The sequence below is a fragment of the Coleofasciculus sp. H7-1 genome, assembly GCF_057473865.1.
The window spans coordinates 111,999-227,341 of record NZ_JBYCCT010000072.1 but is presented as its reverse complement, the minus strand read 5'-3'; the positions used below and the strand labels follow the sequence as shown (position 1 = coordinate 227,341).

Annotated in this window: 106 protein-coding genes, 2 tRNA genes and 1 pseudogene (1 of these 109 only partly in view); 49 read left to right on the top strand and 60 right to left on the bottom strand. The window is 47.0% G+C overall.

Annotation, left to right across the window (positions count from 1 at the left end):
• Positions 1 to 166 precede the first annotated feature (166 nt).
• From AC2VDX_RS21240 to AC2VDX_RS21230, 3 genes are all read right to left on the bottom strand, one after another.
• Complete coding sequence (locus tag AC2VDX_RS21240) at positions 167 to 4,474, bottom strand: response regulator (protein ID WP_378184582.1); 4,308 nt, start codon at positions 4,472 to 4,474, stop codon at positions 167 to 169.
• A gap of 282 nt (positions 4,475 to 4,756) precedes the next feature.
• The gene (locus AC2VDX_RS21235) at positions 4,757 to 5,740 is read right to left on the bottom strand and encodes a YegS/Rv2252/BmrU family lipid kinase (protein WP_378184677.1); all 984 of its coding nucleotides are present in this window, start codon (positions 5,738 to 5,740) and stop codon (positions 4,757 to 4,759) included.
• Between the two features lie 108 nt (positions 5,741 to 5,848).
• On the bottom strand, positions 5,849 to 8,158 hold the full coding sequence (locus AC2VDX_RS21230; protein ID WP_378184581.1) for a RelA/SpoT family protein: 2,310 nt from the start codon (positions 8,156 to 8,158) through the stop codon (positions 5,849 to 5,851).
• A 374-nt stretch (positions 8,159 to 8,532) separates the two neighbouring features.
• Here AC2VDX_RS21230 and patD point away from each other — a divergent pair, with 374 nt between their 5' ends.
• The 8 genes from patD to AC2VDX_RS21190 all read left to right on the top strand — a co-directional run bounded on the left by patD (position 8,533) and on the right by AC2VDX_RS21190 (position 15,521).
• A complete protein-coding gene (gene patD / locus AC2VDX_RS21225) occupies positions 8,533 to 8,922 on the top strand; it encodes a heterocyst frequency control protein PatD (protein ID WP_378184580.1) in 390 nt (129 codons plus the stop codon).
• A gap of 175 nt (positions 8,923 to 9,097) precedes the next feature.
• A complete protein-coding gene (locus tag AC2VDX_RS21220) occupies positions 9,098 to 9,667 on the top strand; it encodes a TFIIB-type zinc ribbon-containing protein (protein WP_378184579.1) in 570 nt (189 codons plus the stop codon).
• 69 nt (positions 9,668 to 9,736) lie between these two features.
• The gene (locus AC2VDX_RS21215; RefSeq protein WP_378184578.1) at positions 9,737 to 11,404 is read left to right on the top strand and encodes a dipeptide ABC transporter ATP-binding protein; all 1,668 of its coding nucleotides are present in this window, start codon (positions 9,737 to 9,739) and stop codon (positions 11,402 to 11,404) included.
• A gap of 176 nt (positions 11,405 to 11,580) precedes the next feature.
• Positions 11,581 to 11,937 carry an RNA-binding regulator gene (locus AC2VDX_RS21210; protein ID WP_378184577.1) on the top strand — a complete coding sequence of 119 codons (357 nt, stop codon included), beginning with the start codon at positions 11,581 to 11,583 and terminating at the stop codon, positions 11,935 to 11,937.
• 33 nt (positions 11,938 to 11,970) lie between these two features.
• Positions 11,971 to 12,153, top strand: coding sequence for a 30S ribosomal protein S21 (gene rpsU, locus AC2VDX_RS21205; RefSeq protein WP_190412664.1), 183 nt, complete (start codon positions 11,971 to 11,973; stop codon positions 12,151 to 12,153).
• 373 nt (positions 12,154 to 12,526) lie between these two features.
• Positions 12,527 to 12,958: a hypothetical protein gene (locus AC2VDX_RS21200; protein WP_378184576.1), complete on the top strand. Its 432-nt coding sequence runs from the start codon at positions 12,527 to 12,529 to the stop codon at positions 12,956 to 12,958.
• Between the two features lie 315 nt (positions 12,959 to 13,273).
• The gene (locus AC2VDX_RS21195) at positions 13,274 to 13,729 is read left to right on the top strand and encodes a hypothetical protein (protein ID WP_378184575.1); all 456 of its coding nucleotides are present in this window, start codon (positions 13,274 to 13,276) and stop codon (positions 13,727 to 13,729) included.
• Between the two features lie 253 nt (positions 13,730 to 13,982).
• Positions 13,983 to 15,521, top strand: coding sequence for a serine/threonine protein kinase (locus tag AC2VDX_RS21190; RefSeq protein ID WP_378184573.1), 1,539 nt, complete (start codon positions 13,983 to 13,985; stop codon positions 15,519 to 15,521).
• On the opposite strand, the gene AC2VDX_RS21185 is transcribed toward AC2VDX_RS21190, so the two are convergent.
• The 10 genes from AC2VDX_RS21185 to AC2VDX_RS21140 all read right to left on the bottom strand — a co-directional run bounded on the left by AC2VDX_RS21185 (position 15,518) and on the right by AC2VDX_RS21140 (position 25,621).
• Entirely contained in the window at positions 15,518 to 15,844 is a 327-nt protein-coding gene (locus AC2VDX_RS21185; RefSeq protein WP_378184572.1) for a hypothetical protein, read from the bottom strand. The genes AC2VDX_RS21190 and AC2VDX_RS21185 overlap by 4 nt on opposite strands.
• 296 nt (positions 15,845 to 16,140) lie before the next feature.
• On the bottom strand, positions 16,141 to 16,335 hold the full coding sequence (locus AC2VDX_RS21180) for an NblA/ycf18 family protein (RefSeq protein WP_190412666.1): 195 nt from the start codon (positions 16,333 to 16,335) through the stop codon (positions 16,141 to 16,143).
• 275 nt (positions 16,336 to 16,610) lie between these two features.
• Positions 16,611 to 16,808 carry a hypothetical protein gene (locus AC2VDX_RS21175; RefSeq protein WP_378184571.1) on the bottom strand — a complete coding sequence of 66 codons (198 nt, stop codon included), beginning with the start codon at positions 16,806 to 16,808 and terminating at the stop codon, positions 16,611 to 16,613.
• A gap of 228 nt (positions 16,809 to 17,036) precedes the next feature.
• Positions 17,037 to 18,032: an L-lactate dehydrogenase gene (locus tag AC2VDX_RS21170; RefSeq protein WP_378184675.1), complete on the bottom strand. Its 996-nt coding sequence runs from the start codon at positions 18,030 to 18,032 to the stop codon at positions 17,037 to 17,039.
• A gap of 576 nt (positions 18,033 to 18,608) precedes the next feature.
• On the bottom strand, positions 18,609 to 20,258 hold the full coding sequence (locus tag AC2VDX_RS21165) for an alkaline phosphatase D family protein (RefSeq protein WP_378184570.1): 1,650 nt from the start codon (positions 20,256 to 20,258) through the stop codon (positions 18,609 to 18,611).
• 205 nt (positions 20,259 to 20,463) lie between these two features.
• A complete protein-coding gene (locus AC2VDX_RS21160; RefSeq protein ID WP_378184569.1) occupies positions 20,464 to 21,810 on the bottom strand; it encodes a TldD/PmbA family protein in 1,347 nt (448 codons plus the stop codon).
• Between the two features lie 77 nt (positions 21,811 to 21,887).
• Entirely contained in the window at positions 21,888 to 22,619 is a 732-nt protein-coding gene (locus tag AC2VDX_RS21155; RefSeq protein WP_378184568.1) for a Uma2 family endonuclease, read from the bottom strand.
• Positions 22,620 to 22,742: 123 nt separating this feature from the next.
• Entirely contained in the window at positions 22,743 to 24,251 is a 1,509-nt protein-coding gene (locus tag AC2VDX_RS21150) for a TldD/PmbA family protein (RefSeq protein WP_378184567.1), read from the bottom strand.
• A 78-nt stretch (positions 24,252 to 24,329) separates the two neighbouring features.
• Positions 24,330 to 25,016, bottom strand: coding sequence for an ROK family protein (locus AC2VDX_RS21145; RefSeq protein WP_378184566.1), 687 nt, complete (start codon positions 25,014 to 25,016; stop codon positions 24,330 to 24,332).
• 134 nt (positions 25,017 to 25,150) lie between these two features.
• The gene (locus tag AC2VDX_RS21140; protein ID WP_378184565.1) at positions 25,151 to 25,621 is read right to left on the bottom strand and encodes an ABA4-like family protein; all 471 of its coding nucleotides are present in this window, start codon (positions 25,619 to 25,621) and stop codon (positions 25,151 to 25,153) included.
• A gap of 110 nt (positions 25,622 to 25,731) precedes the next feature.
• Here AC2VDX_RS21140 and AC2VDX_RS21135 point away from each other — a divergent pair, with 110 nt between their 5' ends.
• Together AC2VDX_RS21135 and AC2VDX_RS21130 are read left to right on the top strand one after the other, a co-directional pair.
• The gene (locus tag AC2VDX_RS21135) at positions 25,732 to 27,171 is read left to right on the top strand and encodes a B12-binding domain-containing radical SAM protein (RefSeq protein ID WP_378184564.1); all 1,440 of its coding nucleotides are present in this window, start codon (positions 25,732 to 25,734) and stop codon (positions 27,169 to 27,171) included.
• A gap of 112 nt (positions 27,172 to 27,283) precedes the next feature.
• A complete protein-coding gene (locus tag AC2VDX_RS21130) occupies positions 27,284 to 27,910 on the top strand; it encodes a D-Ala-D-Ala carboxypeptidase family metallohydrolase (protein WP_378184563.1) in 627 nt (208 codons plus the stop codon).
• Positions 27,911 to 28,108: 198 nt separating this feature from the next.
• Here the strand turns inward: AC2VDX_RS21130 and AC2VDX_RS21125 are convergent, their stop codons facing one another.
• The 3 genes from AC2VDX_RS21125 to AC2VDX_RS21115 all read right to left on the bottom strand — a co-directional run bounded on the left by AC2VDX_RS21125 (position 28,109) and on the right by AC2VDX_RS21115 (position 30,173).
• Positions 28,109 to 28,450, bottom strand: coding sequence for a 7(1) septoil knot domain-containing protein (locus AC2VDX_RS21125; protein WP_378184673.1), 342 nt, complete (start codon positions 28,448 to 28,450; stop codon positions 28,109 to 28,111).
• Positions 28,451 to 28,521: 71 nt separating this feature from the next.
• Positions 28,522 to 28,806: a hypothetical protein gene (locus AC2VDX_RS21120; protein WP_378184562.1), complete on the bottom strand. Its 285-nt coding sequence runs from the start codon at positions 28,804 to 28,806 to the stop codon at positions 28,522 to 28,524.
• A gap of 224 nt (positions 28,807 to 29,030) precedes the next feature.
• Complete coding sequence (locus AC2VDX_RS21115) at positions 29,031 to 30,173, bottom strand: class I SAM-dependent methyltransferase (protein WP_378184561.1); 1,143 nt, start codon at positions 30,171 to 30,173, stop codon at positions 29,031 to 29,033.
• Between the two features lie 71 nt (positions 30,174 to 30,244).
• Here AC2VDX_RS21115 and AC2VDX_RS21110 point away from each other — a divergent pair, with 71 nt between their 5' ends.
• Positions 30,245 to 30,373, top strand: coding sequence for a hypothetical protein (locus tag AC2VDX_RS21110; protein ID WP_378184560.1), 129 nt, complete (start codon positions 30,245 to 30,247; stop codon positions 30,371 to 30,373).
• Here the strand turns inward: AC2VDX_RS21110 and AC2VDX_RS21105 are convergent.
• On the bottom strand, positions 30,355 to 31,089 hold the full coding sequence (locus AC2VDX_RS21105; RefSeq protein WP_378184559.1) for a glutathione peroxidase: 735 nt from the start codon (positions 31,087 to 31,089) through the stop codon (positions 30,355 to 30,357). The genes AC2VDX_RS21110 and AC2VDX_RS21105 overlap by 19 nt on opposite strands.
• 412 nt (positions 31,090 to 31,501) lie before the next feature.
• On the bottom strand, positions 31,502 to 32,260 hold the full coding sequence (locus tag AC2VDX_RS21100; protein WP_378184557.1) for an EcsC family protein: 759 nt from the start codon (positions 32,258 to 32,260) through the stop codon (positions 31,502 to 31,504).
• A 101-nt stretch (positions 32,261 to 32,361) separates the two neighbouring features.
• On the opposite strand from AC2VDX_RS21100, the gene AC2VDX_RS21095 reads away from it, so the two are divergent.
• The gene (locus AC2VDX_RS21095) at positions 32,362 to 32,505 is read left to right on the top strand and encodes a hypothetical protein (RefSeq protein ID WP_378184556.1); all 144 of its coding nucleotides are present in this window, start codon (positions 32,362 to 32,364) and stop codon (positions 32,503 to 32,505) included.
• Between the two features lie 23 nt (positions 32,506 to 32,528).
• On the opposite strand, the gene AC2VDX_RS21090 is transcribed toward AC2VDX_RS21095, so the two are convergent.
• Positions 32,529 to 32,939 carry a hypothetical protein gene (locus AC2VDX_RS21090; protein ID WP_378184555.1) on the bottom strand — a complete coding sequence of 137 codons (411 nt, stop codon included), beginning with the start codon at positions 32,937 to 32,939 and terminating at the stop codon, positions 32,529 to 32,531.
• A 383-nt stretch (positions 32,940 to 33,322) separates the two neighbouring features.
• Between AC2VDX_RS21090 and AC2VDX_RS21085 the strand changes: the two genes are divergently transcribed.
• Positions 33,323 to 33,490, top strand: coding sequence for a hypothetical protein (locus AC2VDX_RS21085; protein ID WP_378184554.1), 168 nt, complete (start codon positions 33,323 to 33,325; stop codon positions 33,488 to 33,490).
• Positions 33,491 to 33,506: 16 nt separating this feature from the next.
• On the opposite strand, the gene AC2VDX_RS21080 is transcribed toward AC2VDX_RS21085, so the two are convergent.
• A tRNA-Ala gene (locus tag AC2VDX_RS21080) sits at positions 33,507 to 33,579 on the bottom strand.
• A 171-nt stretch (positions 33,580 to 33,750) separates the two neighbouring features.
• On the opposite strand from AC2VDX_RS21080, the gene trhO reads away from it, so the two are divergent.
• Positions 33,751 to 34,584, top strand: a complete 834-nt coding sequence (gene trhO / locus AC2VDX_RS21075) for an oxygen-dependent tRNA uridine(34) hydroxylase TrhO (RefSeq protein ID WP_378184553.1) — start codon at positions 33,751 to 33,753, stop codon at positions 34,582 to 34,584.
• Positions 34,585 to 34,669: 85 nt separating this feature from the next.
• Here trhO and AC2VDX_RS21070 read toward each other — a convergent pair whose 3' ends face one another.
• From AC2VDX_RS21070 to AC2VDX_RS21040, 7 genes are all read right to left on the bottom strand, one after another.
• Positions 34,670 to 35,257: a Uma2 family endonuclease gene (locus AC2VDX_RS21070; RefSeq protein WP_378184552.1), complete on the bottom strand. Its 588-nt coding sequence runs from the start codon at positions 35,255 to 35,257 to the stop codon at positions 34,670 to 34,672.
• Positions 35,258 to 35,415: 158 nt separating this feature from the next.
• Entirely contained in the window at positions 35,416 to 35,838 is a 423-nt protein-coding gene (locus AC2VDX_RS21065) for an HNH endonuclease (RefSeq protein ID WP_378184551.1), read from the bottom strand.
• Positions 35,835 to 36,197, bottom strand: coding sequence for a hypothetical protein (locus tag AC2VDX_RS21060; protein ID WP_378184550.1), 363 nt, complete (start codon positions 36,195 to 36,197; stop codon positions 35,835 to 35,837). Before AC2VDX_RS21060 ends, AC2VDX_RS21065 begins: the two co-directional genes overlap by 4 nt.
• A 113-nt stretch (positions 36,198 to 36,310) precedes the next feature.
• On the bottom strand, positions 36,311 to 39,667 hold the full coding sequence (locus AC2VDX_RS21055) for an ATP-binding protein (protein ID WP_378184549.1): 3,357 nt from the start codon (positions 39,665 to 39,667) through the stop codon (positions 36,311 to 36,313).
• A 245-nt stretch (positions 39,668 to 39,912) separates the two neighbouring features.
• A complete protein-coding gene (gene clpB / locus AC2VDX_RS21050) occupies positions 39,913 to 42,540 on the bottom strand; it encodes an ATP-dependent chaperone ClpB (RefSeq protein WP_378184548.1) in 2,628 nt (875 codons plus the stop codon).
• Positions 42,541 to 42,699: 159 nt separating this feature from the next.
• A complete protein-coding gene (locus AC2VDX_RS21045) occupies positions 42,700 to 43,464 on the bottom strand; it encodes a Uma2 family endonuclease (protein ID WP_378184547.1) in 765 nt (254 codons plus the stop codon).
• 250 nt (positions 43,465 to 43,714) lie between these two features.
• On the bottom strand, positions 43,715 to 45,214 hold the full coding sequence (locus AC2VDX_RS21040; protein ID WP_378184546.1) for a beta-barrel domain-containing protein: 1,500 nt from the start codon (positions 45,212 to 45,214) through the stop codon (positions 43,715 to 43,717).
• Between the two features lie 93 nt (positions 45,215 to 45,307).
• On the opposite strand from AC2VDX_RS21040, the gene AC2VDX_RS21035 reads away from it, so the two are divergent.
• Positions 45,308 to 47,308, top strand: a complete 2,001-nt coding sequence (locus AC2VDX_RS21035; protein WP_378184545.1) for a pre-peptidase C-terminal domain-containing protein — start codon at positions 45,308 to 45,310, stop codon at positions 47,306 to 47,308.
• A gap of 466 nt (positions 47,309 to 47,774) precedes the next feature.
• On the top strand, positions 47,775 to 48,359 hold the full coding sequence (locus AC2VDX_RS21030; RefSeq protein WP_378184544.1) for a hypothetical protein: 585 nt from the start codon (positions 47,775 to 47,777) through the stop codon (positions 48,357 to 48,359).
• Positions 48,360 to 48,411: 52 nt separating this feature from the next.
• Here AC2VDX_RS21030 and AC2VDX_RS21025 read toward each other — a convergent pair whose 3' ends face one another.
• The 5 genes from AC2VDX_RS21025 to AC2VDX_RS21005 form a co-directional block, all read right to left on the bottom strand.
• Entirely contained in the window at positions 48,412 to 49,287 is an 876-nt protein-coding gene (locus AC2VDX_RS21025) for an SDR family oxidoreductase (RefSeq protein ID WP_378184542.1), read from the bottom strand.
• A 49-nt stretch (positions 49,288 to 49,336) separates the two neighbouring features.
• Positions 49,337 to 50,116, bottom strand: a complete 780-nt coding sequence (gene xth, locus AC2VDX_RS21020) for an exodeoxyribonuclease III (RefSeq protein ID WP_378184541.1) — start codon at positions 50,114 to 50,116, stop codon at positions 49,337 to 49,339.
• Positions 50,117 to 50,210: 94 nt separating this feature from the next.
• A complete protein-coding gene (locus AC2VDX_RS21015) occupies positions 50,211 to 51,854 on the bottom strand; it encodes an acetolactate synthase large subunit (RefSeq protein WP_378184540.1) in 1,644 nt (547 codons plus the stop codon).
• Positions 51,851 to 52,000: a hypothetical protein gene (locus tag AC2VDX_RS21010; RefSeq protein ID WP_378184538.1), complete on the bottom strand. Its 150-nt coding sequence runs from the start codon at positions 51,998 to 52,000 to the stop codon at positions 51,851 to 51,853. Before AC2VDX_RS21010 ends, AC2VDX_RS21015 begins: the two co-directional genes overlap by 4 nt.
• 18 nt (positions 52,001 to 52,018) lie before the next feature.
• Positions 52,019 to 53,386 (bottom strand): NAD-dependent succinate-semialdehyde dehydrogenase, encoded by a 1,368-nt coding sequence (locus tag AC2VDX_RS21005; RefSeq protein ID WP_378184537.1) that lies wholly within the window; start codon positions 53,384 to 53,386, stop codon positions 52,019 to 52,021.
• Positions 53,387 to 53,949: 563 nt separating this feature from the next.
• On the opposite strand from AC2VDX_RS21005, the gene AC2VDX_RS21000 reads away from it, so the two are divergent.
• The gene (locus tag AC2VDX_RS21000) at positions 53,950 to 54,435 is read left to right on the top strand and encodes a response regulator (RefSeq protein WP_378184536.1); all 486 of its coding nucleotides are present in this window, start codon (positions 53,950 to 53,952) and stop codon (positions 54,433 to 54,435) included.
• On the opposite strand, the gene AC2VDX_RS20995 is transcribed toward AC2VDX_RS21000, so the two are convergent.
• Entirely contained in the window at positions 54,365 to 54,790 is a 426-nt protein-coding gene (locus AC2VDX_RS20995; protein ID WP_378184535.1) for a Na-translocating system protein MpsC family protein, read from the bottom strand. The two genes, AC2VDX_RS21000 and AC2VDX_RS20995, sit on opposite strands and share 71 nt — an antisense overlap.
• Positions 54,791 to 55,473: 683 nt before the next feature.
• Between AC2VDX_RS20995 and AC2VDX_RS20990 the strand changes: the two genes are divergently transcribed.
• Complete coding sequence (locus AC2VDX_RS20990) at positions 55,474 to 55,938, top strand: response regulator (protein WP_378184534.1); 465 nt, start codon at positions 55,474 to 55,476, stop codon at positions 55,936 to 55,938.
• A 151-nt stretch (positions 55,939 to 56,089) separates the two neighbouring features.
• On the opposite strand, the gene AC2VDX_RS20985 is transcribed toward AC2VDX_RS20990, so the two are convergent.
• From AC2VDX_RS20985 to AC2VDX_RS20970, 4 genes are all read right to left on the bottom strand, one after another.
• A complete protein-coding gene (locus tag AC2VDX_RS20985; protein ID WP_378184533.1) occupies positions 56,090 to 56,458 on the bottom strand; it encodes a Na-translocating system protein MpsC family protein in 369 nt (122 codons plus the stop codon).
• Between the two features lie 127 nt (positions 56,459 to 56,585).
• A complete protein-coding gene (locus AC2VDX_RS20980) occupies positions 56,586 to 57,644 on the bottom strand; it encodes a zinc-dependent dehydrogenase (RefSeq protein WP_378184532.1) in 1,059 nt (352 codons plus the stop codon).
• A 177-nt stretch (positions 57,645 to 57,821) separates the two neighbouring features.
• The gene (locus AC2VDX_RS20975) at positions 57,822 to 58,682 is read right to left on the bottom strand and encodes a PIN domain-containing protein (RefSeq protein WP_378184531.1); all 861 of its coding nucleotides are present in this window, start codon (positions 58,680 to 58,682) and stop codon (positions 57,822 to 57,824) included.
• 12 nt (positions 58,683 to 58,694) lie between these two features.
• Entirely contained in the window at positions 58,695 to 59,147 is a 453-nt protein-coding gene (locus tag AC2VDX_RS20970; RefSeq protein ID WP_378184530.1) for a helix-turn-helix domain-containing protein, read from the bottom strand.
• Positions 59,148 to 59,273: 126 nt separating this feature from the next.
• Between AC2VDX_RS20970 and AC2VDX_RS20965 the strand changes: the two genes are divergently transcribed.
• The 9 genes from AC2VDX_RS20965 to AC2VDX_RS20925 all read left to right on the top strand — a co-directional run bounded on the left by AC2VDX_RS20965 (position 59,274) and on the right by AC2VDX_RS20925 (position 68,211).
• Positions 59,274 to 61,151 carry an FAD-dependent oxidoreductase gene (locus tag AC2VDX_RS20965; RefSeq protein ID WP_378184529.1) on the top strand — a complete coding sequence of 626 codons (1,878 nt, stop codon included), beginning with the start codon at positions 59,274 to 59,276 and terminating at the stop codon, positions 61,149 to 61,151.
• Positions 61,152 to 61,340: 189 nt separating this feature from the next.
• Positions 61,341 to 61,493 carry a hypothetical protein gene (locus tag AC2VDX_RS20960; RefSeq protein ID WP_378184528.1) on the top strand — a complete coding sequence of 51 codons (153 nt, stop codon included), beginning with the start codon at positions 61,341 to 61,343 and terminating at the stop codon, positions 61,491 to 61,493.
• Positions 61,494 to 61,855: 362 nt separating this feature from the next.
• Positions 61,856 to 62,755 carry a heterocyst differentiation master regulator HetR gene (gene hetR, locus AC2VDX_RS20955; RefSeq protein ID WP_378184671.1) on the top strand — a complete coding sequence of 300 codons (900 nt, stop codon included), beginning with the start codon at positions 61,856 to 61,858 and terminating at the stop codon, positions 62,753 to 62,755.
• A gap of 425 nt (positions 62,756 to 63,180) precedes the next feature.
• Positions 63,181 to 65,724, top strand: a complete 2,544-nt coding sequence (nirB, locus tag AC2VDX_RS20950) for a nitrite reductase large subunit NirB (protein WP_378184527.1) — start codon at positions 63,181 to 63,183, stop codon at positions 65,722 to 65,724.
• Positions 65,725 to 65,769: 45 nt separating this feature from the next.
• The gene (locus tag AC2VDX_RS20945) at positions 65,770 to 66,195 is read left to right on the top strand and encodes a hypothetical protein (protein ID WP_378184526.1); all 426 of its coding nucleotides are present in this window, start codon (positions 65,770 to 65,772) and stop codon (positions 66,193 to 66,195) included.
• A 66-nt stretch (positions 66,196 to 66,261) separates the two neighbouring features.
• On the top strand, positions 66,262 to 66,621 hold the full coding sequence (gene nirD, locus AC2VDX_RS20940) for a nitrite reductase small subunit NirD (protein WP_378184525.1): 360 nt from the start codon (positions 66,262 to 66,264) through the stop codon (positions 66,619 to 66,621).
• Between the two features lie 100 nt (positions 66,622 to 66,721).
• Complete coding sequence (locus AC2VDX_RS20935; protein WP_378184524.1) at positions 66,722 to 67,291, top strand: Uma2 family endonuclease; 570 nt, start codon at positions 66,722 to 66,724, stop codon at positions 67,289 to 67,291.
• A gap of 585 nt (positions 67,292 to 67,876) precedes the next feature.
• Positions 67,877 to 68,092 (top strand): hypothetical protein, encoded by a 216-nt coding sequence (locus AC2VDX_RS20930; RefSeq protein ID WP_378184523.1) that lies wholly within the window; start codon positions 67,877 to 67,879, stop codon positions 68,090 to 68,092.
• On the top strand, positions 68,089 to 68,211 hold the full coding sequence (locus AC2VDX_RS20925; protein WP_378184522.1) for a hypothetical protein: 123 nt from the start codon (positions 68,089 to 68,091) through the stop codon (positions 68,209 to 68,211). Before AC2VDX_RS20930 ends, AC2VDX_RS20925 begins: the two co-directional genes overlap by 4 nt.
• A gap of 29 nt (positions 68,212 to 68,240) precedes the next feature.
• Here the strand turns inward: AC2VDX_RS20925 and AC2VDX_RS20920 are convergent.
• Positions 68,241 to 68,314, bottom strand: a tRNA-Pro gene (locus AC2VDX_RS20920).
• A gap of 138 nt (positions 68,315 to 68,452) precedes the next feature.
• Here AC2VDX_RS20920 and lipA point away from each other — a divergent pair.
• From lipA to AC2VDX_RS20900, 4 genes are all read left to right on the top strand, one after another.
• Positions 68,453 to 69,337: a lipoyl synthase gene (gene lipA / locus AC2VDX_RS20915; protein ID WP_378184521.1), complete on the top strand. Its 885-nt coding sequence runs from the start codon at positions 68,453 to 68,455 to the stop codon at positions 69,335 to 69,337.
• Positions 69,330 to 70,316 (top strand): NAD(P)H-dependent glycerol-3-phosphate dehydrogenase, encoded by a 987-nt coding sequence (locus tag AC2VDX_RS20910; RefSeq protein WP_378184520.1) that lies wholly within the window; start codon positions 69,330 to 69,332, stop codon positions 70,314 to 70,316. Before lipA ends, AC2VDX_RS20910 begins: the two co-directional genes overlap by 8 nt.
• A gap of 386 nt (positions 70,317 to 70,702) precedes the next feature.
• Positions 70,703 to 71,980: an RNA polymerase sigma factor SigC gene (gene sigC, locus AC2VDX_RS20905; RefSeq protein ID WP_378184519.1), complete on the top strand. Its 1,278-nt coding sequence runs from the start codon at positions 70,703 to 70,705 to the stop codon at positions 71,978 to 71,980.
• 509 nt (positions 71,981 to 72,489) lie between these two features.
• Complete coding sequence (locus tag AC2VDX_RS20900; RefSeq protein ID WP_378184518.1) at positions 72,490 to 72,945, top strand: Fur family transcriptional regulator; 456 nt, start codon at positions 72,490 to 72,492, stop codon at positions 72,943 to 72,945.
• 87 nt (positions 72,946 to 73,032) lie between these two features.
• Here the strand turns inward: AC2VDX_RS20900 and AC2VDX_RS20895 are convergent, their stop codons facing one another.
• The 13 genes from AC2VDX_RS20895 to AC2VDX_RS20835 form a co-directional block, all read right to left on the bottom strand.
• Positions 73,033 to 74,181, bottom strand: a complete 1,149-nt coding sequence (locus tag AC2VDX_RS20895) for a peptidoglycan-binding domain-containing protein (protein WP_378184517.1) — start codon at positions 74,179 to 74,181, stop codon at positions 73,033 to 73,035.
• A gap of 73 nt (positions 74,182 to 74,254) precedes the next feature.
• The gene (locus AC2VDX_RS20890; protein WP_378184516.1) at positions 74,255 to 75,472 is read right to left on the bottom strand and encodes a peptidoglycan-binding domain-containing protein; all 1,218 of its coding nucleotides are present in this window, start codon (positions 75,470 to 75,472) and stop codon (positions 74,255 to 74,257) included.
• A gap of 62 nt (positions 75,473 to 75,534) precedes the next feature.
• Positions 75,535 to 76,401: a peptidoglycan-binding domain-containing protein gene (locus AC2VDX_RS20885; protein ID WP_378184515.1), complete on the bottom strand. Its 867-nt coding sequence runs from the start codon at positions 76,399 to 76,401 to the stop codon at positions 75,535 to 75,537.
• A 175-nt stretch (positions 76,402 to 76,576) separates the two neighbouring features.
• Positions 76,577 to 76,747: a hypothetical protein gene (locus tag AC2VDX_RS20880; RefSeq protein ID WP_378184514.1), complete on the bottom strand. Its 171-nt coding sequence runs from the start codon at positions 76,745 to 76,747 to the stop codon at positions 76,577 to 76,579.
• A 208-nt stretch (positions 76,748 to 76,955) separates the two neighbouring features.
• Positions 76,956 to 77,438, bottom strand: a complete 483-nt coding sequence (locus AC2VDX_RS20875) for an SH3 domain-containing protein (RefSeq protein WP_378184513.1) — start codon at positions 77,436 to 77,438, stop codon at positions 76,956 to 76,958.
• Positions 77,435 to 78,964 (bottom strand): AAA family ATPase, encoded by a 1,530-nt coding sequence (locus tag AC2VDX_RS20870; protein ID WP_378184512.1) that lies wholly within the window; start codon positions 78,962 to 78,964, stop codon positions 77,435 to 77,437. The genes AC2VDX_RS20875 and AC2VDX_RS20870 overlap by 4 nt, the downstream gene beginning before the upstream one ends.
• Positions 78,965 to 79,221: 257 nt before the next feature.
• Positions 79,222 to 79,728, bottom strand: a complete 507-nt coding sequence (locus AC2VDX_RS20865) for a YceD family protein (protein WP_378184511.1) — start codon at positions 79,726 to 79,728, stop codon at positions 79,222 to 79,224.
• A gap of 80 nt (positions 79,729 to 79,808) precedes the next feature.
• The gene (locus AC2VDX_RS20860) at positions 79,809 to 80,324 is read right to left on the bottom strand and encodes a Jag family protein (RefSeq protein ID WP_378184510.1); all 516 of its coding nucleotides are present in this window, start codon (positions 80,322 to 80,324) and stop codon (positions 79,809 to 79,811) included.
• A 2-nt stretch (positions 80,325 to 80,326) separates the two neighbouring features.
• Positions 80,327 to 81,475 carry a membrane protein insertase YidC gene (gene yidC, locus AC2VDX_RS20855; protein WP_378184509.1) on the bottom strand — a complete coding sequence of 383 codons (1,149 nt, stop codon included), beginning with the start codon at positions 81,473 to 81,475 and terminating at the stop codon, positions 80,327 to 80,329.
• 180 nt (positions 81,476 to 81,655) lie between these two features.
• Entirely contained in the window at positions 81,656 to 82,051 is a 396-nt protein-coding gene (locus AC2VDX_RS20850; RefSeq protein WP_378184508.1) for a PH domain-containing protein, read from the bottom strand.
• Positions 82,023 to 82,478 (bottom strand): ribonuclease P protein component, encoded by a 456-nt coding sequence (gene rnpA, locus AC2VDX_RS20845; RefSeq protein WP_378184507.1) that lies wholly within the window; start codon positions 82,476 to 82,478, stop codon positions 82,023 to 82,025. Before rnpA ends, AC2VDX_RS20850 begins: the two co-directional genes overlap by 29 nt.
• 21 nt (positions 82,479 to 82,499) lie before the next feature.
• Positions 82,500 to 82,637 (bottom strand): 50S ribosomal protein L34, encoded by a 138-nt coding sequence (rpmH, locus tag AC2VDX_RS20840; RefSeq protein WP_378184506.1) that lies wholly within the window; start codon positions 82,635 to 82,637, stop codon positions 82,500 to 82,502.
• A gap of 124 nt (positions 82,638 to 82,761) precedes the next feature.
• The gene (locus tag AC2VDX_RS20835) at positions 82,762 to 83,295 is read right to left on the bottom strand and encodes a DUF2808 domain-containing protein (RefSeq protein ID WP_378184505.1); all 534 of its coding nucleotides are present in this window, start codon (positions 83,293 to 83,295) and stop codon (positions 82,762 to 82,764) included.
• A 581-nt stretch (positions 83,296 to 83,876) separates the two neighbouring features.
• Between AC2VDX_RS20835 and AC2VDX_RS20830 the strand changes: the two genes are divergently transcribed.
• From AC2VDX_RS20830 to pruA, 5 genes are all read left to right on the top strand, one after another.
• A complete protein-coding gene (locus AC2VDX_RS20830) occupies positions 83,877 to 85,022 on the top strand; it encodes a Re/Si-specific NAD(P)(+) transhydrogenase subunit alpha (RefSeq protein WP_378184504.1) in 1,146 nt (381 codons plus the stop codon).
• 135 nt (positions 85,023 to 85,157) lie between these two features.
• Complete coding sequence (locus tag AC2VDX_RS20825; protein ID WP_190412730.1) at positions 85,158 to 85,448, top strand: NAD(P) transhydrogenase subunit alpha part 2; 291 nt, start codon at positions 85,158 to 85,160, stop codon at positions 85,446 to 85,448.
• A 113-nt stretch (positions 85,449 to 85,561) separates the two neighbouring features.
• Positions 85,562 to 86,965: an NAD(P)(+) transhydrogenase (Re/Si-specific) subunit beta gene (locus AC2VDX_RS20820; RefSeq protein ID WP_378184503.1), complete on the top strand. Its 1,404-nt coding sequence runs from the start codon at positions 85,562 to 85,564 to the stop codon at positions 86,963 to 86,965.
• Between the two features lie 183 nt (positions 86,966 to 87,148).
• Complete coding sequence (locus AC2VDX_RS20815) at positions 87,149 to 88,510, top strand: serpin family protein (protein WP_378184502.1); 1,362 nt, start codon at positions 87,149 to 87,151, stop codon at positions 88,508 to 88,510.
• Between the two features lie 92 nt (positions 88,511 to 88,602).
• Positions 88,603 to 91,575 (top strand): L-glutamate gamma-semialdehyde dehydrogenase, encoded by a 2,973-nt coding sequence (pruA, locus tag AC2VDX_RS20810; protein ID WP_378184501.1) that lies wholly within the window; start codon positions 88,603 to 88,605, stop codon positions 91,573 to 91,575.
• Between the two features lie 9 nt (positions 91,576 to 91,584).
• On the opposite strand, the gene AC2VDX_RS20805 is transcribed toward pruA, so the two are convergent.
• A complete protein-coding gene (locus tag AC2VDX_RS20805) occupies positions 91,585 to 91,716 on the bottom strand; it encodes a hypothetical protein (RefSeq protein ID WP_486928237.1) in 132 nt (43 codons plus the stop codon).
• A 297-nt stretch (positions 91,717 to 92,013) separates the two neighbouring features.
• Here AC2VDX_RS20805 and AC2VDX_RS20800 point away from each other — a divergent pair, with 297 nt between their 5' ends.
• Together AC2VDX_RS20800 and AC2VDX_RS20795 are read left to right on the top strand one after the other, a co-directional pair.
• Positions 92,014 to 93,564, top strand: coding sequence for a glycosyltransferase family 39 protein (locus AC2VDX_RS20800; RefSeq protein ID WP_378184499.1), 1,551 nt, complete (start codon positions 92,014 to 92,016; stop codon positions 93,562 to 93,564).
• 219 nt (positions 93,565 to 93,783) lie between these two features.
• A complete protein-coding gene (locus AC2VDX_RS20795; RefSeq protein ID WP_378184498.1) occupies positions 93,784 to 96,606 on the top strand; it encodes a glycosyltransferase family 39 protein in 2,823 nt (940 codons plus the stop codon).
• Positions 96,607 to 96,732: 126 nt separating this feature from the next.
• Here the strand turns inward: AC2VDX_RS20795 and AC2VDX_RS20790 are convergent, their stop codons facing one another.
• The gene (locus tag AC2VDX_RS20790; protein WP_378184497.1) at positions 96,733 to 97,902 is read right to left on the bottom strand and encodes an RNA-guided endonuclease InsQ/TnpB family protein; all 1,170 of its coding nucleotides are present in this window, start codon (positions 97,900 to 97,902) and stop codon (positions 96,733 to 96,735) included.
• Positions 97,903 to 98,097: 195 nt separating this feature from the next.
• Between AC2VDX_RS20790 and AC2VDX_RS20785 the strand changes: the two genes are divergently transcribed.
• On the top strand, positions 98,098 to 98,406 hold the full coding sequence (locus tag AC2VDX_RS20785; protein WP_378184496.1) for a four helix bundle protein: 309 nt from the start codon (positions 98,098 to 98,100) through the stop codon (positions 98,404 to 98,406).
• Positions 98,407 to 98,452: 46 nt separating this feature from the next.
• On the opposite strand, the gene AC2VDX_RS20780 is transcribed toward AC2VDX_RS20785, so the two are convergent.
• On the bottom strand, positions 98,453 to 101,545 hold the full coding sequence (locus AC2VDX_RS20780) for a response regulator (protein ID WP_378184495.1): 3,093 nt from the start codon (positions 101,543 to 101,545) through the stop codon (positions 98,453 to 98,455).
• 613 nt (positions 101,546 to 102,158) lie between these two features.
• Here AC2VDX_RS20780 and AC2VDX_RS20775 point away from each other — a divergent pair.
• The 3 genes from AC2VDX_RS20775 (at position 102,159) to AC2VDX_RS20765 (ending at position 104,653) form a co-directional block, all read left to right on the top strand.
• Entirely contained in the window at positions 102,159 to 102,584 is a 426-nt protein-coding gene (locus tag AC2VDX_RS20775; RefSeq protein ID WP_378184494.1) for a BON domain-containing protein, read from the top strand.
• Positions 102,585 to 102,617: 33 nt separating this feature from the next.
• Positions 102,618 to 103,487, top strand: a complete 870-nt coding sequence (locus AC2VDX_RS20770; protein WP_378184493.1) for an RsmE family RNA methyltransferase — start codon at positions 102,618 to 102,620, stop codon at positions 103,485 to 103,487.
• A gap of 77 nt (positions 103,488 to 103,564) precedes the next feature.
• Entirely contained in the window at positions 103,565 to 104,653 is a 1,089-nt protein-coding gene (locus tag AC2VDX_RS20765) for a tetratricopeptide repeat protein (RefSeq protein ID WP_378184492.1), read from the top strand.
• 58 nt (positions 104,654 to 104,711) lie between these two features.
• Here AC2VDX_RS20765 and AC2VDX_RS20760 read toward each other — a convergent pair whose 3' ends face one another.
• Complete coding sequence (locus AC2VDX_RS20760; RefSeq protein ID WP_378184491.1) at positions 104,712 to 105,356, bottom strand: hypothetical protein; 645 nt, start codon at positions 105,354 to 105,356, stop codon at positions 104,712 to 104,714.
• Positions 105,357 to 105,755: 399 nt separating this feature from the next.
• Between AC2VDX_RS20760 and AC2VDX_RS20755 the strand changes: the two genes are divergently transcribed.
• Positions 105,756 to 106,466 carry an esterase/lipase family protein gene (locus AC2VDX_RS20755; RefSeq protein WP_378184490.1) on the top strand — a complete coding sequence of 237 codons (711 nt, stop codon included), beginning with the start codon at positions 105,756 to 105,758 and terminating at the stop codon, positions 106,464 to 106,466.
• Here the strand turns inward: AC2VDX_RS20755 and AC2VDX_RS20750 are convergent.
• A complete protein-coding gene (locus AC2VDX_RS20750; RefSeq protein ID WP_378184669.1) occupies positions 106,396 to 106,824 on the bottom strand; it encodes a VOC family protein in 429 nt (142 codons plus the stop codon). The genes AC2VDX_RS20755 and AC2VDX_RS20750 overlap by 71 nt on opposite strands.
• A 113-nt stretch (positions 106,825 to 106,937) precedes the next feature.
• Here AC2VDX_RS20750 and AC2VDX_RS20745 point away from each other — a divergent pair, with 113 nt between their 5' ends.
• Positions 106,938 to 107,729, top strand: coding sequence for a TIGR00297 family protein (locus AC2VDX_RS20745; RefSeq protein WP_378184667.1), 792 nt, complete (start codon positions 106,938 to 106,940; stop codon positions 107,727 to 107,729).
• Positions 107,730 to 107,753: 24 nt separating this feature from the next.
• Here the strand turns inward: AC2VDX_RS20745 and AC2VDX_RS20740 are convergent, their stop codons facing one another.
• Positions 107,754 to 110,345 carry a type I secretion system permease/ATPase gene (locus AC2VDX_RS20740; protein WP_378184489.1) on the bottom strand — a complete coding sequence of 864 codons (2,592 nt, stop codon included), beginning with the start codon at positions 110,343 to 110,345 and terminating at the stop codon, positions 107,754 to 107,756.
• Positions 110,294 to 111,049 (bottom strand): peptidylprolyl isomerase, encoded by a 756-nt coding sequence (locus AC2VDX_RS20735; protein WP_378184488.1) that lies wholly within the window; start codon positions 111,047 to 111,049, stop codon positions 110,294 to 110,296. The genes AC2VDX_RS20740 and AC2VDX_RS20735 overlap by 52 nt, the downstream gene beginning before the upstream one ends.
• Before the next feature lie 265 nt (positions 111,050 to 111,314).
• Between AC2VDX_RS20735 and AC2VDX_RS20730 the strand changes: the two genes are divergently transcribed.
• Complete coding sequence (locus AC2VDX_RS20730; RefSeq protein WP_378184487.1) at positions 111,315 to 112,121, top strand: protein kinase domain-containing protein; 807 nt, start codon at positions 111,315 to 111,317, stop codon at positions 112,119 to 112,121.
• On the opposite strand, the pseudogene AC2VDX_RS20725 reads toward AC2VDX_RS20730, so the two are convergent.
• Positions 112,087 to 112,383 (bottom strand): annotated as a pseudogene (locus AC2VDX_RS20725) (ATP-binding protein); the annotation flags it as partial. The gene AC2VDX_RS20730 and the pseudogene AC2VDX_RS20725 overlap by 35 nt on opposite strands.
• 105 nt (positions 112,384 to 112,488) lie before the next feature.
• Between AC2VDX_RS20725 and AC2VDX_RS20720 the strand changes: the two are divergent.
• Positions 112,489 to 112,971 carry a pentapeptide repeat-containing protein gene (locus tag AC2VDX_RS20720; protein WP_378184486.1) on the top strand — a complete coding sequence of 161 codons (483 nt, stop codon included), beginning with the start codon at positions 112,489 to 112,491 and terminating at the stop codon, positions 112,969 to 112,971.
• Between the two features lie 39 nt (positions 112,972 to 113,010).
• On the opposite strand, the gene AC2VDX_RS20715 is transcribed toward AC2VDX_RS20720, so the two are convergent.
• On the bottom strand, positions 113,011 to 113,598 hold the full coding sequence (locus tag AC2VDX_RS20715) for an SRPBCC family protein (protein WP_378184485.1): 588 nt from the start codon (positions 113,596 to 113,598) through the stop codon (positions 113,011 to 113,013).
• Between the two features lie 269 nt (positions 113,599 to 113,867).
• Here AC2VDX_RS20715 and AC2VDX_RS20710 point away from each other — a divergent pair, with 269 nt between their 5' ends.
• From AC2VDX_RS20710 to rd, 3 genes are all read left to right on the top strand, one after another.
• Positions 113,868 to 114,059 carry a hypothetical protein gene (locus AC2VDX_RS20710; protein WP_378184484.1) on the top strand — a complete coding sequence of 64 codons (192 nt, stop codon included), beginning with the start codon at positions 113,868 to 113,870 and terminating at the stop codon, positions 114,057 to 114,059.
• Positions 114,060 to 114,207: 148 nt separating this feature from the next.
• Positions 114,208 to 114,999: a ChaB family protein gene (locus AC2VDX_RS20705; protein ID WP_378184483.1), complete on the top strand. Its 792-nt coding sequence runs from the start codon at positions 114,208 to 114,210 to the stop codon at positions 114,997 to 114,999.
• A gap of 274 nt (positions 115,000 to 115,273) precedes the next feature.
• Positions 115,274 to 115,343: the start of a rubredoxin gene (rd, locus tag AC2VDX_RS20700; RefSeq protein WP_378184482.1), read on the top strand. Its footprint extends 95 nt past the window's final position; 70 of the gene's 165 nt are visible here — the first part of the coding sequence; the start codon lies at positions 115,274 to 115,276; its stop codon lies off the right edge, out of view.

Here is a 115,343-nt window from a genome sequence, read left to right as displayed (position 1 = left end):
CTGACTTGTGAATATTAACTTGATGGAGCGATCGCACTTTGTATCGGCTTGTTCTAAGTGCCTCCCCTTCCGCAGGATGAGCATGGTTCTTGGGGAAGGGAAAGCATCTTGATTAGACTTGTCCGTAAATGGGCCAAGAATTGAGGCTAGACGGCGATCTAAATCCCTATCCGGGATAGAAATCTTGCAACGCACAGCGCACGCGCTCATACTCCGCCTCCAGCTGCGATGCGATTTCCGGCGACCCTGCTAGAGTATCGTCTTTGGCGATCGCTTCGAGTTGCTTACACAGATTGGATAGTGTCATCGCACCTAGTGTCGCACTGGTTGACTTGAGCGTATGAGTCGCCTGTCGCAGCGCCACTGCATCTCTAGCATCCACTGAATTCCGAATCACTTGCAATATGTGGGGTGTATCTTCCAAAAAGCTATCAATAACTTCCACCAGAACGGATGAAGCATTCTCCCCGAACAGATCGCAAAGCGCTTGGATTGCCTGGGGATCGACGGCAGCGGTGGAGATGGGGAGACGGGGAAGCGGCTGCAAAGCGGCTAGCGCCTTCACCAGCGCCTCCATCTGGAGCGGCTTACTGACATAATTATCCATGCCCGCGCTCAAACACTCCTCGCGATCGCTCTGCATCGCATTCGCCGTCATGGCAATAATCCAGGGACGTTGTTCGTAGAGCCATTCCTCGCAGATCCGGCGCGTGGCGCTCAATCCGTCCATTTCTGGCATTTGCACGTCCATCAGAACGACATCATAGGGCTGGCGTTGCAGCGCTTGCAGCACTTCCCAACCGTTGCTGGCGATATCCGCTCGATACCCCAGACGCCCCAACAGATGCAGCGCCACCTTTTGGTTAACGACATTGTCTTCCGCTAACAGAATTCGTAGCGGTAGCCGTTGCGCTAGATGCGGATCAATGTGTGCGGGTTGGGAACGCGGACTTGGCAGCGCAGCGGGTTCGCCAAGGAGACCGCTCAAGACATTGTAGAGCTGAGATTGTTTAATCGGTTTATTCACGAAAGCGGCAAAATTTGCTTGCTGTGCTTGTAGCTCTATCTCCGACTTGCCCAGAGAAGTTAACATCACCAATGGCAATGTCCGAGCATTGGGTAGTTTGCGAATTTCTGCCGCTAAATTTAAACTATCCATCTGCGGCATTTGCATATCCAGAATGGCAATGTCAAAGGTTTCCTGATGGCTCAGCCAGCTCAATGCCTCTTCCCCAGAGGTCGCAGTCCGGGAGATCATACCCCAAGCGATCGCCTGCAAAGTCAAAATTTGCCGATTGGTCGCGTTATCATCCACAATCAACAACCGTTTTCCAGCTAGTAGTTGTTGGGAGTGGCTGCTCTCAGCAAGCGTTGAAGTGGGAACGGAGGTTGCTACAACGGCGAAATAAAATGTGGAACCCTGACCCCCTTCACTTTCCACCCAAATTCTACCGCCCATCATTTCCGTTAATTGTCGGCTAATCGCTAATCCCAACCCCGTACCGCCATAGTGGCGGCTGGTAGAAGAATCAACCTGGCTGAAGGGTTTAAACAGACGGTCTATGCGGTCGGAAGGAATCCCAATCCCGGTATCTTTAACAGCAAAACGAATCGCATATTTGAGATTTTTAATTTTGGATTTTTGATTTGGGATTGCAGCTTTTTCTTCTGGTTTTCCCACACAAATAGGTTGTCTCGTGCCATCTATAAGATCGGCAGATTCCTGTCTCAAATTCGCTCCCCGGCTCCCCGGCTCCCCTGCCCCTCTCCCTCGTCCCAATTGACGAGCTTTTACCGAAATCACAACTTCCCCTTGGGGTGTAAATTTAACTGCATTCGCAATCAGATTCACCAGAATTTGGCGTAGTCGCGTCACATCCCCCACAATCATCTTTGGCACAGAAGGGTCTATCAGATAAGCTAATTCCAAGTTTTTTTCTGCCGCCTTGTGAGCCAGCAAATCAAGCGATTCTTCTATACAATCTCGCAGATTGAAGGGTTGCTGTTCCAGCTCCAACTTGCCGGACTCGATTTTAGAAAAGTCAAGGATGTCATTAATGATAGTAAGTAAGCCATCGCCACTGTTGCGAATCGTTTCTACGAAGTCTCGCTGCTGGGGCTTGAGTTCGGTATCCAGTAGCAACCCAGTCATGCCAATTACCGCATTCATGGGAGTGCGGATTTCGTGGCTCATCGTTGCTAAAAATTCACTCTTGGCACGGTTAGCCGCTTCTGCCTCTTGTTTTGCTTTTTCCAAGGCAAAATTTTGCTGAGCTAATTGTTCGCGTTGGCGGGTTTCTTGCTCTAATAAGCAAGCCTGAGCCAGAGCAATGCCGACTTGATCCGCCACGGCTTCGAGTAACTCGATTTCCTCTTTTGTCCACTGACGGAAGGTGTTGCATTGATGTAAGCCAATCGCACCGTTTGGTTCTCCCTGATAGGAAGTGCGAATCGCTAGCATCGATTTGAGTTGAATTTGCTGACACAGAGAAACAGTTGCTTTTAGGAGCGGATCGGCATATACATTTGAGGAAGCGATCGCTCGATCTTGAGAAATTGTTTGTTCGGCATGGGGATTGCCAACAATGGGGACTTGTAAATCCAGCATCGAATCATACCCAGGCTCCAAATACTCCGCCACTAGGAGAATTTGTGGTGTAGGGGTGGCAATGTATGAGTGAATTAAACAGCGATTCACACCGAATGTTTCGCCCAATAAATTACAAGTCGTTTGAAAAATTTCTTGGGTTTCTAACTTGGCGCGAATCTCTTGGGTAATCCGTTTGAGCAGCAAAGTCCTGATAACTTGCTGTTGCAGGGCATCTTGGGCTTTTGCACGCTCAACTTCACCCCCCACCCACTGTGCCATGAGCTTCACCAGCTCTTTGTCTACTGCCGTGAACTTTTGCGATCGCACCTTTAAACTGGAGAAGCTAAGGGTGCCGTAAACAATACCGCCTGCCACTACCCTAGTGCCAATATATGCCTCTATTTTGAAAGGGGTATTCGCCGGATACTGGTACCATTGCGATATCTCAACTGACTCAAAGCAAATCGGTTCGTCGCCGCGCAGTGCCTCGCCGCAATAAGTCTGCTTGACATCGAAAATATTTCCTTTGACAAGTTGAACAGGTGAGTTTTCGGGCACCTGGGCAGCAATCAGGTGATATTTATCTCCTTCAATCTTCACCAGTGTCCCGATTTCTAAGCCAAACCGCCAGCATCCCATCTTCAGCATTCGCTGGATGCGTTGGTCAAAGTGTAGCGGCGTTGCTTGGTCGCCTTGAGCCGCCGTCACTTCATACAGCGCCCGTAACCCTGCCTCGCTCTCTCGCAGTTCTTGTTCCGCCTGCTGGCGCTGGGTGATGTTGCTGCCAATTCCGAGAAACCCGGTAATGTTGCCCTCAGTATCCCGTAACGCTGTCATCGACACCAGCACTGGAAAACGACTACCATCTTTGCGGATGAAAGTCCATTCACGCTCGTCCACCTCCCCACGACGCGCCTTGGCAACAAAAACCTCAAACCCTGGCTCAATGATAATTCCCAACTCCTGCGACAATTCTTGGGCACGCCGGAATACTTCGTGTGGATCGTGGAATCGGCGGAGTGTTGTTTTGCCCACGACCTCAGCAGCAGCATATCCTAAATATCTCTCGGCGGCGGCATTAAAGGTGCAAATTGTGCCGTCTGGTGTGGTAGAAACGATCGTGTAGTTGGCACTATCCAAAATTGCCCGCTGTAAGCTGGTTGTCTTTTGGAGTGCCTCTTCAGTTTGCTTGCGATCGCTAATGTCATTTACTGTGTGTTCTGATGGATTCAGATGAATTCGGAGTTCCATCTGAGCGATCGCTTGCCGCCCCAATGCTTTGAGCGCTTGAATCTGCTGGTTCGTGAGCTTTCGAGGAATTCGATCGATCGCGCATAAGGTGCCCAAAACAAAGCCATCGGGCGTTACCAAGGGAACTCCTGCATAAAACCGGATATAAGGGTCAGATGTCACTAAAGAATTTGTGGCAAAGCGCTCATCTACTAACGCATCAAGTACAATTAGCGGCTCATCCGGTTTGAAAATCGTATGGGCGCAAAACGCTAAATATTTTGGTGTTTCTGTGGCTTCTAGACCAATTTTTGACTTAAACCACTGCCGATTGCCATCAATGAGGCTGATGAGGGCAATCGGAGTATTGCAAATATGGGAAGCCAGAGCAGTCAAATCGTCAAATGCCTGTTCTGGAGGCGTATCGAGAATTTGATAGCGATGAAGTGCCTTGAGCCTATCCGCCTCATTGTCAAGGCTAGCTGCGTCGCTGTTCGTGGGCAAGGGGTGTTGCGGCTCCAAAGAAGAATCAAGGCTCTCGTCTTGAGCCATAAGACTTCGGCTTTTTTTAGGTTGCTGAAACAGCAAATCCCGGAGAGACGGCTTGCTAAGGTATCTGGATAGCGATCGCAGGATAGGACGGAGGATTTTCATAATCAATTTGAACTAGAGCCGACACAGCACCGGAAACTCTTCCTTTGATGTTTGTGGGCTTTCATCCCTTGAACGTCTGTCTGGCTTTTGCGAACAGTTGTTCGGCTTCCAGGTTAGTCTGGGCAGAAAACTCCCACTCAAACCCTTGCCAATGGTGAATTTTGTACCTCAAACGCCACGCCCCTCAACGCTTTTAAGACATCTGCACGGGGGTAGCTCCCCAACCGACAAGATGACAGGGTTTAATGGAGTTCTCCTACTTAATGATTAATGACTTACAAATCAAACGTCTTCAGGCGGAATTGAGTCCTGCTTGGATTCAATGATTACACTAGGTAAACCTTCAAGTTTTTCTGTCGGCGAGGGTTCTTCGATCAGGGGCACCAAGAGCGTTAAGCCGCCAGGAATGCACTCGACATCAATCGGAGTGGTGCCGATAAGTTCCCCATCTACGACGACTTTTTGCAGCGGATTGGTTCGTACCTGAATCCGTCTAGCTCGCAGATAGCCGATGTCGTCTCGTTCTGTCGCACTGCCACTTAAGGCAGTTTGAAGTAAATGATAGGAGGCAGCGATCGCTCCGGCGACATTGCTCGGTGCCACGACGGTTAAATCTAGCAACCCATCATCAAAAAGGATGCCCGCTGGACCTTGAGCCAAAATGGATGTGGGTGGTGCAGCATTGGCAATGGTTACGGCAGCAGCGGTTAGTTTCACGATTTTGTCTTCCGTCTCAATCTCAACCTCAAACGTGTTGAACTGCCGCAACTGTTGAATTCCTGCCAGGATGTATGCCAGCATCCCCAAGCGATTCTTCGTCTCCCTGTCCGCCCGTTCAACGGCTTCCGCCTCAAAACCAATCCCAGCGAGTAATACCATCGGTTTGCCGTTGCAGTAGGCGGCATCCACCACCCGCGTTACACCTGCCAAAATTGTCTCGCAAGCGGCGTCTATCGTATCCGGTAGCCCTAAAGCAGACGCGAGGGCATTTGCGGTTCCTCTGGAAATCACGCCCATGGGAATGTTCGTCCCCACTAGGGCATCGGCGGCGGCTGAGAGGGTACCGTCACCACCAGAGGCAATAATGGTACTGGCACCTCGTGCAACTGCTTCTCTTGCCAATTGAGCGGCGTCAACTTCTGGCGTCGTCAGATAAATATCTAGGTCAATTTCCGGCTCTAAAAGTGCCCGGATTTTTGCCAAATCTTGATCGGGATCGCTTTGACCGGCAACTGGATTAAAGATGAGACAGGCAGAGCGTTTTATATCATTAGTCATTAGTCATTAGTCCATTGTCATCAGCCGTGAGTCGCGGTCATTCGTCCATAGTATGAGTCTATGGTCAGTGGCGAATGACGAATGATCGCAGGATCTCTATTCACATCCTTGACCGAAGCGACGTAAATTGAGAACGTCGCTGATTTGGCGAATTTGGGTGAAACAGCGCTCCAGTTGTTGGAGATCGCGGATATCAATACATAGGTCGATGATTGCCGGTCGTCCATCGGATGTTTTCACGCCCGCACCCCGCACATTAATATTGTCATCGCTTAAACGGGACAGGATATCGTTAAAGACTCCGACGCGGTCAAGCACTTCAATTTGAATGCTAACTTGGTAGGTTTGGGGACGTCCGCTTGAGTCGGTGGGGTTCCAGCTAACGGGGACTAAGCGATCGCCGGCGACACTCGCCACATTATTGCACCCTTGGCGATGAATGGAAATTCCGCGATCGCGTGTGACTACACCAATAATCGCTTCACCGGGGAGCGGCCCGCAACATCCAGCGCGATGATACAGTAACCCTTCCACACCCGCGATGGGAGATTTACTGGTGCTGGGAGTTGGGATCGGGCTTTTCGAGGTTGGGAGTGCGACAGCCGCTGCCAAATCTTTGATCGGGTCGGGGGCAGTGGCAATCGTTTGAGTTGCTTTCACGGCTTCTCGGATGCGATTGACTACCAGGTTTAGAGTCACTTCCCCGTAACCCAGGGCGGCAAGTAAATCATCGACGCTGTGGTAATTACATCGTTCGGCAACCGAATGCATGGGGGTTGACTTCAGCAGCGATTCAAAGCCACTTTTGCCCAATTCTTTTTCTAGCAGTTCTCGACCGCGAGCGATATTTTCTTCGCGGTGCGATCGCTTGTACCATTGGCGAATCCGGTTCTTTGCCCCTGTTGTCACCACAAAATTCAGCCAATCCAAACTGGGACGACTATTTTTCTGCGTGAGAATTTCCACAATGTCTCCATTTCTCAGCAGCGTGTCCAGCGTCACCATCCGTCCATTGACCCGCGCCCCCGCACAGCGATTTCCCACTTCTGTATGAATCCGGTAAGCGAAATCGACGGGAGTGCTACCCCCAGTTAGAGGTACCACATCCCCTTGGGGCGTAAACACATAAACATCATCGTCAAATAAGTTGTCTTTGACGTTTTCCAGGTATTCCTGAGCATCCTTCAAATCGCTTTGCCATTCCAACAGCTGCCGCAGCCAGGTAAACTTCTCATCAGTTGCTGTCATTTGGGTACGGCTGGAACTCCCCGTTTCCTTATATTTCCAATGCGCCGCAATCCCATATTCAGCAATGTGATGCATTTCCAAAGTCCGAATTTGCACCTCTAAGGGACGACCCGTAATTCCCAGAACTACCGTATGCAGCGACTGATAGCGGTTGGGCTTAGGTAAACCAATGTAGTCTTTAAACCGACCGGGGATCGGTCGAAAGGCATCGTGAACGACAGCTAACGCGCGGTAGCATTCTTCATTCGTCTGGACAATCATCCGAATTGCTGCCAAGTCGTAGATTTCGTGAAATTCCTTCTGCTGTCGCTGCATCTTCTGGTAAATCCCATACAAATGCTTGGGACGTCCGCTGATGTCAAGGCAGGTAATGCTAGATGAGGTGAGTCCTTGGCGCAAAATTTCTTTGACGTTTGCCAATCGAATCTCTCTGTCTGCCCGTTTTTCTGCCACCAACTCTTGGATTTGCCGATAAGCTTCGGGTTCGAGATACTTAAACGTCAAATCTTCCAGTTCCCACTTAAATCGTCCGATCCCCAACCGATTTGCCAGCGGTGCGAAGATTTCTCGCGTTTCCTGGGCAATCCGCCGCCGTTTGGCATCAGGCAGGTGTTCTAGCGTTCGCATATTGTGCAGCCGGTCGGCTAGCTTCACCACAATCACCCGGATATCTTGAGCCATTGCCAGAAACATTCGGCGGAAGTTCTCGGCTTGGCGTTCGGTCTTGCTGGAAAAGGTTTCTGAAAATTTAGAAAGTTTGGTGACGCCGTCTACCAGCAGCCGCACTTCTGAGCCGAAGCGCTGTTCGATTTCTTCTAGGGTGACGGGCGTATCTTCTACTACATCGTGCAGAAAGCCAGCTGCAATCATGGCAGCGCCACCACCCAAATCTCGCAAAAGACCAGCAACGGCGACCGGGTGACAGATGTAAGCTTCCCCTGATTTACGAGTCTGACCTTCGTGTAACTGGTAAGCAAATTCAAAGGCGCGACCGATTAAATCAGCTTCCGCAGCGGTTGGGAAAGATTTGGCACTTGCACCTTCGGACGTTGTGGGCTGTTTGGTTGTTTGATTGTCCTCATGGCGTGCCTTCAAACATTCCTGTAGCCAGTCAGGAATAACACAACTAATTGTAGAAGTTGGAGCTTGTGCGTTCATAGTGTTGAGTATGTCGAGCATAAAGAGTAAAAATAGCGAGGAGCTGTCTGACGGGGAAAGTGATTTTGTCTAGAGGCTAAAGGGACATCTGCTAGGGTCTGCATTAAAGAGTCCCTAGGTTTACTGAATTTTGGATTTTCAATTGTCAAGGGTCGATGGTAAGAATATTGTCAGAAATAGAGCGATGCACCAAGATACCGCTTGGCTAATGCCTACGCTTACTGCGCGTCGCGCTTCTGGTGCGACGGATCGCTCTTGCCCTGACCTAAAGCTTGCTTGAAGTTTGCAAGCCTACACCAGTTAGCTGGTGCTTAGCAGTTGCCTTGTTGAATAGACAAAATTCTTTACATTGATTCTAGCGGAACAACGTGCCAATGTTGCCTCAGTCTTACCAACAACGTTATCAGGAACTTTTGACAGCCCTAGAACAGCTGCTGCATACAATGACAGCCGCCAATCAAGAACGAGAAGGGATCGGTGAAAAATTCCAACACGTCAAACAAGTTTTTGCACAGCAAATTACCAGTTTGACTGGTGATGAATTAGCTCCAGAGATTGAGCCTCGGTGGCGGTCTTTCCAGACGGAAATCTATCGGGCGCTGCGACTTTTAGAGATGGATATGACATTTTTGCAAGCGTCTCGCCGTTCCGCAACCGCCAATCCCCGACAAGCTGCAATCAGCGATCGCTTATCAACCCTGATTGGCTACTGTCAAGCCCTCCTGCAAGCAGACGGAGATCGGGAAAGCAAGGGAGAAATATAGGGGCAGATTTCACCGCTTTCTCTGGCATCTCTGGAGGCATCTCACAGATAACCTGGATAAACCCGCCCGTGGAGGCATTCATATCGCCGGAGTCGCAGCCCTAAAGCAAGTGCAAGATGTCCGAAAAAACAGAGTAAATTAATAAAAAATTAACCTGGGAGAGGAAGAAAAACTGGTGAACTGTCCAAAATGTAAGAGTGTATCGCTACTCGATGGCACCTTGGCGGGAAATTTAGCTGTAAAACACTGCACCGAGTGCAAGGGAACCTGGATTCCCTCTGCGGAATACGAGGCGTGGCAAGCACAGCAACCGGAACTAAAGCCTGTAGATCCGGAATCTATCGCTCAAATCCTGAATGTGGATTTTGTGCAGTCTCCCTTTGATACCAAAGCGGCGCTGTGTCCGGGGTGCGGTCGTTATCTATCTCGCGCCAAGGTAAGGCTGAAAACGCCGTTTTATGTAGAACGTTGCCTAAATTGTAGTGGGATTTGGTGCGATCGCGGCGAGTGGGATGTGCTATCTCAATTAGGGCTGCACACGACTATCGAGCAGCTGTTTTCCAGTGAATGGCAGACAAAGGTGGAAAAACAGCAACAATCAGAGAAAGAACGTGAAGCCACAATGGAAAAACTCGGTCCCGAACTGGCAGCGCGGGTGTTTGAGCTGGCGGAACAGTTAGCAAAACATCCGAGTGGAGATTTTGGTGTCGCCTATCTGATGCGGCGAGTAGGAGTCACAAAATAGCGGAACTTGCTATCTTGTTGGATTGCTAATTCTTCATCACCCAACCCATTACTTATTACCCGTTACCGAATGACTGAGAGCCTGTTTTGTGTAGAAAATCTGCGGGTTGCTTATCCCAGCCGTCGTTCTACTGCCATACCTTCCTGGGCAGTGGATGATGTCTCTTTCACTTTACAACCCGGAGAGAAACTGGGATTAGTGGGAGAATCGGGCTGCGGTAAATCAACCCTGGGAAGGGCAGCGATGCGCTTGTTACCAGCCTCATCTCGCATTGAGGGGCGAGTGACGTTTGCGGGTAAGTCGGTTTTCGATCTGACTCCAGCACAGTTACGGCGGTTTCGGGGGGAAGCAGTGGCGCTGGTGTTTCAAGATCCGATGACGCGCCTCGATCCCCTGATGACAATTGGGAAGCACTGTCTGGAAACTCTCCACAGCCATCAACCCCATCTATCACGGCAACAGACGAAGGAAAAGGTACTGGAAACGCTGGATGCAGTGAAGATCCCGGCAAGTCGATGGTCGCAGTATCCTCATGAGTTTAGTGGAGGAATGCGGCAACGGGTAGCGATCGCGCTGGCTTTACTTCTCAACCCAAAGCTAATTGTCGCAGATGAACCTACGACCAGTTTAGACGTGACCGTAGCAGCGCAGATTTTACAAGAATTGACGCGACTGTGCCGGGAACGAGAGATGGCACTGTTGCTGATTTCTCACGATTTGGCAATGGTGGGAGAGTATTGCGATCGCATTGCGGTGATGTATGCCGGGAAAATGGTAGAAACTGGCTCGCCCCAGTCTATTTTTCGGCAACCGCAGCACGAATATACGCGATCGCTTTTGGAAGCGGCTTTTCACATCAGGAAATATGACACGGGAGCCGAGGAGCCGACAAGCAACGATCCATTACCAACCCCCCTACTGCGAATCAAAAATTTGCAGCAGTACTACACTTTAGAGAGCAGTTTCATCGGACAGTTTTTTTCCAAGGATGTCCCAGTCATTAAAGCGGTGGATGACATCAACTTGGAACTTTATTCGGGGGAAATTTTAGGTTTAGTAGGAGAATCCGGATGCGGTAAGAGTACCTTGTCCCGGACGATCTTGCAGTTAATTCGCCCAACCAAGGGAAGCGTTGAGTTTCTGGGACAGGATTTAACGAAGATGTCTACTAAAAGCGTGCGGGCATCGCGGCGGCAAATGCAAATGGTGTTTCAAGATCCCCATGCTTGCCTGAATCCGCTGATGACGGTGGGTGAAAGTATTGCCGATCCCCTGTTTATCCACAAACTGGCTAGCTCTGATGAGGCGAAAGTGCAGGTAATGCAGATGCTAGAGCGAGTGGGCTTAACTCCTACAGCCGAGTATTATGAGCGGTATCCATCGGATTTGTCGGGGGGACAGCAGCAACGGGTGGCGATCGCTCGTGCCTTGATTACCCGCCCCAAACTGCTAATCTGCGATGAGCCGGTGAGTATGCTCGATGCCAGCGTCCAGACGCAGGTACTAGAGTTAATGTTAGAGTTAAAGCGAGACTTCGATTTAACGTATTTGTTTATTACTCACGATCTCTGTGTGGCGAGATTTTTGTGCGATCGCATTGCAGTAATGAATGCCGGTCGCATTGTCGAACTCGGCTCAACCCACGAGATTTTTACCAATCCCCAGCACTACTACACCAAGACGTTACTACAAGCCGCCCCCTTACTGGTGTCACAGCAGCCTTCGATAGATAGATAGTTTTGAATGGTCAGCACAACATGGCTCTATGACAGGCTTCAGATTCAGGGACTAAATCGTGTGTTAAAATCCTTAAACATAGACTTAAATTCGGCTGTAGTGTTTGTTATTTCTACTGACAGGCGTTTCTCCGGATCTAACTCTCTACACCACATTTTTGATTCTGGAGACATTCCATGTCGATCTATGTAGGCAACCTATCCTACGAAGTTACGCAAGAGGATCTCAGCAATGTCTTCGCTGAGTATGGAACCGTTAAGCGGGTTCAGTTACCAACCGATCGCGAGACGGGTCGGATGCGGGGCTTTGCTTTTGTGGAAATGGATACAGAAACTGAAGAAACTGCCGCCATTGAAGCTCTTAACGGAGCTGAGTGGATGGGGCGAGAGCTAAAAGTGAACAAAGCCAAGCCTCGTGAGGATAAAGGAGGTGGAGGTCGTCCTGGTGGTAGCTGGGGCGGTAAAGATAGAGATAGAGGCGGCGGCGGCGGCGGCGGTGGCGGCGGCGGTGCTGGCGGCTATCGACGCTATTAATGCAATTAATCCAATAGTTTAGGAGGATACCGGATGACCCAAGTAGTTGTAGGCGAAAATGAAGGCATTGAGTCAGCCCTGCGCCGATTTAAGCGTCAAGTCTCTAAAGCAGGGATTTTTCCAGATATAAGACGGCAACGTCACTTTGAGACTCCTTTGGAAAAACGCAAGCGCAAAGCGATCGCTAGAAGGCGTAAGAAGCGTTTCCGCTATTAAGTCTTACTGTCCGAAAATCGAGTTTAAGACAGATTAATAACATCTGTAACATTCTTCAGCACAACGCAGCCTCAAGAGCGTTTTACAGCTTGCTATCAAGCGATCTTTGCTTAGGCTCTATTTCAAAAGCTGGTGAGGCTTTAAAGCAAAATTTGAAGGTCTCACCATCACAAGTTTTGAAATAGAGCCATTTCTTGTATTTTCTCTACAAATTTTAGCAAGCATGACCCCAGAAGCAATACGTATTATCGCTGACCTAAGGCGTGAGTTTTATTCTCTCTTTGCTACTGCTATGAATGTGCCAGTGAGAGTTACTGGAAGTTCCTATAGTAGTAATTTTCCGATTGCATCTTGGATAGACAATCGGAGCCAAGTGAACTATATAAGTATTTATGCATACACTGCACCGGACAAGTTAATCCCTCAACGCCCGTTTCTGCTGCGAGTGGCGATTAATAAGAGCGCTGGTAGAGTCACAACGGCACAATGGGGAAGAGAATGTCGAGGACTTAATCAGGGTTGGTACTTTGAGTTAACCGTACTGCCAGAGGAAATCTTAGACTTTCTACCTTGGGTCGTCAGCTTGGTGAAAGCGCACGATCGAGGTTCCCTGTCGCTTGTACAAGAACCCCCTCATCCATTTGACTTTAAAGTGTCTCAAGGGCTGTTGTCCAATGATGCTTGGACTCATTCTGCTATGAAGATTGCAGACTCTTCAAAGTCTGAATCTTTCGTTCCGGCGATGCTTCCGGAGCCGAAGAACCGAGGCGCAGAGGTGTCTAGGAGTAGAAGAGCCGGAATATAGAGGCGGATTTCACGCCAAAATCTTTCAATGTCACAGATAACATTGATAAACTGTCCTGGGGATCGGGGGAGTAGAATTATAAAAGATTCCTTAGTTTGATTTTGGGATGAAGCCGCACAAGTGTATTGCACTTTACGTCCCAAGACTCCGGTTATACTAAACTTACTTGTCGCCTTGAATCTTCATCCTGCAAGGGAAGAATCGTTTAAAGGCGGCGTTTCAAGCAGGCAGCAAGGTGACAACCGTGGGTCACCTGAGGGCTGAGGACTGAGGACTGAGGACTGAGGGTTTCAAGCAGGCAGCAAGGTGACAACCGTGGGTCACACCTTTTTAATGGAGGCAGGACGATGGACGCTCCAAGGAAATTGGCTGGAGCGTCACGAGATGCCAATCACCTTGAGTGGCAGAACATTAGTGGCCTGGGGTCGAGAAAACTGGTTCACAATGGTGACAAAGCTGAGCTTTCCCGGCAGCGCTCGCGAGGAAATTTCTTTACAATATCGTGGGCGATTTGATGCTGGGGAACGCCAATATACCTTTGTGCTACAGCACAATCTTTTAGGTCGTGTTGAGGGCGAGGGCTGGGTTACGCCAGATTCGATCGTGCAGCGTTACTGGGTATTAGGCGATCGCCAACGGCGCACTGGTTTTGATACCTTGCACCGCCTCAATGAAAATACCTACTACCTTTCTAGTGGCATCATGGCGGGTCATTATTTGACTAGCACGATGGAAGCAACCGTGGAGCGTCAGCCACAATCATATTCTTGAGCGCTCTGGAATTTCAGCTTCAGGCTCTAGGTGGTCAGTAAGAAGATATAAAGTGTGAAATATGAAGTGGAATTTGGGAAATATAAAGTAAGAGGTATGAAGTAGGAAAGAGCGGCCTCTCGTCTTTCTGGTTTCTTGCCTGGAACTTAATATCTGTTTAAGCCTTCAGGCTTAAGACTTCATCCTTTGAGATAAAGTTAATAGCTCCCTATCGGTAAATTTTACAAATGCTCCGGATTTTAGGAGCCGAATTATGATGACAGACCCCAACACCGATCGCTTACTCGCCAATCGCTATCAACTCTTGGAGTTGGTAGGCAAAGGCGCAATGGGTCGAGTGTATCAAGCCAGGGATATGTTACTGGGAGGCGTTACCGTAGCCGTTAAGTTCCTCTCTCAGACACTGTTGAACCAAAAAATGCGCGATCGCTTTGAGCGAGAAGCGACCATCTGCGCTGTTTTGGGAGAAAAAAGTATTCACATTGTCCGAGTCAGGGATTATGGCGTGGACGAGAACGAAATCCCGTTCTACGTCATGGAATTTCTACAAGGAGAGAGCCTTAGCGAGGTTCTCAAGGAGCGTCCCCTGTCCTTACCCCGGTTTTTGAATACCACTCGCCAAATTTGTTTAGGGCTACAATGCGCTCACCAGGGCATCCTCATAGATGGTGAAGTCTGCCCGATTATTCATCGGGATATTAAGCCTAGCAATATTACAGTCGTTCAAGATACTACTTTAGGTGAGTTAGTCAAGATTCTGGATTTTGGCATCGCCAAGCTGCTCCAGTCCGACATCGCTCAGACTAACTCGTTTATGGGCACTTTAGCCTATTGTTCTCCAGAACAAATGGAGGGCAGAGAACTGGATAAACGCTCTGACATTTATAGTCTAGGCGTGATGATGTTTGAGATGCTGACTGGTGAGATGCCTTTAATGGCAGAGACTCACTCGTTTGGGGGCTGGTATAAAGCTCATCATTTTATACCTCCTAGAACTTTTGAGGCGGTTAACGCCGATCTAAAATTGCCGAAATCTCTAGAAAGCTTAGTGATGAGCTGTTTGGCAAAAGTACCCAGCGATCGCCCCCAAAATGCGGCTCAAGTGTTACAAGCATTAGAGCCATTGGAGCAACGTTTTGGTCAAGGTCGGCAATTAGGTCAGCGGATTGGAGAAGTTTTATCCAAACTGCCCGTCGTGGCTGACCCCACACCCAAAAACGCCCCGACAGCGGATGAAGTCTGCCGCTTAACTTCCTGGCCTAAAAACAAACCGATTGCAGAGATTGTATTTCCCCATCTGCTTCGCACTAGCCGCGAAGTGTTGCCAACTCTGTGGGTCATGCTCCACAAACCGGAAATTCAGAATCGCCTGATCAGCACCCGCTACAATCAGTTTCTGTTTTTGATGTCTCCCCATCCCATGCTGCTGTGGATTACCGCCCTGCACAACCGCGAACATGGCCCTCGCTGGCTCACTTGCTACCTGGATCTAAAAACTTCTATGGGTCAGGAAATTGTGCGACAGCTGGGAGAAAGCGGGATTTATCGGATTCTGTTCTTTGCTTTGGAGGAACCGCATCGGTGCGCGAATGTGATGACCTCCACGATTGCCCCTGTCCAACGCCAAATGCTGCAAGAGTGGGCAAATACAAGCCAGACGCTATCCTCTGTGGCTCAGCCCCAAATGAGTAAAAGTCTGCTCAAGCAGGAGTTTGAGAAGCTAAAGCCCAAGATTTTGATGAAGCTGGAATCTATTCAGACCGGAGATTATTCTTCGGATATCTCAGGCTAGTCTGGCTGCTGAGTCAGGGAACGAGAGTCAGGAGTTTGTTGAGAATCTAAGGACTCGCGCTTGATTGTTTCTAGTTTGCACTTTGTGCGATCGAAAAGCCTATGCGCGTACTCGCGCTCCTCGCGTAGCGTATGCCCGGAGGACTGCTTGCAAAGCGTCAATTCGCCAGCGGTTCTCGCTTCCGCCGATGTCTGCACAGCTATAAAGCTATAGCATTTACTTTTGTAGTACGAAAATATTTTGTAGTACGAAAATATCAACTCAAAAAACCAATCTTGCTTATGCCAGTACTGCCAGACTCGGCATAAATTGTACAACTTCATGTCAAAATTCTGAAAAATCAGTACCAATTCAGTAACCCTGACACGCAAACCGATAAATTTTTACCTACGCTCATCTACTTAAACACGCTATCTCGCGAAAAGATACTATCTTTTTCTTCAGATATTTAAATAGACAACGCTTCCAACCGTAAGCAATTCCTAAAACTCAACGTTCTTGAAACTCAAATTCTTATTTGCACGCACTGAAACTGAAGTTGACGCCCCAGCACCCCCAGCTTCTTTCCCCTGAGGAACAAAGCAAGAGACGGAGGTCGCCCACTGCGACACGGGATGCTCTATTCCTGAGGATTTGGCTCTAAGCCCCATTGGTGCTTCAGAAGATGCTTGTATGTGGCTTCGCGCATCACCATTTGTTCATAGAGCTTGACCAAGAAGTGCTGAGCTTGTTCGCGGCTCATATTCTCCACTTGGCTTTCAAAGGAACGGATGCTGAATTGTTGTTCTAGAGACAGTTCGATAGGTTGGTTCATGGTTAACTCCGACTTTAGAAAGTATAGGTTGATCGATAACTGAAGCACTCACAGGGTAAGGGCTGAACATCGGTGAACCGGCTAACCATCTCCCTGTTATTACGAAAGATAACAATAATTTGACAAAATAACCATCTCTCTTTGTACTTACTTCAGTTAATCCCAAAGATGGAATATGCACCCAGAAAGTTTCATCTAGGGTTGCGGTAGTTTTATCAAGTTGTTGGAGGGAAAATTGCTCATCACGAACCAAATAGCTAAGTAAATATACTTAATCAGCCATAGCAGTGCCAATCTTCAGCGAGTAGAGACGCAATACGGTTTCCTAAAAACATTGCATCCAACACATTTGCTTTCCCCATCGACTCAACCCACCCAGAGGAGTCTGAGAAGTCGGCTATGACACCATCGATCCTGTACCGCTTTTCGACATCCGGGCGACAGCTAATGGTTGGCGACAGCTTGTTTACCACATGAATAGCCCCTACGAGAGGCTCATCTAGCAATCCTAAATGGGTTGTAAGAATTAATCGCGTTGGCGTAAGCGTAGCGGCGCGGATGCGCTCAGCCTGCGCGTTGGCGTAGCGGCTCCCAAAGAGCTAGCGCTTAGGAAGAGAAAGAAGAGAGACGAAAGATTTCACGAATGATTTAGGATTGCTATACTACTTTTCAAACATTCTCTTAAACTGATAGCCGAGAGATTAAAGATTGAGTTGCTCAATCGTTTGGCGCAGAATTTGGCTAGATCGTTGCAATTGTTCTAACTCCGTAGGGGTCAAAGAGAAATTCAGAACCCTGGTGACACCCTGACGATTTACCACCGCAGGTAGACTCAGACAAACATCATTAATTCCGTGAAGACCATTCATCAAACTACTAACAGTCAAAACTCGGTTTTGATTGCGTAAAATTGCTTGCACAATCTGAGTAACCCCTAAACCAATCGCGTAGCAAGTTGCTCCTTTGCGTTGGATAATCTCATAGGCGGCATTCTTGACTTGTTGAAAAATCGCGTCAAATTGTGCAGTTTCCTTTAAATCATTATTGTCATGACCATCTAATAAATTCATTCCGGCAATATTGACTTTGCTCCAAACGGGAACTTCACTGTCTCCATGTTCCCCAATAATGTAGGCGTGCAAACTACGTGGGTCAACTTGTAACTTTTGGGCTAACAGATAGCGGAAACGAGCGGTATCTAACACCGTGCCCGAACCAATAACGCTAGAACTAGGCAACCCAGAAAGTTTCCTGGAAACATAGGTCATGATATCAACTGGATTCGAGACAATCAGGAGAATGGCTCCGGGGGAACATCTTACTATTTCTGGAATCAAGTTTTTAAAGATTTCTATGTTGCGCTGCACCAAACTTAACCGATTTTCTCCTGGCTTTTGTTTTGCTCCTGCTGTGACAATTACAATATCGGCATTTTCCCCATCTGCTAGGGTTCCCGCTCGCACTACGCTGGGTTCGACAAAGGGTAGCCCGTGAACTAAATCCATGACTTCGCCTTCTAATTTTTCTCGATTAACATCAACAATCACCATTTCATCCAAGGTGTTTTGAATCAGTATTGAGTAAGCGCAAGCCATTCCTACCTGACCGGCACCAATAATGACTCCCTTCCGGGGACGGCGAGCGATCGCTAAGTCAAGATTAGTCTCGGTAGGGGTTGTAAATAATTCTTCAAACATATCTATGTGATGCAAAATGTCGTTGATGTAAATGATATCGAAAAGCAATACTTCTCGGATAAAATCAACCTAACCTATCTTCCACCCTTTCAGACTTGGAATGGGGGAGTTTATAGCCTCTCCCCTGCAAGGGAAGGAACTCCATCTTCCATTACTTTGAGGTGGGATTACCCGCACACCTTTCGGAATTCTCTGGTAATCTTAGCCAGCACGGCGACATAATTCCACAAATTTCTTAGTATCTATCGCTTCTACAGTCGGTGTCGGGAACTTTTGCACCCAATACAAATGCTATAGCAATCCTTGCAGGAGTTGTAAAATTCTCCTTATGTTCTCTGGGGTTGGTTTTTCACGAATCAGTTCCCCTTTTTTTCTTCCTTTGTGTTCTTTTTGTCTTTGTGGTTCAATAACACTCTCAGGACTTACGTAACATTACCACATCTAGGGGCAACCACAGGGGGATTGAACCCGAAAAAACGCTATATGTATAACCTTTGCGTAAGTCCTGACTCTTTTGGTTTTCCTAAATAATTTTGAATTGCTATATCACGGTGTTACTCTTAGCAAATCGCTATTCTACAGAACTTTATTCAACTCAATGCGTTTTCTATCAAAAGTTTTCTTTTCCCGATCGCTACTAAACAAATCAAAAATAATAGATAACTCACCATCAGCTAGTTGTTTTACATGAATTAGACTAAAATTATTTTGAATACATATATATAAATTTTGAATTTTGTAGGGAATTTTCTTTTCATTATTTCCAATAAAATCTTCATTAATAACTAATTTTTGTAATGTCCGCATAGCAAATTTGCTTAAAGATGCATAGGCGATACCGCTAGAAGTAAGCTGAAACACTTTAGCCGATGGAGATTGCTCGTGGGATAACTTGAAAGCAGCTCCCATGTGTACATCTCCGCTCAAAAATACTACAGGCTTCTTGGTTTTTTGTGAAAACTCAAAAACCTTCTTTAATAGTTGATCTCGTTCTGCCCAATTAGATTTATGATCCCAATGGTCTCTTAAATCATCGGTGTACTTCCAATAGGGAATGTCTAAATTATTGACAGCAAAGCTCTTAAAGTGAACGACTGGAACTGGCGATACAATAAATAAAATGCGGGATTCAGAATCATATTGTGAATTGAGCCAACTGTCAAAGCGTTTCCACTGCTTGGCACCTAAAAGACGCAACTCTTGTCGATTGTAATCATGATGTCCCCTCATATCTAATACATAAAAACCACAAAATCCACAATTGAAATGATAGTCAAATTGGTCAATACTAGCGTCTGTAGGAGGATTATGAGAATGTTCGTATTCTTGATAAACTTGCTTAGCAGCTTGAAACATTTGATTTGCCAGCCGCAAATGTTCTTGAGTATTTCGCAACTGCCATGAAGTATCTAGCTGTGCTGCTAATTCATCCGGTGTATAAGAACCCCAACCATCCATAATTTCATGGTCATCCCATATCATGTAGCTGGGAAAACTTTGAAAAAGTTGTTGCACCTGGGGAATGCCCCAATAACCCCGGTAGATGTCTCGATACCAGGAAATCATGTCGTTTTTAGAAGGTTTTTGATGTTTAATTTTCTTTAACCAGCTCCAGATATTTAATTCCTTATTTCCTTCTCCATCCACATATACTTGATCGCCAGCACCTATCAGAAAACGGGCATTTGTATCAGATAATTCTTGCTTAAATTTTTCCCACATTTCCAAATTGATGAGCTGATGCTCGTCGTAGGGCATATGGCAACTGTACATCCCAAAATTTACCTCTGTGGGATGTTCTGGAAAGGTTTGAAATGACAGTTTTTGTTCATTGCCCAGTTCCCAGGGGTTTTCTCGATTTAAGTGAAATAGGGCGTAATAATAGCGAGTATCGGGTTGGAGATTGTTTAGGTCTACTACACCTGTTAAGTCATGCTCTTGATTGAGTTGGAGTGGGACAAGAGTAACGCTGTAAATTTCTTGGGAGAGACTTGGAGAACTTAATCGCAACCAATGTCCTTTTTCATCGTTGATTATCTGCGGGGTGCCGTTGGTAGGAATTTGATGGCGAGAAAATACTAGCCAGTAATCTCCAGGGGAAGACGCCCGGAACCAAAGACGGACGCTAGTGGGGGTAGTATGCCCAATGATGCTGGCACAATCGAGACGGGGATTGGGCCAGGGACGCTGTTCGGGATCATAAAAATTTAGATGTGATAAGGTCAAATTGAAAACTCGGCTTTGATAGAATGTCTGCGAATTTCAATATTAACTAGAAACGGTTGCTATTGATGGTTTAGCCGACATTTAGCCGACAAACACAAGAAACCGAATCATCGGCGCGATATAATGCGCGATCGCGCCTGTGATTCGAGTTATTCCTATCGCTCCTTGTTCTGGCTTCTAAATTGCTGCCCAGAACCCCCATGAATCAAACGCTGTCAGTCACGCTGCTAAAATTAAACGCCCCCACTCGCACCCCAGGCACAACACTGCTGCCATAGCGTTGGACTGTACTCAGAGCATCCACATCCCGCAGCATTTCAGGCAAACTCTGGTTAAAGCGCAAGTTTTTAATCGGGTAAGCAATTTGACCATTCTCAATCCAGAACGTGCCATCACGACTCATTCCCGTTACTACTAATGACCGAGGATTCACATAGCGCACGTACCAAGCCCGACTCACCAGAATTCCTCGCTCTGTCTGGGCGATTAGGTCAGCTAAACTTTGATCTGAGCCAGTCATCACAATTGGATACATTGCACCCGTCGGCTCTTTGCCCTGCTGTGCCGCCCAGTAGCGGCTGCAGGAAAGGGTTTGGGGGATGCCGTCCTGAATTACTTCTTTGTAGTTATTGCTCAACCCATCGCCAAAGAAAGTGCCCAACTGCAACAAAGGATCAGCGGCATTTCGCTGCACTTGCACGATGGGGCTAAACATGGCTTCACCCAAGCGGTTGCCAGCGGGTTTGCCTGACTCATCGGTGCGAGACATAAACGATCGCCCTTCATCTGCCGCGCGTGCATCCAGATTCCAGATGAGCCAAGGGAGCAAAGCGGCGAAAGCGGCTCCATCAAAGACAACTGGATACGTGCCAGGATTGACCTCGCGGGGTTGGCGCGACTTGATTGCCCGCTCAATTAACTGCTGGGTTAATTCCTCAATTGGCAACTGTTCAAGCGCCCAAGCGGAGCGATTACACCACGAGGAACCATCCCCAATTCGAGCTGTAAAGCTGAAATCTGCCTCTGTAGTTTGATTGCAGGCGCGTAGTCCCCGTGAGGAAGCGATCGCATATAAGTTCGTCTCTGTACTCAGCGTTCCCGAACCATCCACTCCCGCCTTCGCACTCATCGCGCAGACTCGCTGGATAATTTCGCCCCGTGCTAGCGGTGAAAGGGTTGCCGTTGCCTCATCAAAGGCTGGGGTGCGCTCTTCGTAAACTTGAGGTTCTAGCAACGGCACCCACTCCGGATCTTCTGGGGCAAAGCGGGCGAGTTCTTCCGAGCGTTTGATGGCAGATGCGATCGCATCTGAATCTAAATCTGTCGTAGAACTAGAGGCACTCTTGCGTCCGAAGTAACTGGTGATGGTGAGCTTAAACTGAGTGCTACTAATATTTTGGCTAATCTGATTTTCTGAGAAACGACTGAGGGATGCTTCGCCAGTGCTGAGACTGACAAAAACATCCTCTGCTTCCGATTGTTTAATAACTTCTTCTAACAGAGATATCGCCCGATCTTTACTGATTAAACTGGGTGCTGTTGCTAGGGTCACGATAATCCTGAGATTTGTGGAACAGTTGAGTATAGGATGGATGCGATCGCCATGCTTGAAACTACGCTCTCATTGGTTTACTCTGACAATTCTCCAAAGCGTTCCCGATAACGAGCCAACAACAACTCCATTTCTGCCACTTGTTGCTCAGCTTGTTGGCGCTGTTGCTCAGCTTGTTCCTTCTGCTGTCGCTCCTGCTGTGCTAGTTCCTCCGGGGTTGGGATTAACTGGCTCTCAAGTGTAAAGAAACGCAGCTTTGATTCGCGAACACCCAAATATAGCTCTAGTTGCTGGCTCCATAACCAGCCATCAGAATTGGGTTGAAGTTCCTGGTAGCAACCATCTAATAAATGAAATCCCTTAAATTCCAGGCTTTCCGGGTCAAACCAAAAATAGTCGGGAGTGCGGAAGGTATCCTGGTAAATTTGCTTTTTCAAACCTCGGTCAGTTTTGGCTGTTTTGCGAGACAGAATCTCCACAATTACATTGGGATACTTGCCGTCTTCTTGCCAAACTACCCAACTTCTGCGCGGTTTGCGTTCAGTTCCCAATACCACAAAGAAATCAGGTCCTCGGAACAGTTCAGATTTGCGCTGACGTGGGCTGTAGTAGACAGTAAGATTACCGCAGGCATAAAAATCCTGACGGTTTTGCCACCACAATTCTAGACATTGAATCAGCAGCATTATTTGCCGCAGGTGCAGTTCGGTTTCCAAAGGGGGTTCGTCACTGTATAAATCACCAGGAGGAAATATAACATCTTCTTCCTGTGAATCTTCTAAGATTTCTAAGTCTTGAGTCAGAGACATGATAGTTACACCAATTATTTGATGCTAAATATTCGATTTCCCTCTAGCGGATCGTAGAGACGTTGCATGAAAAGTCTCTACTGTTGAGGGATCTGTTGCAGATAATCGGGAAAACGATACAAATCACGAGGAGCTGCCAATCTGAATATTTCGCACTCGCACGGGTACGCAGGCGTGGGTCATTTGGGCAATTTGGATAGGCTCACCTTTGCCGCAGTTGTTAGCACCGCACTGCATCCATTCTGAGGCTGAGCCAACTGCATCCACGCTATTCCAGAAGTCAGTTGTCATGGATTGATAGGTGACATTTTTGAGCATTCCTACCACTTTGCCTTTCTCTACTTTCCAGAAAGCATCGCCGCCAAATTGGAAATTGCGACGCTGTTGATCGATGGAGAAACTGCCAATTCCGTCGATTAAAATCCCGTCTTCGGTGTCAGCAATCATCTCGGCTAAAGTGGCGGTGTGGCTGCCTCCCTCTTGCCCTGGTTCTAGCCCTAAATTAGGAATGCGAACCATCGGCACGCTTGACCAGCTATCAGCATAGGCGCAACCGTTACTGCTGGGGCGTCCGAGTCGATGGGCAGTTTCCCGGTCTGTGAGATAGTCTACTAAAATGCCATCCTTAACAACATACCAATCTTGTGAAGCAACTCCTTCATCGTCGTAGCCTGCGGTACTGCGTCCTCCCGGTTGAGTGCGATCACATTTAAAATTTACCCAAGGCGCGGCATATTGCAGTTTGCCCAATTTATCAGTCGTGGCAAAGCTGGTGCCTGCAAAGTTGGATTCGTAGCCGTACACGCGATCTAATTCTGTAGGATGTCCGACTGATTCGTGAATTGTCAAAAACAAGTTAGTCGGCTTGAGAATTAAAGTGGAACGAATCCCCGAAGGACCAACAGGCGCGTGAACTTTCTCAATCGCTTCTTCGGCAACCCGATCGATTTGGCTGAGGATATCTGATTTATCGATATGCTCGTAACCGATGTTCAAGGGTGGGCGTTCGTAGCTGCGGCTTTGAGCATCGCCATTGGCAATCGCTGTGCAGCCAAATCCCGGATAGCTGCGATAAATTGTCTGCTGGATGAGAGAACCTTCTGTGGAAGCGAAGGTTTTGTCTTCACGGCTGAAGCTGAGATAAGAATAGGCTTTTTTAATGCCGCGATCGCTATAACTCAACAACTGTTCGTTCAAATTCAGCAGCAGTTCTGCCTTTTCAGCGATAGGCACGTTGAACGGGTCAATCTGGATCGGAGTGATGTAAGTATCGCGGTGCGCTGCAACGGGAACTAACTGCACCCGCGTTTGTTGGGACAGGCGACTAGCTTTGGCGATATCTACCGCTAAGGCAACGATTCTGGCAACTTCTGCGGGGCTTTTATTGTGGCTGGCAGCGAAACCCCAAGCGCCATCTAGCAGCACCCGCACCCCAAAACCAGAACTTACATTGTCTGACAAATTGCTGAGGGAGCGATCGCGTGCATACAGATTCTGAGTTCGGTAGGTGCAGAATCGGACATCTCCGTACTCGCACCCGGCTTTCCGAATCAGGTCGATAGCTAGTTCGCTCAATTCAGTCGTATAGCCTGGGTTTTTAACCTCAGAAATGGGTGCAGGAGCTTGTACCATAGGGATCTCCACTTAACAATTAAAAACGTAAAATTAATTGCAAAAAGACTGTTTTTTAATTTTACATTTTAATTCATTCTAATCCCGCCATAAAGCAATCCCACCCAATAAACCTGTCACATTGGACACAATTTTAGTATTTGGCGGTAACTCAAACGTTATCTTTTTCGCTTCGCCGCCGCCGATATAAAGAGAATCGTAATTAAACAAACTTTGAAGAGACGCGATCGCTTTTTCTAGACGATTATTCCATTTTTCCTTACCGACTTTATCCAAAGCAGCACGCCCCATCTGCTCTTCATAGGTTTCCCCTTTGCGAAACTGATGATGACCCAATTCCAGATTGGGTACCAGTGTCCCGTCTACAAACAAGGCGGAACCAAAGCCGGTGCCCAGGGTAATTACCAACTCAACACCCTTCCCGGAAATCGCCCCCATCCCCTGAATATCGGCATCATTTGCCACCCGCACCGGCTTGCCCAAGCGATCGCGAAGCTCTGTTGCCAGAGCGAATCCAATCCACTCTGGAGTTAGATTTACCGCCGTTTTCGTCACACCATCGCGCACTACACCCGGAAAACCAACGGATAAGCGGTCAAATTCGCCTTGTCCGGCAGCAAGATTCGCGATCGCATCAATCACTGGCTCCGGTTTGGCAGGGGCTGGGGTTTCTACTCGGCTGCGTTCGGTCAGTGGTTCTCCAGCTTCGTCTAAGACTATCACCTTGATGCCACTGCCGCCAATGTCAACAGCTAGGGTACGCATACATCTATATCTCTCAAGCTTGATGGTGACTCGATTGTGAATTTTAGATAGACGATTTTCGATTTGTGACAAGGTTGAAACTAGGGTTTTTTTATCGCTAGACGCTCATCCAAAATCGAAAATCCAAAATTCTCTTACGCCTGTGAAGTTGGAGTCGAGGCAGTTGCAGAATTGGTTCCAGTTGGGGAGAAAAATTTATTTGTCACCCAGGTCGTCAAAATATGAGACAACAGTCCCATTGGCCCTGCAAATAAGCACAGCACCAGCGAGTGGATTGTCCAGACACCAGTACGCTGCCCTTCCCAGTAAATATAGCGACCTACGAACAAATCCATTACCAGAAAATGAACCCACCCGATAGCAGCTGCTTTTTCGTCTGCAAAGAATCGAGCAATATCAGCTAGCTGAGGATTGGACATCGCTTGAGCAGATTCCGGTGTAATTGATGTAAAAAACCAATACACGTATAAACCTGCTAAAGCCACAAAGGGGAGATAAGATTCCATCACCCGCTTCGTCACGCCCCAGTTGGGTAGCAAAATCATTAGCGCCCAGAAAGGCAGAACAAACAGATTAGCGCCATTGAATAGTTGAGCAATTGTCATAGATTATGAAGAATTAACCAGACTATCGTCATCGTAAGCGACTGTAAAGCAGATTGCCGGTTAGAATCGATGCCCAGAGAACTTGCCCAATTCTTGCAGGAGCTTTCTGAATGAAAGTTAAAATGATTTTACCGGCTTTGACTGAAGCGCTCAGCCCCCACTGGCGACCGATTAAATATTCGCTGTTTCCGCCGCTGGGATTAGCGACGATTGCCAGTTTTTTCAGCGAAGATGATGAAATTATCCTGCAAGACGAACACGTTGAGCGGCTGGATTTAGATGATGAGCCAGATTTGGTGGTGATTCAGGTTTATATCACCTCAGCTTACCGAGCTTACGAACTAGCCGACCATTACCGTAAAAAGGGTGCATACATTTGTCTGGGTGGATTGCACGTTACCTCACTTCCAGAAGAAGCTGCGACTCATGCGGATACAATTTTCCTTGGCCCTGGTGAAGATACATGGCCTGAATTTCTTCAGGATTTTCGGGCGGGGAATCCTGGTAAAGTGTATCAGTCGAAGCTGCGATCGCTCCTCGGCGTTCCTCCCATTCGCCGCGACTTAATTAAGCGCGATCTCTACCTAATTCCTAACTCCATTGTCGTTTCGCGGGGTTGTCCTCACACCTGCGATTTTTGCTACAAAGAAGCTTTCTTTAAAGGCGGCAAATCTTTCTACACGCAACCTGTAGATGACGCATTGGCTGAAATTGAGCGACTACCGGGGCATCATCTTTATTTTCTCGACGATCATCTCTTTGGCAACTCTGAATTTGCCGCCGCGTTGTTTGAAGGGATGAAGGGAATGGGGCGCGTGTGGCAAGCAGCGACAACGGTACAATCTATCTTGCAGCCGGGATTGTTGGAAAAAGCCGTCGAATGTGGCTTACGCAGTTTGTTTGTTGGCTTTGAAACCCTCAACCCGACAAATCTCAGAGAACAGCATAAATATCAAAATCTGAATCGAGATTACAATGCTGCCATTCGCCGTCTGCGGGATTTGGGCGTGATGGTAAATGCTAGCTTCGTTTTTGGCATGGATGACGATGATGAAACCGTGTTTGAGCGCACGGTTGAATGGGCGGTGCAGCAGGGACTGGAAACTGCCACGTTTCACATTTTGACGCCTTATCCGGATACTGCTTTGTACAAACGGATGGCAGCGCAGGGACGGATTACTGATTCTAATTGGGATTTATACGATACTCGTCACGTTGTCTACAAGCCAACAAAGATGACGCCGGAGGTGCTGGAGGCTGGCTACTGGCAAGCGTATCGAGATTTTTATCGTTGGAGTAATATTTTCCAAGGTGCTTGGGCTAAGGATCGTTGGTCTGACCGGATGCGGCATTTGGTCTATGCTGGGGCGTGGAAGAAGTTGGAGCCAGTTTGGGACGCGATTATTCGGGCGAAAAAGGTGACTCAATGCCTGCCAACTTTGGAAAGTGTTTTGACCAGTTTTGGCGCTCATCCATCCTTTCAACCACGAGAAAAGTTACCCCTTAAGGAGGAGGCAGCAGTTCTAAAAGAGCAGATGCCAGTTTCATAAAAGTCTCTAGTAATCTTCTAGGGTGGGGTTTCCCCGCCCCTACTCGAAATACTGGTGCGATCGCGCGGTAGGCTGGTATTTAGGGAATTGCCCGCTGGAGGGATCGACCGATATGGAGTTCAAACTAAGAAATGCCTTTAAGTTTTATCAGAATTTAGAGCATCAAAATCAAGCGATTGATGAGCTTGAGCAATGGTTCAAAGATAATCACCCAGAGCATTTAGAGCAGTTTCACCAAGCTTTATTAAATGGCCCCAGCCCCGATATTCACTCGGAGGCGATGGAGAAACTGACACTCAAAAGTAGCCAACCGTTGGCTCTGGCAACCTATTCAGCAGAAATTCATCTGAGCGATCCGATCGTCGCAGGTGGTGACTTGACGTGGGCAGAAGCGATTCCTAATGGCGATCGCCATCTCCCCGAAAATCCAGAAGTCGTGGAGAATATTATCTCCCTCGCCAAGCAGCTACAAGTTGCCAGAGACCAGATTGGCAAGCCTTTCCTGATCACCAGTTGGTATCATCACAAACCTTTTGGGGCTAAGGTTCATGGAGCGTCTAAAAATCAGCCGATGACGGGCGGTGCTATTGATTTCAGGGTGGAGGGCTATACCGGGCGACAGCTAGCAAAGATGCTGGATTGGTGGGAAGGCGGTTTAGCGACCTATATGTATGTGCCCTATATGCTTCATCTAGATATGGGTCCCCAGCGACGCTGGCAAGCGCAATATCCGGGCTAGGGAACAATTAAAAAATTAAAAATGGAGGATTCTTCATTTTTAATTTTGCATCTTAATTCCTAGTTTACGCCATGTGCAACTTTTTCTTAGCCCCCCTTGTGAAGGGGGGTTGGGGGGATAAAATGTAAAGCCAATTTTGTCAGATACCTCGATGAATTGGAGGCAGAAATCCAAAAAGTTGCACACTGCGTTAGTTCCTTACCGAACGCCGGGAAAGCTATTGACAAACTGGATCTGAATATCAGGAAACTTATCGACAATCTGCACCTTAAGATCGGGGAAGGATTCGACAAATTGCCATTGACCGCAGCGTTGGGGAAAAGCGGTGACGGGTTCTACGATTAAATCGGGGGAGGATGAGACAATCTTTACCTTGATATCTGGCAAGCTTTCGACAATTTTTACTTTGCCGTAAAGTGGCTTGCCATTGTAGGTGCAAGTGGCTTTGTTGATGACACTTTGAGCAGAAGCGATCGCTCCTAGCGGCAGCGTTACCAGTAGGCTGGTGCCAAATACAACCCAGTTCAACCAACGTTTCATCATCAAAATACCAGGGACAAGTTAAAATCTGCTCAATATAAAAGTCAGGACTTGTGACTTTTATATTCTGATTATTCTGTTAATGTATCCAGTTCCTCTTTAACAACCCGTAGAATTCGATCGAGATAGGCTTGCCGCCACTGTTCTCTCTCTTGTTCCACCTGCTCATTTGGGTGGTAATTTTCAATTTCTTCAATAGAAATCAGACCTTTTGTTTGAGCCAAGCGTTCAACTGTATCGAGACGTTCGTGCAGGACAGAGATTTCGCCGGTTAGCGCCAGCACCATTGCCAGTAATTTGTCGCTTTCGGGATTCTCAAAGTAAATAGGTCGTTTTCCCTTAGCTTTTTTTGCCATTACTACAAATTATCTTGAATGACTTTATTTTGATTTTGTCGTTATTTAGAAATGGGTAAAAGATGTCAGCAATAGACTTTTTGCAGAGGTCGGGTAAAGGTTAAAGGTAATTATTTTTTCCTTCCCCCTTACCCAATCAAATCGGAAAGTTGGAAATTTTTACCAAAGGTCTAATGATGAGTCTTTAGTAGGTCGTTACTGATTAATCAATAATGACCCGTGACTTATTTACTGGCAACCAAGAGAAACCAATTACCCCGACTGCCAAAACCGCCTCCTTGGGATGTGCCTTTCCAGCCACCTATAGCAGCAACAGTTGGGGTAATTTTATTTGCTTCAAAACCAGCTTGGCTGGTCAGCGCCACCAAGTCTAGATCGCGCATGGCACTCCACCAAGGTTCGTTGTTGTTTTGCGTTTCCCAATCAAACATGAATGCGCTGTAGGAGTCCATGTTTTGATAAAGGGGAGCTTCCAGATGAACCATTAACCCACCCGGTGCTAACAGTCGATAGCATTCGCGCAGAATATTAGCGATCGCTGGTGGTGACGCTTCGTGCAACAAAATATGTGAGACGATCAGATCGAACGACGCATCTGGGAAATCTGTACACTCACCATTCTGCTGCGAGAAGTGTACCCGCTTACCCAAAGCTTCTGCTCTGGCATGAGCGTACCGCAGCATCGGTGCCGCTACATCAATGGCATAAACTTCTGCTTCAGGGTAAGCATCCACGTAAGGAAGCGTGCTGTGACCAACCGAACATCCGATGTCGAGAATTTTCTGAGGGCGCAAGTTGGGATGCTGCGGCTGTAGGTAATTGTGAACCACAGACTGACCCATATCGTCGTTCATTGGCCCCAGACGACCCATTACATAAACGTAAACACCGCGATCGTAGAGGGCACCCGCCGCGATATCATCTTCGGTATATTCACTGTGGTATCCACCCGGCATACAGTGAATATCGACTGCGGTGTGGTAGGCGGGTATTTTCAAATCTGCATTCAAGGTTAAAGAACCCAAAGGGCTATCCTTGTCTCGCGCCTGCTCAATCAAATCGGTAAGTTGCCGATCGACGCTCGTGTTGACTGAATCCCACATCATCTCTTGAGCGTTACGCCGCAATGCACCCCACATTCGGTAATAGGGTTCGTCCTGCATCAGACGGCGAACTTCATGCCGATCTTGAGGCGATCGCTGATGCTCCTGCTCAAACTGCGGTTTAAGCCGCTTCTCGTAAATTGCTTTATTTCCTGGGGTGATCTGACTGGTCAGGTAGCCTTTTAAGCTATTGACAAAGTTTTGGCGTGCTAACTCATCATGGGTAGCTTGAGGCAGCATCCGGTGTTGGAATTGTTTATCCATATCCTAATTTCCTAACCCATTATTGTTTACTTTAACAAGTTATCGTTAGCTTTCAGGGGTTTTCAGTGTAGGTGAGCGATCGCTTTCACATCAGGTTACTCTCACCGGAGCGATCGCTTTCACATCAGGTTACTCTCACCAGAGCGATCGCTGGAGGTGACTGGCTGTTTTTTGCATCCTTCTATCTAGCACTGAGGTAAGCTTCTAGCGTCTCAGAACCCCCAATCAAGTTGCCATCAATAAATACTTGGGGAACCGTTGTTGCGCCTGTGACAGCCCGTAAAGAGCGAGTGGTAATCTCTTTGCCCAAGACAATTTCTTCGTAATCCAACCCATGCTCCTTCAGCATCACCTTCGCACGAGCGCAGAAGGGACAACCTACTTTCGTAAACAGGGAAACGATTTGAGGCTTTGCTGCCTGAGGATTGATATAGTTGAGCATTGTCTGGGCATCAGACACCTCAAAGGGGTCTCCTTCTACGACTGCCTCAATGAACATCTTTTCAATGGTGCCATCCTTCACCAGCATGGAATAACGCCATGACCGCTTCCCAAACCCTAAATCAGCTTTATCAACCAGCATTCCCATACCTTCGCTAAATTCACCATTCCCATCGGGAATCAGAGTTAGATTCTCTGCTTCTTGGGATTTAGCCCATTCATTCATCACAAAGGCATCATTGACGGAAATACAGATAATGTCATCTACGCCATTTGCATGAAAGACCTTACCCAACTCGTTGTAGCCAGGGAGATGAGTTGATGAACACGTCGGAGTAAAAGCACCCGGTAGAGAGAAAACAACCACTGTCTTCCCAGCAAACAAGTCGTTAGTCGTCACATTCACCCACTGGTTGTCATGGCGAGTACGGAAGGTGACGTTGGGAACTTTTTGTCCTTCTCGATTGGGAAACATGAATTTAGCTCCTTGGCTACAAATGATCTTAACGGTGAAGTTAAATTAACCGTACTCATTATGACTACATTTTGTCAAGGCAAAGACTCCCTTTAACTCGCTTTTTTTCTAGCGTTAGCGATCGCTCTCATCGCGGGGTTAGCGGCTCCTTACAAGTCTAGGACTTAGGCAGAGATCCCCCTTGCATTCCCCCTTTTTAAGGGGGGTTAGGGGGGATCTAGGGTTCAAGCTTTCAGTGTGTAAGTCCTAAAACCGTTAAAACGGCAATAACAGGCAAGGAAACCATTCTCCGTACCTTACCACCAGGGGAAATCTTTGCAGCTCCCGGCTTATTGGGTGTGATGGAATTGCGCCAGCGACAGTCACTGCTGAGTGTGATTTTCAGATTCTTATGGTAAAATGAGATGCTCTTTTAGAAGCCATTCCCCTCAGCTTGAGCATTGAACTTTCTTTTAGCTTCATAGAATCGACAGGCGACAGATCCCAGCGAGTAAAGCAATGCAGCGTTATTCGACGCTCCAACGACAGCACCGATTATAGGCAAGAGTTCTATAAAGCCTAGTCCAACTTTCAGGACTCCAGAACCGCCTACAGACAAACCGAAAATTGCCAGGACTTCGCCTCGTCGAGTGGGATCTTTTAACGAAAATCCGTATGCAGCAGCGATGCGATAGATCATCTCTGCTTGAAGCGCTGTCACTGCTGCCACATCGACCGCAAACAGAGTTAGCGCTAAAGGAGGCACGAAGTTAGTGAGTAATCCAATTCCTCCGCCTTTGAGGGAGGTGTCCACAATAATTCGGTGAGCAAGCTGCTCAGAGCTTTCTAGAGGGTATTCCTGTTGTAGCTTGTTTACCTCATTCTGAGCTTTTTGGGCATCAACTTGACCCAATGCAGTCGTTAGCCAGTTAATGCCTGGAACCTTGGCAGCAAATTTGACGACTGGATTTTCAGCGATTGGGGCCACGATTTTGCCCACATTTTCCGTTCCCTGCTCCACGAATCGCACAGCCGCAGCTCCAACAGTTTCTCCTACGGCAGTGGTAGTGCTGGTAACGTTTTCAGCAGCAGACTGCAATGCATCGGAAGCCAATTTAGCAAACTGAATTGCTGTAGCGATCGCTTCACTCATTGGGTCGGTGCCTGAACCTTCTTTGCCTGGTGCTGCCATAGATTTTAGGGACTTTTAAACTTTAAACTTAAACTTTAGATTGAACTGAAACCTACTTTACAAAAAGCAAAGACTCAGTAGCCTCTATCCTCTGATAGTGATTGAATCTTCTAAAAGTCTTAGGTTCAGCACCCAGTCTCATCGATCAGCTTTTTTTACAGACACCAGTCTTTGGAAGTTTAGATCAATATGCGATCGCTATTTCCCTGCCAGAAACTTTTGGTGCAGGATGCGATCGCTTCTAAATAAATGCCACTCTTCGGCTACTTTAAAACAAACCCAAAGTCAGAAATTTGTCAATCGGTAAAGTAGCACCAATTCCCAGCCAGAGTGTAACTGTGGGTTCAAGATAAAGATTAATAAACTCAGCTTTGCGATCGCATTGAGCGATTAAATCTGATTGATTGGCAGGAAAAATGCCAACATCACCATCTGTATAGCACTCACTCTGCCAGTGTCCATCTCTTTTTAGTCTTATTTCAAATTGTCCGACACAGATGGTGATAATATGCTGGGCAAAGCAACATTCAGGAAGTTCGTGAGCGGACTGTCGATGATAAGCGAAGTGAATACCTGACCACGCAGAAGTGTTACTTGAGAGTACAGGTGGGTTGAGGACAAGCTGTTTCCAAACTTTTTCTTGCGTGAGATCGATATTCGGCAGTTGAACTTCTGGCATGACTGGTATAGCTGTGCATGGCTATTCTTAGTCTATGGGGTTAACCGAATGAATGTGACACCAGGACACGTTAGCTGTGAAAAGAAAAGTTTAAAGCAGTTATGTTTAAAGTTACCTTTTTTGCGATTATTGATTCGGTGCTTACTATTTACCCTGCTATCAGAATGGATAACGATATCGTTCTTTTTCTTGTCGGTGTTGGCGTACTCGTCTTCTATCTCATCTTCTCGGCGCTGACTGAAATGGGTACTAAACTCCCCTGGAAGAAATAGCCAGTTTTTTGGCATGGTGAGCTTTTGCCCACAAGTTTTCAAACATTCATAGAAATGGGCGATCGCGCCCTTCCACGCCTAAAATTATAGAATAGCAGCAAGCATATTTGGATGGGAAACAAGGGCGATCGCGTCTTCCATGTCAGAAACGTTTGGTTGATGAGGGCGATCGCTCTTGCTTCTGGCGTTACTTTTCACAGTTACAGCAACTATTGGAAGCAGGTGTTAGATAAGCATTCATCTCAGCTTTCTCTCTCCGAGGTTACTGAGAAGCCTTAAATTACTGAATCAAAAATGGAGGTTAGCGGACTCGAACCGCTGACATCCTGCTTGCAAAGCAGGCGCTCTACCAACTGAGCTAAACCCCCAGACTTGAAGTCGGAACTTCAGTCACTTTTATTATATTAACTCATATGGTTCCATTAGAAAAGGGGTAGAGGAAGAAATATTTAGACGCATATCATCACAGAAGCTTACTCTGTTAGGTTAGGTGATGAACCAGAGTAAAACATTTTTACTCCTTGCAGTTGAGTGGGGAAATGACCCAAGTTGTTGTAGCTTTCTATAAATTTGTCAAGTTGCCAGATTTTGCCCAGAAACAAAACCCGTTATTGTCGCACTGCAAAGCACAGGGTATTAGAGGGACAATTCTCTTGGCAGCAGAAGGCATTAACGGGACGATCGCGGGTTCTCGTCAAGCAATCGACTCAGTTTTATCGTTTTTGCGCTCCGACCCGCGTCTAGTAGACTTAGAGTATAAAGAATCTTCTGCCGATTCTCCACCATTTGACCGGATGAAGGTGCGGTTGAAGAAAGAAATTGTTACCTTAGGATTGCCCGAAATCGATCCGAGCGATCGCGTCGGCACTTATGTCAGTCCGCAGGAGTGGAATCAGCTGATTTCCGATCCAGAAGTGACGATTATTGACACCCGCAACGATTATGAGGTGACGATTGGCACCTTTAAACGAGCGCAAAATCCCCAAACTGCCTCGTTCCGACAGTTTCCCGACTATGTTCACAACAACCTCGATCCCAGCAAACATAAAAAGGTTGCTTTATTCTGCACTGGCGGCATTCGCTGTGAAAAAGCGACATCATTTATGATGGCTCAAGGGTTCCAAGAGGTTTATCACCTCAAAGGCGGCATTCTCAAGTATTTAGAGGAAGTTCCCCCAGAAGACAGTCTCTGGCAAGGAGAATGCTTTGTCTTCGATCAACGTGTTGCTGTACGCGAGGGTTTGGAGATAGGAACTCATGAAATGTGTCCCAGTTGCGGTCATCCTATCTCCGAAGCGGATAAAACTTCGCCTGATTATCAGGAAGGCATTTTCTGTCCCTATTGTAGCGATCGCTTTACTGAGGATAAATAAGTAGGACAGTAAGCGAAGTGGTGATAAATTAATTTGGGCAGATTCTAGGGATATGCGATCGCATTTCCTTAGCCAATATTAAAAGCTAGCTTTCCATCTTGAGCCATGCAAAGACCTGAGCCACTGTTAGCGCTAATTCAATTCCTTCTAACAGTGGCAAGCGAACTTCCTTCAGAAGCGCTTCGCTAACGCTTCCTTGCAAGAGTTCTGGCGGCTGGTTTGGGAGGAATACCAGTATGCTGTGATCGTCGGGATCGATGAACCATCCCAATTGACATCCGTGGCGCAAACAGTGAAGGATGTTGCCAATTACCTGATTGGGCTTCTGCTCAGGAGAGAGAATCTCAATCGTCCAATCTGGATGCCGTTCAAAATTATCAGGCACTTCCCCATCCACAGTAAAGGGGATACGCTGCCACTGAAACACCGCTACATCAGGAACAGTTGATCGACCTCCAAAGGTACACCGCAACTCAGGAAAAGCATAAGCAATCTTCTGTTCCTCTGTAACCTCATTGATCGTAGCGCAAAGCTTACCCTGCAAGCGGCTGTGTCTTCCTTTCGGCATCGGCTTTTGGATAATCTCTCCGCCAATGAATTCGCTTGCTGGCTCAGTTTCGGGAAGTTTCAGGAATTCCTCTAAACCGATCGCTTTGGATGCCGCCGTCGTCATGCTGCTATCCCTGGAGTGCTAAGTCTGTTAACCCTATCCTAGTCTGTATGGAAGCGATCGCTCCCATACACTGAGAAGAGATAGATAAACAGCGATCGCGCTTATCGTTGCAGAGGGAAGATGCGATCGCTGATGCTCACTACAACCGAATACCTGCTCTAGTCAGGCAAGTTGAACATCTCAGCTTCTATGAGAAGCTTACGCTCTTCAATTCTGTCAGAGCGGTTGAGTTGTACTAGGCGAACCGTCACGCGACCTTTGGGTGTTAGGGGGATAAACTCAGCATCACTTAGTCGAAAATGCTCATGCCAGCTATCTCGACGAGGATTGTAAAGTGGAACGACTTCGCCCGTCTCTAAATCGATCGATGCTATATCGCTCCCCTTATGCTTGTTGCAAAGCACACATGAGAGCGCCAAGTTATCAGCTTCGGTTAATCCGCCATGCTTTTCGGCAATGATATGGTCTATTTCGTGAGGAGCGAATGCAGTAGCATCCGAAATCCAGCAATATTCGCAGCATCCTTTAGCACGATCGTAAACGAGGCGTCGTAGTGTGGATGGGATGTACGTGCTGCTCATCCTTGACTCAATTTCTTGAGTTTTAGGTATGCTTTCGCCTTCGCCATCCGGATTAGGTGTTCAAGGTACTGATACTGTTCCCAACTCTTTGCTTCAGCAAGCGTTAGACTTTGGGTGCGGTTCTTCTCTAGCAGACTACTAATCTGAGCTTGCAGTGCTTCGGAGGGACGCAGGGCAATAATTTCTTCGGGTGTGGGGAGCGTTGCTAAAAACTCCAATATTTCGGCTACACCTGCAAAACCCGTTTGAGAACTTGCGTTCAACTCACGCAGTCCCAATTCCAAGATTTGTGGTAGTTTGTCTCCTAGCGAACTCAGTTGCAATACCAATTCTTCGGGGAGATCGAGCGTAATCTGCATTATGACCTCTTTGAGGTTTTGAAATAACTATAACAACCGTGAGTACTCCCATACAGTGGAGAGATAGATAAACAGCGATCGTAGTTTTTATGAAGTAGGTATAAAGCAGAGTATTACTTGTCGTTAATTGCTTCCGCCCCTGACCATCCCTCTGGCACTCCAGATTTTTGATATAGTTCGCAGCGCGAGATATAAAGCCTAGCTGCTTTATCTCCAGCATTTATTTGTAGAACTTCCTGAAATATGTATTGTGCTTGAGCGAATTGTTGCTGATAATAAAGCTTGACAGCTTCTTCAAAGCTAGTTCTAGTTTGTGTCTTTAACTGTTGAAGTAGCTCTGTTCCATCATACACTTCAAATACTGCCACTGCTATTTTTTTTCCCTGCACCATAACTCTATCCAAAAATCTATAGCTGTACTGTTCTTCATGATTCAAACTAGATAGAGTTTGTTCGCTAATTACAATATCCGCACCATAAAGCTTTGTTAATCCTTCCAAGCGGGAGGCTAAATTAACTGCATCAGAAATTACTGTACCTTGCATTCTCTCTGGTTCGCCAACAGTTCCCAGCATTAAACTACCAGTATGTAAACCAATGCCAATAGCAATAGGAATATCACCTTTCTGTTGTCGATACTCGTTATATAAATTAACTTGTTTTTGCATTTCAATAGCACTTTTTACAGCATCATCTGCTGATTGAGGAAATAGTGCCATGACTGCATCTCCAATATATTTATCAATAAAACCATTGTTGGCACGGATTGCTGGACTGACTCTACTCAAGTAATCGTTGATAAAATTGAAGTTTTCATGGGGAGACATTGCTTCTGATAAAGTTGTGAAAGAGCGAATATCAGAAAAAAGAATTGTCATATTTTTCTGAACTTGGTCGCCCAATTTAACATCAACAATACTCTCGTGTCCCAGAAAGCGCAGAAACTCATGAGGCACAAATCTACCATTAGCAACATTAATCTTTGCTAAGCGAATATGCGTCTTAATTCGTGCCAACAACTCATGTTTAGAAAAGGGTTTAGTTAAATAATCATTGGCACCTGAAGTAAATCCTTCTACTAAGTCGGAAATTTGATTTTTTGCTGTTAGCATTACTATAGGTAATTCACTAGCTAAAAATTTTTGACGAATCTTTTGACATACTTCATATCCCGTCATCCGGGGCATCATCACATCGAGTAAAATTATATCGGGCTGGAAACCATTCTCTATAATTGCCAAAGCTTCTGCGCCATTGGTAGCTTGAGTAACAGAAAAATTTTGCAAATAAAGATTGTTAAGAAGTACCTGAATATTAATTTGCTCATCATCAACAATTAAGATTTTGAAATCTCCACCATTAGCTACTAGCGCTTCGGCAATAATAGTTTCATCGGCTAACTCTTGTGGTTGAATATATGCTTTGATGGACGATACTTCACTGCTAGCAATTTGGTTCTGAGATATGGGCAAAGTAAAAGTAACCTGAGAACCTTCTCCAACTATAGAAGTGACATAAATATTACCGCCGTGTAATTCTACCAATTGTTTCGTAACGGCTAAACCCAAACCTGTACCGCCATAAACCCTAGCAGTAGAACCATCTACTTGTTCAAAAGATTCAAAAATTCTATCTAACTTATCTTCTGGAATACCAATACCAGTATCGGCAACAGTAATTGCTAAGTATTCTATTTGTTGATAATTAACAGTTTTGGCTGATACTTCTACAACACCAGCATCTGTAAATTTAATGGCATTACCAATTAAGTTATAAAGAATTTGTTGCACCCGATTTTCATCAGCATCTACTAGGGGAACATCAGAACCGATTCCGTTAATCAACTGCAATAGTTTTTTACCAACTATAGATCGAGAAAGAGTGATAACTACATCAGTAACTTCTTTCATACCTACAGGTTTGATTTGCAGTTGAATATTTTTGTGTTTTAACTGAGAAAAATCGAGAATATCATTGACTAAATGAGATAGTCTTCTACCGCTGGCTGCAATTGTGACAAGATTAGTAATAGTTTTTTCTGGTAATTTTCCCGTAACACCATCAATTAAAGATTCAGCTATGCCGATAATGCCATTTAGTGGAGTGCGGAGTTCGTGGGAAGTATTGGCTAAAAATTCGTCTTTAAGTTTATCTAATCGCTGCAATTCGGCATTTTTTGATTCTAAAGTACTAAAGTACTCTTGCAATTGAAGAGCCATGCTGTTAAAAGCTTTAGCTAAAACACCGAGTTCATCGGCTCTTTCCAGGTTGATACTTTGGTCAAACTGTCCTTCTGATAGAGCAGTAGCCGCATCCTTCAGCCGTAGAATGGGCTGAGTAATCCAACGGGATGTGAGAATGCCTACTCCGGTGGCGATCGCTAAGGCGGTTAGACATAGTAAAACAGTGCTGCGAGTGTTAGCGTTGATTTGCTCAATAAAATCTGACTCTGGAATTACTACTACAATTAACCAGTCCAAACCTTTATCATCTTCTAGTGGCAGCAGTTCTATAAATTCCCGCTTGCCTGCTATTTTAAATTCAAGTGACAGTGAATGTTGAATCAGGTTTTTGTCCTGAAAGTTTGCGGCTAAATACTGTGCTGTAGCTCTAGTTAAATTATTACGGCTATCTGTAGCTTTAATTCGTTCGGCTCCATAGTCTTTTTGAATACGTTGAAAAGGCTGTTCTCCGGTTGAAGTTGCCACTAATATTCCCGATCGTTCGATAATAAAAGTTTGTCCGGTTTTACCAATCTTTAGACTTTGCAGAAAACTGCCGATTTTTGATAGGTTGATATTGGTAAGCAATACTCCCTGCAATTTGCCTTGTTTATTATAGAAAGGCATAGATGCACCCAGATATAAAGTTAGTCCTGCTGTATTGGGATAAATGTCACTCCAAGTTGGTTTACCAGCCGCTACAGCAGCTTTATACCAAGGACGAGTGCGGGGATCGAAGTTAGTTTTGTTGTTGAGTAGTTTTAGTTTCTTGCCAAATTGATTTGTAGAATAGGTGCGAAAATCGTAGCCATTCGCTTTAGTCGAGGTTCTAATTGTTAGCAAGCCATTATCGAGCCGTTCTACTCCCAGAATGTCCTTTTGCTCTAAGCCAATTCCAGCGAATGTTAGGCTATCGAATATTTGGATTTGTTGCCAGAAATGACGTTTTAATCCAGCATAATCTTGCACGTTCAATTGACCAAGACTAATAGCAGCAGCGTTGCTCCGATTAACTTGATGAGGAATAGCTAGATATGTACGCACGTTCTCCTGAATATGCTGGCTGATTTCGCTTCGCAACTGCCAAGCTAAGTCATTTACTGCCTTTTGTCCGTTTCTAAATGAGAGATAGCCGACAAGCCCCACTGTTGCTGAGATTTGGATGATGAAGGGGACGACAAGAACCAGGCGGAGGGGGACTTTACCGGAAATTTTAGAAACGGAACGGGTCAGAGATTTAGGTAACATAATGGCGATCGCTAATTAATTTATGACCGACGCACCTATTGATATTGTTGAGTGAGCAAAATCTCTTACCCTCACAACCAGAAAATTTCGGCAATTGCGAGAGCTACCCGCTCATCTGTCCTTGGATAGATTCTGCCTATTTTAAATGCAGCAAGCAGTTAACCTTAATAAAAAAACAAGATTCCCCAGCTAAATTCAGGATTTAGCTGGGGAATCTTAAAACTTATTTGCCCAGAGGTGAGGAATTAGGTAGATTGAGCGGTTAGCAACTCAACTGGCAAGCGCTTGAAGGCAAGGCGCTCATTTTCCACATCGACAAAGATGGTGTCGCCGTCGTTGAATTCGCCTCGCAATATCCCTTTAGCGATTTGCGTTTCCAATTCCCGCTGAATAGCACGCTTCAAGGGACGCGCTCCATAAACGGGGTCGTATCCTACTTCTGCTAAAAAGTAAAGGGAAGCATCGGAAAGTTTGAGAGACATCTTGCGATCGCTCAACCGTGATTCGAGTCGCTTGACTTGCAACTGGACAATCTGCCGCAATTCCTGCTTGTTCAAGCCGTGGAAGATAATAATCTCGTCGATCCGGTTCAGGAACTCCGGACGGAAACTCGTCCGCATCGCATCCATCACCCGACTCCGCATTTCTTCGTAGCGGGATTCATCGCTGGCAATATCTAGGATGTACTGCGATCCGATATTGCTAGTCATGATAATGATCGTGTTCTTGAAGTCTACGGTGTGACCGTGAGAATCGGTAACGCGACCATCATCAAGAATTTGCAGCATAATGTTGAACACATCCGGGTGTGCTTTTTCGATTTCGTCGAACAGCAACACCGCGTAGGGACGACGCCGGATGGATTCCGTCAGCTGTCCGCCTTCGTCATAACCGACATAGCCGGGAGGCGCACCAATCAAGCGAGAGACGCTGTGCTTCTCCATATACTCGGACATATCGATCCGTACCAAGGAGTTTTCTGTATCGAACAGGTAAGCCGCCAAGGCTTTTGCCAATTCTGTCTTACCGACGCCCGTGGGACCGAGGAAAATAAAACTAGCCGTCGGGCGATTCGGATCGGCTAAACCAGCACGCGCCCGCTGGATGGCATCGGCAACTGCTGTCACCGCTTCGTCTTGCCCAATCACGCGCTTGTGCAGTTCATCTTCCAATTGCAGAAGTTTTTCTTTCTCCGATTCAACGAGTTTGCTGATGGGGATACCAGTCCACTTGGAAATGATTTCAGCGATATCGGATTCGGTGACTTCTTCCCGTAAAAGCGACTTACCACTTTTTTGAGTTTGAACGAGTTGGGCTTCTGTCTGTTCTAGCTGATGTTGCAACGCGGTCAACGTGCCAAATTTTAGCTCAGCAGCTCGGTTAAGATCGTATTCTCGTTCCGCTTGTTGAATTTCCACATTCACCCGGTCGATTTCTTCTTTCAGGGTTTTGCGGCGTTCGAGAACATCTTTTTCAGCTTGCCACTGTGCATTGAGCGTCCGTTGTTCTTCTTTGAGATCGGCAAGTTCTTTTTCTAGTCTTTGTAACCGTTCTCTAGAAGCAGGATCGCTTTCTTTTTGCAGCGATAGCCGTTCCATTTCCAACTGGAGGATCTTGCGGTCGATTTCGTCGAGTTCCTCTGGTTTGGAGGTACTTTCCATCTTCAATCGTGCCGCCGCTTCATCTACTAAATCAATCGCTTTATCTGGGAGGAAGCGATCGCTAATATATCGAGTAGATAGCGTCGCTGCCGCCACTAACGCACTGTCAGAAATTTTCACGTTATGGTGCGTTTCGTAGCGATCTTTCAATCCCCGCAGAATCGAAATCGTATCTTCTACGCTGGGTTGATCGATATAAACTTGTTGGAAACGACGTTCTAGCGCGGCATCTTTTTCGATGTATTTGCGATATTCATCCAGGGTTGTCGCACCGATACAGCGCAATTCACCCCGCGCCAACATCGGTTTGAGCAAGTTACCCGCATCCATCGCGCCTTGAGTCGCACCCGCACCAACAACGGTGTGGATCTCATCAATGAACATGATAATGCTGCCCTGAGAATCGGTGACTTCCTTGAGAACAGCTTTCAAGCGTTCTTCAAATTCACCCCGATATTTGGCACCAGCAATTAGCGCACCCATATCTAAGGCGATGAGTTTGCGATCGCGCAACGACTCCGGCACATCCCCACTGACAATTCGCTGTGCCAAACCTTCAGCGATCGCCGTTTTACCCACCCCCGGTTCCCCAATCAGGACGGGGTTATTCTTGGTGCGACGCGAAAGAATCTGAATCGTGCGGCGAATCTCATCATCGCGCCCAATTACCGGATCTAACTTCCCTTGACGGGCGAATTCTGTCAAGTCGCGCCCGTATTTTTCTAACGATTCGTACTTGCCTTCTGGATTTTGGTCAGTCACTTTTTGGCTCCCACGAATTTGGGCGATGATATCTTTAAGTTTGGCTTCATCCAGTCTAAATTCTTGGAATAACGCTTTCCCAAAGCGCTCATCTTTGGGATAAGCCAGCATCATGTGTTCGATGGAGATGAAGTCGTCTCCATACTCTTTGCGAAACGCTTCAGCCCGATCCAGCAGAGAATCCAAACTGCGTCCGACATAAACTGAGGTGCTACTACCGGAAGTTTTTGGCTGACGCTTGATGAAATCTTCCGTGCGTTCTCTGACTCGCGGCACATTCACACCCGCTTTGTTAAGAATACTGCTGACGAGTCCTTCTTGCTCCAGCAGTGATTTCATCAAGTGTTCGCTTTCAATTTGTTGCTGCTGGGCAGATTTAACAATATCTGGGGTGCGAGTGATGGCTTCCCAGGCTTTTTCTGTAAATTGGTTGGGGTTAGTTGGTTGCATGAGGAGTTACTCAATTAATGAACCCTAGAGACACCCATAACATACAGAAATTAGCAGTTCATCTCTTTTATGGCTGTCCCTATGAGTCATTGTAGGTAGACTGGCTACACTCCTGGGATCGGTGTTCACGGCTTTTGTGATAGGTATCTCCGTCCCTTTTTAGGCTTCCGGTTCAACTCCTAGCGCCCGTAACTGTGCTGCTAATCGCTCGGCGCGTTGGCTTTCTTGCTCGGCGCGTTGGCGCTCTTGCTCGGCGCGTTGGCTTTCTTGCTCGGCGCGTTCGTAACCCGTCAACAAAAGATTTCCTTCTCGATCCCACCAGCGCAACCAAGGCAGCGTAGCATTTTGATATTCACCCTGCCAAATTCCCAACTCTACTCCTAGCAGTGAAATTGGATAGTGTCCCCGCTCGTTAGCACTGAGGAGTTCATAGCGATTTTCTATCAAATGATACACCTCAACACTGGCTTTTTTCACTTCATAAATGCCGTAAAATGCCGGACGAATTACCGTTTCATAAACCCAAAATTTGCCAGTTATCGGTGTAGTGTCTCGTTCTTCCGTTCCATCGGCAGAAACAAATTCTAATACAATCGACGGAGGAATGAACTCTTGCCACAAGACATAAGAACGCCGAAGTTCACCATTGAGCGTTGGCGGAACATTGGGTACATAAAACCAATCTGGTGCTTCCGCACCTCGCTCTGGTGGTTCGGCAAGCCGCCAGTAAATCCCGGCATCTTGTCCAATGCAGTATTGTCCATCCGAATGAAGTTGCTGCAAAACGGGCAACAGAGAGTCAGTCAGCAGAATACTTTGAGGGTGTTCTTGGAAATTTTTCACAAATGTGCCATCAGAGTCTGGCAGCTGGGTGTGGTCGGGTAAACTTAAGCCTAAGTCTGACTTGGGAACAGCAGAAGTCATAAGATTATCTCAAAAATCTACTACATTTAAGCTCAACTTTATCCATTCAAGCAGCGCCAAGCAGATTATTGGTTAAAAATTCCCGTTAAGACTGGAGAACTTTTACCATTTCGGTTAGTTCGGGCAAAGCGGCGTCACTACAGCAGCAAGAAGTTCTAGAGTTGCTCTCTTGACGATATATTTTTTTAGCTCTTAATGCCAACTTTTTATTAATCACTGCCTTTTGTTGGTGCAAATGGATACAGCCGAGCTAAGACCTCACCGAAAATGCCTCGCCAAAGCGGCGAGTAACGGGTTCAATTAAGAAAGTGAGAACTGATTTCCTGCGGGTAATAATTTCTCCAGTTGCCGCTATACCTGGAGTAAATGTAACTTCTTGATTTTGCACCTGAATTGAATGTTTTTTAAGTTTAATTCGGGTAGGGAAAACTAAGCCTAAGTCTTGGTCAGCGATCGCATTCGGACTCACTTGCACCACCTCACCCTCAACCGTGCCAAATTCCTGAAACGGGAAAGTAGCCATTTTGACTTTTGCCTTCATTCCCTTACGGATAAAGCCAATATCGCGGTTGAGGACTTTGACTTCTACCAACAATTCTTCGGATTCGGGAAGTATCGATAACAACTCCTCTCCCGCCTGTACTGGCCCTTTGGTTGCTTTAATACTGTAGACTGTCCCCGTAACCGGAGCGGTGATGGTTTCTACTTGTCGCTGCTTTTTCGCCGACTCCAACTGACCGGCAACGGTTGTCAGTTCTTCTTGGCGCTTATTCAACTCAGTGAGAATATCACTCTGACGCTCGGACTTCAAACGCTCTGCCTGATTGCGAGCCGATTGATACGCTTGTTCAGCTTGGCGAATCGCTTGCGCTTGAGCAGCGATATCTTTTTCTAGGGAGGTGATTTTGTCGTGAACTTCCGTAACTTTATTTTGAACATTCGTAATATTATCTTGTGCTGTGGTGACTTCGGCTTGCGCTCTGACGACTCTCTCTTGTGCGTCCACGTAATCGAGTCGAGGGACAGCACCGGGAATTAGGAGAGTGGTGAGCGCCTTTTGTCTGGTTTCAGCTAAGGCGAGGCTGTTGTTGGCTTCCTTGAGAAGGCTTTTGCTATTGGCGAGGTTGGTTTCGGCGTTGGCTTTGTTAATTTTGGCGTTGGCGAGGTTTTCTTGCAGACGGGTGAGGCGAACTTTGGCTTCATTGATGACTGCAATTTGGCGATTTGCTTCGGCGATCGCCGCCGCTCTTTTGGCTGAAAAATCTTGTAGACGCGCGGTTAAAAGCTGGTCTTGCAAAGAGGTTCCCTTCGTTGTAGAGCCAGTGCGTTCAGCTTCGAGACGTCCTAAATCTTCCCGAATTAGCTGGGTAGATTTGGCGAGACGGTCAACTTCGGCTTGTGGCAGGTCGGGGTCGCGTTCGATGAGGATATCGCCTTTTTTAACGCGATCGCCTTCTTTGACTTTTACGGCTTTGATGACGCCTCCTCCTAGCGATCGCACGGGTCGCACTTGGGTTGAGGCAATCAGTTCGCCATTCGCCACCGCTACTTCATCGACCTGGCTCCCGTATGCCCATGCGATCGCTCCAAATACCAGTAAGCTGATGCTTGCTGCCAATAATCGCGTGTACAGTGGTGGCAGTTCTTGCACTGCTTTACCTAATTCGTAGGAGAGGGAATCTTCTGGATTCGCTAGTTGCTGTCTTGTTTGACGAGCTTGAGCAGGTGTTGAAGTTAGGGGCGATCGCATATAATTTCGGTACTAAAATATAGGGTTGTCACATCTGCCTTGGAGCTTCAGCTTTGTCGGCGTACTTGATGATTCATATTGTGGGACAAGCTAATGTTAAATGGATTTAAATTCTCAAATGAGCGCCAGCTTTTAAGTGCAGATTTCCCCAATTCTGCACCGCTAGAATTCGATTCAAAAATAGCCGGAATCTGGTCAGGATTTAGAGGGCTGAGCGATCCGCTACAGCAAAGAAGTCTATTTAAAAGTAGCGCGATCGCTGCGGCTTCTACCGTCAGTGAGATCGGCGGTACAATTGACAGCACCGACCTGAAAAACCCCATCCGTGGAGGCAGCCTCCGGGATGACTATCTGTTGACTGGGATTAGCGCCGCAGAGCAGGTGGAGGTGAAACTAGACTCCACAGAATTTGACGCCTACTTGCAAGTAGTGAATGCCTCCACGGGAGCGGTTGTTGCCTTCAACGATGATTTTGAGGGTCTGAACTCTCAACTGACTTTTACAGCCGCTCAGGGCATTGATTACATTGTTCGAGCCACGACTTATGAGCCGGATGCTACTGGCAACTATACCCTCAGTAGCAATTTGGGAGTCCTAAAACCAGCGTCTCCCATCAGTGGAAACCAAAGCTTCAGCGGCGCGATCGCGAGTAGCGACGCAAGCAACCCCATTCGTGAGGGCAGTTTTTACGATGGCTATGTGTTAAGCAATTTAGTTGCCGGTCAGCAGGTGCAGGTAAACCTTGATTCGCCTAGCTTTAATGCTTACCTGCAAGTGGTGAATGCTGGAACCGGAGCAGTTGTTGCAGAAAATAATGATTTCAGCGGTACAAACTCCCAGCTAACTTTCACGGTAGCTGAGGGCATTGATTATATTCTGCAAGCTACAACTTTTGAAAAGGGTGGGACTGGCGGCTACACCCTGACGACTAAAATTGCGAGCATTCCAGACCCTTTAGATCCCGGTAATACTTTGGGAACTGCTGAAGCTCAAACTTCAGAAGTTTTCTCGCGCAATCAACAAGTTAACGCAAGCGATCGCGATGACTTTTACAGCTTTAATGTTGCTCAATCTGGTATCTTTACCGCTAATTTATCTGCATTGAGTGGTGATGCCGATGTCCGACTAATTCAAGACAGCAACAACAACGGCGTCATCGATCAAAGCGAAGTTTTAGGTTGGCAATGGGAGCGCGGGACTGGCAACGAATCAATACGTCGTTTCCTCAGTGCTGGCAATTACTTTTTGCAAGTAATGAGCTACAACAACCAAACCGCTAACTATTCTGTGGCGACTACTTTCACTACTGCTACCAGCGATCCTCTCAGTTTTTCAATCAAAGTCAATTTTGGTCAAGGCTTGGGTAGTTTGAATACAGAGGCTCTCAATGCCATTACAGAAGCTGCGAAAGTTTGGGAAAAAATTATTCCCTACAGCACCTTTAGTAATTCCCAAATTCTCACAATTGATGTTACGGGGGATACTTTTGGGGAAGATGAATTTCTGGCTTTTGCGGGACCAAAAACTTTAGCCCTTGATGCTTCTGGTAATCAAATGACGATATCAGGAGCTTCAACGATTAACACGAGCTTGGCAAATACATACAACAACAATCCAACTTTCTTACAAGAAACGATGGTGCATGAGTTTGGTCACGTTCTAGGAATTGGAACGCTTTGGTCAGGTTTTGGACGCGATCTAATTAATTTTTCCGAGGCGACGTATAGTGCTAACACCTATGCAGGTTGGGCTTATGGAGAATTAAAAGGTACATTTTTACAAACTGCTGTTCCCGTTGAAAAAAGTCTGTTTGGTCATTGGGATGAAGATGTCTTTGACAATGAATTAATGTCACCTATTGCTGAAAAAAACTCTGAGTTATTGAGTCAATTAACAATTGCTTCTTTAAAAGATATTGGGTGGAATGTGAACTATGGGGGAGCTGAATCTTACACTCTACCTGGATTCAATACTGCTTCAAACTCATTAAATGCTAATGCTTCGCTGATTAATTCATCTTTTCCTTTACGCTGTGGCTGTGGCGCTCACTTAGCATCTTCGAGCTTAGCCGAGCATATACAGCAATCCTTTTAGTTTGTTTTAACTCAGATATTGCACCATTCTCAAGTTTGCCCAAATTCCGCCTTGAACTTAAGTTCAAGGCTCATAGCTCAAGTCCATTGAAATGGACTGAAATGCTTACTCTACAGGAATTACGCAAAGCTTATACATATAGCATTTTGTAGGGGCAATCCCCCTGTGGTTGCCCCCAAATGTGGTGCTGTTGCGTAAGTCCTGCTCTACTCAGTCTTCTCTTATAAGACTTGATTCTGTTAGCCGTTGGGTTTAAACCCCTTGCGGGTAATGCGACTGGGGCAAGATGTCAATTTTAACAAACTTGAACTTTCAGCCCGTTCGCGCTAGCGTTCCCGAAGGGTGCTTTAGTTCAGACTTGAGCGCAGGGCAAAACTTAAGTGCCATTCCCTTTAAGAGTTAGAAACCTCTGAGGAGCTTTTGAGTCAAATTTGCTATGTTCCAAAATCCTGGGAGGAAGTCTTTTATGGATTTTATAACCTGCGTGACTTGCATAACGCTAGGAACTCATCCCCAGTTACTTCCTGAGATCGCAAAATCAGACATAGTAGATTGGGTTGAGGTAACGAAACCCAAAAATCCTTTTGAGTTGGGTTTCGCGATCGCTCAAACCAACCTACTCTCTTCCCCTCAACAAAGCTTAAACAGGGGAAAGCAAATTGGGATCAATTCTCAAAGAGCGAATATGACGATGACAATCAAGTTACTTCCCTACGAAATTTTAGCGGGGACAGCAATTAGCTATGCTGATATTTCCCTGGCTTTTACCAATACATCTAAAAAAAATCAGTTGATTGAAATTAGCCAGATAGAAATTGTGCCAGCGAATTCCGAGCAAGTTCTCATGAGTGCAACTCCCCAAGAATTGGAACGTCCCGCGAAAGTAGTGCTACCAGGAGAAAGCCAAGTATTAGAGTATCGCCTCAAATGCAAATCGAAAATTTATCGGCGGGGTGAGAAAGCGATCGCTCGCATTCACTATCAGCTAAATGGTCAACCCCAAACCGTTGCTCAGTCAGATTCTCAAGCAGTTGCCTTTATGATTCCTTAAAATCATCAGACAAATCTGAAGCACGGTAACAGCTGCGTCTGGCGGTACAAAATCAAGTACCCAGGTAACGGCGCAAAAAAGCTTCTAGGGATTCCATCTTCATCCCAAAAATCGACTCTAAATGCTCAACTTCCTGGGATGTGCAGAAAAATTCATTGTCCAGTAACGTGCGGAGAGTACCCAAGGCTTTAGACGCTTGAGGATTCAACAATCCCAGCGCCCCGCGTACCCCATCAAACACCAATAGCGGTGGGTTAATCACGATCGGTTCCTGGTTGAAGATGCGACTGAAAATACGAGGAATATCTTGGCGCTGGAGGATATCTGGACCTCCCACAGGTAAAATTTGATTCCGGGCACCTTCAACATTTACGGAGTCTACGGCAATCCTCGCTAAGTCATCGGTACTCACAATCGAAGTCCGACTTTTGGGATCGCCGATGAGCAGATAAATCCCAGTATCTCGAAACCGTTCTGCTAGGGGTAAAAGGTTGGAGGCAAAACCTGAAGGGCGCAGGATAGTGTAATTGAGTCCGCTGGCTTGCAGATACTTTTCTACTTCCCGCTTCGCCTTAAAGGATGGTGCGTCTTCGTACCCGCGATCTGCTCCCAGTACCGAAATGAAAACAAAGTGCTGGACGCCAACTTCTTTTGCCCGGTCAATCAGTTCAATATTGGCTCGGTAGCCTAACGCTTGGGCATCGCCCTCACCCCCGTGAGCGCTGATAATGTACTGAACGCCTTGGCAAGCTTTTTCGATATCTTTATCGCGCTGCAAATCACCAATAAAGATTTCCGCTCCTCGGTGTTCCAGCTCGCTGTAACGGGATGTCAGGCGGACAAATGCTCGCACCAGCATTTCCCTCTCCCGCATCAGCCGCACAATTCGGCGTCCGAGTCCTCCTGTGGCTCCAGTTACTAAAAACATGATCTTAAGTTCCTAATCAATTTTGGGTGTTGGATTGATGCTGGAAAATCTAAAATTCTACAATCACGGGGGTATGGTCGCTGGGTTTGGGCAATTTTCTAGGGGAGCGATCGATGGTGCAGCTGGATGAACGTTCGTAAAGGTCTGGCGTCAAGTAGTGATGGTCAATCCGCCAACCCCAGTTGCGTCGAAACGCTCCGGTTCGATAGTCCCACCAGCTGAAGTGTCCTGTTTCTATTGTGAATTTTCTAAAGGCATCTGCCAAACCCAACTCTAAAACGCTGCTCAAGGCTTGACGCTCTAGATCGGATGCCATAATCCGACCTTTATAACTTAGTGGATCGTGAATATCTCGGTCTTCGGGAGCAATATTGAAATCGCCGCAGACACAGAGGGAACTGGGCTGTTTTTCTAGCAGTGCTTGCAGATACTCGCGCAGGGCTTTAAGCCAAAGCAGTTTGTATGCGTATTTCTCGCTACCGACGGCTGAGCCATTGGGCACGTAGAGATTAATGATGCGGACACCCTCGATAATGCCAGTAATTACCCGCTTCTGTTCGTCAAAATCCTCTCTACCCAAAATTGGGGTAAATCCGGTGCTGACATCCTCAAGGGGCGAACGGCTGAAAATGGCAACACCGTTATAAGATTTTTGACCAGAAATGTAGAGGTGAAGCCCTAGTGCCTCAAAGGGCGATCGCGGAAAATCCTTATCTACCACTTTAGTTTCTTGCAGACACAGGACATCTACAGGATTATCCTGCAACCACTGCACCACCTGCTCTAAGCGAGTGCGAATCGAATTGACGTTCCAAGTAGCAATCTTCATGGGTTATTCATGATTGGTCATTGGTCATTGTTCATTAGTCATCGGTCATTGACAACCGACTGATGACTAATGACTAATCACTCATGACTCATGACTATTGCCAAATCTTGCAACTCAAATCGCCAGCCTTTTGCGTGAGGCGGAAGTTTTCGCGGTAATCTACTGCACAATCAATCACCGAGGGAACTTCCTGTTCCAGGGCAGTTTTCAAGGTCGGAATCAGATCCACGGCGGATTCAACCCGGTAGCCTTTAAGTCCCATGCTTTCTGCAAATTTGACAAAATCGGGATTGCTAAAATGGACAAACGCAGATTCGCCAAAGTGATTGTGTTGCTTCCACTCAATCAAGCCATAGCCCCCATCATTAAAGATTAAGGTGACAAAGGCAGTGCCGACGCGAAGCGCAGTTTCTAATTCCTGACAATTCATCATAAAGCCGCCATCGCCAGTCACGGCGATGACTTTTCTTTGGGGATAAACTAACTTGGCGGCTAAGGCACCTGGAATAGCGATACCCATTGCCGCAAAGCCATTAGAGATGATGCAGGTATTTGGGCGATCGCAGTGATAGTGACGCGCGATCCACATTTTGTGCGCCCCCACATCTGAAATCACAATATCTTCTGGCCCCATAACTTGCCGCAAGTCATAAATTATTTTCTGCGGCTTAATCGGAAACCCATCATCATTGGCATACTCTTCATAATCCGCCCGGATATCTGCCCGTAATTGCAAGGCATAAGGATCGGGTTTGCCTTGCCGGTCAGCTCGGTCTAAGATTTCCCGTAGCGAGTCAGAAATATCCCCCACAACTTCTACTACGGGAATATAGCTGCTATCAATTTCTGCTGACGTATCCCCAATGTGGATAATCGGAATCTCACCGAGGGGATTCCACTTTTTGGGGGAATATTCAATCAAGTCATAACCAATTGCAATCACCAGATCCGTTTGGTCAAAAGCACAGCTGATGTGGTCTCGCTGTTGCAATCCTACCGACCACAAGGCGAGGGGATGGGTGTAGGGAATGACTCCTTTGCCCATGAACGTATTCGCCACTGGAATATTTAGCTTCGTGGCAAATTCAGTTACTGCAACGCTAGCGTCTGCACGAATCGCCCCATTTCCCACCATGATCAGGGGATTTTGCGCTTGGGAAATGGCTTTAGCTGCCTGTTCAAGGCTGTGGAAGGCAGCAAAAGTTTTTTCCCCATCATTCTTGTGCAGGGGCTTGCCAGCGGCTGTCATTTCGGCAATGTTTTCCGGCAAATCGATGTGAACTGCCCCTGGTTTTTCGCTCTGAGCAATTTTAAACGCTTTGCGGACAATTTCCGGTGTGTTGCTGGGACGAACAATCTGAGTATTCCATTTGGTGACTGGCTCAAACATCGCCACCAAATCTAGGTATTGGTGGGATTCGATGTGCATCCGGTCTGTACCTACCTGTCCGGTAATTGCCACCAGCGGCGCACCATCAAGGTTAGCATCGGCAACGCCGGTCATCAAGTTGGTGGCACCTGGCCCCAGCGTGGAGAGGCATACTCCAGCTTTTCCGGTAAGGCGTCCGTAGAGATCCGCCATGAAGGCAGCACCTTGTTCGTGGCGGGTGGTAATAAATTTAATTGAAGAGGTTTTTAGGGCTTCCAATATGTCTAGATTTTCTTCGCCAGGAAGCCCAAAAATGTATTCGACTCCTTCATTTTCTAGACATTTAACTAATAGTTCAGCGGTATTCATTTTTCCTCTTCCCCTCTGTATGCTCTTGGCATCTGTAGTGGTTCGTTTTTGGTGTAGGGGGCTGATGCCCTGTACGGTAGCACAGCTAGCTGTACGCCCGTACTGAGTTCATCCCCATCCCGCAAGTGGTATGGAACTTCATTCATCTTTGAATGCACCGCCGCTTATTTCACCCACACGGTTTTGATGTTGACAAACTCGTGAATTCCCTCTTTGCTTAACTCGCGTCCATATCCGGAACGCTTGATGCCGCCAAAGGGGAGTCGCGGATCGGATTTAACCATGCCGTTAATAAACACGGCACCGGCTTCGAGTTCGTCAATCAAGCGATCGCGTTCTTGATCTACTTGAGTCCAAGCACTAGCACCTAGTCCAAAGGGCGTGGCATTGGCAAGCGCGATCGCGGCGTTGATATCTGGCACCCGGAATAGCAGCGCCACGGGACCAAAAAATTCCTCCGCTTCTGCTGGACTACCCGCTGGGATATCTGTCAAAATTGTGGGCAGATAAAAGTTACCAGTCCGGTCAGATAATGGCTGTCCACCCGTGAGAACTTTTGCTCCCAGTTTGACGCTTTCTTGAACTTGCCAATCCAAATCTTTGAGAAGAGATGGGGTTGCCAGTGGTCCTAAGTCGGTTTCCGGATGCATCGGATCGCCGATTTTGAGTGCCTCAAATTTCTCGATCAGACGTTTTTCAAATGGGTCTGCGATCGCATCCACGACAATGAACCGTTTCGCAGCAATGCATGATTGACCGTTATTCAGCATTCTGGCACTCACCGCTGTCGCAATGGCTGCATCCAAATCGGCACTTTCTAGGACAATATACGGGTCGCTTCCCCCCAATTCCAGAACGGTTTTCTTAATTTGTTTCCCGGCGGCGGCGGCGAAGCTCATCCCGGCGGGTTCGCTTCCCGTCAAGGTTGCCGCTTTCACTCGATCGTCTGCTAAAATTGCCGCTACTTTATCTGCCCCCACCAGTAAGCTTTGAAAGACACCCTCTGGGAATCCCGCTTTGTGGAAAATCTCCTCCAGTGCCAAAGCACACTGAGGCACGTTGGAGGCGTGCTTGAGTAAACCGACATTTCCCGCCATCAGCGCCGGTGCAGCAAACCGAAACACTTGCCAGAAGGGGAAATTCCAAGGCATGACTGCCAAGATGACACCTAAAGGCTGGTAGCGCACAAAGCTTTGACTGGCATCTGTTTGTGCTGGCACATCCGCGAGGAATTCGGCGGCGCGTTCGGCGTAGAAGCGACAGACGGCGGCGCATTTTTCCACTTCTGCGATCGCTGAAATTAAAGTTTTCCCCATTTCTAGGGTGATGATTTTGCCCAAGCGTTGGCGATCGCTCTCTAAAATCTCAGCAGCGGCATTGAGCCATTCTGCCCTTTTTTGGATTGGCGTCTGTCGATACTGTTTAAAACTTGATTGCGCTAGCGCTAGCTTCGTTTCAATCTCTGTATCTGTCAGTGCCTCAAACGTTTGAAGCGTTTCCCCAGTTGTTGGGTTAATCGTGGCTATACCCATTGCTTCAACCTCCAATGCCTAATTAGATCGGGGTAGCCCTCAAATCGTGAACTCGGCTGATTAACCCCATTCATCAACCCGCGCTTGTCTCAAACGCGAACCACTAGCCGCATCTGCTTGAGCGATCGCACCTGTCTTAAAGTTAGTTTCCAGACGCAATCCAGCGCCTCTTTATGGCTCGGTTAATGGCGGGCTAACTCCGGATGGTGTAGTACCACTACCAGTCTGCTATCTTGCTACTCCCGAAGATTTCTATTCTAGGTTGCCCCCCGGTCTAAGTTTAGTAAGTGCTAAGCGTACTTACAATTGTATTTTCTTAACAAAATTTTTAGGCTTTTGTAAATTTTATGTACAATAACAATGTGTACAATAACAATGTCAAGGATATAAAGGCTCCTACTAACTTGGCTCGTCTTTTCCTCCAGATCGAGCATCGGCTCTCCAACTTAGTAGGTTACACGCGAGCCAGTCCATTGCAAGCGCTTTGCAGCCGCTTAAGGAGTGCCTCGTCTACTCTTCTGGTGAGGGTGACTGCCAGTCTAGGAATTAGCTGGAAATAGAGGATGGATGATTTGGAACTTTCCCACCGTTGCAGTGATGATTTTTTGAGCAGCAGTAACCAGTGCTTTATTGCTGATTCTCCCGTGATTTTGGCAGTCGATGATGATGAAGACAACTTACTGTTGCTCGCTTACGTTTTAGAGCCGCTAAATTGCTTAATCATCACTGCGGTTGACGGTCATACTGCTTTTGAGAAGGCACAAACTGAACAGCCAAATCTAATTTTGCTGGATATTATGTTACCTGACTTAGATGGTCTTCACGTTGTCCGTCAACTCAGGCAAAATCCCCAGACGAGTACAATTCCAGTTATCGCCGTCACCGCACTCGCCAGACCCGAAGACAGAGAGCGTATCCTCACAGCAGGCTGCAATGATTACATTAGCAAGCCTTACTTGCTGGAAGATATAGAAGCTGTTATCCGGCGCAACCTGAGGTGGAATCCGTCTCTGGTTGCGGCGAAATTGAGGATGGATTGCGCGTATTAGGGGTTGCGGCTAAAACCGCAACGGTACTGGTACGACTGGTTTTCAGCGTGGAGTCGATCATCAGATCGATGACAGGGACTTTCACCACTTCCTCAATCAGCTGTTTCAGTTGCAGTTGTAGGGCGTGGTTTATATTCGATCGAACTTGCTCAGCCAGCTTTTGCTGACCCCTCTGTGCCAGAAGTTGTTCGGGTTGAGTAATGGAATTTTCGATAATAATCGCAATTTTGTCCCCCATAAATTGGCAAGTCACTTGACTGGGCTGGTGCCCTAGCTGAGTGTGGTAAAAAGACCGAATTTCCTGTGATAGGGTTCCTTCTAATTCACCACGAGTGGGTTGGATTGTGTCCTGCATAGCGATCGCTCTCAGGAAAGGTAAATTTTCTCACCTTTTTAATTTGACTGTAACAGCGCGAACAATTTCCCGGACATCTCCCAAAGATAGATATCCCCAACATCCTAAAATTTTAATAGTTAGTATCTTGACAAGGTTAGTCTTTAGGAGCTAAATCCTATAGTAGGGTGGATGCCAAGTCTGCTTAGGGGAATAGCGTTCGAGCCTCTCAACTATCCGAAGCAGTTTTCGATTTATTTATGACTCTTTGCAACTTACACTGAAACACCAAACGTATACAAACATTTGGTGTTTCAGTGTCTTGTATCACATGAGTGTAAAGATATCTAGTGCTAAAAGGCACAATGAATGTTAATGTTTAAATTGTGCAATTTTTTAACTAACTTTATATAAAATCAGGGGACAAGCAATACCACCACTAGCTTGTTTTGTTCTCTTGCAAAGGTGAACTTAGGAATATCAACCTAGTGGGGCAACTACGAGCCAATCGATTCCAAGTGCCAAAAAATGCCGCTTGGGGAATGCCTCGTAATACCGTTTCACTTTGCCCGCAGCCGATCCCCTAACCCCCTTAAAACAACGGGCAACGAGGGAATCACCAGTGTAGCGTCAATTAAGTGAATGGGTATAACTTGGGCAACCCTTCGGTTGTCCATTTCTGGAGAGGATAGCTTCGTATTTTGATGAGTTCCCCCGAACAAAGCCTAAATTTGCACTCTTTCTCAAACCCTGCCTCTGAGGCAGATGTCGAATCGCCTCTCATTTTGGTTGTAGAAGACAATGAAGACAACTTGCTGCTTATGAGCGAAGTGCTACTCGCTCTTGACTGCTCATTCATCACGACTAAGGAGGGTCGGGCAGCTTTATTTATGGCGCAACATTACCAGCCAAAGCTGATATTGTTGGATATCCTCCTGCCTGACATCCACGGCGTAGAAGTTGTGCGTTGCCTCAAACAGAACCCTCAAACGATGACGATCCCCATCGTTGCTGTGACGGCTTTGGCAAGAGCAGAAGACAGGGAAGGTCTTCTGTTTGCAGGCTGCAATGACTACATTAGCAAGCCTTATCTCATTGATGAGTTGGAAGCCCTCATCGACCGCTATCTCAATCAATTTAAAATTGATAATTCTAGATTTACAGATTGAGTCATCAATTGTTGTTTGTCACTTGTTATAGAGACGGGATGCCGCGATCGCACAAGGGTCAGATACACCCTAAAAACCGACAAAAAGCTGCTGAGTGCAAACCATAAATATAAATATATGCTGTGTTAGATGTCTAGCCGAGAATGGGGGATTAATTGCGAACTTTAGGTGCGTTTGCTAAGACAGCAATCTTACCAGTACGACCTGTTTCTAGTTTGGCATCGCTGAGCAGGTCAATCACAGATACGCCAACCACTTCCTCAATTAGCGCTCTCAGTTGTGGCTCAAGCGCTTTTTCTAAATCTGTTCTTACTTGCTCAGCCAACTCTTCTTGACCGCTATTTGCTAAAAGTTGCTCTGGTGGCGTGATGGCATTTTCTAGAATAATGGCGATTTTTTCATCAAAAATTTGACAGGTAATTTGACTTGGTTGATGCCCCAGTTGATCCCGGTATAAAGCTTGGATGCGTTGCGATAGAGTTCTTTCTAGTTGCCCGCGCGTAGGAGAGGAGGTGTTCATAGTTTAAAGATTTTTAAAAAAAAATTATATCATCAGATAGATGATAAATCTATCCGGTTGCCATGTCAAAATATTTAAAAAAAGACTCCCTAAAAGAGAGTTAAATGAAGACAGACTGTTACTAAAATCACTCGGCTGTTTGGGGATAGATGAGAATTTTGTAAGTTTCGGGGGTGGGAGCGATCGCTTGTTCCACCGCAGCGGCTAAATGTTGCAAGGGATAGCGATCGCTAATTAATGTTTCCACATCAATTCGCTGGTTGAATACAATATCTGCTGCCAGATTTTGTATTCGGTAAGAAGAACTATAGCTACCCATTAAATCAATTTCTCGTCGATAGAGAATATTTGGATTAATCGGGATTTCCACTTCATCGGGAAACTCAGCAAAAAACAAAATTTTACCGCCCCGGCGAGTACAATCGAGCGCTTGGAAAAAAGCTTTGTCACTGGGAACTGCAAGCAAAGTCGTATCCACTCCCAAGCCGCTGGTAAGAGCTTTAATTTTAGTTGATAAATCAGGGTCGCGGGGATCGAATGCAGCTTCTGCCCCCACACTCAAAGCTTTCTCTATCCGAGAAGGAATCAAGTCAGTTGCGATCGCTCTAGCACCGAAATACTTCACTAGCATGATAAACATTAGCCCAATTGGACCAGCACCCGTAATCAAAACCGTTTGACCGGGAGCAACCTGGGCTTTTTTAACTGCTTTTAGACAGCAGTTAGTCGGCTCCACAAAACTCGCTTGCTCAAAACTCACATTATCGGGAATCGGAATCAATCCGCCGCTGCGGACAATGTGACCGGGCACTTTCACATAATCTGCAAAACCGCCGCCGCTGGGAGTAAATCCAGCCGTGGTAGTGATGTTTTTGTAAACATCGCACATCGAGAAGTTGTCGTTAAGGCAATAATCGCAGCGCATACAAGGAATATGGTGCATGACCACAACTCGCTGCCCAATTTGCCAGCCAGTCACTTCACTTCCGATAGAAGTAATCACCCCAGCAGTTTCATGACCAAAGATGCGCGGTGGCTGGTAGAGAGGATAGCGAATTTTCTTGATGTCAGACTGACACAATCCCACAACCTTTACTTGTACCAGTACTTCATCGGGTGCAATTTCCGGCGTCGGCACTTCTTCGTAACTGAGCTGATTGACGCCTCTGAATACTTGTGCTTTCATGCTGATTTCTCACTGCTCAACGTTACTATATGTAACATTAGCAGTGAGCATTTAGCTATCAAGTTTCAGATTTTTGTCTGTTGTTAGGTGCCTGTTTAGTACGCAAGTAGGCATTTGGCATCTCATGTAGGGATACCACAAAGCGCACTCCACGAGATGCTGTAACAGTCCAGCAGTTTATTCTGCCTCCAACGGTGAACCATCTAACTCAGATTGCTGACCAGTAGGAGTTGCTAGATTTTGCTCCAAACTTTGGTCAAACATTTGGAAAATTTTGATATCCTCAGATGTCAAATTGCCCTGAATCTGCCCATCTTGAACCCGCAGAATTTCGCCTCGGTGGTCTTTGGCGGTAATCGTTAAAATTCCTCCTTGCTGCCAGAGTCGATACCTATCGCCTTCTAAGCACCGACCACCCTCTGCCGCTCTCCTTGCAAACTTACTCGCCAAGACTTTTTTGGCAATTTGCACAACATCCCGGCTGTACTCATAGAATAAAACCTTGCTGGCGAATTTCTTTACTTCCGCTTTTTCTCCCAAAAAATCAAGTAGTTCCGCAAAAGTCAATTTTCGTTTTTTGTACTTATTAGACTGTTGCCGAACTATTTGAACCATTTCATCTGGGTAGTCGTCGAATAGATCGCTCAGAAAGTCATCTGGTGATTTTGCTTTCAACCCAAGTGGTAAATCTTGTGCTTTAAAGTCCCTTAGATTATTGGTAACAATTACATCAACCTTAGCCGTTACACCAGCAGCAAGGACATGACGGTCTTTAGGGTCATTTGTCATTGTGTCCACTAGCCAGACAGGGACTTCAACCATTGCTTCAGGAAAGGCTTCCTTGATTATTGCCTCAAAATCTCGTGCTTGCTCTACCGTTTTTATGCCTTTAGTCACAAGCTTGTGAGTTGCCTCATCAAGAATTTTCTGCGACCAATATGGTATATACAGACCAGCTTCTGCAATAGAAAGCAGAGTGTCACGCAGGTACATAGGGAACACCACGCAGGCATCTAAGAGAACGCTAAGCTTAGCCATTTAATGCTTGAATTATTCGTCGTCCTCGTATAAGCCAGCTTCCTCGGTCATCTCGATAAGCTTATCCAAAAGCTGACCGCGCTTATTGTCCCGCTGCTCTTTGTATTTCATCAAATCTTCAGAGCGAATACGTCGATGCGTTCCCACTGTAATGTAAGGAATTTCCGCCTGCTCTAATAACTTGATTAGATGGGGGCGTGAGACGTTGAGAATATCAGCTGCTTCTTGTGTTGTTAATTCGCGCTCGTGGGGGACTATGGATATAGCCTGACCCAATGACATTGCATGGACGACTTCACGCAGAACTTGATGAACTGATTCCGGAATGTAAAATTCTTCTCCGTTGCCTGCTACCAGTTTTGCTTGGGACTTTTCAAGGTTTAGTATGCGCTCTAGTTGCTTAATGTAGTTCACCTCTTGTTGGGAATTCATGACTGAATCCACAGGCACAATGTGCTTTAACATGGTGCTTCTCCCGGATAATGATGATATAGCTTGTCCCCTCGCAATACTATAATACATACTACATAAACGAAATATCCGAAAAATTTAATAAATAAATTATCTTTTCGCGTGTAGAAAAATTTACAAATGGTAAATCAAACATTTACAGCTGATGTCTTGGTTGTGGGAGGTGGGACGGGAGGAACCGCAGCCGCTATACAAGCTGCCCGTCGCGGTGCCAAGACAATGCTGGTGAGTGAATTTACTTGGCTGGGGGGGATGCTAACCTCAGCGGGGGTTTCTGCCCCGGATGGCAATGAACTTGCTGCCTTTCAGACGGGGCTTTGGGGTGAGTTTCTGGGGGAATTGCGTTCTCGGCAGATGGGGGGTTTAAACAATAGTTGGGTGAGTTTGTTTAGTTACGATCCGCGTATTGGTGCCCAGGTATTTGCAGATTGGGTACGAGAATTGCCAAATCTACACTGGATTGCGGGGCGACTGCCCTTAGAGGTTTTGCGAAAAGGCGATCGCATCATTGGCGTTCGATTTGCCGATTTCACCGTTCAATCCAAAATCGCCCTAGATGGCACAGAACTAGGAGACTTGCTGCCTCTGGCATCTGTGCCGTACCGCTGGGGATGGGAATTGCAATCGGAGTTTGGCGAACCCAGCGCCCCTCTTTTTCCCAATGAATTGACTCAGCGATACCCAGTGCAGGCTCCTACTTGGGTGGCGATTATGCAAGATTTCGGTGAGGAAGCGATCGCGTCTGAAATTCAACTTACTCCTTCATCTTTTATCCTTCCTCCATCCTTCCAAGGTACCTGGGACCACGGTTGGGAGCAGTTTCTCAATTATGGACGTTTACCGGGGAATCTGTTGATGATCAACTGGCCTCTGTGCGGCAATGACTATGGTGAAGGAGTGGGGCGTCTGGTAGAGTCGGAGGCGGCGCGGCATCAATTTCTTCAAGAGAGTCTGTGGCACACTCAAAGCTTTGTCCGCTTTATTCAAACTAAGCTGGGGCGGCGTTACGGCTTAGCGACTCAAATCTTCCCCTCACTCCTGACTCCCGAATCCAAAACTCAAAACTCTCTAGGTGGGGGTGCTTATGCGCTGCACCCTTACTATCGGGAAAGCAGACGCCTTGTAGGACTCGCTACCGTGCGAGAGCAGGATATCTTGCCAGTGGCGGGAGGAAGGGTCGCACCAATGCCTGTGGATGCTGCTGGGGAGGTGAATGCGATCGCGCTTGGCAACTACCCCAACGACCACCATTACCCCAACTACAATTTTATTCTTAAACCAAAATCAATTCGCTGGGGTGGACGCTGGACTGGCACTCCTTTCACCCTTCCCTACACTTGCCTAATTCCAGAGTCAGTGGATGGACTGCTGGTTTGCGAAAAAAATATCTCCGTCTCCCATATTGCCAACGGTGCCACCCGGTTACAGCCCATCGTCATGAATATTGGTCAGGCAGCGGGGATGGCGGCGGCGCTTTGCGTGCAGCGAAGTTGTCAACCCAGAGATTTACCCGTCCGAGTGCTGCAAGCAGCATTGTTGGAAGATGAGCGATCGCCAGCAGCGATTATCCCTCTGTTCAATTTACCGCGCGATCGCGCCGACTGGCTGCACAGGCAACGGGATTACTTAGATCACCCTGACACCTATCCCTGCGATGGCAACTGCCCTTACCTCGAACCCCAGACGCCTCAGGATTCAAAATACATGGACGATCCCCCACCGTTTACGAAACAGAGAGATGGGGAATCAGCACTCTTTCGTGGCATCTTCCATCGCCATGCCGAGCAAGATTACACCTTCACTTTAGAGGAGACAGCTGCTGGGGGAGAGCAAACCTGGATAGCGATCGCCTTGCGCCCAGAAGTAAACCGGGAACTCCAAACCTGCCTCGATCGGCAGATGCTCTGTGTGTGGGGCTATCTCAATCAATCGGGCAAATGGTTGGTTGTGGAAAAGATTATCGCCGCCGCAGCTACAGCACCCGTTTTTGAGCCTTAAGCATCGTACCTCTAACCCTAAGGCAAAGCAGAATTCGATCGGAACCGACTAAGCTCCGATCGAAATTTTTCCTGGTTGACGATCAAGAACACCGTATCAGGGACTATAACCCTGACACGGACATCTGCTATGCGCCCTTACACCTCTATCATGTTGTTGAGCTTACTATCAATCTCTTCAGGTAATTTTTTGGAGATCGAGTCTGCCTCCGCCTCCGCCAAGCTACTGCCATCCACATCTTCCGATCTAGCCGTATTGATGAAACCTACGAATGAACCGTCTCCGGATAAAGGAACCGGACGCCGAGATGCGTTTGCGCCCAAATATATCGCTCCCGTCTAAAATTATCCTCTATTTAGCCAAATCTGAACAAGTCATAGATCGGCTTTTCACCTGGCGACTGAGGGCGATGAAAGTTTATCTCAAGGCAGCAAACCAATTCCTAGCGGGTTTGTGTCGGTGTCCTTGAGGCACTATTTTTCCAAGTTTGCCTGTCGCGGGAAATTTATTCCCTGACAAAAGCTATATATTATGCCGTCCTTTTCTATAATTAGAGATTATTTACATTTATGCTATCGGGGTGCCTGGAGTTCAATAGTTTCAGCGAGTGAATTGAACTCACTGCGAATGTGGAACCATAAGGTTTTCACCATTTTCACCAAGGAACCAGAGTTTTGTACCCTTGCGATGCGATCACCCCTGATATGAGCAACGACCTGGATCTGATCAAAAGCCTCAGCCCCGGTGCGATGGATCAGATCATGTTTTATCTGGCCTTCAGTGCGATGAGAACCGGCGGGCACCGACACGGAGCCTTTCTGGATGCTGCTGCCACAGCGGCAAAGTGTGCGATTTACATGACTTATTTGGAGCAGGGTCAAAATATCCGGATGACGGGGCACCTGCACCACATTGAGCCGAAGCGAGTCAAAGTCATCGTAGAGGAAGTTCGGCAAGCTCTGACTGAAGGAAAACTGCTGAAGATGCTGGGTTCCCAAGAACCTCGGTATTTAATTCAGTTTCCCTATGTTTGGATGGAGCAGTTTCCGTGGCAACCGGGGCGATCGCGCATCTATAGCACCAGCCTTACCGCTGACGAAAAGCGATACCTTGAGGAAAAACTGCCAAATAATCTGCCGGATGCCCAGCTAATCAACGCCTTTCAGTTTCTGGAATTAATTGAATTTCTCCACAGCCGGTCTCAGGAAGACTTGCCAGAAGAACGCCGCATCCCTTTGAGCGAAGCGTTTGCCGAACATATCAAGCGGCGCTTAATCTATTCCGGCACGGTAACGCGAATTGATTCTCCTTGGGGATTGCCCTTCTACGCCCTCACCCGCGCTTCCTACTCACCCGCCGAGGACGAAGAACGCACCTATATCATGATTGAGGATACCGCCCGGTACTTCCGACTCATGAAAGATTGGGCAGACCGACAGCTGAATGTGATGCGGATACTAGAGGAACTAGATATTCCACCGGATCAAATTGAGGCAGCCATGCAAGAACTGGATCTGGTCATCCGGGATTGGGCAGATAAATATCACCGCGCCGACGGTCAGCCGATGCTTCTACAAATGATTTTTGGCCCAAAAGAAGAATAAAACTTTAGTCACATTTTCGTTAAGCAGGGTGGGCAATGCCCACCCTGCTTCAGTTAGAGGCTACATTGATGAAATTTTTGCCTTAAATCGGGGAAGAGGTAATTGCTCCAGCCGCTTTGCTGCTAGATCGAATTTCTTGGGTGTACTTCTTACAAATCAAATTTAAGTTTCTTGGTGTAGGGGCAATGTATGCATTGCCCCTATAGTTTTATGCTGAATGCGTAGTACAAACAATTTGAAATGAGTATCGCTGCTCGGTTGACCCACATTTGTATAAAGTTTTAACTCCTCATGCAAAAACACAATCGGGATCATTCGCACGCTGCATAGCCAAACAGGTTACTGTAACAATTTTTACAAACTGACTTGGAAATATTTTATAGGAATAATTAAGAAGATTGTAAAAATAGGCGTTATCAAACTGCATGACAGGCAAAAAGAATCTTATTGTTATCGGCAACGGTATGGTAGGGCACAAGTTTTTAGAACTGATGATCGCCAAAGGAGCGGCACAGGAATGGAACTTGATCGCCTTTTGCGAAGAGCCTCGTGTTGCTTACGATCGGGTTAATTTGAGTGGCTTCTTTTCAGGCAAAACTGCGGCAGATTTATCATTAGTTCAACCGGGTTTGTACCAAGAAAATGGAATTGAGATTCATATCGGTGATAAGGCAGTTGCGATTAATCGGGAAGAAAAAACAGTTACATCAGCGAATGGTATAACCATTACCTATGACAAAATTGTTCTAGCAACAGGTTCCTATCCTTTTGTGCCGCCGATTAAAGGAAATGATGCTAAAGGTAATTTTGTCTACCGGACAATAGATGACCTTGAGGCAATGTCTGCCTACGCTAAAAATTGCCAAACTGGTGTCGTCGTTGGGGGTGGTTTATTAGGTTTGGAATGTGCGAATGCTCTCAAAAATATGGGCTTAAAAACCCATGTTGTTGAGTTTGCCCCCAGATTAATGCCGCTACAAATTGATGATGTCGGTGGCAATATCCTTCGCAACAAGATAGAAGAAATTGGGGTTTCAATTCATACCAATAAATCTACAACAGAAATTGTCAGCATTGATGGCAAGGTTGCCAAAATGACCTTTGCTGATGGTGAGGAGTTAGAAACAGATATGATTGTCTTTTCTGCGGGAATTCGCCCTCGCGATGAAATCGCTAGAGGATGTGGATTAGCAGTAGGCGATCGCGGCGGTATTATTATCAACGATTCTTGCCAAACTTCCGATCCAAATATTTATGCCATTGGAGAATGCGCCCTCTATCAAAATCGTATCTACGGCTTAGTCGCTCCTGGCTATACAATGGCAAGCGTAGCGGCAGATATCCTGAGCAAAACGGCGACGAGCAGCTTTATCGGCGCGGATATGTCCACCAAACTCAAACTGTTGGGAGTGGATGTTGCCAGTTTCGGGGATGCCTTTGCCAAATCTCCCGGCGCTAAAGAAATTGCCATTACTGATACCATCCAGGGTGTTTACAAAAAACTGGTTTTAAATGAAGATGGTAGCCATCTTTTAGGCGGAATTTTAGTAGGAGATGCTTCAGCTTACGGTACGCTGCTGCAATTTGTGCAGAATGCGATCGCGCTCCCGCCTCATCCAGAAGATTTGCTGATGCCACCCCGCGAAGGCAAGTCTACTACAGTAGGCATGGGTGTGGAGAGTTTACCCGATACTGCCCAAATTTGCTCTTGCAATAATGTCAGCAAAGAGCAAATTTGTAGCGCTATCCAAGAAGGAAAACTCACTGAGATTGCCAGTGTCAAGAAATGCACTCAAGCCGGGACAGGTTGCGGCGGTTGCGTGCCACTGGTGACAGATATCCTCAAGTCTGAAATGAAGAAAGCGGGGATAGAAGTAAAAAATCATCTCTGCGAACACTTCGCCTATTCCCGTCAGGAACTTTATCACTTGGTGCGTTCTCAAAAAATCCTGACTTTTGAAGATTTAATTCAAAAATACGGGAAAGGTAAGGGTTGTGAAATTTGTAAGCCTGCTGTCGCCTCTATTCTCGCTTCTACTTGGAACGAGTATATTTTGGAAATGCCTCACGTCGGGTTGCAGGATACTAATGATTATTACTTGGCAAACATTCAGAAGGATGGAACTTATTCAGTAATCCCCAGAGTTCCCGGTGGTGAACTAACGCCAGATCAGCTGATTGTGTTGGGAGAAGTTGCCAAAGATTTTGGACTTTACACCAAAATTACTGGCGGACAGCGGATCGATTTATTAGGTGCGCGGGTAGATCAATTACCTCAAATTTGGCAGCGACTGATAGATGCTGGATTTGAATCGGGACACGCTTATGGTAAGGCACTCCGCACAGTCAAATCTTGTGTGGGTAGCACCTGGTGCCGCTTTGGAGTGCAGGATTCTACCAGTTTTGCCATTGAGATCGAACTGCGATATCGAGGCTTGCGATCGCCCCACAAATTAAAATCAGCAGTATCGGGTTGTACCCGCGAGTGTGCCGAAGCTCAAAGCAAGGATTTTGGCATTATCGCCACTGAAAATGGCTGGAATTTGTATGTGTGTGGCAATGGTGGGATGAAGCCACAACACGCAGTTTTGTTAGCAGCAGATATTGACAAGGAAACGCTGATTAAATATTTGGATCGGTTCTTGATGTTCTATATTCGCACCGCGAATCGACTAGAACGCACGGCAACTTGGTTCAATAAACTGGAAGGGGGAATCGAGTACCTGAAGCAGGTAGTTATTGAAGATTCCTTGGGTATTGGTGCTGAATTAGAATCAGAAATGCAGCACCTTGTCAACACCTATCAGTGTGAGTGGAAAGCCACAATTGAAGATCCAGAAAAAGTGAAGCGATTCCGTCACTTTGTCAATTCCGACCAGTCCGATCCCAGTTTAGTTCATGTAGAGGAACGGGGGCAAAAACGTCCAGCTTATGACCACGAGAAGGTTTTGGTTAGTATTTCAGAATAAGCTGACTGCTGCTCTGGTGCATTACCTACAGTTCAAAAAAAACTGATGTTATTTGAAGTAGGAAAAACATACACGCGCTATCAAATTCATTCTGCATTGGGTGGAGAACTTCAAACTTATCTTCCTCAGCGTGCTGGAAAGATTGTGTGTGGATGTTTTAAGCCTACCCTAGACTCAAAAGCTCCTGATGAAGTTCTGGTAGAAGATTCACCAAAAGTGAAACAGAAAGCTGAGATGCTCTGCCAACAAGGAGGCGCTATTCCAGTGTTCCTCAAACTACATCGAGCTAGGTGGAAGTATATGGGAATGTTTCGTGTCAAGAAACATTCCGTAGACCCGGAAGAAATTAGGCGGAAGCAGCAGGAATCAGGCAGAAAGAACATTGCAGCCGTGCTGTATTTGGAACATACATCAAGCGAAGTATACAGTACGGTTCAAATAACAAAATATCGAGTTATTGAGTTAGTTTGAACTGCAATGTGTTGAATTTTTTCTAGCTTTTGCTACAGTCAAACCCTTAATCAATAGGAAAAGAAAATGGTTCAAGCATTACCGATTCGTCAGACAATTGCTACATGGGTTGATATTTGTCCGCTGTCAGCGATCGCGCCCAACACAGGAGTCTGTGCTTTAGTTGAAAATCAACAAGTGGCGATTTTCCGTGTCGGACAAGAAACTGATGTATTTGCTCTAGGCAATTACGATCCCTTTAGTAAAGCGTTTGTCTTGTCGCGGGGAATTGTAGGCGATCGCAATGGCATCCCCAAAGTTGCTTCACCCATCTACAAGCAAAATTTTAACTTGCTCACCGGACAATGCTTAGATGACGAAACCGTAAGCATTCCTACTTTTCCCGTTAGAATCGTTGAAGATAAAGTGCAGGTAGCCGTTAGCTAGTAACTGCTGCTATAAATCATTAAAGAACCCGGTTTCAAGAGAGAAATCGGGTTCTTTAATAGCGATACTATATATACAACTAATGAAAAGGAGTTCTCCTATGCAGTCTACGGTAACTGATGGAGTGCGTTGGACTACTACAGACATAAACCTCTTACCTGAAAACGAAGGTACGCGCTATGAGATTATTGATGGAGAGTTGTTTATGACCAGAGCGCCCCATTGGAAGCATCAACGCACCTGCTTTAACATCTGTCGAGAAGTCGATGCTTGGTCTGTGTCTAGTGGTTTGGGGGAGGCGAGTATTACCCCTGGGGTGCTATTCAGCGAATCAGATAACGTTATACCAGATGTGGTATGGGCTAGCAACGAACGATTAGCCGTTTTGCTAGACGAGGCGGGACATCTGACAGGCGCACCAGAATTAGTGGTGGAGGTGTTGTCGCCTGGTGTAGAGAATGAACGCCGAGATAGAGAAGCTAAACTCAAGCTTTACGCCTCGCGGGGAGTACAAGAGTATTGGATTGCTGATTGGCGCTTGCAACAAGTTGAAGTCTACCGCCGCGAAAATGCGACGCTGAAATTGATAGCAACGCTACTAAATAATGATGAGTTAAGTTCGCCTCTTTTGCCCGATTTTACCTGCACTGTGGCGCGGTTTTTTGTGTAGGAAGGGGAAAGGATGCGATCGCCTATATTACCTCTAGCCTTACAACCAAGTAATTTCTAGGCTGGCATAAGCCTACAATATTGTGCGAACCAAGCAAACACGGGCTTTCCTAATTCTACTTTAGGAAGGGTATGCGATCGCTTCCCTGATTTATTCTTCTCACCGACTGCTGAAAAATCACATTTAGCGGTAGCAAAATTACTGGCTGACGGCGAAATGAAGACGCGATCGCATCCCATCTCACTACATCACCAAAGTGCGATCGCTCTCAACTAAGTCTAAGCCTTCAGGCTGATGTATAGCTGCAATAAAATTTCAACACTTGCGGCATAACTGACAGAAAAAACCTGGCTCTTCCGTAGTTGGTATGCTAAATTTATAGTCAAGAAGCGCCACAAGCTATACTAGCCATGAATTTAAGCCAATTTAGCGTTTATTAAATAGAAAATACAGTCCAAAATCGTTATACCTTGCTAGGTAAGCCTTTCAAGTTTTGGAATCAACTTTTTAGCATACCAAGTAATGAAGAGCCAAAAACCTGTAGTTATGAAATATCATTTGTGCCTTATACCAGGAGGAAAAACAATGTCTTCAAATCAACCAAAGCACGTTGATGCCGTAGGTGCTGACAAGAGTGGCAGCGGTTTTCTTGCCCCGGATGCTGGCCCCGATACCGCACGCGCCGATTATTCTGATGAAGCAGATACAGCGTTTTCTTTCTGGATGAGGTACAGTCAAGCTTCCAAAATCAAAGGTTTTAGGCGATCCTCGTACCTCACTAGCTTCAAAAGTGCTGTATGAATGACGCAAGTCATGATTATGACAACGTTGATGAACCTGTTCCCGATACCTCTGTTGAGGAGTCGAGGGCTAACATTGTCGATCGTCAAATGAGAATTATTGGACGCACCTCAGGGTGACATCGCAAGTGTCATTCACAAAATAAAAATCGGGATGACTGGATTCGAACCAGCGGCCCCTTCGTCCCGAACGAAGTGCGCTACCAAACTGCGCCACATCCCGTTACCATAAAGGCAATCTTCATCCACGATATCACGCTCTATCCCTTTTCACAAACTCACGTCAAAGGAAATTAATTACAAGCAGTAGGAATGCTTGATATTATTAACTCTGTATGACTGAGAGTGGAAAGAGTGGGTTGTGGCTGTTAAACCAGATTGGTTGCGCGTCAAAGCGCCTCAGTGGGAGCGGGTCGGTAGTGTTAAAGAAATTCTGCGGGATTTGGGGCTGAATACCGTTTGTGAGGAAGCCTCTTGCCCCAACATTGGCGAGTGTTTCCAAGCCGGTACAGCGACATTTTTAATTATGGGACCAGCCTGCACGCGGGCTTGTCCCTATTGCGATATCGACTTTGAGAAAAAGCCTAAAGCGCTTGACCCCACGGAACCAGAAAACTTGGCGGAGGCAGTTAGAAGACTCCGACTGAATCATGTCGTAATTACCTCAGTGAACCGGGATGATTTGCCGGATGGCGGTGCGTCTCAGTTTGTCCGCTGCATTCAAGCGGTTCGCGCCACCTCACCGAAGACGACAATTGAGGTATTGATTCCTGACTTGTGCGGCAACTGGGAGGCACTCGAAACGCTCCTCCAGGCAGCCCCAGAAGTGCTAAACCACAATACAGAAACGGTTCCCAGCCTTTACCGGCGGGTGCGTCCTCAAGGAAATTATCAGCGATCGCTCAAACTACTACACCGAACCCGCGAGTTAGCTCCTTGGGTCTACACAAAATCTGGTTTGATGGTAGGGCTAGGAGAAACTGACGCCGAAATCCGCCAGGTAATGCAAGATTTACGAGATGTCGATTGCGATATTTTGACTATCGGGCAATATCTCCAACCCTCCCAAAAGCATTTGAAAGTCGATAGCTTTATAACACCCGCGCAGTTTGATGCGTGGAAACAGTTCGGCGAGTCGCTGGGTTTCCTACAAATCGTCTCCTCTCCCCTGACTCGAAGTTCTTATCATGCCGAACAGGTGCGGGAATTGATGGAACGCTATCCTCGATTCCAGAGTTATGAGTGACCGGAATTCCTCTAACTCAAAACTCAAAACCATCCCCTTGAGCGAAGCGAAGGGTCAAAACTCAAAACTCACTATAGCAATTCTTGGATCGGGTGCTTGGGGTACAACCCTTGCCTCTCTCGCCTCCCAGAACGGTCATCACGTCCACGTGTGGTCGCGTCAATCTTCCATGAGCTTGGAGGCGGTTCTAGAGGATGCTGAAATTGTTTTATCAGCCATCTCAATGAAAGGTGTCGGCGAGGTAGCGGCGAATGTACAAAAAGCTGTCTCTTCTCAGCCAATTTTCGTCACCGCTACCAAAGGGTTAGATCCCGTCACCACCTGCACCCCTTCTCAGATTTGGCAGGCGACATTTCCGACTCGCCCAGTGGTAGTTCTATCGGGACCAAATCTTGCTAAAGAAATTCAACAAGGATTGCCAGCCGCTACTGTGGTAGCCAGCCGGGACGCTGCCGCTGCCTCGTCGGTGCAAGCGGTGTTTTCTTCTCCCAGTTTTCGGGTTTATACCAATGCTGACCCTTTGGGAGTGGAACTGGGGGGAACGCTAAAAAACGTGATGGCGATCGCTGCCGGTACTTGTGACGGGTTGCAACTGGGAACCAATGCCAAAGCCGCTTTATTAACCCGTGGCTTAGCTGAAATCATCCGCATCGGCAACTGCTGGGGGGCACAACCCGAAACGTTTTATGGATTGTCAGGACTTGGTGACTTACTTGCTACCTGCAACAGCAGCCTCAGCCGCAATTATCAGGTTGGTTACAGGTTGGCTCAAGGCAAGACTCTTCCTGAAATTTTAACCGAGCTGGAAGGAACCGCTGAAGGCGTCAACACCGCTTCTGTGCTGATTCAACGAGCGGATCGAGAAGAAATTTCAGTTCCTATTTCTTACCAAGTCTATCGCTTGCTCAAAGGGGAAGTCACCCCGATTTCAGCGGTTGAAGCACTGATGCTCAGAGACAGCAAGCCTGAATATAGCTAAGTTTTAGCCCCTAAAAGCATCTATAGGGAACTCTCTGAGCCAATATTCTTTCTTAACCTTAGGGATTTTTCAGGAAATCCTTCGATCTGTGATGTAGATTAATTTGGCCTTTGACCCAAATCACTACTCTAAGATTGAGCGCTGCTTATACTACCCAAAGATAGAAATCTGAATCCTACTAGAGACAGGTTTTTCTGAAGGTCACGTCGTCCCTGCCTGCATAGCCATCGATAGCGATGAATTCAGCAAGTGTCATGCAGCTAGATGTAACAGAAAGTAACAGAAAGGTAAGCATTCGCTGTTTCGTCCTGGAGGGTGGGAATTCTAACAATAAGTAGTGAAGTGATTAACTGAAAGACTATTCCGGACGCAATTGAGAGATCCCTATGCCAGCCACTCCTTTTTATGCAGATACAGATACAGAATTTGACTCCGAGTTGCCAGACTACAACTTTGGGTCTACCGTGTTGAACGACGATGCTCGACCCCCGGTGGATGATCTCGATAGCCCTGAGATGGAAGGTCTAGATACAGAGTACGGGCGACTTGGCGAGGCATCTCTACGGGCAACTGCTAGCCGTCGTACTACCGATCTGGTTCGGTTATATCTTCAGGAAATTGGTCGGGTTCGGTTACTGGGGCGAGATGAGGAAGTCTCGGAAGCTCAAAAAGTCCAGCGTCATATGCGGTTGCTGGAGCTGAGAAATAATACTGCCAACCAGGCAGATCCAGTGATTCAGCCCTATGTGCATCTGATTGAAGTACACGATCGCCTAGCATCTCAGCTGGGGCACCGTCCTGCTTTGGAACGGTGGGCGACCGATGCGGGTATTGAGCTGAGCAACCTGAAGCCGACATTGGCTGCTGGGAAGCGTCGCTGGGCAGAAGTAGCGGATCTGGCAGTTGAAGAGCTAGAGCGGATTCAGGCTAATGGCATTCGCGCCAAAGAACACATGATCAAGGCCAACCTGCGCCTAGTGGTTTCTGTGGCGAAGAAGTATCAAAATCGCGGACTGGAATTGTTGGATTTAGTCCAGGAAGGAACCCTCGGATTAGAACGGGCGGTTGAGAAGTTCGATCCGACAAAAGGTTATCGGTTTAGCACCTATGCTTACTGGTGGATTCGTCAAGGAATTACTAGAGCGATCGCAACTCAAAGTCGCACCATCCGCCTGCCGGTTCACATCACCGAAAAGCTCAACAAAATTAAGAAAGCTCAGCGCAAAATTTCTCAAGAAAAAGGTCGCACGGCAAGCATCGAGGATATCGGCGTTGAGTTAGAAATGACACCGGAGCAGGTACGGGAAGTTTTACTCCGGGTGCCTCGCTCTGTCTCCTTAGAAATTAAGGTAGGTAAGGAGAAAGACACGGAACTAGGCGACTTGCTGGAAACAGACAGCATATCTCCCGAAGAAGTGTTGATGCGAGAAGCTTTACACCGAGATTTGCAGCATCTGCTTGCCGATCTCACCAGCCGCGAGCGAGATGTCATTCGGATGCGGTTTGGCTTGGGAGATGATCATCCTTATTCCTTGGCAGAAATTGGTCGCGCTCTCGATTTATCTAGAGAACGAGTTCGTCAAATTGAAGCCAAAGCCTTACAAAAGTTGCGGCAACCCAAGCGTCGCAACCGTGTGCGCGACTATCTAGAGTCCTTGGGCTAAAGAGGTAGTAATCCCATTTTCACAACTGCCCAATACTAATTTCTCAAAACCCCCCTTTTTTAAGGGGGGTTTGGTGACTTCAAATATAGTCTTGCAATAGAGAAATGTTCTAATACCCTTTCTCTAGGGGACAAAGAGAAAATCGCCAGTCTAGCGCCAGTAAAGTGAATGGGTATAAACAAGTCAAAAATTAAAGTAGCAATTTTTTTGATAAGTGGGAATGAAAGTTAGGGAGCGGCGAAGAGCGGTAAATACTGCACTCAGCAGGGACAACGCATCAAACTAGATCCCACAACTGATAACTGACACGCACAGCATTGTTCAAAAGGAAAAAGGAAAAAAGCAAAAGATATAATTCTTTACTTTTCTTGTTTCCTTTTTCCTTTTACTTTCCCTGCCTCCTAACCCGGTTTCTTATTAAATATTATTCTCAATAAGCTTCGATTGTTGCAAATATTCTGGGAATTCGCTATTCTTCTCAATAGGGCTACTTTCTTGAGAAGGTCAACATGTCTTTCTACACAGCAACCTCACTCAAGGCTGAACTCAACGAGCGGGGCTGGCGTTTAACTCCCCAACGGGAAACGATCCTGAATGTCTTTCAACATCTTCCCAGAGGTCAGCATCTTAGTGCTGAAGACCTCCACGAGTTGTTGCACAGTGAAGGTGACGACATAAGCTTATCCACCATTTACCGAACCTTAAAGTTGATGGCTCGGCTGGGCATTTTGCGCGAACTTGAACTGGCGGAAGGACATAAGCATTACGAACTCAATCAACCTTACCCGCATCACCATCACCATTTGATCTGTGTTCGGTGTAACAAGACGATTGAATTCAAGAATGACTCGATTTTAAAAACCGGCACCCGAACAGCCAGAAAAGAGGGGTACCACCTGCTTGACTGTCAGATGACGATTCACGCTATCTGTCCGACTTGCCAGCGGGCGTTACTACCCATTTAAAAAGCGAATCAAGTAGGGGTAGGGCGGGATGCACCACTTCCCAACTCAGCCGATAGCTAGCCATTAGCTAATCGCTAATGGCTATGGTTAAAAACGTCCCTTCACGATGTCATCAGCACTGAGACCATAAGCACGCTGGGCAGCTTCGACGGCGGCTTTGGTTTGTGCCTCGAAAACTCCATTTAACGGGCCGCGATAAAAGCCGTTTTCTTTCAGACGCTTTTGTAAGGACACTACATTAAAGCGATCGCTTGTCTTTTTCACCGCCAATACAGTACTTGGTCCAGCGACTCCATCAGCTGTTAAACCTTGCGCTTGTTGAAACTTAATCACGGCGTCTTTGGTGTCTTGATCGAAGTAACCAGTCATGGCACCTTGCAAAATTCCCAGCTGCCGCAACCGTCGCTGGAGTTCTACCACCTCCCGATTGTTACTGCCTAACTGTAGGAACGACCCACTAGAACTACCACTAGAAACTGTATTTTTAGGCGGAGTCCGATCTTCTGCGCCTCCCACTCCCAGCAAAGCTGCCTGGGTATCCGAACCGGCAATCCCATCCGCTGGCATTCCCGCCACTTGCTGAAATCGGTTGACGGCTGCTTTAGTGATCGGGCCATAATAGCCAGTGACCTTTGCCTGAAAATAGCCTTGTTTTTGCAAACGCTGCTGGAGGGCTGCTACCTCCGAGCCGCTGTCTCCTTCCCGCAGGACGCCACTCCTCGGACGTTGGCTGACCTGGGAAGGCTTGCTGACAGACTGCGGACGTTGCCTGAAAGACTGGAAACGTTGGCTGACCTGTCTGACCTGCCGACGTTGGCTGGTCTGCGCCTGGATTGGCTTGCCTCGCTTCTTCTGTAAGGCGGCTTCGGTTCGCGGTCCCACAATGCCATCCGGTTCCAGCCCATTAGCCTTCTGGAATTGGATCACAGCTTCCGTTGTAATCGGACCAAAATTGCCTGTGATCCCTGCTTTGAAATAGCCTAGCTGCTGCAAGCGCTGCTGGAGAGTGGCTACCTCCGAGCCGGTGTTTCCTGGCTCAAGCATTGCTAAAGCTTGAGACATTCCCAAGAGGCTCAGTGAGACAAAAAGCGATAGCAGAGACAAACTCGCTCTACTAGAAAGCTTTTGGCGGTTTAGTCCTTCAAAAATTTTTTGGCTATTCCAGACTAGAGGAAACTCGCTGTTTGTAGATGCTTCGTAGACCAGGGCAAGATGCAGGTAGGCAAGGGTTTCCATAATTTTACTGGCAAACTCTTGATAGACAGTTTAAGAAGGTCAATTTCATCAACTAGCTATACCATATCAGTGCCTAGGGGCGATATACCACCCGTGCATCTAGTCCGCGCGATCGCAGTAGCTCGGAGCGGCTTTCGGCAAGATGTCGATTGGAAAATGCCCCTGCATTTACATAGGAACCTCGTTTCGATTTCGGCCCCAGATCCGCATTCGGTACATAGCGGAGGACTTTATTCAACGTTGCGTAATTCCCAGGTACGACTACCACGTAGCGATTCTCGGCAAAATCAATTCCTAATTCCCGTAGGGTTCGCGCATCTGCAACGCCGTCTGGGTATAAACGCCGAGCTTGCTGGAACCGCCTGACAGCTCGCTGGGTATTGGAACCATAAATCCCATCTATACCACCAGGATCGAAGCCTTGGTCTTTCAATCGCCGTTGGAGGTCTTCGACTTCGGAACCGCGATCGCCGGGTTGGAGACTTCTACTACTCCTGTCGTTCCGGTTGCTGTAGTCGCTCAGTCGTGGACTTGGACGACCGGCAACGTAGTCCTCTAGTGCGCGCAGCGTTTCTGAAGTAATCGTACCGCTAGGGTATAAACCTACACTTTCCTGGAACTTCCTGAGCGCTTGCGCCGTTTTTTGACCAAATTTTCCATCAATAGAACCGGGGTTGAAACCTGCCTGCGCTAACTGTTGCTGGACAAGCCTGATGTCTGAATAGGTATTTTCTGAATAGGTATTTTCTGAATAGGTATTTTCTGCCCTCAGTATAGGGGGGTTTGGAGCATAGAGGGTGGGGTTGTCCGGAGCATTGTCCAGAGTCCTATCTGGAGGCGGCAGCGTCGTAAACGGGTTATTGTTGAAGCTTTGGCTTACAGTCGGTCTAACTTCATTAAATAATTCTGCCCTGGTTCCTCGACCTACAATACCATCAGGCGTGAGTCGATTTGCTTGCTGGAATCGAATCACCGCATTTCTAGTTTGCGAGCCAAAATTGCCAGTGGCGGGTACACTAAAACCTCGCTCCTGTAAACGCTCCTGTAGTTCGCGTACCTCAGAGCCGCGATCGCCTTGCTTGAGCGCTCTTTGTGCCAACGCCTGAGAAGCTATCCCTAGCATTGCTAAGGTAACAGCAATCGATAGAAAATGAATCGTTGCTTGAACAGAAAGCTTTTTCCAATTCAATCCGGTCAGAAATTCCTGGTTTTCCCATACAGGAGAAACACCAGCTTTTTGTACAGGTGTTTCGTAGACTAAGGCTAGATGAAGATAGGCAAGGGTTTCCATTACTTTTTACAGTATAGATTTTAACGCCAGTCTAGCCGATTGATTGCATCAAATCGCACTCTTTATCGGCGGTATACTACTCGTGCATTCAGTCCTTGCGATCGCAACCTCTCTGACTGGCGTTCGGCTCCATATTCATTAGCAAATGCCCCTGCCTGAATATTTAAACTGCTACTGGAATTGTCCACATAAGCATCAGGCACATACTGGCGCACTTGGCGCAGCGTCTCGGCACTCTCAGCCATTACGATCACCGAGTAAGGAGAATTTGAAGTCGCCAGATACCCAGCTGCAAACCAGGTTTCCCGACCGATAATGCCGTCAACCTGTAAGCCCCTCGCCACTTGAAAACGCTTCACAGCTTGCTTGGTTTGCCAGCCATATTTGCCATCAATGGAACCGGGGTCGAAACCAGCCGCTTTCAGCCTTTCCTGAGCTTCGATGACTTCCGAGCCGCGATCGCCAAGTCGCAACCCGCGCTTACCAACGCTCATTGCACTCGACTGCGGACTGTTGTCTAACTTCTTACTTTTGTCCAGATATTGCTTTAATGCTGCTAGAGTCTCCGAACCCGCAATGCCGTCAGCGTCTAAGTCACTGGTTGCTTGGAAGCGCCTCACCGCCGCCTCTGTCAACTTGCCGTAGTATCCAGTGACAGGTCCCTTATAGTAGTTGGCTGCTATCAAGTTTGTTTGCAAAGCCCTCACTTCAGCACCCCTATCCTCTATCTGTATTGCGCTAGCACTGTTGAGCAAACTGAGGAGAGCTAGATTTAGCGCCAGCGATAGCAGATACCTACTCGCTGTGCTAGAAAGCTTTTGCCGATTGAGATCCTTAAAAAGTTCTAACTTCTCTAGAACCGGAAAAGCTCCAGGGTCTGTCGTTTCCTCGTAAGCTACTGCTACATAAAGATAGGCAAGCGTCTCCATTATTGTCCTGCAAAACTTTCAGCAGCTAATCCGCTCAATGAGGTTTGAACTGCTATTTTTGGCTTATTTTACGTTATTTTCACGTTTTTTGTTTACTAACTCAAGATAGAATTCTTTAAGGTAGATGATTTCCGGTCTGGTTTTTGAGAAACTCTATACATTTTCAGCCATTAAACTAAACCCTGGCATCAAAAATTAAGGCAACTATCACCGCTACACCAGTAATTCCTAAAGCTAGAAGCGGATGTTGACCTTGACTAACGGCAAAAGAAGTAACGATACCAGCACCCAATGCCGCTATAACGGCAGATCCCAGTAAATCTTGATGAGAGTTTTTATTGAACATCGTTGCGATCCAGCTGTCAAGTTAAAAATAGCTGTGACTTACAGTTTTATAACCTACCACCAGACTTTACTAGGTTGAAAAGTTGCCGGAATATTGCAATTAAGATTTAAATTAAGCTAATTTTCTTAACACGTCCCAGGGTTGCAGAAACGGGAGATTTCGATGCTGTACTGAAATCCCCCGCACTCAAATTTCTGTCCGATTCCGCCTATTGCTGTTGTTCTGTATCAACTCGCTCAATGTTACCGGCTTTGATCCAACCCTGTTGTTCGCCATCTTCCAGACGTACCTGTTGCCATCTTTTATCATCGCTTTCTTTGATGACCACAAGGCGCTGATTGTATCCAACCCCACCAACACGATTGGCATCCAGAGTTGGTGCCTCCCGTAGGCTTAAACCTTCGCGCCAGGTAACGCGAGCTTTGTAGGCTCCGGGTTCTAGCACTTCCGAAGCAGCCTCGCTGGGTGTCGGCGTCGGGTTGGGTTGAGCGGAGGACGCCGATGTTGGCTTGGAAGCGCCAGGAGAAGCCTTGGCTTTTAGCGCTGGTTTATCATTTGCATAAACCGGCTTAGGCGGAGGCGTTGAGAGTTTAGTTAGGAAGTAATAGGCGGTGGCACCACCAGCCACGACTAGGAGGGCGATCGCTAGAAAAAAACCAATTAAAAATTTTACTAAACCCGACCAACTCATGCTTGTGATTCCGGTTGTTGCAGCTGATGAAAGCGACTACTCAAAGGGCTGTGTCTCGATGCCATACGGGCTTTACCGGCGGCTGCCCAATCTTGCAAAAACTGGATTTGCTCTTGGGCAGTCCGAGCTAGGGGCACAATCTGACTGGCGGCTTCTAAAATATCATCGGTGGTGAAGTCTCGGTTCTGGCTAAAGCCAATGTGCATCGCTTCTATCAAGGTTTGCTCAATTTCTGCCCCAGAAAAATCGGGAGTTTCGTATGCTAGCCGATCGAGAGCGTAGCTACTCAAGTTGTGAGGTCGCAGCCTGGATAAGTGTACCGCAAAAATGGCGCGACGTTCCTCTTGTTCGGGCAAACCTACAAAAAAGATTTCATCAAATCTACCTTTGCGGAGCATTTCCGGAGGTAAAGCTTGAATATTGTTAGCAGTCGCCACAACGAATACGGGTGAAGTTTTTTCTGCCAGCCAAGTAATAAAGGTGCCAAAGACGCGACTGGTGGTTCCGGCGTCGCCTTTCCCATCAACTCCAGAGAAAGCTTTGTCAATTTCATCGATCCATAGCACGCAAGGAGCTAAAGCTTCCGCCAGCTGAATCATTTGCCGGGTGCGAGATTCCGATTCTCCCACCAATCCTCCAAAAAGACGCCCCACATCTAAGCGTAATAAAGGTAAGTGCCAGTGATGGGCGATCGCTTTTGCCGTCAGCGATTTTCCAGTCCCCTGAATTCCCACCAGGAGTAACCCTCTGGGATAAGGTAGACCATATTGCCTCGCTCGTTCTGAAAAGGCACTGCCGCGCCGCAGCAGCCAGTCTTTTAGGTTATCTAAGCCGCCAATATCAGAAATTCTCTCGCTAGTCGAATAAAACTCTAATATTTGCGTCTGGCGAATGGTTTGACGCTTTTCTTCCAGCACCAGTTCCACGTCTTCGGGGCGCAGTTCGCCGTGGGTAGCGATCGCTCGTGCCAAGACGCGACGAATCCGTTCCATCGATAGACCTTGGCAGGAACGCACCAGTTCATCCAAAATTTTGCTAGTGAGGGATTTACCTGTGGCACCTAGTAAGCGTTCCACTTCCGTCTTGATCTCTGCTGGCGCTGGCAACGGAAACTCCAGAATGGTTAAGACTTCACTCAAGTCGCTGGGAATGGCAATTTGCGGTGCGACGATGACAATATTTTTCGGCTGGGATTTCAGACGCCGTGACAGATTCCTCAGTTGGCGATAAACTGATATATCTTCTAAAAAACGGGAAAAATCCCGCAAAATAAAGATTCCTGGGGCAGATGCTGCCACTTTTTCCACAAATTCTAATGCTTGAACCGGATTGCGGCGTCCAAAACCAGCATCGTTGGGGTTGCCCTGGTAGCCATCGACAAAATCCCAGATATAGACTGGGCGATCGCCCAACCGTTGAGCCACCTGCGCGATCGCTGCTTCCACCCGCTCCTCTTCTGGAGTCGGAATATAAATTAATGGATATCGGGCGCGTAGCAGCAGTTCAAACTCTTCACTGAAGCTCATAGCTGTTATAGGATGTCAGTTGGTAGAAGACTTGCGGTTATCGCGTCTCCAGGTCAGTTGGTAAGGGCGCGAACAAAAATCTTGGCAACCCACAACTGTCTCTATTAAACCCGCCCGTACAGTCATTGTTGCTTGTTAGTTGCCAGCTAGCTGTAGAAACCCAGAAAAAGCATCTCACCTTAAAGGTCAGTTGGTATCCGGAAGGGCTATGCTTGTGCCCGTATACTTGTTTCTTGCCACTGACCGCTAACCACTGACTATTTAGGAAATTGTTTTTTGAGTGCTTCCAGAGCCTCCCATCGTCGGTCAGATAAACTGTCCGATCCATCAAGATTCGCTGGTTGAATACCCGAACAGTCTTTGTCACAAAGCTGCCTTGGGGGAATCGTCAAACACATTTGTTCGTATAGCCAAATATCAGGCTGAAAATGACCCTGTGGCGGCAGCATTTCCAACAAATCTTCGAGTGGTATTTCTCGTTCTATTGGCCCGGTATCTGGTTGCTCAGCCGCTTCATCTAACCAAATCATTTCTGATGTATTGATAGCTAGCCGGTGATTATACTGTTGCAAGCAGCGATGGCAAGTTAGAGTGACAATTGCTTCTGCCTTAACAGAAACATCTAGGTAATTTCCTTGATGGGAAACTTTTATCTGTCCGCGCACGGGCGTCAAAGTTTCCAGCTCTGGTAAAAACTCATCAATTTCAATGACTTCTGTGCGCTCTGGCGCTTTCAGCAGCCCAGGAATATAAATCGCCTTCATAATGCTTCAGCCATCCTTCCAACCCGATTAAAAAAGGAAAATGAAAAATGATTTTTTTTCTCATTTTCCTTTTTTAATTCTTAATTTCTTAATCGCACAACCAGACGCCGGTCTGGCTCTTGACCCCGACTATAGGTTTCTAAATCGTCGCACTCTTGAAAAAAAGTATGAACTTGACGCCGCTCCGCTGAAGACAAGGATTGCATTTCAAATTCTTGACCAGAGGAGCGAACTTGCTGAGCGGCATACTCAGCAAGTTCCTGGAGTTCCGCTTGACGCCGAGTGCGATAGCCATCAAGTTCAATGGTGTAAGCTGTCTGCTCCTCCCGTTCTTGACCCAAGTTCAAAATGGCATTAGCAAGATACTGGATGGCATCGAGAGTCGCACCTTCAGAACCAATCAAGGCTTGAATTTGTGCGGATGTTAGTTTGGTTTCGTCGATCGTCAACCAGTAAGTTTCTAATTCTGTTTGGGAGGAGTCGCTGCTTTGTGGAATCGTTTGGATTGCGGTTTCTTTGATGCCAGTAGGAAATTTGGCTAGTTGCAGGAGTTGCTCTAGCCACTGCTGACCCCGCTGCATTTTGCGATCGCTCATAGCTAACTCGAAGCCTTTTTCTTAGAACGACCCGGTTCAAAGGGAAGTGCTTCTCTTTCCTTAGCTTTCGTTTCTTTTTCTTGAACTTCTACCATTTTCTGAAGGTTTTCTGGCAGGGGTTCTCGCGACAAAATAAACGTCTGAGCAGTTTGGAAAATGTTAGCAATAACCATGTACATCAGCACTCCAGCTGGCAGCGGGAAGAACAAAAACATCCCAGAAAATAGGATTGGGGTAAGTTTGTTGACCGTAGCCTGCTGCGCGTTTGCATCGCTCATATCGTTCTGTCCGGAGAGAACTTGGTTGAGATACAAACTGATGCCAAAGAATAGCACCATGCCGATAATATCCCAATGGATGGTTCCGTCTTCATCAAAAGCGCCCACACGACCTAAGGCATCAATGAAGAGAAATCCTTTATCTGCCGCTAGTCCTGGAACTATTCCCTGAACTGTGACTTCCCCAGGCTGAAGAGCTTCCAGGGTGCCATCTTCATTCAACTGTACCCGTTCTTCGCCTTTAGTGACCTTCCAGTGGGGAATCAGCTTGGTTTCAGGATAGGCGGCGAGGAGTTCCCGAAGGGGTTTGCCCTCCACGGTTTGAAATTCAATTTTAGTCTTTTCCCCAATCGTCAGGCGGTTTCCTCCCGGCAGCAGCGCCGCAATGGGGGCATGAACGCCATCTGAAAAGTAAATGTTTTGTGGCGTTGTCACGAAAGCTTGCGGCTGAATCTGTTCAATTTGTTCTTGAGGAAAGATTTGCAAATTGAGCGTGTAGTTCACATCCGAGAACGGCGATCCCCGCAAGGTAGCAAACAATGCAAAGAGAACCGGCATTTGTAGCAACACGGGGAAGCACCCGGCTAAGGGGTTGCCGAATTCTTTGAACAGCTTGCTCATTTCCTCCTGCTGTTTTGCCGGTTCGTCCTTGTAAAGCTTCTGAATTTCTTCTTGTCGCTTTTTCATCAGCGGTTGGGAAACTTTCATCCGCCGCATATTGCGAATGGAGCCAGCACTCAGGGGATAGAGAGCAAAGCGAATCACAAGTGTCAGCGCCACGATGGCGAGACCATAGCTTGGCACAATCCCGTAGAAGAAATCCAGGATTGGCAGCATGACGTTATTGGAGAGAAACCCGATACCAAAGTCCATTCGTTCTGAGTTAGAGGGGGCGCTAGTAGCTTGGGATGAATCTTAATCTAAGTTATCTAATGTTTGTGATTTTTGGGTTATAAAACACACAAAAGCAATGGCAGAGTCACTTGGGAATTTTAGATAAGCAATTGACAATTCAATTCGAGCATCTAAAATTCCTGGGCTTTTGAGGCGATCTTATCGATTTGGGGAACCACCCGCCGGTTTGCCGGTTCTGGCTGCCACTTTCTCATTGATGTAGTCATAAATTTCCCGGAATCGAGGTAAGGCTCTGAGTTCCAGGCGACTGCCATCTCTAAGAGTGACTACCATATCGCCCCAGAGACCGATCCCACGGGCAACCTTAACGACATTGACAATTTCTGAGTAGATAATGTCGGTGCGATCGCGTCCCATCCAACCACCTGTTACCGAGATGCGGCGAGTGGTAATCCGGTAGCGCAACCAAAGCGCTCTCACAATCGCCCCTACGGTCAGAGGTATACAGATGACTGTAAATCCCAGCAGGATATTAATAATCAAATCACCTATGTGGGGACCCCCTTCATAGAAGGTTTCCTCTTTTATGCCCATTGAGTACCTCTGCTTCTGCCAACAACTGCTCTAATTCTCGCAAAATTTGACCATAATCGCACTCCACTGCTATCGGTCGCACAACGACTACCAACCGCCAGCCTGGTGCAATGCGGGGTAACATCTGACGGATAGCTGCCCGAATCTGTCGCTTGATCCGGTTCCGGATGACTGCCCGCTTGCTGACTTTTTGGCTGATGGAGATGCCGATGCGGGTTGGCATCACTTCAGCAGTTTTCATGACCGTCGCGCCGCTTGAGTGCCTCAAAGCTCGTAAAGCCAAGTGAGGGGCATTGCGACGCAGACCACTCTGGTACACAGCCGTGAAATCTTGCCGGTGCCTGAGTCGATTCGCTCTGGGTAATGCCACTGGAAACTCCACCCTACTGCGTGGCTTAAAAGAAGGCTGAAGGCGAAATAAATTCATCCTTCATCCTTACTTGTGTTTCTAAACGCAAAGGCGATAACGTCCCTTTTTTCGGCGAGCTTTGATGACAGCCTGACCATTTTTGGTACGCATCCGCGCCCGAAAACCAGACGTTCTTTTTTGCTTACGGTTAGTGCCGCCCAGAGTGCGCTGAGTCATCGGTTTTTACTCCAGATTTAGGAATCGCTGCTATAGAAAAAGTCACAATTCTCTAGCATAGCATCACATGGCGCTGCTTTTGCCAGCGCCTCTTGGCGGCACAGAAGCGGACGTGGACTGCGCCTTAATTAATACTCAGAATCCAGGTACCGAGATAACGGGGTAACGGTACATCGCCGGGAGTGAGAATCGCACCCGTGAAATAATAAGTTCCACCAAAAGGCGGGTTTTTCACGTTAGAGAAGATTAAGTCTACGCTGTTACCGGCAGCCACCGGCTCCTGCATATAAATCAGAAGCTTGTAATTTTCTTTGTCCCAGACAACCTCTTTGATGGGCACATTTTTCCCTTTGACACGGACTTCAACGTTTTTCGTGTCAAACTTGCCCTTATAGTAATCCGGATAAGTGACGACAAACTGAGCTGCCCCTAATTCCATTCTTTTAGCGGGAATCTTGAGCCGGTAGCGATCCCAATTATCCGCTTGACCGCCAAAATCTAACCGATAACTCAGCTGATTTTGCCGCTCAACACCGCTAAAAATGGTTAAACCGGGTAGACTCTGTGCTTGGGTGAGGCTGGCAAACCCGGTTAGCACGCAACCCGTCGCTGCTAGGGCAGAAATTAGGCGTCGCTTAGAGGATTTTGTTGACAACATAGGCTCTTGTACCTCAACAGTTGAGAGTGGGCTTCGTTACTAAACTTTACTATTTTTGACTCAAGCGGGTATGTAGCCGCACCGAATGAATCCTCCCCCGTGACGCGGGAAGCCGGAAGAAAGTGCCCCCAGAGGCAAGCATGGTGAGCTTTTGAGTCGAGCGATCGCTTAGGTTAGGGTAATGGAACCAGAGCAGCTAATAAGGACAGTTGATTTTAAACTAGCTACTGATTCAGCGATCGCGCTTAACGTCATTTTTTTATGTACTAATGTATATCATTATGTATTTTTTTGGTTATTTATTTAATAAATTTGAAAAAATCAACCGGAAACAACCCCTTCAATTAATCTGAATTGACGCCAGAGATAATAGGCACCAGAGGGTTTAAGAGAAAGCTTTTTATCATCGGTTGAAGCTTTGAAAACGGGTTCTAGGTGATATTGTCTTACGGACGCGCGTGAGTGTGGAAATTCTAAATTCATAAAACAAAGTTAAAGATATGGATCGGAATTTAGAAATCCACCTAGGATGCAAAAGGATAGGATGCAGAAGGGTCTCGTAGTATTGATTGGGAGAGTTCATGAGAATTGCGGTTGCAAAGGAAATTGAAGTTGGCGAACGTCGTGTGGCGCTGGTGCCTGACACTGTAGGCAGGTTAGTAAAACAGGGTCTAGAAGTGTGGGTAGAGGCGGGTGCTGGTGAGCAAGCGTTTTTCTTTGATGACGCCTATAAAGCAGCCGGTGCAACTATTGTCTCGGATACAGGTGCTTTGTGGCGCGAAGCGGATGTTCTATTAAAAGTCAATCCGCCGAAAGAGCATGAAATTCAGCAACTGAAGGAAGGTGGCGTGTTTATTGGGTTTCTAAATCCTCTGGGAAATCCAAACCTAATCCAGCGTTTAGCCGAGCGCAGAGTCACAGCCTTCAGTATGGAGTTGATCCCCCGCACCAGTCGAGCGCAGAGTATGGATGCTTTGTCTTCTCAGGCGGGAGTGGCTGGATATAAGGCGGTACTGATTGCGGCGGCGGCTGTGCCGAAGTTTTTCCCGATGTTGACGACAGCGGCGGGGACAATAGCACCGGCGAAAGTGTTTATCATGGGTGCAGGGGTGGCGGGACTGCAAGCGATCGCCACCGCTAGACGCCTGGGCGCTGTCGTAGAAGCTTTTGATATTCGTCCCGCCGTGAAGGAAGAGGTGCAAAGCCTAGGGGCGAAATTTGTCGAAGTGCAGCTAAATGAAGAAACCGTGGCGGTGGGTGGCTACGCGAAAGAAGTTTCTGAAGCCTCGAAGCAACGCACCCAGGAAGTCCTCACAGAACACGTCAAGCAAGCCGACGTAGTCATTACCACGGCTCAGGTTCCGGGCAGGAAAGCGCCCATCCTGGTGACTGAGGAAATGGTAGCCCAGATGAAACCGGGTTCGGTCATTGTCGATTTGGCAGCTGAGCAAGGCGGAAACTGCGCCTGCACGGAACCAGGCAAGGATGTACAGAGCAACGGAGTCACGATTATTGGCCCGATGAATTTACCTGCGTCTATCCCGGTTCACGCCAGTCAAATGTATGCCAAGAATGTTTTGACTTTGGTGCAATACCTGATTAAAGATAGCGCGTTGCATCTGAATTTTGAGGATGACATCATTAGCAGTACCTGCGTCACCAATAACGGTGAGATTCTCAATCAACGAGTACGGGAGGGTTTGACTCAGGTAACGATTAACGCCTAGAAAAACGGTGTAAGAAACCCATTTTCTCTCTGGAAAGCGGGTTTCTTTGCTATCAAATAAGTAAGCTCAAATTTGAAGATTGCCGGTGGGCATTGTCCACCTTGACCGCTGAATCAAGAAGGAGTAGCGAACTGAATGACAGAAACCTTAATTGGTGCTTTGTTTGTATTTGTCCTAGCGTCTTTTATCGGATTTGAAGTAATTAACAAAGTACCGCCGACACTCCATACTCCCCTAATGTCTGGGGCAAATGCGATTTCTGGAATTGCCGTGATTGGAGCGCTGATTGTCTGTGGGCCGCGCGAGTCAAATCTCAGCGTTATTTTGGGCTTGATTGCCGTGGTGCTGGCAACCATCAACGTGGTAGGTGGTTTCTTGGTGACGGATCGGATGTTGCAAATGTTTAAGAAAAAGGTAAGCGGGTAAGGGTAAAGGTAAGTTTTGAATTTTGAATAGAAGAAATTTCCCACTCAAAATTCAAACCCGAACACTCAAAACTCTTCTGATTACCAATCACCAATTACCGACTAACAAGTGATATGACCGAATTTCTGCCAACTGGGATACAGCTGACTTACTTAGTAGCAGCGTGTTTATTTATTCTGGGATTGAAGAAGCTGGGTTCACCGGCGACAGCTCGCACAGGCAATCAGTGGGCAGCTGTAGGGATGCTACTGGCTATCGTAGCAACACTGCTAGATAGGCAGGTGTTGAACTACGAAATGATTTTGGTGGGTTTGCTGATTGGTTCAGTGTTGGGAGCGATCGCTGCCTATAAAGTAGAAATGACTGCCATGCCTCAAATGGTGGGTTTGCTCAACGGTTTGGGAGGCTTAGCCTCTGCTCTCGTCGCCGTAGGAGAATTTTGGCGGCTCTTGGGCACGCAGCAAGCAATCCCCTTCGACGCCAACCTCTCGATTATCAGTAGCGTATTTATCGGCGGCGTCACCTTCACTGGCAGTATGATTGCCTTTGCCAAATTGCAAGGACTCATTAGTGGTTCCCCCATCACGTTTCCCTTGCAGCAACCCATCAATGCCCTCCTATTGGTAAGTTTTGCGGTAGCGAGTGCCTATCTGCTCGTCGTGCCAGACAACTTACCCGTATTTTTGGCAATGGTAGGGATCTCCTTACTCCTAGGCGTGCTGTTCGTAATTCCGATTGGCGGCGGCGATATGCCCGTCGTGATTTCGCTGCTGAACTCGCTCTCTGGGGTCGCTGCGGCGGCGGCTGGTTTCGTGGTCATGAACAATATGCTGATCATCGCCGGTGCCTTGGTGGGCGCGTCTGGCTTAATCTTGACCGAAATCATGTGTAAGGCGATGAACCGTTCCCTTGCCAGCGTGCTGTTCGGTGCCTTCGGGAAAGCTGGGGCATCTGGTGGTGCTGGTGGTGCAGATGGGGGCGATAAAAATGTCCACAGCATCGATGTAGAAGAAGGCGCGATGATGTTGGGATATGCTCGTTCTGTCGTGATTGTTCCCGGCTATGGCATGGCGGTGGCTCAAGCACAACACGCTGTCCGCGAATTGGCTGACGGGCTAGAAAAACTAGGTGTTGAGGTGAAATATGCCATTCACCCAGTCGCGGGACGGATGCCAGGACACATGAACGTATTGCTAGCTGAGGCGAATGTGCCTTATCCGCAGCTATACGACATGGATGATATCAATCCGCAGTTAGAGCAGACGGATGTGGCGCTGGTGATTGGGGCGAATGATGTCGTGAATCCAGCGGCGCGTCACGATTCTGCTAGCCCGATTTACGGGATGCCGATTCTGGAAGTAGATAAGGCAAAACACACGATTGTGATTAAACGCGGCATGAGTGCGGGTTTTGCCGGTGTGGATAACGAGCTTTTCTACAAAGACAAAACAATGATGCTATTTGGTAGTGCGCGGGATGTGGTGTCGAAGCTAGTTGCTGAAGTGAAGCAGCTTTAAATAAATTTTGAGTTTTATATCATCATTCAAAATTTTGATTCGGATACGATACCAGCTTGTTTCAGGAGTTTAATACTCCTGAAGCAATCTTTTATTTGGAATAAAAGATAGGTTAGGCTGGGCTTACCAGAGGCATCTGCTACATTCAGAAACCACGGCTATGTGATTTTGCATGAAAGCAGCATGAGACATTTTATCGCGGGTTTTACCGCCGCTTTAGTAGGTTTGGCGATCGCTTCGGTTGGTTCCGCTATGGCTCGTGAACCTGGTATCTATTTCAGGAATCACACCTCGTTTTCAGGCAAAGCAGATGCGATTTTGCCTCCACCGCCGATACTAACCAGCCAAACCGCGTCCTCCAGTCCAAAACAACCAGCAGAGGAAATTTCGGCGCTCTTAGACACGGTGGTGAAGGGCAACAGCTCGTTCGCCCTCGATCTCTATAGCCGTCTGCGGAAACAAGAAGGGAACCTATTTTTCTCCCCTTACAGCATTTCGACGGCACTCGCCATGACCTACGCTGGAGCTGGCGGACAAACGGCGACCGAGATGGCGAAAGTTCTCCACTTCACCTTAGAGCAAGAACGTCTGCATCCGACTTTTGCTGCGCTCATGGCAGAGCTAAACGCCAGCAAACAACAGGGATATCAAATTGCAGTTGCGAATCGGCTTTGGGGTCAAAAGGGCTATGCCTTCAGCGATCGCTTCTTGAAAACCACTCAGAACGACTACGGCGGGGGACTACAGGAGGTAGACTTTGCCAGTGCGACTGAAGAGGCTCGCCGCACGATCAACAACTGGGTCGCTCAAAAAACTGAGGACAAGATTCAAGACCTGATTGCTCCAGGGATTCTCTCTGCCAAGACGACGCTGGTGCTGACAAATGCCATTTACTTTAAAGGTGCCTGGTTCAGCCCGTTCGATCGGGAAAAAACCAAAGATCAGCCGTTTAATGTCACTCCAACGCAGCAGATTAGCGTGCCGATGATGTCCAAGACGGATCAATACGGCTGGGCAGATTTCGATAGCTTGCAAGTGCTAGAGCTGCCCTACGGTCAAGGAGAGGAGATATCCGAGGAATTATCGATGGTCATTCTCTTGCCCAAGCAAGTGGATGGGCTGGCTAATATGGAGCAGCAGCTGACGCCGAAAAACTTGGAACGGTGGTTATCGTCCCTCAAATACGAACAGATGGTTGCAGTTTGGCTGCCTAAGTTCAACCTCACTTCAGAGTTCGAGCTAAGCAAGTTACTGGCAAATATGGGGATGCCCGATGCTTTCAGTCTTCAAGCTGACTTCTCGGCGATGACCGGCAAGAAAGGTTTGTTCATCTCTGAGGTGATCCACAAAGCCTTTGTGGAGGTGAATGAGGAGGGCACTGAGGCAGCTGCGTCTACAGCGCTTGGGATGACTAGGGGCCCAAACAAAGAGTTTCGAGCCAATCGCCCATTTGTGTTCCTGATTCGGGACAATCGATCGGGTAGCATTTTGTTTCTCGGTCGTGTGTTGAATCCGCTACAGTCAACAGCGGCTGTTGGGAAGTAAAGTTGATGCCGATCGCGTGGGAAATCGAGAAAATAGAAGATAGAGGGTTCCCAGCATTGTTGCCTTTATCCTGAATTAGGAGTCTGCCAGCTGTGGTTGTACAAATATCTGATAGCACCTACGAAGTCAAGACCCAAGAAATTGCCAAACAGCTGTTGGCAGCAACGAGAGAAAATCGCTCCTTGTTTGCCCAAATGCGCGACCAAATGCGCTGGGATGATAAATTACTTGCCTGGGCAATGAGCAACCCTGGTTTGCGGGTGCAGCTGTTTCGCTTCATTGACTGTCTGCCTGCGCTGCATAGCAAACCGGAAGTTGCTCGTCACTTGCAAGAATACCTGGCGGATGAGTCGGTTGAATTACCGGCGAATCTGAAAGGGATGCTCAACTTTGCTTCTCCAGACTCGATGCCCGGTCAGGTAGCAGCGACAACAGTGAATACAGCAGTTGAAACCTTAGCGCATAAATATATCGCTGGGGAAAGCATTAAACAGGTTATTAAGACGGTTGAGCGATTGCGTAAGGAGAAAATGGCTTTCACCATCGACCTGTTGGGGGAGGCGGTGATTACGGAAGCTGAGGCGCAGTCGTATTTAGACAGATATTTGGAATTGATGCAGCAGCTGACGGAAGCGGCGAAGACGTGGACGCGGGTGCCGACAATTGACCAAGCAGATGGAGAAGAGTTACCACAAGTTCAGGTATCTGTCAAGTTAACAGCGTTTTATTCGCAGTTCGATCCGTTGGATGCCAAGGGGAGTGAGGAGCGAGTGAGCGATCGCATCCGGCTTCTATTACGTCGCGCCCAAGCGTTGGGGGCTGCCGTTCACTTTGATATGGAACAGTATGCCTACAAAGATTTGACGCTCTCGATCCTGAAACAGTTGTTGATGGAAGAGGAGTTCCGGAGTCGCACGGATCTAGGGATAACGCTGCAAGCTTATCTGCGCGACAGCGAACAAGATTTGCGCGGCTTGATTGACTGGGCGAAACAGCGTGGCTATCCCCTGACAGTGCGCTTGGTAAAAGGGGCGTACTGGGATCAAGAAACTATCAAGGCGATGCAGAAAGATTGGCAAGTGCCAGTTTACAACGACAAAACTGCAACCGATGCCAATTTTGAGAAGATGACCCAGCTGTTGCTGGAAAATCATGAGTATTTGTACGCGGCAATTGGCAGTCATAATGTGCGATCGCAAGCGCGGGCGATCGCGATTGCTGAAAGTTTGAAAATTCCCCGCCGTCGCTTTGAGATGCAAGTTTTGTACGGCATGGGCGATAAGCTGGCAAAAGCTCTCGTCGATAAAGGTTATCGGGTGCGGGTGTATTGTCCTTATGGGGATTTGCTACCGGGAATGGCTTATTTGATTCGCCGGTTGCTGGAAAATACTGCCAATAGTTCATTCTTGCGGCAAAATTTGGAAGAGCGCCCGATTGAGGAATTGTTAGCACCGCCAGTGGTAAATTCTCCCAAACCCCCCCTTAAAAAGCAGGGACAATTCCCGAATGCGGCGGATACGGATTATGCTGAGGCGGAGGAAAGGAAGCGATCGCAACAAGCCTTGCAAACTATGCGCGAACAGTTGGGTAAAACCTATTTACCTCTAATCGACGGTGAATATGTAAACACTTCCCAAATCGTCGATTCAGTGAATCCTTCCAACCCCAGTGAGGTGGTTGGCAAAATCGGATTGATTAGCGTAGAACAGGCAGAACAGGCTATCCAAGCCGCAAAAGCAGCATTTACCAGTTGGCGGCGGACTCCGGTGCCAGAACGGGCTGGAGTGTTGCGTAAAGCAGCAGATTTGATGGAAAAACGCCGCGCCGAATTATCCGCGTGCATGGTATTAGAAGTTGGTAAGCCAGTGCGGGAATGCGATGGTGAAGTTTCCGAGGCGATAGACTTCTGCCGTTACTACGCCGACGAAATGGAACGGCTGGATGCTGGGCACAATTATGACATCGCGGGGGAAACCAACCGCTATAACTACCAGCCACGAGGGATTTCTCTGATTATTTCCCCTTGGAATTTTCCCTTGGCGATTCCCACCGGCATGACAGTGGCGTCGCTGGTGGCGGGAAATTGTACGCTTCTCAAACCGGCTGAAGTTTCATCGGTGATTACAGCGAAACTCAGTGAAATTCTGGTAGAAGCAGGCATTCCTAGTGGGGTGTTTCAATACGTACCCGGAAAGGGTTCAACGGTGGGTGCTTATATGGTGAAGCATCCCGATGTCCAGATGATTACTTTCACGGGTTCTCAGGAAGTCGGCTGTCGGATTTACGCCGATGCGGCGATTTTACAACCAGGGCAAAAACACCTAAAGCGGGTAATTGCCGAAATGGGTGGCAAGAATGCCATTATTGTCGATGAAAGTGCCGATCTCGACCAAGCTGTGCAAGGTGTGGTGCATTCCGCCTTTGGTTACAGCGGACAGAAGTGTTCGGCTTGTTCGCGGGTAATTGTTCTAGAACCCATCTATGATGCCTTTGTGGAGCGTTTGGTGGAAGCGACGCGATCGCTCAATGTTGGCCCTGCGGAGGCACCCAGCACCCAAGTTGGCCCCGTGATTGATGCAACCGCACGCGATCGCATTTTGGGATATATCGAGAAAGGGCGTCAGGAAGCCAAAGTGGCGCTGGAAATGTCCGCACCCAACAACGGCTATTTTGTCGGTCCGACGATTTTCTCAGAAGTCCCGCCAGAGGCGACAATTGTCCAAGAAGAAATTTTTGGTCCGGTTCTAGCAGTCATGCGGGTGAAGAATTTTGAGGAAGCGATCGCGGTTGCTAATAACACCAACTTCGCTCTTACCGGCGGTCTATATTCGCGCACACCTTCCCACATTCAACAAGCTGAAAGCGAATTTGAAGTGGGCAATCTTTACATCAATCGTGGCATCACTGGCGCAATTGTAGCAAGGCAGCCCTTTGGTGGTTTCAAACTCTCCGGTGTCGGTTCTAAAGCAGGTGGCCCAGATTACTTGCTACAATTCCTCGAACCCCGCGTGGTGACAGAAAATATCCAACGCCAAGGATTTGCTCCTATTGAAGGAGTCGATTAGAGCATCATTCTAGTCGCTAGAGAAACCAGCCTCCAAAGTGGTTAATTCTCTGCTCATCTGTTCAACATCCTGAAATATGGTGATAAGGGCGATCGCATACTCGGTGATGCCCTTATTTTTTTTGACTGACTTTTCCCTCACTCTCACGGGCATATTTATTAAATTTTCCTAAAAAATTGCCAGTTTTTTGCAATTCTATACTAAAACTTTGACAAATCTAGTAAAGATTGGCTTTGAATTATAAGATTGTCTGCATCTAACTTGCACAGAATGATGAGTCGTTTTTTGTTGGTTGGTGCAGCTACTATTAACGCATCTGTACGTTAATTGCAGACCTACCTAAACGACTAACTATTAACCGAAACTATCCAGTAGATTAGGTTGAATATTTAGGATTTTAGCAACTTTTGATTCTTAAAAATTAAATAATTTTGATATATGGACAACCAACTAAAGTTGACTTGGGCACTTCCTCCGACTTGGTTACGGTTCTTAATCATCGTTCTGTTAGTGCTGGGTGTATTTTTTCGATTCGTCAATCTTGATAAAAAAGTTTACTGGTACGATGAGACTCTTACCTCACTAACAATTTCTGGCTTTACTAAAGACGAGTTATATCAACAAGTCTTCAATGGTAGTGAAGTTGGCGTCGAAGATTTATTAAAGTATCAGTACCCCAATCCTGAAAAAGGCTTAATTGATACTGTTAGTTCTTTATCGTTAGATTCCCCAGAGCATCCACCATTCTATTTCATAATGGCGCGGTTTTGGGTGCAGCTTTTTGGCAATTCAGTGGCAGTGACGAGAAGTTTGTCTGCTGTCATTAGCTTGCTAGCGTTCCCTTGCATTTACTGGCTGTGTCTAGAATTATTTGAGTCACCTTTAGTAGGATGGATCGCGATCGCACTGATAGCTGTCTCACCCTTTCACGTCCTGTACGCACAGGAAGCACGAGAGTATAGTTTGTGGATAGTGACAATTCTACTATCAAGCGCGGCTCTGCTGCAAGCTATACGGCTAAAAACCAAAATTGGTTGGGTAATCTATGCGGTAACTGTAGTAGTTAGTCTCTATACTTATTTGTTTTCTGCATTAGTTTTAATTGGACATGGACTCTATGTAGCTATAACTGCAAGCTGGCGATTGAATAAAACAACTCTTTCTTATTTGTTTGCATCTGTTGTAGGAGTTGTAATTTTTACGCCTTGGTTTTTTTTTATCCTCGCTCATCATAGTTCAATGAGTTGGACAGCAGAAAAAATCTCCTGGTTAGATATGGTTAAAATTTGGGTACTTAACCTAATTCATGTTTTCCTAGATATTAAATTTAATTTAAACAATCCACTTACATATTTAATTCCTTTTATTTTAATTTTGGTAGGCTATTCCATTTATTTCCTCTATCGCAACGCTACAAAGCAGGCTTTTGTTTTTATATTCACTTTAATGGGAGTAACAGCCCTAGCCTTATTACTACCAGATATAATAAAGGGAGGGCGTTGGTCAAGTGTTGCTCGATATCTAACCCCGTTTTATTTAGGTATTCAGATAGCTGTTGTTTATCTATTGGCTAATAAGATAAAATTTTATGTTAATAATAAACAAAGAAAAATAGGGAGGGTTGCAATAATTTTATTATTTTCATGTGGAGTTCTATCATGTGCGACCAGTTCTCAAGCAGAAGGTTGGTGGAATAAGTTTCATAACTCGCAAAATGCTCAAATTGCTCGGATGATTAACCAAGCTGATTCTCCGCTGGTGATTAGTGATTCTTCTCATGGTGATATCCTTTCTCTGAGTCATTTGTTGGATAATAAAGTGCGTTTCCAGCTAGTAATTGAACCAAAGATACCAAAAATTGTAGATGGTTTTAGCGATACATTTTTATTCAGCCCTTCTAAGACATTGCTATCAGGGCTACAGATAAACCATAACGACACAATAAAGCCTATTTACAAACGAAAGCTTTGGAAAGTAGTGAAAAATTAATGTGTGCCTTAGTTAGATGTCATAGTTTTTTAGAGAGTGATAGCTTTATAGAAAAGGGTTTCTATACTCCATCAATAAAACAAAAAAATGTTTTCTGCTCAAGGGTAGGGGTAACTTTTATATAAAAAATGGATTGGAGTAAATGGGAAAAAGATTAGAGGAAGCAGGGATTCCTCATGTCAAGATGAGAAAGAAGTTAGGAGAACCCATCTGGATTTTGTGACCGATAAAGATAAAATCACTAAGTTTAAAAATAAAAGTCTGCTAGTTCTAGGGATCATTTGGCTGGTGGGGGCAGTAAGCGATCGCATTTGGTTTACTCTTGACCATTCGGTGCCAGCTTGGGATCAGGCGGATTACTTGACTGGATCGTTGAACTACTGGAGGGCTTTGCAACAACCCCAGTGGTTTTCAGGCGAGTGGTGGACAAGTTTTTGGCTTTTGACATCCAAAGTGCCGCCTTTGACCTACATTGCGACTGCTATCGTCCAGCATCTCTTTGGTACGGGGGCGGATCAAGCCACGCTGGTTCAGTTGCTATTCAGTGCGATGCTTTTGGGTTCTGTTTATGGTTTGGGCGTCCAGCTATTTAGCATTGAAGTCGGTTTATGGGCGGCTGGGCTGTGCCAATTGTTACCGGGCATCTATCAATATCGTCTGGATTTTTTGCTGGATTATCCGCTGACAGCTGTTGTGACGTTGAGTTTCTTTTGCTTGACGGTTTGGCGGAATTGTCGAGGCGCAGAGGCGCAGAGGGCGCAGAGAAGAGAATGGGTTTGGGCGGCGGCGTTTGGGCTTTCTTTGGGGCTGGCGCTAATGGTAAAGCAGACAGCGCTGTTCTTTTTGTTGACGCCGATTTTGTGGGTGGGGTTTGGTACGATTCGGCACCGGGCATGGGGACGTTTGGCGCAGCTGGTTACTGGGTTGCTGCTGTCGGTTTTGGTATTTGGTCCTTGGTATCGCACCAATTGGCTGCTGATGCTGACGGCTGGAAAACGGGCGACAGTGGATTCAGCGATCGCTGAGGGAGATCCCGCCCTCAATACTCTAGACGCCTGGACTTACTACTGGAAAATTCTCCCTTACCATGTATCCTGGCCTTTGTTACTCATTCCGATTGTGGGATTGCTGATCTATTCAATTAAAAAATTAAAAACTCAAAATGAGAATTCTTCAATTTTTAATTGTTCATTTTTAACTTTTAATTCAATTGCTTGGCTGGCGGTGTTTTGGGTGGGAGCTTATTTGCTTTGTTCGCTGAATATCAATAAGGATTCTCGCTATGTCTTGCCTTACTTGCCGGTGGTGGCGCTATTTTTAGCTTATGGTTTGACACGCCAGACAGGGCGCTGGAAACATCACATCCGTTGGGGAACGGTTGGTTTGGCGGTGCTGCTGATGTTTCTGAACTTGTTTCCGGTGGGAGGGATGTTTTCCAATTTAAGGCAAGTCCTCAGTCCCTACGCTCAGCATCCAGTTTATCTGGGAGAAAAATGGCCTCACCAACAAGCGATCGCACAAATTATTCAAACCGAACCTTATCTGCGTTCGACACTGGGAGTATTACCCTCAACCGCAAAAATTAACCAGCACAATTTCAATTACTACGGTGCTTTAGAAAATTTTCAGGTGTATGGGCGTCAGGTGGGAACCAGAAAGAAGTTTGTCGCTCAAGATGCGCGATCGCTTTCTTGGTTCCTCACGAAAACTGGCAAGCAAGGATCGATTCCAGACGCGCAAGCAATCATCGTCCAAACTGTAGAACAAGGTTCGGATTTCCAGTTGCACAAGACTTGGGATTTACCCGATGACAGTGTTCTGAAACTCTATCATCGCAAAACGCCGCCCATCCAGGTACAACCACTATTATCAGAACCCCATACTCAAGTCAGTCTAGAACGGTTGACAGTACCTGACAATGCTCCACCAGGGATTCCCGTACCTGTCACCTACGAATGGTCTGGTTCTTGGGAACAGTTGCAATCCGGTTTAGTGCTGCTGACTTGGCGAATGAGCGATCAATCCTCGCCCGTGAGTCTTCAAACCTTGCCCGTGAGTCTTCAAACCTTGCCCGTGAGTCTTCAATCCTCAATCGTCAGTTCTCAATCCTCGCCCGCGAGTCTTCAATCCTCGCCCGTGAGTCTTCAATCCTCAATCGTCAGTTCTCAATCCTCGCCCGTGAGTTTTCAATCCTCGCCCGTGAGTCTTCAATCCTCGCCCGTGAGTCTTCAATCCTCAATCGTCAGTTCTCAAACCTCGCCTGTGAGTCTTCAAACCTCGCCTGCGAGTCTTCAAACCTCGCCTACGAGTCCAGATTATCGCTGGCTGCACGATCACGGGATTGGCATGGGAGCATTGTATCCAGAAGTTCTTCCATCTGGGCGTTCTGCTGATGGTTTTCGAGTGATAGAAAAGATGGCGATGCTGCCTCCAGCAAATATATCGGCTGGAATTTACACTCTGGAGGCGACTTATCTGAACCGACAAACGGGTGAAACGTACCCAATCCAGGTGCCACCCGTGACACTAAAGATTGAACCCCTAGCAGCCGCCACACCCGCGCCTGAATTGGATTTGCTCACACATCTGCGGACTCTAGCCGCTACCTTACCCCAAGGAACAGACGCTCTAGAGTCGGTATTTGAAGAAACTGGGCGCATCAACCAGTACGATCCCATTCAAGACTATCTCAATCAGAGCTTAACCGCCTTGGAATATCGGCTGCAACAGGAACCGCAAAACCGGGATTGGGCATACGCGCTGGCTCTGTCAAAGGCTCTGAAGCGACAAGTAAAAGGTGCGATCGCTGCCTTAGAACGAGTCGTTCAGCTCGACTCCCAAAATCCCTATGCTTATGCCTATCTCGCCTTTGTCCATCTTTACGATTGGCATCCCGCAGACGCCCAAAAAGCTTTGAAACCAGCCCTTGCCATCAACCCTAACTTATCTGAACTTCAAGCCCTTAATGGTGTGGCAATGCTCATGCAAGGCAATCTCGTAAAAGCTTGGCAGACGTGGGAAGAATTAAAAATTAAAAATTAAAAATTAAAAATTAAGAGGATTAAAAGGCAGAATCAAAAATAAAAATGTCACAAGAAAGATGAAGAAAGACATTTGCGAGCGTACATTTGCGTTTGCAGTTCGGATAGTAAACTACCTACACCAACCCTAAGCGGGTATGGTGTAGGCTTTCAGTAGCCCTGGTTCATCCAAGCGACAGCTTAGAATCTCCGAGCCTCTAGGCTGGTTTACAGCACAGCCCCAAAGTTCAATCATTTTTGCGCCATTTGCATCAGCATCATCGTGGTTGCCGCAATGCCTACACTTAAACGTCTTGCCGCTTCTTAGCCCGATATGCAGGCATTTCGCGCACGTTTGAGACGTATAAGCAGGCGGAATCAGATCAACCTTCACGCCAGCAATCACCGCTTTGTATTGGATAAAAGTTCGCAACTGGTGGAACGCCCATGAGTTAGAGCGTCGTCGCTCTGTTTTGTTTCTGGGCTGCTCATTGGTGCGTTCCCGAATTCCGGTTAAGTCTTCCAGTGCAATACTCGACGCGGTTTGAACAGCTTCAGACACAATCTTTTTGCTGATGCTGTGGTTGACCCAAGCTTGAAATCGCTTCTCGCGACCCGATAGCCGTTGCAAGATCCCATTCACCCTACGGCGCGTGGTTCTTGTGCCCTTCGAGCGTTTCTGTTGCAGAGAAGCTCTCACCCTGGAATGCCGATCTCTAACCTCCGTTATTGGCTTGCCTGAAAAACTCTGACCCGTAGACATTACAGCGATATCGCGCCTGCCTAAATCAACACCGATGACCTTTCCTGATGGCAATGGATCATCGCTAAGGATATCGACGCAGATATGCAGATAATATTTGCTGTCGCGGTGCTTGCAAAGGGTTGCTGATGTTGGATTCTTACCTTTGAGTTTGCCTCGCTGGTAGTTGCCAATCATCAACTTGAACCGTTCTCTTACGCCCAAAAGCGTTAATGATGCCGTCCAGTCTTTCTCGCGAAACGAGAAGATCCGAGCATCGTAATCAGCACTGGTCGGAGAAAACGCTTCTACGATAGCCCCTTTCGACTTTGCGGTTTTACGATTTGCTCCAACTCTGGCGCAAACTCGAACCGCTTGATTGGAACTTAGCCCAAACTTAGCCCGTAAGTCACGATAGACCAACGTTTGAATCGTTGCTTTGTTGGTAATCTTGGAATCCACTTCTTGATTCGTATAGTTGCAGCCATCCGCAAACGCTTGTAACAGAGCATCAATTTTATCTGCCTGCTCTGGCGTTGGGTTGAGGAAGCAAACTAGCGTAATCGTTGATTCCATGAGTCCTAAAAGCTCACTTGTGAATATCATAGACAATCCGACGAGAAATAGTCGGTTTGCAGCATAAGAGTTTGTAGATTGCAGCGCTGATAGATTCTCGCGTCAAACATGGTTCACCTATCGCGCTGCAATCTACGCGGCATTCCTCCCGCCACTGAATCAGAGATTACAGTGCGGGCATCCTGCCTAGACTAGGTGAGATTGTGTCAGCACTTAGATGAGAAACCAGGTGTAAGAAGGACTCTTAGCAATCAGCTGTTGAGGTCGGGAACATCCATTGGGGCTAATGTTCAAGAAGCACGGGCGGGGCAAAGTAGGGCTGATTTTTTGAGTAAGATGGCGATCGCACTCAAGGAAGCCCGCGAAACTCATTATTGGTTGCGGCTGCTGATTGTCACAGAAGTTCTATCTCAAGCAGCACTTTTGCCACTCCAAACCGAAGTTGAAGAACTGACAAGGATTATTGGCCCAATTATCGTTTCTACCCAGAAATCTAACCCATAACTCAACCTTCAATGTTTTGTAATTTGTAATTTGTAATTTGTAATTTTTAATTGAGATATCTCATCAAGATTAACTCCAACTGAGGAATGCCTATCGGCTTGCTTAGATAATCATTGGCACCAGCATCTAAACAACACTCTCGGTCATCCAGCATTGCCTGTGCCGTCACCATTACCACTGGCAGTTTTTCCAGTTCCGGCTGCTGCCTCAAGTCTTTCAGTAAATCTAACCCACTGTAGCCACCTGTTAAATTTACATCCAATAAAATCAGATGAGGCTTAAAGGTTCGCACTCGCTGGAGGAAATCCGTACCATCGAGCAAATACTCGACACAGTGACCCACAATTTGTAGATAGTCCTGCAACAGCAACCCGCTAGTTTCATCGTCTTCCACAATTAGAATTCGTCCTTTGCCAGGTACAGAAAAAGGGTTAGCGGCGACTCTTAACTCGCCATTGTTCAGTCCAGAAGAGACTGAAAAATCGTCCCTCTCGCCTGGAAGCTGGTAGATGGAGGCTGATTCATCGCTCACATCGGGCAGATATAAGGTAAATTCACTGCCTTTTCCTAGCGTTGAGGCAACCGTCACATCTCCATCATGAAGTCGGGCTAAACTGCGAGTCAGTGACAACCCCAAACCAGTGCCAGCGAACTGTCGGTTCAGTCCGCTGTCCAATTGGCGAAATGGCTCAAATAACAATGGCAGCTTCTCTGGGGCAATGCCAATGCCCGTATCCGCTACAGTAAACGCAATGCCTCCAGGCTGCTTTTGCACAATCAGGGAAACTTTACCCGATGGTGTGAACTTAATTGCATTCGATAGCAGATTCAATAACATCTGCTTCAGACGCCGTTCATCGGCGACACAAACATCAACTTCTGGGTCAATTTTACTGGTGAGTTGTAGCCCCCGTTCGTAGGCTTGCTCCCGCATAATCGTGATGACGTATTCGCACAAATTGGGCACGATGATTGGCATCGGACAGAGTTGCTCTTTGCCTGCTTCGACTTTAGAAAGGTCAAGAATATCGTTAATTAGCGATAGAAGATGTTCGCCACTGTTGTTAATGCAGGTGACATATTCTTTCTGTTTGTCATTGAGCGTGCCAAAAAGTTCTTGCCGCATAATGTGGGAGAGTCCCAAGATGGCATTGAGGGGCGTTCGGAGTTCGTGGCTCATGGTGGCAAGGAATTCACTTTTTGCTCGACTTCCCGCTTCTGCCGCTTCTTTCGCTTCACGCAGTTCGATTTCTTTGTTCATGCGATCGCTAATGTCATACACAACCGCTTGCAGCACTTTTCGGTTGCCCAACTCGATTGCCGTTAGCATCACCTCCGCCGGGAAATCTGTGCCATCCCACTTCCGATGAATCCAATCAAAGCGACAGTTGCCTTCTGTTAGGGCGGTGGTAATGCGATCGCAAGCCAAACTCAGGGAATCTTGACCATCGGGCTGAGTTGGCGGCGATAATTTGCTGGGATGTTTCCCGCAAAACTCCTCCAAGTCATTACAGCCAAATAGCTGTAGGGTTGCACTATTGCAATCAAGAAATCCTTGTTCATCCAACAGCATCACCGCCGCGCTGGTTGATTCATAGAGCGTCCGGAATTTGGTTTCCGATTCCCGCAGTGCCTTTTCTACTTGTTTGCGCTCGGTAATGTCTCGCGTCGTATTGACCGCCAGCAAGACTTTCCCCGCTTCATTGCAGATTGCCGCCCCATTGATACTCACCCACTTGCGCTCTCCATTGAGACTGTGTACCACCAGTTCCTGATCGGTAAAAACTTCCCCTTGAAGTGCCCTCGTGAGAGGTAGCTCTGACCGACGAGGACGGGAACCATCTGGGTTACGGACTTTTAATTTAGTTAAAAAATTCTTGACATGAGGCACAGAGCCTGGTGCGGAGGTAGGTGTAACACCATTCCCGACAAGACCATATATCTGCAATGCCGCCTGATTTAACAGCACGATTTGACCGTCGGGTTGGGTGACAGTAATTCCCTCTTGAATGGAATTAAGAATGGCTTCCAGCAGTGTTTTTTCCTGAGCGAGTTGCTGAGTGCGCTCCTGAACCAGGCTTTCAAGCTGTTCAAGTTCTTGGGCATTGTAGAGAGCGATCGCTGTCTGTCCAGCCAACTGTTGCAGCAGTTGGATTTCCCATTCTAAGAACGGCGATCGCGGCTTGACCGAGCCGACGACCAGATAGCCGTAGAATTGCTCCCTGACGAAGATGGGAGCCAGGAGCATCGCACTCGGTCTAGTTTCCGGGCAAAGCTCTTGGTAGGCTGGGGTAAACCAAAAGTCAGTAGTGTTTGCAATGGCTACCGGGCGGTTTTGGAGTAACTCGCTTCGCACCGTTTCCCAGCCTTCTAAGGGCAGGGTTGTCCCTTGTAGAGGTGATTGATAAATCGGCTTTACGGCATCTGACAAATGGGGCCAATACTCAGCTTCAATGTAAATTTGGTTTGATTCCGACAAGTCCCGGATTACCATGCAGAAATCGCAGCTCATCGGGACTGCCGTCTGTCGGACAATTTCATCAACGACTGATTTTGGATCGAGATTGGAATTCAAGGCGGTAGTGATGCGGTTTACCAAGGCTTCTCGCTCCAGTTGTTGCTGCAAGGCTTGCTGGGTTTGTTGGAGTCGTATCTGCATCCGCTGACGCTCAATCGCATATAGCACGGTGCGGATCAGCAGATGGCTGTCGGCATGACCTTTGACGAGATAGTCTTGCGCTCCTTCTTGCACGGCACAAAGAGCGATCGCTTCATCGGCTAGTCCTGACATCACCACAATCGGCACTTCTGGTACAGCATTGCGGACTCGCCTCACGGTTTCTAAACCCTGACCATCCGGCAGCGATAAATCTAACAAAATCACCCCTATAGATGGTGAGAGGCTAGAGCCGAGAGGCTCGGAAGGTTGCTGGTTAGTAGGTTGATTAAACCCTTCAATCTTCAACTTTTGAACGTTCAACCCTTTTGAACTGACAAGGCAATCCAGGGCTTCTGTGAGCTTTTGAACGTGGAGCAGCTTTATCTGGGGAGCATTCACTTCCCGCAGCAGTTCCCGCACCAGACGGGCATCGCCAGGGTTATCCTCCACAAGCAATACGGTGATCGGTTCAGTCTGCATGGGTTGCACTCCATTCTTTTACTGGAGGGTCTTTTTCCAGCATTTCCCCTCTCTTTAGGCAGCATTACCATCTTTATGAGCTAAAACTTCAAAGGTTAATTTGACAATTTTTAGGAATCAATCCGCGTCTACTGGCTTGGTAATGTAATTAAGATGGTATGTATTGTAGATATCTTAATCTTTCATCAATGTTATCGGGATTACTGGCGCAGTCCCTCTGTTGTGCTTATTTGGCTTGTTTTTTGCCAACACTCGATCAATTAATATTTTTTTTGAATTCGTAGTTATAGCGTTTCTCATTTGGATGAAATACAACAATTAGGCTTGTGAGTGCGTAGGGGCTTTCCCATTCTTGTTTAAAAATATTGGATTAACCGATTTATCTGCAAGAATGCGAAAGCCCTTACAGGTGTACCTCACCCAATTGCCAACCGCTATATATTAAATTTTAAAAAAATAGTTGACAAATGCACGTAAATTCCGGCTAATTTTTAGATAATAAACAGTAATTTATCCTATATCCGATGGCTGATTCCTGATGAGAGATGTAATTAGAACTAGGATAAATGTGTAATAGAAAATATAAAACTCCGTTAGGAGACGAACAATAATTATGACTTGGTTAGAAAGGCAGTTTGGACAAAAAAATACTAGCAAAGAAGAAGACAGCAAGCATGACGCTCAGGCTGTCGAGGAACAAATGAGTCCAGGACTTACGGGTGAGTATGACTGGGAGTTGCGCGAGAAGGCTGGAATGCATAAACCTCCGACATTGCCAGAATACATGGGATTTGAGGGGGAATATGATGCCAACGGATTAGCCAAGCGCGTTGCTGCTGCATTTGATAAAGATCCGAACATCAAACATATTGAGACTCTGGAAATCGCTCAAGACGGTGGCACGATTATCCTCACGGGTTCTGTACCTAATCGATCAATTTTGAGTCATGTCGAAGCGGTTGCTGCCAAAGTAGATGGCACCAAAGCAGTAGACGTTCACCAAGTGGAAATTAAAGCCCAAGAAGGTTCCTTCCGATAAAATCAGAAAGTCTGCTCTCAGTGGGAAAATAGATTGGCTCAGTTGCAACGATTAGCGATCGCTCCCTCTCAATTTCAAAACCAGCAAATTATCCTGACTGCCGAACAACAGCATTACCTCAGTCGGGTGTTGCGGTTGCGGGAGGGCGATCGCTTTATTGCAATGGATGGACGGGGTCACTGGTGGCTGGCTAAGCTGGAGGCGAATCAGGGGCAGCTTCTAGAGCCGATTTCCGTCCAAACCGAGTTACCCTGCTCAATGACGCTGATGGTGGCGTTGCCAAAAAACGGCTTTGATGAAGTGGTGCGCTACAGTACCGAGCTAGGGGTGGTAGCCATTGCGCCCGTCATGAGCGATCGCACTCTGCTCAATCCCAGTCCCCAGAAACTCGAACGCTGGCGGCGAATTGCCCAAGAAGCAGCTGAGCAATCAGAACGTCAAATCGTCCCGACAATTTTAGAACCCGTTTCCTTTTCTGCTGCTTTGTCTTCACTCAAGAGTAATTCTTCTTCGATAAGAGACAAGAATTATATCTGCGTTGCTCGTGGAGATTCTCCCCATTTACTCGATTGCTTGATTCATATCTTGCCGCAAGAGACCTCTCCCCCAACCCCTCCCCTAAAAGGGGAGGGGAGTCCGACTCCCCCTTCCCTTTTAGGGAAGGGGGCTGGGGGGTTAGGTTGTTCAGGTGCAACAGATGAGCTGAAGAACACAGGACAAGGAACGATTGTCATCGCCATCGGGCCAGAGGGAGGCTGGACACCAGCAGAAGTCGAACAAGCGATCGCTGCTGACTTCCAACCCGTTTCCTTAGGGCGTCGTGTCCTGCGAGCCATCACCGCTCCAATGGTCGCCTTGTCCATAGTAGCTGCGGCATGGGAATCAGAAATCAGAGAGATTTAAGGTACCGCTCAATGCACAATTAGAAATGAAGGATGCTTCGATTTTTAATTTTTAATTGTTAATTTTTAATTACTGTAATGCTTGAACAACTTGCGGAAGCTTTCGAGCGCAAAGACTATAAAACCGCTGCCTGGTTACTCAACCATCTGGTAAAACAGATGCCGCAAAATCCCTTAGTACAGTTTTATGTAGGACGGCTGTACGAAGAAACGGGCAAGTTAGAGGCGGCAGAAAATGCCTATCGGCAGCTGCTACGGGAAACCACCAATCCCAAGATTATGACTCAAACTCGTCAAGGATTGGGGCGTTTAGAAGCGATCGCCCAACAAAAAAGACGAGACGCGATCGCTCAAGCCACCGCCTCCCCAGAAGACACAGAAGCAGGCGTTTTAGTCTTAGAAGCCGTCAGCGCCGAAAAGAAACCAGTAGCCGCCCAACAGTTGGCTCGAATCGTGCAGCTAGACCCCTACACCGCACGGCTACAACTTCCCAGTCGCGGCTGGCGGTTGTACCGTACTGGTCCGGTAGGAGAACTGCGATTCTACAGTCAACAGATGCAGCAAGCTGAAATTCCCAACTTCTGGGCAAGCCTTGCGGATGTTCGGAAACTTAACGTCTTTCGCGTCAGCCATTTCCTCTCTGCTTCCCCACAAGCTAGCGTCGTTTGCCAAAACGAACACGGTCAGATAGGTTCTCTGACCTTCAACTGGTCAGAAGTCAGACAACAAGTGCAAGGACTCTTACCAATCTTTGGAGAAGTCATCGACCAAGATGCCCGTCGCCAACTGCAATGGAAAACTCAAACCCAAGACTATGCCCAATTGATCGACCTGCATCTTCCTTCCAGACGCAGTATTCTTCGCCTTTGCGATAGCAACTACCAGTTTGGGCAGGGGATTTCCTTCAATCCACAGCAGCCGACTCAAGCCAATCAGGCTACCAACCGCAGTAACTGGAACAATTTACTCCATTTTCTAGAACAACATTTGGCTCAGACGCCGATTTGGGCAGATTTTACAGATTTTGCTCAAACTGCGCTAGATCGCACAGAAATGCTAAAAAGTCTCAAGTCTCATATCGACTTATTTCGGCGCGAAGAAACCCTCTGGGACCCAACTTTCCAACTGTACAGTGGGCTGGTTTTCCTCAGAGGGTCAAAGAATTAAAAACGCAAAATTAAAAATTAGACAACAAGCCTGCTAATTTTTAATTTTTAGTTTTTGATTATTTTTTCACCTGACGCGCCATGTCCATGAAGTTGCTCATGCTGGGACCGGGACGCCGACGACTATTAGAGCTGGAAATTGGATTCAAATATTTCGGAGCAAACGTGGTATCGGGTTGGCTTTGAACCTTGCCGTTGATAGGCGTTGCTGATTTCTCAGCAGGCACTGCCTCAACACCTTCAGCTGTTTGAATTAGCTCTACTGGGGGTCGTTGAGCCTCTTTAGATTCTGAGGTTTCTTGAGGCTTTGATGCCTTCCTTGATGTTTTCTTTGATGCAGCCGCTACAGATTTTGAGCTTTCTTGAGGCTTTGATGAATCCTTTTTATCATCAGATTTATCATCAGAAAAAGGTGCAGCGATTGTAGCTAGTGCTGCCTTCGGTAGTTCCGAAAGTTCGGCTGTGGCTGATTGAATCTTCTGCACTCCTTCAGAGGCTAGAGCTTTGACTGATTCTGGCTTCTTCTGATTCTTTTCGGCATCTGGTTTTGTGTCTTTAGACTCGTCTATCTCCATGTAGTATCCGCCAGACTTTTTACGAGGTAGAGCAGCGCCAGCTTCATTTTCCTCAGATTTCTTGGAGCGAAAAATTCCACCGAAGAAAGCGGCAATGCCGCCCAACAATTTTTTGATAAAACCAAACATTTACTATTACTCCTGACATTTAAATGAGGACGTTGACTGATTACCGAAACATTGGAGCAAGCTATTCTAATTTTGATGCAAGACTGGTATCGCCAAGGATAAACCCAACTGCTCAGCTCAGAAAGCAGCCGCTCTACAATATGGATAAAGCGTTTCTACCATTGCAATCCAGATCGAATTATGAAGTTTTACGGCGGACAAACGCAAGATTCCCAGATAGTTATTCACAAAAATTTACAAATTTTGTTTCGCTAAGTACAGTTACCCAGCCGATTCTCCCTGGAAAACGCTCTTTTGTTGCAAGAATTTACATTGATCTCAGATTTGGAGCCACAGCCACTCGGCAGGCTGTCCTAAACCAACCCCAGCAGCGATCGCTCATGTCTAAGCTGGAACTATATGAGATTAATTCCTGGCAAAATGAACAGTGCCCATAAGCGCAATCCCGTATTGCTAATTCACGGTATCAACGACACAGCGGCTGTATTCCATAAAATGGCTCCTTACCTGGCACAGCAAGGCTGGTCTGTATACGACCTCAGTCTCCTCCCCAATAATGGTGAGATGGGTCTGGATTCTCTGGCACAGCAGGTTGCTGATTACGTTGCCAAGACCTTTGCACCCGACCAACCATTTGATTTGGTCGGCTTCAGTATGGGAGGCATCGTTAGCCGCTACTACGTGCAGCGACTAGGGGGCATTAACCGGGTGCAGCGCTTCATTACTATATCAGCGCCAAACCACGGAACTTGGGCGGGCTACTTTCACAATGGGCTTGGCTGCGTTCAGATGCGCCCTGATAGCGCTTTTCTACAGGATTTGAATCGGGATGTGGCTATGCTGGAGCAGCTGAATTTTACCTCGATCTGGACGCCTTTTGATTTAATCATTCTGCCACCAAATAGTTCGCAAATGCCCGTAGGTCAAAACCTACAGGTGCCGGTACTGCTGCACCCGTGGATGATTACAGATGCCAAAGGGGTTAAGGCTGTGGAAAAGGCACTTTTAGAACCGCTGAAGCGCAAGAGTGTAGCGTCTCCTAATGAGAATCGCCAATCTCGGCATACTCCCGAACCCCGAAAATTGCCTCGGCATGAGAGTAGTATTTAAACTCCATCAGGTTATAAAACGGATCTTCGAGGAAGAAGGTGCGATGTTCGGTGAGTTGACCGGGAAAGCGATGTTTCGGCTGCTGATAAAAGTGCAATCGCTGTTGTGCCCGTTCTAGCAAGCTTTCCCAATCAGCAATTGATGTAAAAACCAGCCCAAAGTGCCTGGGATAAATCCCTCGTTGCGGGGTAATCGGTTCTTTGCTAACGTGACCTACAAGCTGATGACCGTAGAGATTCAGAACTAAGGCATCGCGGGTTTCACGCCCTACTATACAGCCGAGTCCATCGGCGTAGTACGCTTTGGCTTGGGCAACATCGGAGATGGGAAAAGCAAGATGAAAGATTGTTGGGTTCATCGGTAATATCTGAGTGCTGTGCTTTACTAATCCTTCACCTGCGGTTCCTTTTTGCGCCTCTGTCACGGGCGAGAGTATTCTGAAAGAGTGTTATGAATTCAAGATTTTTACAGATGCTCTCTACAATTAATTCTTTCAATCCCTGGTTAGTTGGAGTGGGATTGAATACAGTTTTGTTAGCGATCGCTTATTTTGCCCCTAAAAAGTTACTCACTCCCGCCGGATTCCTCCACGCTTGGGCGCTGGGCGTCATTATCTGGGGTACCCTCGGTTGGCAGGGATATTTAGTCGTCATGTTCTATTTTCTCGTAGGCTCTGCCGTCACGCGCATCGGCATGGCTCAAAAAGAAGCCGAGGGAATTGCCGAGAAACGCTCTGGGGCGCGGGGGCCGGAGAATGTCTGGGGTTCCGCGCTCACGGGCACTCTATGCGCCTTAGGAACGCTACTGGTGAGTTATTTAGGGCAACCCCAATGGGTGCCTTTCTTAGTGCTAGGCTACGTAGCCAGTTTTAGCACTAAACTTTCGGATACCTGCGCCAGTGAAGTCGGGAAAGCTTATGGTAAACGGACGTTTTTGATTACTACCTTACAACCCGTAGCCAGGGGAACAGAAGGGGCGGTTTCTTTAGAAGGGACAATGGCTGGAGTGGTGGCATCTGTTGCGATCGCTTTTGTTGGCTGGGGCGTTGGTACGATCGATCTCATCGGGGTGGTTTGGTGCGTACTGGCAGCGTTTATTGCCACCAATTTGGAAAGTGTCATCGGTGCTACGCTGCAATCTCGCTATAGTTGGCTTACCAACGAAGTAGTGAATTTTATAAATACATTCATTGGCGCGATCGCTGCAATTTTGTTTGCCTTAGCATGGCACTCGTTTAGTCTGCCTACTGCGGGGATTGCTTGAAAGGGAAATGATTTTAAGCAGTCTTTAAACGGATGGCTGCTGACGTTGGTAAAGCAACCAATACAGCCCTTTTTTTTGCATCAATTCTAGATGAGTTCCTTGTTCCATTAGTACCCCTTTCTCCAGCACCAAAATCAAATCTGCCCGCTTGAGTGGCTCAAATCTGTGGGCAATCATAAAAACTGTACGGTTTTGGGAAATTGCTTGTAAATTTTGTAAAACTTGCTGCTCTGTTTCGCTATCTAAGGCACTTGTCGCTTCGTCGAGAATTAAAATAGGAGCTTGAGATAAGAATAAACGAGCTAAGGCAATTCGCTGACGCTGACCGCCAGATAAAGCAGTGCCTCGTTCTCCGACATTATTCTCGTAACCGTGGGTTAATTCGCTGATAAAGTCATTGGCGACAGCTAATCGTGCGGCTTCTACAACTTGTTCGGTGGTAATATCTGAATTGCCTAAAGTAATATTTTCCAAGATAGAACCGTTAAAGAGAAAGTCTTCTTGGAGAACCACACTAATTTGTTGGCGGACAGATGCTAAATCAGCATTTTTAATATCAAACCCATCAATGAAAATGCGACCAGATTCAATTGGATAAAGTCGTTGCAAAAGCTTAGAAAGGGTACTTTTACCAGAGCCACTTCGCCCAACAATGCCGACAAACATTCCCGGTTGAACGGTGAAGGTAATTCCTCGCAGGATTGGTTCTTGATGGGGTTGATAGCGGAAGAAAACCCGATCGAAGGTAACTTCACCTTTTAGAGTCGGAAGAACTAGACCAGATCCGGGTTCGGCTTCGGGGGCTACATTGAGAATATCTCCAATGCGGTCTACAGAAAGTAAAACTTGTTGGAGATTTTGCCACAATTGCACTAAGCGTAAAAGTGGCCCGGTCATTCTTCCAGCCAGCATTTGAAAAGCGACTAGCTGACCAATTGTGAGCTTATGGTCAATGACTAGCGCGGCTCCAAACCAGAGAATGAGTAAGTTGGAAAGATTAGTGAGAAAGTCACCGATATTGTTACTGATGTTGGAGGTGGTAGAAGCTTTAAAGCCGGTGCGAATAAAGCGGGCAAATAAACCTTCCCAGCGATCGCGTGCGGTTCTTTCGGCTGCATGAGCCTTCACTGCATGAATTCCCGTCACTGTCTCTACCAGAAACGATTGACTATCCGCACTGCGGTTAAAGGTTTCATTCAGCCAGTTCCGGAGAATCGGCGTCGCTACTAATGTCAAGATTGCAAATAGCGGAATCACTGCCAAGGCAACGAAGGTAAGCTTGACATTGTAGTAAAACATCAGCGCCAGGTAGACAACGGCAAAGACGCTATCTAAGATGACAGTTAACGCCGTGCCGGTGAGAAACTGGCGAATATTTTCCAGTTCTTGTACTCGCGCTACAGTATCTCCGACGCGGCGAGACTCAAAATAAGCCAGAGGTAGCCGCATCAAGTGGCGAAACAATTGAGCGGATAAACTGAGGTCTAGGCGTCTTGCAGTGTGAGTAAATATGAATAGCCGCAAGATGCCCAGAATCGCTTCAAAGATAGCAACGCCCAAAAGCGCGATCGCCATCACATCCAAAGTCGGCAGACTCTCCTGCACCATCACCTTGTCAATAATCACCTGAGTGATGATTGGCGTCGCTAAACCCAACAGCTGCAACGTGAAAGACGCAACCAGCACTTCTCCCAGTAAACTCCGGTAACGCCAAACTGCCGGTAAGAACCAACTGAGGTTAAATTTGTCTTGTCGCTGAATTGCTTCAACTTGCCACAGTTGCCCATCCCAAGCAGCTTCAAGTGAGGGAAGAGGAATACTTTCGCAAGTTTGACTGGGGTTGAGGGGGTTAGCGACGATCGCGCGATCGCCTTTTACTTCGTACACCACCACCCAATGTTCCTCGTTCCAATGCAACAAAGCGGGAAAAGATAGCTGCGGCAATTCGCGCCCGGATACTACCAAGCGTCGCATCTGTAGCCCTAATTTCTCACCGGCTTCCACAAGATGTCTGGGGCGTTGTCCCCGCAGCTGACGTTTTATCCACTCTAGAGAAGCTGGATTTTGTAGATGTTGCGCCACCATCGCTAAGCAGGCAGCCGCTGAGTTAGGGCTAGAAACAAACGGATAATTACTTACAGGTATCCTGGGTTCGGCTTCTATCTTTGCCTTTTCGCCGCTAGATTTCACGCCGCTAGATTGGTTCCAGAAGCTATCCAGTTCTGGTGATGAAGCTTCATTCCATAACGCAGTATCCCAGCGCACTACCACAACTTCTTTGCTAGAGGCTACCGCTTTGAATTGTCCCAGGAGTTGCTGCAAGTCACCGAACCAATCTCCCTCCTCTAAAGTTGTTAGCGGTTTCGCCACTCCTTCTTCCCGCAAACGCACCTTTCCAGACACAATTAAAAACTGGTCGCCTGGACGATCTGTAGACCAAATTTTTTCCCCCAACCTGTAGTAGCGGATTTCGGCTTGCGTTTGGAATTTCGCTTGCCGTTCGGGTGTCAGCAAGCTCAGAGGTGGAATATTCCGAGGTAAAATTTTAGCGAGTTCAACACTACTCAACTGATTTGCAGTTTGACCGTTAAATTTTGAATTTTCTGTGCTAGCCATTGCTCAAAAAGTTCATTTTGTAGTGCTTCCTTTAGCTGACTATCTTCTAACGAGGCTGGAAGGAATTGCTCAACTCGAAACAAAGTCCAACGTTCTTCAAGTTTTAATGGTCCCACTAATCGCCCTGGACTCGCGGTATCAATCACGGCTCGGATTTGATCTGGGAGCGTTCCTCGGCTGACAGGTCCCATCATGCCATTTACAATTCGATCATCTGTGAGAGAATACTCTTGAGCTAATTGCTCAAAGCTGGCTCCCTCCCCAATTTGGGTATATAATTCCTCAGCTAATTCTTGTTCAGCTACCACAAGACGAGAGAGTACAACTCGATCCAAAAATAGCTTGCGTTCAATGAAATATTCTTGCAGTTTCGGCTCTGCAATCTGATCTTTAAGCTTTGTTAACTGAAAGCCAGATTTCACCTGATGGTGGAATGTTTCGTAGTCGATTCTGTTACGAGCCAGCCATTCTTGAAAACTCTTGGCATCTGCTAGATTTCGCTGCAACCGAAAATCAATCACTGCTTGCTCAATTGCCGCCAAGCTAATATCTAACTTGACTGTTTGTAGTTGTTGTTCTATAACATAATGGCGGAGAATCTCTCCGATAAAAGAAGTAAGTTTACCAGAAGATTGCAGATATTTTAAAGCCTGTTCAAGGGAAATCGGCTGGTCATTCACGAGCAAAAAAGGTGCGGATTCCATAAAATAATGAGTTGAGTAGATGTTTGGTTTTTCTAAAAATTATGATTAATTATATATTCGCCCAAGTTATATAATTTGCAAGTTTAGCTTTAAAAACTATTATCAAGAGAAAGATTTAAAGATAAATTTTGACTTTGGGTAAGTTAGCGATCGCGCGACGCAATCCAAGGCAGCGATTTTTCTGTCTCTACCTTAGCTGGTAACAAGGAGAGAGATGTCCGCCCCACAAAAAGCTTTATCATAGAGTCAATTTGCCGATCTTTGTATGAGCTATTGCCTGAATTCAGCTTGCAACAAGCCTCAAAACCCTGTTGACACAAATTTTTGTACAAGTTGCGGAACCAAGTTACTGCTCAAGGATCGATATCGTGCGATCGCGCCTCTGGGTGAGGGTGGATTTGGCAGAACTTTCTTGGCTGAAGATGCAGACAGGCTAAAAGCTGCTTGTGTAATCAAGCAATTTTTGCCAGTCCCAGAAATTCAAGGCAATTCAGCGGCAATGCAGAAGGCAACTCAGCTATTTGAGCAAGAAGGGAGGCAGTTACTGCAACTGGGAGAACAACATCCACAAATTCCCAGTTTATTTGCCTATTTCGAGCAAGATAAACGCCTGTATCTGGTGCAGCAATATATCGAAGGGCAGGAATTAGGTCAAAACTTGGAACGGCAGGAAGCATTCAGTGAAGAACAACTTCGAGACTTATTAAATGATTTGTTGCCCGTCCTGCAATTTGTCCACGAACATCAGGTGATTCACCAGGATATCAAGCCGACGAATATTATTAAACGTAAAAGATGGCTCCTTTTTCGACCGTATCAACACTCATTCATCCCTCTTAAATTCTTTAATAAACTTCAGGACTTATTTCCCTTTAAAACCTTTGGCGAGTTGACAAAAATGGGTGGGAAACGGTATTCATTGCCGATCCAACGCCTCAAGGTAAGCAGATCGCTCTATGATGCCTCTGAGATCGCCTTTCCTTGCCTAGATCGAGCAAGACTGCGATTTCCTCAGCAGGCGGAGGGTACTCTTGACCTTCAGCACCCATCAGTTGAACTAATTGACGGCTAATTGTCAGTCCTAATCCCGTTCCTTCAGTCTCGCGGCTCTTCTCGCCCACCTGCTGGAATGGCAGAAATATTGCTTCTAATTGCTCCGGTGCAATACCAATGCCTGTATCTTCCACCTGAAACCGGGTTTTCTCCGCCTGATAGCCTACTTTGAAAGTTATAACGCCAATTTCTGTAAACTTGACTGCATTGCCAAGTAAGTTAATTAAAACTTGCCGGAACCGTTTCTCATCGCCTCGGACGACTTTAGGAAGAGGCGTTATGAAACACGATTAGACTAACCAAACCGGATAGACAGACGTGGCGGTTCTCTTTCTCCTCATAGACAACGCCTCGCTGGATAATAAGCTTAGGAGGCGATAAACGTCATGAAACTCACAATACTGGTTGCCGCCGCTTTATCGGTGCCGCTATGGCTAGCGACGCCCGTACAAGCGGCAAATTTGGGACACGTCAAACGATTGCTGGAAACGAAAGAATGCGTAGGGTGCGACCTTGCCGGTGCCGATTTAAGCGGTGCCGACTTGAGAGAAGCGAACCTGCAACGGGCTAACTTGAGGAAAGCCAACCTAACCGGAGCCAATCTGGCTAGTGCTAACTTATACGTAGCTGACTTAGATCGCGCCCAGCTCAAAAACGCTAACTTACAAAATGCCTTCCTGAGATTTACTCGCTTAACGGGTGCCAATTTAGAAGGTGCTGACCTGCAAAAAGCGACTTTGAGATTTGCTAACTTGACAGGTGCCAAGCTGAGAAATGCCAACTTGCTTGGGGCTGACTTTAACAATGCTAATCTATACCAGGCGGATATCCGAGGAACGATGCTACAAGGTGTCGTTATCACCCGATAATCCATGTGTATTAGGAATTAAACGGGTTTTTCGCCCCTTTTAACTGCCGCACATAACCTGGCGCATGGTTCGCATATTCACAGGCAATTCCAGTTGCATTGCCTGTTCGATAAAAATTGACGGCACTGGGATATTGGGCGTTGCTTTTACCGTATAGGTGAGCAAAGTCCCATTCTCGTAATCTTGCAAACTTAAGTCAGCACAGAAATCGGTAAAAGTACCTTTTTCCAAGCGAAAATGAATTTGCTGCTGCACGATCTCAGATACCCTCAGGTAAGCCTCAACCTGAAGACTGAGAAACAGGAAAGTTTTGGTAGCAACTTGGTAAACACACTTGTCCCTCCTTGCTTCCGGTAAGCCAACGGGCAAGGAGACGTTGGGGTGGAGTACCTCAGAGTGAATGACATCTGGGAAATATTGCACCCAACGGGGATAGTCTGTCACTTGCTGCCAAACGCGCGATCGCTCGATTGGCAAGTACATTTGGGCAGTAACAGCACCCCCCCAAGTTGAGCGCATCTGCGTTTCTATCAAAATCTCACCTTGCAAAAGCGCCGTTGAGTATCTCTTTCTCAGCGACAAGTCTGAGGCGGCATCCATCGAGTCCGACGGAAAAAGTATACTCATGCTAACTCAGCTACTCCTCGATCAATAGTAATTCGATGTCAAGCTAACACAGGTTGCTCGGACTTGAAACGAAAGATGGTTGGCTAATCTCCTAATTTGATCCTCCATCGCTGTTTGGGCGACTCAGTATGTAACAATAATGACCAGGTGAAATGGTATGAGTTTTCTTGACCTTGGGTGCTGGTATCCTCGGCGGCAATTTCCAGCTTGGGCGGACGTAGCCGAGGCGATCGCAATATTCTGTTTTAACTATTTATTTGGTCGAGTCTGTGAGCCAAACTCCTAACCCCGAAACCCTGATTTCTTCTATTTTTGCCAGTGTTGTAGGGCTGACAATTGCAGTGTATCTGTTGAGAGGATTTGGAATTCTCACTTTCATCCCTGGCGGCGTTATCTGGATATTAATTTTGCTTTCAATTGCCACTGGGATTGCTTACGGCGTTCAGCGCACTCGACGATAATTGCTTTGTCTTTCAAACTTTGTTTAGTCGTTAAGTATCTTTAAATACATTTAATCTCAACCCTGGGGGCGATTCGCTGGAATTGTCATGTTCGGTATTCTCCAAAAGGAATTAACAAAAATTTAAAAACAAATTTCAGGAGCAGTGCATGACCGCGACAAACCCAACTACACAGCCTAGTGTTTCCACCGTAGAACGCAGTATATCAGCCGTTTTCAAAGATCGCGAACAAATTGAGAACGTGATTCACCGCTTGCTCGATCGCGGTATTCCCCGCGACGATATTTCAGTAATCGGCAAAAACTTTCATTCTGAAACCCGCATCGCTGGATTCATCACCAAAAAAGATGTGATTTTAGGCGGGCTGAGAAGCGGAGGCATCTTTGGTTCCTTATTTGGTTCAGCCCTTGGTTTGCTGACTGGCGTGGGAGTGCTGTTCATTCCTTTTGTGGGGTCAGTCGTGGCGGCTGGACCGATTGGTGCGGCGTTGCTGGGTGCAGCAAGTGGCGCTTTAGCGGGTGCAGCGGGCGCTGGTTTAGTCTCCGCTTTGGTCGCTTTGGGAATGCCAGAAGACAAAGCCGCCGTTTATCAAACTCGCATCGAAGCTGGAGATTTTCTGGTAGTTGTGGAAGTCCCAGCCAATCAATCCGGTGAAATTCAGCTGCTGCTAGAAAGTGCTGGTGGCGAAGAAGTCCATACCAGCGAAACCACATTACCCCGCAAACGCGCTGGGAAACTGGAAACTCCTGGCGATTTGTCCCCGGAAGTTCGTTCTCACCTCTCAGAGGATGCTCAAAGGACATTTATCGCCAATTACAACAAAGCGCTAGAAGAATCTGGCGATGAATCAAAAGCCGAACATCATGCCTGGGATGTCGTTTCTGAGCAATTTGAACAAGACGAACACGGCTTTTGGTCGAAGGCTAAAGCAAAGCTATAGCATTCTTAACTGGGCGGTTGAAACCGCGTCTACACGAGACTTTACCTGCCTGCGCGGGTTTCAAAACCTTTGATTTGTCTTAAACTGTCGGTTGTTGGGTTGAACGAGAGTGTTACCTAACGCCGTATAGGGTTTGCTGGGTTTCGTTCCTCAACCCAGCCTACGGAATTTTGGCTTAAGTTCCTCGAAGATTAACAATGTGTTATGCAAAAACCTATGTAATTTCGACTACATAGGCTTTTAATATATATAGGTAAATTGTTGAGGAGCGATAATGCAGAAGTATATATGTACAGTTTGCGGATACATCTACGATCCACAAGAGGGCGACCCAGATGGCGATA

Bases quoted from the DNA above. Each gene is read 5' to 3' on its own strand.
- AC2VDX_RS21240 (WP_378184582.1), bottom strand. From the start codon at position 4,474: ATGAAAATCCTCCGTCCTATCCTGCGATCGCTATCCAGATACCTTAGC.
- AC2VDX_RS21230 (WP_378184581.1), bottom strand. From the start codon at position 8,158: ATGAACGCACAAGCTCCAACTTCTACAATTAGTTGTGTTATTCCTGAC.
- patD (WP_378184580.1), top strand. From the start codon at position 8,533: ATGTTGCCTCAGTCTTACCAACAACGTTATCAGGAACTTTTGACAGCC.
- AC2VDX_RS21215 (WP_378184578.1), top strand. From the start codon at position 9,737: ATGACTGAGAGCCTGTTTTGTGTAGAAAATCTGCGGGTTGCTTATCCC.
- AC2VDX_RS21210 (WP_378184577.1), top strand. From the start codon at position 11,581: ATGTCGATCTATGTAGGCAACCTATCCTACGAAGTTACGCAAGAGGAT.
- rpsU (WP_190412664.1), top strand. From the start codon at position 11,971: ATGACCCAAGTAGTTGTAGGCGAAAATGAAGGCATTGAGTCAGCCCTG.
- AC2VDX_RS21190 (WP_378184573.1), top strand. From the start codon at position 13,983: ATGATGACAGACCCCAACACCGATCGCTTACTCGCCAATCGCTATCAA.
- AC2VDX_RS21185 (WP_378184572.1), bottom strand. From the start codon at position 15,844: ATGAAGTTGTACAATTTATGCCGAGTCTGGCAGTACTGGCATAAGCAA.
- AC2VDX_RS21180 (WP_190412666.1), bottom strand. From the start codon at position 16,335: ATGAACCAACCTATCGAACTGTCTCTAGAACAACAATTCAGCATCCGT.
- AC2VDX_RS21170 (WP_378184675.1), bottom strand. From the start codon at position 18,032: ATGTTTGAAGAATTATTTACAACCCCTACCGAGACTAATCTTGACTTA.
- AC2VDX_RS21155 (WP_378184568.1), bottom strand. From the start codon at position 22,619: ATGTCTCTGACTCAAGACTTAGAAATCTTAGAAGATTCACAGGAAGAA.
- AC2VDX_RS21150 (WP_378184567.1), bottom strand. From the start codon at position 24,251: ATGGTACAAGCTCCTGCACCCATTTCTGAGGTTAAAAACCCAGGCTAT.
- AC2VDX_RS21145 (WP_378184566.1), bottom strand. From the start codon at position 25,016: ATGCGTACCCTAGCTGTTGACATTGGCGGCAGTGGCATCAAGGTGATA.
- AC2VDX_RS21140 (WP_378184565.1), bottom strand. From the start codon at position 25,621: ATGACAATTGCTCAACTATTCAATGGCGCTAATCTGTTTGTTCTGCCT.
- AC2VDX_RS21135 (WP_378184564.1), top strand. From the start codon at position 25,732: ATGAAAGTTAAAATGATTTTACCGGCTTTGACTGAAGCGCTCAGCCCC.
- AC2VDX_RS21130 (WP_378184563.1), top strand. From the start codon at position 27,284: ATGGAGTTCAAACTAAGAAATGCCTTTAAGTTTTATCAGAATTTAGAG.
- AC2VDX_RS21125 (WP_378184673.1), bottom strand. From the start codon at position 28,450: ATGAAACGTTGGTTGAACTGGGTTGTATTTGGCACCAGCCTACTGGTA.
- AC2VDX_RS21120 (WP_378184562.1), bottom strand. From the start codon at position 28,806: ATGGCAAAAAAAGCTAAGGGAAAACGACCTATTTACTTTGAGAATCCC.
- AC2VDX_RS21115 (WP_378184561.1), bottom strand. From the start codon at position 30,173: ATGGATAAACAATTCCAACACCGGATGCTGCCTCAAGCTACCCATGAT.
- AC2VDX_RS21105 (WP_378184559.1), bottom strand. From the start codon at position 31,089: ATGTTTCCCAATCGAGAAGGACAAAAAGTTCCCAACGTCACCTTCCGT.
- AC2VDX_RS21100 (WP_378184557.1), bottom strand. From the start codon at position 32,260: ATGGCAGCACCAGGCAAAGAAGGTTCAGGCACCGACCCAATGAGTGAA.
- AC2VDX_RS21090 (WP_378184555.1), bottom strand. From the start codon at position 32,939: ATGCCAGAAGTTCAACTGCCGAATATCGATCTCACGCAAGAAAAAGTT.
- AC2VDX_RS21085 (WP_378184554.1), top strand. From the start codon at position 33,323: ATGGGAAACAAGGGCGATCGCGTCTTCCATGTCAGAAACGTTTGGTTG.
- trhO (WP_378184553.1), top strand. From the start codon at position 33,751: ATGACCCAAGTTGTTGTAGCTTTCTATAAATTTGTCAAGTTGCCAGAT.
- AC2VDX_RS21070 (WP_378184552.1), bottom strand. From the start codon at position 35,257: ATGACGACGGCGGCATCCAAAGCGATCGGTTTAGAGGAATTCCTGAAA.
- AC2VDX_RS21065 (WP_378184551.1), bottom strand. From the start codon at position 35,838: ATGAGCAGCACGTACATCCCATCCACACTACGACGCCTCGTTTACGAT.
- AC2VDX_RS21060 (WP_378184550.1), bottom strand. From the start codon at position 36,197: ATGCAGATTACGCTCGATCTCCCCGAAGAATTGGTATTGCAACTGAGT.
- AC2VDX_RS21055 (WP_378184549.1), bottom strand. From the start codon at position 39,667: ATGTTACCTAAATCTCTGACCCGTTCCGTTTCTAAAATTTCCGGTAAA.
- clpB (WP_378184548.1), bottom strand. From the start codon at position 42,540: ATGCAACCAACTAACCCCAACCAATTTACAGAAAAAGCCTGGGAAGCC.
- AC2VDX_RS21045 (WP_378184547.1), bottom strand. From the start codon at position 43,464: ATGACTTCTGCTGTTCCCAAGTCAGACTTAGGCTTAAGTTTACCCGAC.
- AC2VDX_RS21040 (WP_378184546.1), bottom strand. From the start codon at position 45,214: ATGCGATCGCCCCTAACTTCAACACCTGCTCAAGCTCGTCAAACAAGA.
- AC2VDX_RS21035 (WP_378184545.1), top strand. From the start codon at position 45,308: ATGTTAAATGGATTTAAATTCTCAAATGAGCGCCAGCTTTTAAGTGCA.
- AC2VDX_RS21030 (WP_378184544.1), top strand. From the start codon at position 47,775: ATGGATTTTATAACCTGCGTGACTTGCATAACGCTAGGAACTCATCCC.
- AC2VDX_RS21025 (WP_378184542.1), bottom strand. From the start codon at position 49,287: ATGTTTTTAGTAACTGGAGCCACAGGAGGACTCGGACGCCGAATTGTG.
- xth (WP_378184541.1), bottom strand. From the start codon at position 50,116: ATGAAGATTGCTACTTGGAACGTCAATTCGATTCGCACTCGCTTAGAG.
- AC2VDX_RS21015 (WP_378184540.1), bottom strand. From the start codon at position 51,854: ATGAATACCGCTGAACTATTAGTTAAATGTCTAGAAAATGAAGGAGTC.
- AC2VDX_RS21010 (WP_378184538.1), bottom strand. From the start codon at position 52,000: ATGAATGAAGTTCCATACCACTTGCGGGATGGGGATGAACTCAGTACG.
- AC2VDX_RS21005 (WP_378184537.1), bottom strand. From the start codon at position 53,386: ATGGGTATAGCCACGATTAACCCAACAACTGGGGAAACGCTTCAAACG.
- AC2VDX_RS21000 (WP_378184536.1), top strand. From the start codon at position 53,950: ATGGATGATTTGGAACTTTCCCACCGTTGCAGTGATGATTTTTTGAGC.
- AC2VDX_RS20995 (WP_378184535.1), bottom strand. From the start codon at position 54,790: ATGCAGGACACAATCCAACCCACTCGTGGTGAATTAGAAGGAACCCTA.
- AC2VDX_RS20990 (WP_378184534.1), top strand. From the start codon at position 55,474: ATGAGTTCCCCCGAACAAAGCCTAAATTTGCACTCTTTCTCAAACCCT.
- AC2VDX_RS20985 (WP_378184533.1), bottom strand. From the start codon at position 56,458: ATGAACACCTCCTCTCCTACGCGCGGGCAACTAGAAAGAACTCTATCG.
- AC2VDX_RS20980 (WP_378184532.1), bottom strand. From the start codon at position 57,644: ATGAAAGCACAAGTATTCAGAGGCGTCAATCAGCTCAGTTACGAAGAA.
- AC2VDX_RS20975 (WP_378184531.1), bottom strand. From the start codon at position 58,682: ATGGCTAAGCTTAGCGTTCTCTTAGATGCCTGCGTGGTGTTCCCTATG.
- AC2VDX_RS20970 (WP_378184530.1), bottom strand. From the start codon at position 59,147: ATGTTAAAGCACATTGTGCCTGTGGATTCAGTCATGAATTCCCAACAA.
- AC2VDX_RS20965 (WP_378184529.1), top strand. From the start codon at position 59,274: ATGGTAAATCAAACATTTACAGCTGATGTCTTGGTTGTGGGAGGTGGG.
- hetR (WP_378184671.1), top strand. From the start codon at position 61,856: ATGAGCAACGACCTGGATCTGATCAAAAGCCTCAGCCCCGGTGCGATG.
- nirB (WP_378184527.1), top strand. From the start codon at position 63,181: ATGACAGGCAAAAAGAATCTTATTGTTATCGGCAACGGTATGGTAGGG.
- AC2VDX_RS20945 (WP_378184526.1), top strand. From the start codon at position 65,770: ATGTTATTTGAAGTAGGAAAAACATACACGCGCTATCAAATTCATTCT.
- nirD (WP_378184525.1), top strand. From the start codon at position 66,262: ATGGTTCAAGCATTACCGATTCGTCAGACAATTGCTACATGGGTTGAT.
- AC2VDX_RS20935 (WP_378184524.1), top strand. From the start codon at position 66,722: ATGCAGTCTACGGTAACTGATGGAGTGCGTTGGACTACTACAGACATA.
- AC2VDX_RS20930 (WP_378184523.1), top strand. From the start codon at position 67,877: ATGTCTTCAAATCAACCAAAGCACGTTGATGCCGTAGGTGCTGACAAG.
- AC2VDX_RS20925 (WP_378184522.1), top strand. From the start codon at position 68,089: ATGAATGACGCAAGTCATGATTATGACAACGTTGATGAACCTGTTCCC.
- AC2VDX_RS20910 (WP_378184520.1), top strand. From the start codon at position 69,330: ATGAGTGACCGGAATTCCTCTAACTCAAAACTCAAAACCATCCCCTTG.
- sigC (WP_378184519.1), top strand. From the start codon at position 70,703: ATGCCAGCCACTCCTTTTTATGCAGATACAGATACAGAATTTGACTCC.
- AC2VDX_RS20900 (WP_378184518.1), top strand. From the start codon at position 72,490: ATGTCTTTCTACACAGCAACCTCACTCAAGGCTGAACTCAACGAGCGG.
- AC2VDX_RS20895 (WP_378184517.1), bottom strand. From the start codon at position 74,181: ATGGAAACCCTTGCCTACCTGCATCTTGCCCTGGTCTACGAAGCATCT.
- AC2VDX_RS20890 (WP_378184516.1), bottom strand. From the start codon at position 75,472: ATGGAAACCCTTGCCTATCTTCATCTAGCCTTAGTCTACGAAACACCT.
- AC2VDX_RS20885 (WP_378184515.1), bottom strand. From the start codon at position 76,401: ATGGAGACGCTTGCCTATCTTTATGTAGCAGTAGCTTACGAGGAAACG.
- AC2VDX_RS20880 (WP_378184514.1), bottom strand. From the start codon at position 76,747: ATGTTCAATAAAAACTCTCATCAAGATTTACTGGGATCTGCCGTTATA.
- AC2VDX_RS20875 (WP_378184513.1), bottom strand. From the start codon at position 77,438: ATGAGTTGGTCGGGTTTAGTAAAATTTTTAATTGGTTTTTTTCTAGCG.
- AC2VDX_RS20870 (WP_378184512.1), bottom strand. From the start codon at position 78,964: ATGAGCTTCAGTGAAGAGTTTGAACTGCTGCTACGCGCCCGATATCCA.
- AC2VDX_RS20865 (WP_378184511.1), bottom strand. From the start codon at position 79,728: ATGAAGGCGATTTATATTCCTGGGCTGCTGAAAGCGCCAGAGCGCACA.
- AC2VDX_RS20860 (WP_378184510.1), bottom strand. From the start codon at position 80,324: ATGAGCGATCGCAAAATGCAGCGGGGTCAGCAGTGGCTAGAGCAACTC.
- yidC (WP_378184509.1), bottom strand. From the start codon at position 81,475: ATGGACTTTGGTATCGGGTTTCTCTCCAATAACGTCATGCTGCCAATC.
- AC2VDX_RS20850 (WP_378184508.1), bottom strand. From the start codon at position 82,051: ATGGGCATAAAAGAGGAAACCTTCTATGAAGGGGGTCCCCACATAGGT.
- rnpA (WP_378184507.1), bottom strand. From the start codon at position 82,478: ATGAATTTATTTCGCCTTCAGCCTTCTTTTAAGCCACGCAGTAGGGTG.
- rpmH (WP_378184506.1), bottom strand. From the start codon at position 82,637: ATGACTCAGCGCACTCTGGGCGGCACTAACCGTAAGCAAAAAAGAACG.
- AC2VDX_RS20835 (WP_378184505.1), bottom strand. From the start codon at position 83,295: ATGTTGTCAACAAAATCCTCTAAGCGACGCCTAATTTCTGCCCTAGCA.
- AC2VDX_RS20830 (WP_378184504.1), top strand. From the start codon at position 83,877: ATGAGAATTGCGGTTGCAAAGGAAATTGAAGTTGGCGAACGTCGTGTG.
- AC2VDX_RS20825 (WP_190412730.1), top strand. From the start codon at position 85,158: ATGACAGAAACCTTAATTGGTGCTTTGTTTGTATTTGTCCTAGCGTCT.
- AC2VDX_RS20820 (WP_378184503.1), top strand. From the start codon at position 85,562: ATGACCGAATTTCTGCCAACTGGGATACAGCTGACTTACTTAGTAGCA.
- AC2VDX_RS20815 (WP_378184502.1), top strand. From the start codon at position 87,149: ATGAGACATTTTATCGCGGGTTTTACCGCCGCTTTAGTAGGTTTGGCG.
- AC2VDX_RS20800 (WP_378184499.1), top strand. From the start codon at position 92,014: ATGGACAACCAACTAAAGTTGACTTGGGCACTTCCTCCGACTTGGTTA.
- AC2VDX_RS20790 (WP_378184497.1), bottom strand. From the start codon at position 97,902: ATGGAATCAACGATTACGCTAGTTTGCTTCCTCAACCCAACGCCAGAG.
- AC2VDX_RS20780 (WP_378184495.1), bottom strand. From the start codon at position 101,545: ATGCAGACTGAACCGATCACCGTATTGCTTGTGGAGGATAACCCTGGC.
- AC2VDX_RS20775 (WP_378184494.1), top strand. From the start codon at position 102,159: ATGACTTGGTTAGAAAGGCAGTTTGGACAAAAAAATACTAGCAAAGAA.
- AC2VDX_RS20765 (WP_378184492.1), top strand. From the start codon at position 103,565: ATGCTTGAACAACTTGCGGAAGCTTTCGAGCGCAAAGACTATAAAACC.
- AC2VDX_RS20760 (WP_378184491.1), bottom strand. From the start codon at position 105,356: ATGTTTGGTTTTATCAAAAAATTGTTGGGCGGCATTGCCGCTTTCTTC.
- AC2VDX_RS20755 (WP_378184490.1), top strand. From the start codon at position 105,756: ATGAGATTAATTCCTGGCAAAATGAACAGTGCCCATAAGCGCAATCCC.
- AC2VDX_RS20750 (WP_378184669.1), bottom strand. From the start codon at position 106,824: ATGAACCCAACAATCTTTCATCTTGCTTTTCCCATCTCCGATGTTGCC.
- AC2VDX_RS20745 (WP_378184667.1), top strand. From the start codon at position 106,938: ATGCTCTCTACAATTAATTCTTTCAATCCCTGGTTAGTTGGAGTGGGA.
- AC2VDX_RS20740 (WP_378184489.1), bottom strand. From the start codon at position 110,345: ATGGCTAGCACAGAAAATTCAAAATTTAACGGTCAAACTGCAAATCAG.
- AC2VDX_RS20735 (WP_378184488.1), bottom strand. From the start codon at position 111,049: ATGGAATCCGCACCTTTTTTGCTCGTGAATGACCAGCCGATTTCCCTT.
- AC2VDX_RS20730 (WP_378184487.1), top strand. From the start codon at position 111,315: ATGAGCTATTGCCTGAATTCAGCTTGCAACAAGCCTCAAAACCCTGTT.
- AC2VDX_RS20720 (WP_378184486.1), top strand. From the start codon at position 112,489: ATGAAACTCACAATACTGGTTGCCGCCGCTTTATCGGTGCCGCTATGG.
- AC2VDX_RS20715 (WP_378184485.1), bottom strand. From the start codon at position 113,598: ATGAGTATACTTTTTCCGTCGGACTCGATGGATGCCGCCTCAGACTTG.
- AC2VDX_RS20705 (WP_378184483.1), top strand. From the start codon at position 114,208: ATGACCGCGACAAACCCAACTACACAGCCTAGTGTTTCCACCGTAGAA.